Consider the following 115343-nt stretch of genomic DNA (forward strand, 5'->3'; position numbering starts at 1 on the left):
CACAGAATTACACAGATCGTTACGGTAAACCGCTAATACGCTTTTACTGATAACGGGTAACTAATAACTTTCTCTGAATTTCGGAGATCAAATCACTTCTCACGGAAATCACATACCATTATAAGGTAATCGTCAATAGACTCTTCCTGATAACGATTAACCTGTAACGAATAACGGTTAACGAATTTACTTCTTCTTCACGGCTTTCTTCACCGGTGCTATATCTTGTTTCAGAATCTGCGCGGTATGATTTTTTGTATTTACCTTTTCTATAACCTCTTCAATAATGCCTTTTTCGTCAATAAGAAATGTTACCCGTGCAGTGCCCATGAACTTTCTTCCATACATCGACTTCTCTATCCACGTATTGTAGAGGTCATGAACCTTTCGATCTGTATCTGATAATAAACGGAAGGGTAGTTTTTCTTTCTCAATAAACTTCCGGTGCATTTTTTCAGGATCAGTACTGATGCCTAGCACTTCGTATCCTTGCTTCTGCAAGGCCTTGTAGTTATCGCGCAGGTTGCATGCTTCTGCGGTGCAACCTTCTGTAAGATCTTTGGGATAGAAGTATAACACTACTTTCTTCCCTTTATAATCAGAGAGCTTCACGGGTTTGCCATCCTGATCATTTACCGTAAAGTCAGGTGCTTTGCTTCCGGGTTGCGGCATCATGGTTAGAGAATTTTTTGAGTGAAGGTACTTTTATTCCCTGCATTATCGGTCACCGTCAACTCTAAATTTCCCTTCAGCGGAGTCGTTTTATCCAGCCGTTCAGACCAGATCGTAGCTGTCTTACTGTCGTAGTGCATTAGCAGCCACTGGCCATCTACTGCTGCTTCAAAAGAAGATATGCCAGAAAGATTGTCGCGTATCTTAAAGCGCACGGTTTGATTATTCACGTATACAGGACGGATAGAAGGTGGCTCGATGTCGCGAAGAATTGTAAACTCTCCAAACTCACGTGTATTGAATTGAAATCTCCCATTCTGCCATTCGCCTCCTACAAAAGCATACGATCTTCCTGTGCTTCGGTATACATGATACTTGGCATCGGCAGAATATGTCCCGGTTGTTTTTATGGATACGCTAATGCTCTTGTTCAGCGGCACAGTGCGTGTACCAATCGTGAATACTTCATTCCCTGTCGTCTTGTCTACAGTATAGTCGGTATTGAGGTATAGCGTATCATAAATGGCATTCACCGGAAACTGAATGTCCATGATGTCACTATAATATTTATACTCCGTGCCGGAAGGAATAGCAATCTTGATGCGGGGGCGAATCGTTTTGTTATTGATCTGTACAGAATCCGGAATGCTCTTCCGGAGGTCAAACAAATATACCTTGCGGTTGATGTTGGAATAGGTTGGGTCCATTTCTTCCAATACGCCTTTGGTATATACCCGTGCACGTGCACCGAGATCTTTGCCAGCTTTCGCGGTGATCATCATCGTGTTGTCGGTGATGTCGTACAGTACAGCATCGGTAGTCATGGGCTCCAGCGAAGATACTTCGCGTATTACCGGGTTTGATCTGAGCCTGAATGAAACTGTGCTGGTGTTGTTATAGCTGTCTTTCATGCGTATTTGCACAGTCGAGGTTTTCGCGGGACTGATCTTGATCTTTCCCGAAGTAGGGGAGCCTCCGTAAAATTTCAACTCATTGCCATCATCAATATATAGCTTGTAGAAACGGGTGCCTTTGCTGCGCATGGTTTTGAAATCCATCAGCGTATAGATAGACCGCGTTTCGGCAACATTCAGTTTGTCGATAGACTGACGGAATACCAGCGCACTGTCTACCCACACTTCAAAGAAGTTGACTCCGCCATAGAACGGACTCTTGTAAGCAAGTTTGTCTTTGGCAAGAATCTCGATGCCAATGGTGCCATTCACCAATATAGGATTGGCAATTACATAATTGCTTCCGGCTTGTTTGCTATAGAATTCATAGCGGCCGAAGCGATCGTTGATGCGGGAGTCAGTGTCCAGGGTTACCAGCGCTATCTTTTCAGAAGCTGGCGGTATATTATCGGCAATTTCTTTGAAGCCTCCTACTTTGAGAGGATCGAGTGCATAATTGTTAGAGTCACGAATATCAAAGTGGAGGTGAGGCCCTGTAGACCCCCCCGAGTTACCGGAAAGTGCAATGGTATCGCCTTGCTTTACCCTGAACACATCTTTCTCGAAGAAGAGATCGATCTCACCTGATTTCAATTTATACTGCTCCTGCAGAACCCGTTCAGCGACAGGACCTTTGAACTGATCCAGGTGAGCGTAGAGCGTTGTGTTGCCATCGGGATGTGTAATGTATAACACATTTCCGTAGCCATTGCCACCCATGCTGGCCCGCGATATGTAGCCGCTCTTGGATGCCCGCACCGGAAAGCCAATCATATTGTTGGTACGAATGTCGATACCCGAATGAAAGTGCGTGCTGCGAAGCTCACCCATAGTGCCTGCCAGCGAGCCTGGCTGCCCGGGATTGATCGGATAGAGATACTTTTCTTCAGCCTGTCCTTTTTCAATCTTACTGTCCTGCTTGCTGAACTGTGCAGATACAATATAGGGATGTGCTGTTATACAAATAACAGCAATGACTTTACTTAACTTCGAACTCCAATAATTTTTCATCTTCTATATAAGCCGATAACACATTACCCACCTTCACCTGACCAACACCTTTGGGGGTGCCTGTAAAAATTAAATCACCTGTGCGTAGCGTAAAAAATTTTGATAGATACGAAATTATAAAATCAAAATTAAAAAGCATAAGACTCGTGTTACCTTGTTGCTTGAGTTGTCCATCTATTTTCAAGCTGAAGTTTATATTCTTCAAATCGGCAAACGAACTCACCGGTAAAAACGTATCGCTTATGGGGGCGGAGCCATTGAATCCTTTCGCTATATCCCAGGGCAATCCTTTCTCTTTCGCCTTCTGTTGTAAATCACGTGCTGTAAAATCTATACCGATACCGATTGCATCATAGTATCTATTGGCGAATCTTTCTTCAATGTTCTTTCCTTCTTTACAGATACGAAGTACAAGTTCAACTTCATGATGAATATCGTTGGAGAAATCGGGGAGATAAAACGGAGCATTGTTACGGAGCAGCGCAGTATCAGGCTTGGTAAATATCACGGGCTCATCCGGCCGCTCGTTGTTCAATTCTTTGATATGCTCTGCATAGTTACGGCCGATCGCAAAAATTCTCATGGTATATACAATTAATTTTAAGTTAATGATGCTTTCAAAATGTAGCAAAAAATCAGCGTATCAAATAAGAATGTGATGATCGGGTAGTTGGGGCAGATTATCATCTGAAAATGCTTTTTCACCATTCATGGATACATTTGGCACGAATTTATAAAACAATAGTCGCGTGGTTTTGTATTTTTGACGCAAAATAAATTCACCCCTATGTGGAAGAAAATAGTCATTTTAATAATTGTTAGTTTCACTATCTATGCCTGTGCTAAAGTTGCCGTTACAGGCCGTAACCAATTAAGTCTCGTATCGAACGCCGAAATTATACCAATGTCAACCCAGCAATACCAGGAGGTATTAAAGAAGGGGCCCATCTCCACGAACCAGGAGCAAACGCAAATGGTGAAGCGTGTTGGCTTACGTATTCAGAAAGCGGTTGAACAGTATATGGCTCAGCACAATGCATCGGCCGAACTGGATGGTTTCCAGTGGGAGTTTAACCTGATCGATGATCCTAAAACCGTAAACGCCTGGTGTATGCCCGGAGGTAAAGTTGCTTTCTATACCGGCATTATGCCAATTTGTAAAGATGAAACCGGTGTTGCTGTCGTAATGGGTCACGAAGTAGCACACGCTATTGCTAATCACGGCCGCGAGCGTATGAGCCAGCAGATGATCGCTCAATATGGTCTTAACACCTTAAGCTCATTGATGGGAGCGAACCCTACAGCCGGCAAAGAATTGTTGATGCAGGCCATCGGTGCGGGCACTAACGTAGGCATGCTCAAGTTCAGTCGTGAGCACGAGTCGGAAGCAGATCATATCGGTTTGATTTTTATGGCGATGGCAGGATATGATCCCAATGCAGCGCCTAAATTCTGGGAGCGCATGGTTGAATCGAGCGGTGGTTCGCAGCCTGTAGAATTCTTGTCAACCCACCCTTCGCATGAAACACGTATCAAAGATCTGCAAGGCTGGATACCCGAGGCAATGACCTACTATAAAAAGAACTAAACGAAATGATCTATACCAAATTTGTAAAGCTGACACTCCTTCTGGGTGTGTCAGCTTTTTCTTTTACGCTGTGTGCGCAGACGGATGAAGCGACTGCCCTGAAAGAAATTGCCGAGCACCGGAAGAAGCAGGAAGCAGAGTTTCGCGATGCCAACAAATCGCCGCTGGAGAAGAAAGAGCGCAAAAAGTTCAAAGGACTAAATTACTATCCGGCTGATCTGAAATACAGGGTAAAGGCAACGTTCGTCAAGAACGAAACACCAGTGCTGTTCAAAATGAAAACCACTACAGACCGCTTGCCCGACTATGTGAAATATGGCGATGTATATTTTCTGCTCGATGGTGAAGACTATAAACTGGAAGTATACCAGAGCCCCGACCTGATGAAGCGCCCGGGATTTGAAGATTACCTGTTTATTCCGTTTACCGATGAAACCAATGGACACGAAACGTATGATGTAGGCCGCTATATCGAATTTCATATACCAACCACCGATGAAGTGATCGTTGACTTCAATCAATGCTACAATCCGTACTGCAGCTATAATACCGGGTATTCATGCCCTATACCACCGGCGGCTAATCACCTTCCGGTGGAAATCAAAGCAGGAGAGAAAAAATATAAATCAGGGTTGTTGCACTGATTACTTGCGGAAGGAGCGCAGTTTAATCTCGGTGAGTTTCCGTTTGGTATCCATCGGAAAGTCACCGTTCATCATCCAGTCGTAATAACTGGGTTCTTCCTTGAACACCGCAGTAACTACTTTGTTCTTATGCTTGCCAAAGTTGAAAACCTCCTGACCTTTATCATTCAGAATCATCCGACCAGCCAGGTCTACCAGGTCTGATGACGTTAATTTACTCAGCACATCCACATCGTTTCTGATCTCGCCAATCTTGCGTTCCAGGCTGTCCGTCACATCTTTACCATCGTATCGTTCAATCTGTGCCAGCAATACTTCCATCGTAGCTTCGGTGTCAGCCTCAGCAGTGTGGGAGTTTACCAGTTCTTTATGGGTATAGAAGCGATACGCGGCTGCCAGCGTGCGTTTCTCCATCAGGTGAAAAATTTTCTGTGCATCGATGATTTTCTTGCGGCTGTAGTCGAATTCAACATCGCAACGGAGAAACTCTTCTACCAGCATCGGTATATCAAACTTCATCACATTGAAACCCGCCAGATCTGCACCTTCCATAAAACGTGCATAGTCTTTCGCTACTTCCTTGAATGTTGGTTTGTCTTTTACATCTTCATCGCGAAGGCCGTGAAAAACAGTAGATTCGGCCGGTATGGGTATCGTTGGATTCAACACATTAGCCTTTCGAAGGATTTCGCCGTTCGGCATCATCTTGACAACCGCGATTTCCAGAATGCGGTCTTGCGTAATGTTCGTGCCCGTTGTTTCGAGGTCAAAAATACAGAGGGGATTGCGTAGATTCAGTTTCATGGTAGAAGTGTTCCCAACAGGAAAGGGAAGAGCCTGTTCAGGAAAGCAGGTTGTAGTTTGGTATCAGGATAATATTTTTTCCGCCAGTGCCGGAATGTTGATGCCTCCAAAATTACCGGAGCTCATCATCAGCAGATTCTTGTTCTTCCACGTTTGCTGTTCCAGGAATTGCTGCAGCTCGCCCGGATCAACAAACACCTTGATCGCATTGGAAGCGAACGATGAACGTATATCGGCTTCCGACAGCGGTTCCAGGTTTTTGTCTTTTACCTTGTCAGGATTATAGTATACCACCTGTACCTGGGCTGCTTTCAGGCTGTCTTTATATTGAGGTAAAAACTTTTTATTCAGGCTACTATAGGTGTGCAGTTCAAGGCATGCTACCAGGTCGCGCGAAGGGTATATTTCCTTCATGGCCTTCACCGTAGCTTTTACTTTGGAAGGTGCATGTGCAAAATCCTTGTATACTGTAGCCGAAGTGTTGTCGAATACTTTCTCGAGACGACCGGCGGCTCCTTCAAAGCTGGAGATGGCTTCAAAGAATTGCTCCTGTGTTATACCGATCTTCTTCAATACTTCTTTCGCTGCGCTGATATTCTGAAAGTTATGGCTTCCGAAGATCTTGATCGGGGTGCGTTCCTTTCCATTTGTTAAAAAGAAATGACCGTTGTTGTCGGAAGCGTGAGAGTGACCTTTGTAAGTTGTTTCCACTACATCGGCACGCTCTTTCTTGCCAATCATCAGCGCCATGGAGTCCTGCTCGCAGTATATCAGTATACCGCTCTTCGGAGTATTGTCCGCGAACAGATCGAACTGGCGCACATACTCTTCTTCGGAAGGGAATACATTGGCGTGATCCCACGAAATGCCGGTAATAACGCCGATGTGATGGTTATACTTTATAAACTTGGGAGTAGGATCAAGTGCAGAGCACAGGTACTCATCGCCTTCTATAACAATGATGGGAGCATCTGAAAGCTTTACCGTCTTTTCTATACCCGGTACGCGGGCACCGATCACATAATCGAATTTACGCTTGAAGTAATTGAGTACGTGAATGATAATAGCAGTAGTGGTGGTTTTACCGTGACTGCCGGCAATCACGATGCGCTGTTTATCAATGGATTGCTCGGTAATATACTCCGGAAAGGAAACGATCTTTAGTCCAAGCTGTTGTGCTTTCAATAATTCCGGATTGTCTTTGCGGGCATGCATGCCCAGTATGACTACATCAATGGATGGAGTAATTGAATCAGGAGACCAACCGTCTTTTTCAGGAAGTAAACCATATTTACTTAAAGTAGAACGTGAAGGTTCGAAGATCTCATCATCAGATCCGCTAACGTCATGACCAGCTTCTTTTAACGCAATGGCGAGGTTATGCATAACGCTGCCACCGATCGCTATAAAATGTATCCTCTGCTTTTGGGTATGCATCTAAACTCAATTCGGGTTTTAAAATAAAGGAAAATGTTTGTTCTTTAAAAGCCTGCCGCCAAGACTCGACAATTGTCGGAAATTTTTAGCGAATCGTAAATCACAGTTATCGACTTACTTTCATCTGTGAACTTGTACACAATTATTTTGTTGGTATTTTGTTTATAAGTTGTGTAGATCGTAAAGGGTATGGGTTGTACGTTTGTCGCCCTTAATAAAAAAACACGTACAACAACCACTGTATGGAGCAAGGAAGATCAACGTCTCTGAGGTTAGGCAGCAAAACAAGTAAATTACTTCCGCGAGAAATTTCGGAAGGTCTTGGCAAGTTGCCACCTCAGGCACTTGATCTGGAAGAAGCCGTACTCGGTGCACTCATGCTCGAGAAAAATGCGCTTAACGCAGTCGTTGAATTTTTACAGCCTGAGCACTTCTATAAAGATGCACATAAAGAAATTTATAGTGCCATCATTCAGCTCTTCAAATCATCAGAGCCGGTAGATATGCGTACCGTGGTGCACCAGTTGCGCAAGAACGGTAAGCTCGAACTCATTGAAGGTAACGGCACCTATTATATTGCTGAGCTTACATCTAAAGTGAGCTCCGCAGCCAACGTAGAGTACCACGCCCGTGTTATTGTAGAGATGGCAATCAAGCGCGAGCTTATCCAGGTTGCTTCTGAGATACAGCACGATGCGTATGAAGATACCACCGATGTATTTCAACTGCTTGATAAAACCGAACAGGCTGTTTTCGAAATTTCAGAATCGAACTTGAAAAAGAACTACGACAACATGCGCAACCTGATGGCCCGAGCCATACAGGAATTGCAGGTGTTGAAGGAACATAAGGATGGCCTCACCGGTGTGCCGAGTGGTTTCACCGAGCTCGACCGTGTAACGTCCGGATGGCAACGTTCTGACCTGGTCATTATCGCGGCACGTCCTGGTATGGGTAAAACAGCATTCGTGGTTTCGGCTCTGCGTAACGCTGCTGTTGATTTCAAAATTCCGGTAGCGATCTTTTCGTTGGAGATGGCTTCGATCCAGTTGGTGAATCGTATGATCTCAGCTGAAGCCGAACTTGAAAGTGAAAAGATCAAGAAAGGAAACCTGGCAGATCACGAGTGGAAACAGCTCGTACACAAAACCACCAAGCTTACCAACGCTCCTATATTTATAGACGATACACCCGCTATATCTATCCTGGAGCTTCGTGCAAAATGCCGCAGGCTGAAAGCGGAGCACGGTATACAGATCGTGGTGATCGACTACCTGCAATTGATGAAGGGTGACCAGGGCGGTAACCGTGAACAGGAGATCGCGTCTATCTCGCGTGCACTGAAAGGTATAGCAAAAGAATTGAACGTGCCCGTGCTGGCCCTGTCGCAGTTGAGTCGTAGTGTGGAAACGCGTGGAGGAGATAAACGCCCGCAGCTTTCTGACTTGCGTGAATCGGGATCTATCGAACAGGATGCCGATATCGTAATGTTCTTATATCGTCCGGAATACTATAAAATTACAGTGGATGAGGATGGTATGCCGACACAGGGAACCGGTGAAGTAATTATCGCCAAGCACCGTAACGGTTCTACGGCTAACGTGAAACTTAAATTTATTGGTAAATATACCAAGTTCGGAGACCTCGATGGCCCGGGCTCATACGACAATCCGTTCTCGGGAATGGTTACACGCGAGAGTCGCCTCAATTCGTTCAACTCCGATGATGCGCCACAGCTTCCTCCGCCACCACCTGCCGGTGACGATGAAACACCTTTTTAGCAGGCAGGCATAACACTACATTTTACCAGGCTTACAGGTTAATCCTTTATTTTTGTTTCAGGCTACTGACCGGATACTATAATTCCTGTATGAGAAACGTTTTACTTTTTTGTGTGCTTGGTTTTTACACGGGCGCCTGTGTTAATCATGATCTGAACAGAGCAGTCGACTGCAGTGTAGCGGGCTTAACACTGGAAGTAAATTCTGTTACACCGGCCACCAGTTGCAGTTCTGCCGATGGAAGCATACATGTTACCGCGGCAGGAGGAAAGCAGCCTTATACTTTCTGGTTGAATAGTGTTGAGCAGGTATCGTCTGCATTTACAAGCCTGAAAGCCGGTATATATAGTATACAGGTGACCGATGCCAACGGCTGCAATATGGCCGTAAACAATGTGATGATTAGTGCCAATGATTTGTCATTCACCCTGGATGTTGCAGAGGATAATCTCTGTCTTGCCAACAACGGGTCGGCTACTATTACAGTAGCCGATGGCAATCCGCCCTATACCTATAGCATGGATGGCAGTGCATTTGCCAGCAACAATGTATTTACCGGTCTGTCCAATGGCAAGCACATCGCAGAAGTAAAAGATATCAATGGATGCACCATCGCCCTGAACATAACCATACCGCGCGGTACCACAAATGTAAGCTGGACGAATGATATACGTCCCATCATGTCGGCATCGTGCGCCATTACCGGCTGCCACAACGGTATATCGCGTGCCGATCTTCGTAATTATGACAAAGCAAAATCGCTGGCCAGCCGCATTAAACTGTACACGCAAGATCGAAGCATGCCCTTCAATGGAAGCCTGGAACAATATCAGATCGATCTGATTGCCTGCTGGGTGGATGATGGAGCGCTTGAGAACTAGCGGTGAGCTGCTAGTCGTTATTCGTTATTGGTAAAGAGTATTGCAACAATTAACCCTGTAACCGATAACGGCTAATATGTAGGCATGGAAGGATCGATTTCGCGTGCCCACGCTAAAATGCCGCCCTTCAAATTGTAAAGATTTGTAAAACCGTGGTTTTTCTCCAGCCATTGCACCATGTTGCCACTGCGGGCACCGCTGCGGCAATGCACCACTACTTTTTTATCTTTTGATATTCTGTCAATGCTATGCGGTATCTCGGCCTGCGGTATCAGTTCACCATCCAGGTTACAGATATCAAATTCATGTGGCTCGCGTACATCGATCAATTGAAAATCTGCCTGAGAGTCGATCAATTCTTTCAACTCCTGTACTGTTACTTCTTTCATTGTATTCTCGTGATTAAGCTTCAAAGATTTATTTTTCCTGCCATTTAAACCACAAAATTCATCATAATCCACCAAATGTTTTATCGTAGCACGCGCCTGGCGGTTGGGTAGTGTAACGATATGCTGCTCCAGCGTGCTGCTATCCAGCAACAACAGCCGGTCAACCAATAGTTCGCCTATGCCTGTAATGATTTTGATCACCTCGTTTGCCTGCATGGATCCGATCATGCCAGGCAACACACCGAGCACTCCGGCCTGTTCACAATTCGGAGTACTGGCAGGATCGGGAGGTGTTGGAAAAAGGTCGCGGTAATTCGTGCTGAAATTTCCATCGCGCTTTTTATAGTTAAAGACAGCAATCTGCCCTTCGAACCGCAGGATGGATGCATATACAAAAGGCTTGTTGAGCAGAACACACGCATCGTTAATGAGATAGCGTGTGGGAAAATTATCAGTGCCATCCAGCACTACATCATAATCCTTTACTATATCCAGCGCATTCGCAGATGTGAGTGTCGTTGCATAGGCTATGAGTTGTATCGATGAGTTGAGTGCCCGTAGTCGTTCGGCAGCGGTATGTGCTTTGGGTTTGCCAACATCGCCTTCGGTGTAGAGTACTTGTCGTTGAAGATTGGAGAGATCGATTGTATCGGCATCGATAATACCAATCGTGCCGACACCGGCAGCAGCAAGATAGAGCAGGGCAGGAGCTCCAAGTCCGCCGGCTCCCACCACCAGTACGCTTGCGTTTTTAAGTTTCAATTGATTCTCCAACCCAAATTCCTGCAACACAAGGTGGCGACTATACCGTTTATACTCTTCGTTCGTTAACTTGCTCATCTATTTCAAAAATACAACTCCACATCATGCAACGAAAAATTTATTCTTCTAGTGCCAAATGGGAAGACATTGTTGGCTACTCGCGTGCAGTGCAAGTCGGCAATCACCTGGAAATATCCGGAACAGTAGCTACGGATGAGAACGGTGTAGTAGGCAAAGGAGATTTTTATGAACAGACACGTTTCATTCTCAACAAGATCGATAAAGTTTTGCAGCAAGCCGGTTTCAGTCTGCAGGATGTAGTACGCACGCGCATGTTTGTTACTGATATCTCGCAGTGGGAAGCCATCGGCAAGGCGCATGGTGAGTTCTTTGCCAATATTAAACCGGCTACATCCATGATCGAGATCAGCGCATTGATTGATCCCGACTATTTAATCGAAATTGAAGTAACAGCCATTAAAGGATAAGTAAAGCCTGTATTTATTGTATGAGTGAACGTAAAGTAAAATTGTACAAACTATGCCATGCTTACTGTGATGAACGTATTGTTGCTGCACAGAAAGCCATTGAATCCTTACAAATATCTGCCAATGAAGAAACCAAAAGCAGTGCAGGTGATAAATATGAAACGGGCCGCTCCATGATGCAATTGGAAATGGAGAAATATAGCATGCAACTCGAAGAAACTATAAAACTGAAACAGACGATCAGTCAGATTGAAACCGTTGTGCAGACAGATACCGTTCAAACCGGCTGTCTGGTAACAACCAATCAGGGTAACTTTTATATTTCCATCAGCGCAGGCCTGCTCAAGCTGGGCGATGAATCTTTCTATGCAATCTCACCGGCATCACCTATAGGGGCAAAGTTGCTGGGATTGAAAGTAAAGGATTCTTTTACGTTCAACAACCGATCGTATACTGTGCAACGGATCGAATAGACTTTCTTTTAATCTCAAAATTTAACTTCTTTGTTTTTGCTAACCATTTGGAATAAACTATGCCACATATTTCCATTATATCAGCCAGTGTTCGTACGGGGCGCCAGAGCCATCGCGTAGCGCTATATTTTCAGAATTACCTGAAGGAAAATAACCTGGCTGATGTTGAGATTCTCGATCTCAACGAATATCAATTTCCACTCTTCAATGAGCGATTGGAGCATCAGCAAAATCCATTGCCTGAAACACTGGAGTTTGCCGATAAAATCAGAAAGTCAGATGGTGTGATTATCGTTACACCGGAATACAACGGAGGCTATCCGGCAAGCATCAAGAATGTTACTGATCTGTTATACAAGGACTGGTATCGTAAGCCTATTGCTATATCAACCGTATCGGATGGAAGCTTTGGCGGAACGCAAGTGATCACTTCGCTGCAATTTACGTTATGGAAGATTCGCGCGTGGACCGTACCGGCTATGTGCCCGATGCCTAAAGTGGCAGAGCTGCTGGACGAACAAGGTCATCCCAAAGACAAAGAAGCGCTTGACAAGCGTGCCCGTAATTTTATAAGTGAACTGCTCTGGTGCATAGAGGCTAAAAAAAGAATGGCATCTTAACAGCGCAGTTGCGCGATGCGGAAATCTAAATTTTCTAAAACGCGTTATAAGGGCAGCGGAATACCGCCCACTTACCACCACCACGTATGGATAAATCATTTCTGCAGAAGCTGTACCAGTCACACCAGGTATGTCCTACCTGCCCCGCACCGGCAGATGTATCGCACTTTTTTGTTGAACTGTTGGGAGCACTCTTTGCAGACTTCACGCAACTGGCGCATTTAACTGAGGAAGAGTTTACCGGCTTGATGCACAAGCTTCAACGCGATCTGGAAAAACTTCTGCGCAACAACGGCGGTGCGGGCAGCAGCAACGCTTCCAAACAGGCAAGTGATTTTTTTGAAGCACTGCCGGCAATCTATACCATGATTGAAGAAGACGTTACGGCGATGTATGAGGGTGACCCGGCTGCTAAAAGCAAGAGTGAGGTGATTCGTACCTATCCCGGTTTCTATGCCATTGCAGCCTATCGCCTGGCGCATCAATTGTTAATGCAAGGCATCAAAGAGATACCACGTATCATCACCGAGCATGCGCACAGCAAAACCGGCATTGATATACATCCGGCAGCAACCATCGGCAGAAATTTTTGTATCGACCACGGAACCGGTGTGGTGATTGGTGAGACTACGGTGATCGGCAATCATGTAAAAATATACCAGGGTGTAACACTCGGAGCGTTGAGCGTAAACAAGGAAGATGCTTCGCGCAAACGCCACCCAACACTCGAAGACAATGTGATTGTCTATGCCGGTGCCACCATTCTTGGCGGTGAAACAACCATCGGCCACGACAGTGTGATTGGCGGCAACGTATGGCTTACCCGCACAGTACCACCCTTCTCTAAAATATACTACCAGGCCCGCATGTTCAACGGCGATACGAATGAAACCGACCTCGTGGTGTTCCGGTCGCATGAGTAGCTTCAGGCACTGCTACCGTTATCCGTTACAGGTTAATAGTTATCAGGCTATGCACGAATAACTTGTAACGGATAACGGTTCCCCTGCGTAATCTGCGGGAAACAATAAATATGTATCTTTGAGGAAGGTTTGACTTGGCGCCTGTTTGTGAAAAAACTCTTCTTCCTGTTCTTTCTGTTTCCGGTGGGTATACTGCACCTTGCCGGCCAGGGCTTTACGCGGCAAACCTATCATGACGCCAGGAAAAAGAATATCAAAGAGATTTACCAGGTAAAGGACACTATCCGCAACATTGCCCACGGCAAGTATATTTCATATTACCTCAACGGCAACATCGAATCCAAAGGACAGTTTGAGAACAACGAAACTACCGGTGTATGGGAATTCTACTACGAAACCGGCAAGCTCAAAATGCGCGGTATACTTTTCAAAAGTGCTAACTACGGCATGTGGGAGTATTACTACGAAAGTGGCCAGAAAAGTATGGAAGGCATTATCTATGGAAAAGATCGTCAGGGCGAGTGGAAGTCATATTATGAGAATGGTCAGGTAAAAGAAGTAGGAGAGTATAAAGATGGCAAACGCTCAGGTTTATGGAAAAATTACTTTGAAGATGGAACCCTGAAAGGAGAGATCGATTACACAGACGACTTCGGCAGGTATACCGAGTATTTCCATTCGGGAAAGATATTGGGAGAAGGTCCTCGCATGGGCAGCAAGAATACGGGTCACTGGCGTTTCATGATAGAAGATGGTACCATTGAAAGTGAAGGTGATTATGAAGGAGGCAAGAAGAATGGTGAATGGGTAACGTACTTTCCATCGGGTAAAATTTCATCCAAAGGTAAATATGTAAATGATGTTCCCGTAGGCAAATGGGATTACTATTTTGAAGATGGTTCCATTCGCGCGACTGGTGAATATGTAGAAGGCAAGAAGAATGGCTACTGGAAAACATTAAACCCAAATGGCTCGGTAAAAAGTGAAGTGACCTTTGTGCAAGGCTCCGGTGAGTTTCGCGAATACTATCCCAGCGGTAAGCTGAAAACCAAAGGCATGATGAAAGACAGTAAACGCCAGGGCACCTGGATGTTTTACTATGAAGATGGCAAAAAAGAAGGCGAATGCGAATATGTAAATGATAAAGGCACCTATCGCGGCTATTATCCCAATGGAACACTGCAGACGAAAGGCTCGTATGATGGCGATCTGAAAACCGGCACCTGGGAGATATACGAAACCGATGGAAGACTCTCCGGCTACTATCGCCCGTTCTATGACGACAAGAAACTTGGAAAAGAGATTGTACAGCTCGCCACCAAAAGCACACACAAAACAAAGGTACAGCAGCGGGGCTTCATATATTTCCGTGAGAAGGGAAATGAATATCACGGTGTGATCATGAGCACCAACCCGATATGGATGGCAGTAGGAAGACTACCGCTGGGGGTAGAATTCTATTTACAGGAGCGACTTGGGCACGAATTTGAATTTGTGGGTGTACGCGATCCGTTTTTCCGTGCCGATCTCAGCATAGCGCCCGGCAAACAATTTCAGCGCGGGTATAGTATCAGCATCAAGCAAAAATTTTATAATCCGTTGAAAGCGGGTATGTGGTATTTTGGTCATGAGATCAGGTTTACCAACCTCGGCCACTTTGTAAACCAGGCCATCAATCAGAACCCTGACAATGTATTTACTTTTAACTCCATTGAGCAGCGCATCGAGTGGGGCCCCTTGCTGGGCTATCGCGTCATGCGAAAAAACAATAGTGGAGGATTCACCATCGATACCTTTGCATCGCTGGATATAGGCTATCGCAATTTCGATGTAGATCCCACCTATGCGAGCTACTTCTCCGACCTCAATCAATCCAAGTTCTCAACATCATTCCACTTCGGCCTCAATTTTGGCAACGTATTTTCCTTCCGGTAAACGTTGAACCTGAAACCTTGAACCTGAAACTTCAAAACGCTGAACCTAAACTTATCCTTTCACTATATTTGCCTCATTGAAGGATAAAAACCTTCCCATGCATGAAGACTGTAGAATTAGTTCTCACCCCCCAGGAAGCATTTGACGAAGCACAGTTCGAAACATTGCTATACAAGAAACTTGGCTTAAAGAAAGATGGCAGTGTATATGTGCAGCCCGTAAAGCGTTCGATCGATGCCCGTTCAAAACACGTTGTGGTGCGGGTGCAATGCGAATTGCTTGATCCCTCCGAGAGAAAATCACATGATCGGTATATACCGCGCTACAACGATGTGCATACACAAAGACGTGTTATTGTGGTAGGAAGCGGCCCGGCAGGATTATTTGCAGCCTTGCGATTGATAGAGCTCGGCCTCAAGCCGATCGTACTGGAGCGTGGAAGCGATGTGCAAGCCAGGCGAAGAGATCTGGCGGCTATCAACAAAGATCATATTGTTAATCCCGATTCAAACTATTGCTTCGGGGAAGGAGGTGCCGGCACTTACTCCGATGGTAAATTATATACCCGCTCCAAGAAACGGGGCGATATACGAAGGATACTGGAAATCATGGTAGCGCATGGCGCCAAAGAAGATATACTCTTTGATGCACACCCGCATATAGGTACTAACAAACTCCCCAAGCTGGTTGCAGCCCTGCGGCAAAGCATCATCGATGCAGGAGGTGAAGTACATTTCGATACGCGGGTAACTGATCTTGTAGTGAAAGAGAACAGCGTTCGCGGTGTTGTGCTGCAACACGGTGACGTAATAGAAGGCGAAGCCATTATACTGGCTACAGGCCACTCCGCACGGGATATATTTCACCTCCTTCACAATAAAAACATTCTTATCGAAGCAAAACCTTTTGCGCTAGGGGTACGCGTGGAGCATCCGCAGCAGTTGATTGATCGGATACAATACCACTGCGCTATTGATCGCGGACCGTACTTGCCTGCATCGTCATACGCGCTGGTTCACCAGGCAATGATCGATGGAAAGGATCGGGGTGTTTTTTCATTCTGCATGTGTCCGGGAGGATTTATTGTACCTGCAGCTACTGCGCCTGGCGAAGTGGTTGTAAATGGCATGAGTCCTTCGCGAAGAGATTCAAAGTTTGCCAACTCCGGAATTGTAGTAGCAGTAGATGAAAATGATTTTAAAGACTATGCGAAATACGGACCGTTGGCTGGCATGGTTTTTCAATCTGTAGTAGAGCAACAAGCTTGCAAAATTGCAGGTAACACACAACTGGCTCCGGCTCAAAGACTGGTTGATTTTGTAGAGAAGAAAGTATCACCGTCATTACCGGAAACGTCTTACCAACCCGGACTTGCTTCGGTGGAAATGCGCGAAGTGCTTCCGGTAAAGGTTGCGCAGGCCCTGCAACAGGGCTTCCGGAACTTTGGCAGTAAGATGAAAGGTTATATGACCAACGAGGCCCAGATTGTAGGCGTGGAGAGTCGCACGTCATCGCCGGTCAAGATACCACGAGACAAGGAAACGCTGGAGCATCCGCAGATAAAGAATCTTTTTCCCTGTGGAGAAGGAGCCGGGTATGCAGGGGGAATTGTTTCAGCGGCTATGGATGGAGAGCGTTGTGCAGAAGCTGTTGCCGTGAAGATGGGTATATATTCAAAGAACGATAACATTTCAGGCAAAGATGAGTAAGAAGACCGTTATTGTAGGAGCCACGAATAATCCGGCGCGATACGCCTACCTGGCTGCATCCATGCTTACGGAGTATAATCACGAGATTGTGCCGATCAGCATTAAAACAGGAGAAGTAGCAGGCCGTGAAATTCTGGATATCCGGAAGAAACCAGCCATTGAAGGTGTTGATACCGTTACACTCTATATCGGCCCCCAACATCAACCGGAATGGTACGAATATATTTTGAGTCTCAAGCCAAAGCGCATTATCTTTAATCCGGGCACAGAGAACGAGGAGTTTGAAAAGCTTGCGGAAGACCAGGGTATAGAGGCAACAGAAGCTTGTACACTGGTGTTGCTTCGCTCTCGCCAATTTTAGCATAACGGCGAACGCCCTTTACGAATCGTCTCATTTCATTTTATTAACCTGTAAGTCACTCTATGGTATCCGAGGAAGTTGCTTTACAACTGAAGAAGATGTTGGTTAAGCCAGGCAAGAAAATAAGCCTGGCTGAATATGAAACGTCCTATAAAGGAACCGTGCTTACCAAGGAAGAAGCTCAGCAATTATTGCAGGAAGGACTTGAGCACCTCGCGGTGATGCAGGATAAACTATATGCACACAACCGCTATAGTGTGCTGATTGTTTTGCAGGCCATGGATGCAGCGGGAAAGGACAGCACAATCAAACATATACTCTCCGGCCTTAATCCTACCGGAGTAAAAGTGCACAGCTTTAAAACACCAACATCGCAGGAGTTGGATCACGATTATCTCTGGCGCCACACACTGGCATTGCCGGCACGTGGAGAGATCGCTATTCATAACCGATCGCATTACGAAAACGTATTGATTACGCGCGTTCATCCGGAATATATACTTAATGAAAATCTTCCCGGTATTTATTCAACCAAAGATATAGATGAGCGTTTCTGGGAGCAGCGGTTAAAGCAAATCAACCGGTTCGAAAAGAACCTGTTTCAGAACGGAACCATTATATTAAAGTTCTTCCTGCATGTTTCTAAGAAAGAGCAGAAGAAGAGATTCCTCGAGCGCATCGATAATCCCAGTAAGAACTGGAAGTTTTCTTTTGCCGATATAAAAGAGCGTGCACATTGGGACGAATATCAGCGGGCATACGAGCAGGCGTTGCAGGAAACATCACAAGACTATGCACCGTGGTTTGTTATACCAGCTGATGACAAGTGGTTTGCACGGTTGGCAATTGCTTCTGTGATCTATGAGCAGTTTGAAAAACTGACGATCGAATATCCTACCGTATCGGCCAAACAAAAAGAAGAACTCGCGCAGGGTAAAGCCATATTGCTTGCAGAGAATGGCAAGGACAAGTAATGTCGCTGAACATCGACAGTTTTGTCATTGCTTTTTGCTGATCAGGACAGGAACTTCAGCCCTTCTTTTTCCTGTTATCATAAACAGACTACACGTGTTTTTGCGAAATAAAAATGCATGCGATAGCAGGTTGTGATGCAATGTTTTTTAGTGCGTTCAATTCATTACAAACAAACACCTCATGTATGACTTTAAGACCCCATTTTGAGGTGGTTTTATAGTGAAAAATAAGCTGTTTTTTTTCTGAAAAGATGCGGTGTGGCAGGCAAAAAAACTTATTTTTGACGGTTTCAAAAATTGACAATGAGCGAAGAGAAAGCGAAAGTTCCAGCTGATTATTCAGCCAGTAATATTCAGGTTTTAGAAGGTTTGGAAGCGGTGCGGAAACGCCCGGCCATGTACATCGGTGATGTAGGTATAAAAGGACTTCACCACCTGGTATGGGAAGTTGTTGACAACTCGATTGACGAAGCGCTTGCCGGTTACTGCGATACGATTAATGTTATCGTAAATGAAGACAATTCAATTGCCGTAGAAGATAACGGCCGTGGTATTCCTACCGACATGCACGAGAAAGAAAAACGCTCGGCACTGGAAGTTGTGCTCACCGTATTGCATGCAGGTGGAAAGTTCGATAAGAATACTTATAAAGTTTCCGGTGGTCTTCACGGTGTGGGTGTATCCTGCGTAAATGCTTTGTCAGAAATGTTGCACGTTACTGTAAAACGTGACGGAAAGATATTTGAACAGGAATACGAACGTGGTAATCCGAAATACCCTGTGCATGTTACAGGCGAATCATCCGAACGCGGCACAACGGTACATTTCCTTCCGGATAAACAAATATTTACCAATTGGGAATACAACTACGAAACCATTGCTTCACGCTTACGCGAACTGGCATTCCTCAATCCGGGTATACGCATCAATCTGAAAGACCTTCGTGATAAAGACGAAAAAGGCGAAGTAAAAGGAGAGACCTTCTTTTCCGAAGGTGGCTTGCGCGAGTTTGTAGATTACATTGATTCAACACGCGAGAAGCTTATACCGGCCCCGATATATATTGAAAATGATAAAGGCGAAATACCTATCCAGGTAGCGTTGAGCTATAATACATCTTTCAGTGAGAATCTGGTGTCGTATGTGAACAACATCAATACACACGAAGGTGGTACACACGTAGCCGGTTTCCGCAGAGCATTAACCAGAACGCTGAAGACCTATGCCGATAAATCAGGGTTGCTGGAGAAAGTAAAGATCGATATCAGCGGCGATGACTTCCGTGAAGGTTTAACCGCGGTGATCTCTGTAAAAGTAGCGGAACCTCAGTTCGAAGGACAAACCAAAACCAAGCTCGGTAACTCAGATGCCATGGGCGCAGTAGACCAGGCTGTGGGTGAGGTATTGCAATATTACCTGGAAGAGCATCCCCGCGAAGCGAAGCTGATTGTAAACAAGGTTATATTGGCTGCACAGGCCCGTCACGCAGCGCGTAAGGCACGCGAGATGGTGCAACGTAAAAATGTACTTTCCGGTACCGGTCTTCCGGGTAAACTGGCCGACTGTTCAAGTGCCGATCCATCGATATGCGAACTCTATCTCGTAGAGGGTGATTCCGCGGGTGGTTCTGCGAAGCAAGGCAGAGACCGCAATTTCCAGGCGATCCTTCCGCTGAGAGGTAAGATTCTCAATGTGGAGAAAGCCCAGGAGCATAAAATCTACGAGAACGAAGAGATCAAGAACATGATCACAGCGTTGGGGGTGAGCTTCGGTACACCGGAAGACGACAAAGCGCTGAACATGACCAAGCTTCGTTATCACAAGATTATTATCATGACCGATGCCGATGTAGATGGTAGTCACATTCGCACGCTGATTCTCACATTCTTTTTCCGGTACATGAAAGACTTGATTGAGAATGGTTATGTATATATAGCACTTCCCCCGCTATACCTGGTGAAAAAAGGAAAAGAAGAACGTTACTGCTGGACAGAGGAAGAACGTGCCGCGATTGTAGCGGAGATCAGTGGAGGTAAAGAAGATTCTGTGAACGTGCAGCGTTACAAAGGTTTAGGTGAAATGAATCCTGAACAATTGTGGACCACCACAATGGATCCAAGCAAGCGTTCACTGAAGCAGGTGAGCATCGAATCTGCTGCAGAAGCAGATCACTTGTTCTCCATGCTGATGGGCGATGAAGTAGCTCCGCGAAGAGACTTCATTGAGAGGAATGCCAAGTATGCGCGCATTGATATTTAATAATTTGATAAGTCGTTAATCGCTTATCCGTTCGGATTAACTGTGTCACTGCAGGTAATGGTTAGCGGATAAGGTTAACTTTTTACTTTGCTGACATGGACGAGTTACAGATTTCTACAGATAGGATATCACAACAGATTGACGAGAGTAATTACATTAGCCGTGACCTGAGCTGGCTGAAATTTAATTACCGCGTATTAGATCAGGCGAAACATACGGATAGAAGTATATTTGATCGCCTGAAATTTCTTTCTATTACAGCTTCCAACCTCGATGAGTTCTGTACGATCCGGTTGGGCAGCTTGTACAATTACCTTGACTACAACAAGGAGCGTTTTGATTATAACGGCCTTCGCGAAGAGCCTTTTCGAAAGTTGTTATTGACAGAGACTCAAAAGTTCTTCAATGATCAGAACGATTACTTTGTGAATAATCTGAAGCCGCTGTTTCCGGAAAATGGTTTTGTGATCGCAAAATATAGCGAGCTGTCCGTTGAGAATACACATAAGGTGAATGACTATTTCAACAGCATTGTTTTTCCAATGCTCACACCGATGGTGTTCGATAATTATCACACCTTTCCAACCTTAATGAATAACCGGTTGATGTTTGGTGTGGTAACCAAAAATACATCAGATGCTCAGAACCAGCAGCGCGTATCATTTATACAGGTGCCGCAAAACCTGCCGCGGTTCTATGAGCTGAGCAGCGAAGACAAGATATTGTTTATTCCCATCGAAGAGATTATCCGGAATAACATCCACAACCTCTTCCGCAATATTGAAATATCCAGTACTAATCTTTTCCGCATCAATCGAAACGGTGACTTTACGCTGGAAGAAAGTGAGGATATAGAATCAAACTTTCTGGAAGACCTCAAGCGTAAATTGAAGACGCGAAGAACAGGTCGTGTAGTGAGATTGGATGTGGAAGAAAATCCGGATCCCTGGATGATGCGCTTGCTGAAAATTCAGTGGGATCTTGACGAACACAACATCTTCTATGTTCCGAAAGAAAGCATGTTAGAGTTTAACGGCCTCATGCAAATTATCGGTCACAAAGAATTCAAGAGTAAGCGATTCCAGCCTTCGGCGCCGATCAAGCCGTTAAATTTTCCTGAGCAGGGAAGCCGTGACCTGTTTGAGGTTTTGAAAGAGCGTGATATACTCTTGCATCATCCCTATAACTCCATGGAGCCTGTGCTCGAATTACTGGAGAAGGCTGCTGACGATCCGTATGTACTTTCCATCAAGATTACCATCTATCGCGTAGCGAAAGAGTCGCGTGTAACGTCTGCATTGTTGCGGGCCGCAGAAAATGGCAAGCACGTGTCCGTGTTGTTTGAAGTGAAGGCACGCTTTGATGAAGAGAACAATCTTCGTGAAGCACAGCGTCTGCAGAAAGCGGGTTGCTTTGTGATCTATGGTGTGAGCAGTTTAAAGACGCATACCAAGCTGTTGCTCATCGTTCGGAAAGAAGAAGATGATAAGGTATACCGCTATGTACATTTGTCAAGCGGCAACTATAACGAAAGCACTTCAAGGCTTTATGTTGATATCGGCTTGCTCACAACGAAAGAAATTTATGCCAACGATGTGTCGGAGTTCTTCAACGTAATAACCGGGCACTCACAGCCTTCTACTTACCGGAATCTGATCACATCACCACGTGATATGCGCATACAGCTTTGCAACCTGGTAAAACGCGAAGCGGAAAATGCCCGCAACGGTATACCGGCAGGTATTGTGATCAAGCTTAACTCATTCCAGGATAAAGAATTGATTGACGAACTATACCTCGCATCGCAAGCTGGTGTAACCATAAAGCTGATTGTGCGAGGCATGTGCTGCCTGCGACCAGGAAGGCGAGGTCTTAGCGAAAATATAGAGGTAATTTCGATTGTCGGTGAATATTTGGAACACTCCCGTATATATTATTTTCATAATGCGGGCAACCCTAAAGTATATATTGGAAGTGCTGATGCCATGGTGCGAAGCTTTGATCGCAGAATTGAATCACTGTTCTTATTGGATGATGATTTTCTCAGGAAGCAGGCAATCAACAATCTTCGTTACAATTTGAAGGATAACGTAAACGCTTACATTATGAAGGAAGACGGCTCGTACGTGAACAAGGAGCTAAACGGTGAACCACCTTTCAACATTCATAAGGAATTTTACCAGGTGAACAGAGATATAGTAATGGAAGCGAAGCTCTTCTGAAATGAACTGATAAAAGTAGATGTCAATAAAAAATCCCCGGAAGAACCGGGGATTTTTTATTTATAGCTCGTTAGCGGTAATTATAGTACTGAGGACATTCAGGATTTTTATGAATACCTCTGAATATCGACCGGAAGTTCAGCATAAACTCATGTGTACCGTTGGAAAAATTATTCAGATCTGAACGAGTCCAATCGTACGAGTAACCAAAGTGAAGCTTCTCGGTGAGCTTCAGATCAATGTATGTGATAAAGGCATCTCCCAAACGATAGGAGCCTCCAAGGCTAAACACATCGTAAAATATAAAGGCCGTATTAATGTCGAAGCTCAAAGGCTGTCCTTCCTGCGTGCGGACGAGGAACGATGGATTGATCTTTACTTTATCCATTCTATCCAACGGAAATACGGCACCACCTCGTAAGAAGTAATAACGTGCTTCCTTTATTCCTCCCAAAAGACTTTCCACCGAGCTGGCTACCTGGTTATTCAAAATGAAAGGGACAGAAAAACCGAGGAAAAAATTCTTCTTGCTATAAAAAACACCAGCCCCGAAGTTAGGCTTTACCTGGTTCGAGATGCTGTAGAAAGAAGCATCTGTTGGGTTCTGAAGATCGAGCTTGCTATAGTCGGCACCCAGCAGGTTTACGCCTGCTTGCAAACCCATGGCCAGTGTTGCATTCGGGAAGTGAATCTTGTAAGCGTAATTCAGGTAGATATGGTTGTTGCTATAACTACCAATCTCATCGTGGTCGAACATGATACCTAAACCTACTTTGTTCCTGGCAAATGCGGAGTGTGCACTGAAGTTAAATGTTCTGGGCGCGCCCGGAAAGTTAACCCACTGATTGCGATACATAGCTGTTGCGCTAAACTTTACGTGAGCACCTGCATAGGCAGGGTTTATCACCAGTTCGTTAAAATAATACTGTGTAAAGACCGGATACTGCTGTGCATAACTTGCTATGGCAATACTCAGTAGCAGCAACGTAGTTGAAAAAATGCGCTTAAGCGTAGTGGTCATTGGTATGGGTGCTAAAGTTAGTTAACAATTTCCAGGTAACCGGCCATTGGCTTGGAACCATCCCGTTTGTCAATGATATAGAAGTATGTACCATCAGGAAGGTTGGTGCCCATCATACTGATACCCTTGTTTGACCTACCGTCAAAGAAGATATCGATGTTGTTATAACCTTCGTGTTCATACACCAGTGTGCCTGCACGGTTAAATACTTTTACAATGTTGTTCGGGAAGTCCGCGATACAGTTGATGTAGAATATATCGTTCTTGCCATCACCGTTTCTGGATATACCGTTGTAAGGATGTATATCGTTAATCACATCAATCTCTTGTGATGATTGACAACCCATCTGTGTGATAACGGTTACTTTATAATGACCAGCCGGTATGCCGTTCAAAATAGGGTCACCGATAACCGTTCCATTGGCAGATTCCCAGATGATCTCATCAATATCTACGCTGTTTGTAACGGTTAGTATAATCTGACCATCTTCTCCTTCGCAGCTTGCAGGCAATGCTGCAATTTCAAACTGAGGGATGGTAGGGGCCGAGATGATCTCGTCACTCACAGGGTCAGACACGCATCCGGTGATCTTGCTGGTTGCCCGTACGGTATAAATGCCTACGGCAAGGCTGTCGTAGTATGCGCCTACAAAATCAGGCGAAGCTTTTACGACCGGACCAATATACCATTCGAAAATGTAGTCGGTAGTATTGCCGTTTACAGATGCCTGTAATATACCGTTATCTTCCACACAGCTTGTTACGTTCGAGACCACTTCAATTGTAGGTTGTTCGATACCTATTGGAGCAAAATCAATCGTTACTTGCGTTGTATCAGAACATCCGGTTACCAGATCGCTGGCAACAACGGTATACGTGCTGTCACGAAGATCGCCTACCTGCGGGCCGGTGCCAAATGGTGGCGGTGTAATAGTTTTACCATACCAGTCAAACGAGTAGTCAACTACATTTCCACCGACAGATGCCGATGCAACACCGTCAGCTTTTATAATATCGCAGTTGGTGCGAGGGCTGACTGCCTGTGCGGTCACAACAGGATATATCCGCATGTCGTCAACCACTACTGTGTCAGAAACCGTACAAACAACGTCTGTCTTATCGGTAGCAACAATCAGGTAAGTGTTTTGAACAAGACCTGTTACCAGCTTGCCGGTATAGTCAGGGCTAGCTTTTACAGTTGTTCCAATATACCATTTATAGTCGTAGTCATCCGGGCTGGGCGAAGTGATGATCGCATAAGTCGTACCATCAGGATTTACGCAGTAAGTAAGCGGACTTGCGGAAGCAGTCATCGTAACTACTGCTGTATCTTGTGATAATTGATAAGTATCCTTCACCTTACAGTGTGAGGTATTATTCTCGACTTGTACAGTAAAGAATCCAGGATTGATAGTCTGTGCTATATTTCCAGGGTTTCCGTTGCTATCCTGTCCTGTGACATTGGCTGCCGGCAATGCTGTGGTAGTTGTCTTCCCCAAGAACCAGTTATATGTATAAGAGGTGCCCGGCAATCCGCTCGCTTCTACTTCCAACTGTCCTAATACATTTGCAGGTTTTAAACACTTTGAAGGAACAACGAAACTCAATAAGTCAACTGTAATGGAGTTCAATGTTTCATCCGTAATGGTGAAGCTTGCGGTAACATCGCAGTGACTGGTGTTGTCTGTGGCCGTTACGTAAAAATCTCCGGCAGGAAGATTGCCAATATCACTTGGTATAGCATCATTGTCTGCTACTACACTGTTATCGATCTTTCTCCAATCGAAAATATAACCCGTGAATGGAGAAGTAATATTAGTAGTTCCATCTACCACGATGCGTTGGAATGCAGCGGTTCCCTGTGTCAATGCTGTGACTCCATCCGGACCACATTGGGTCAGTTGGGTGAAAGTCATATCACCATTGGCCAGGTTCACAGTAAGATCCATCGGGTTATCCAATATCGTAAAGGTGTTGTTTGTAAAGCAGCCGGCATTTACACCACCGTTGTCAGTTACTACAACTGTATATTCACCTGGTTTAAGATTACTGATGTTCTGTGTATTGGCTGTAAAAGACGCATCGGTTGAAGATGTCCATGCATAATCATAATCTGTTGCAACACTTCCAGAGCCGAGCGCGAGTGTGATTGATCCACTTCCCATATTGCCCACGACAGAGGTCTTGCAATATTTGTTCTCCGTGAGAGATGCGGCAGTAGTGGATGCATCAATAACAGGATCTGATACAGTTTGCTTGATGACAAACGTTGCTGAAGCACGACAGCCCTGCAGCGATCCTGTTCCAGCGGCTGCTGTTGCTACCATGGTATAATACTTAATTACCGTATTGAAAGGACCATTCGAATCGAACAGGTAGTTCCCTGCATTGGGGCTCGGGTTTACCGATGTTACCGGTGTACCCGTTCCGGGTGCAGTTTCCGGATCCACACTTCCTTCAAAATATTCAACGATGTAGTTGGCATCTGTAAACCCCGATGTCGGTTTCAATTCCGCGGTAATGCTTCCTCCTATACCAGGAACACATGTTGTAATATCTGTTTGCGAGAAGGGGGAAAGGATGTGCCCATTAAGGAATGGCAAGTAAATAGGAAATTCCTTTTTACAGCCTGTATCCCGGTTGGTGATCTCCACTACATATTGTCCATATTTTAATAAAGAGATGTTGGAGGTTGAAGAAGTACTAACAACATTAGCCGTGATCTCAACGCTGGAAGCAGTAACTGTAAAACCTCTATACCAGTGGAAATCATATCCGGAGGCACTTGTTGCCGGATTGATAACAACGTCTATAGCACCGTCAGCCGAGTTACAATCGTTAGGAGCCGAAAGTCCCGGAGAGTTAATAGTGATATCAACAATATTATTTTGTACAGTAGCCTGTACAGCCGGAGTAACACAACCATATAGTTTATGTTTCGCTCTTACCGTATAAGTACCAGGGGCAATACCGCTTAAGATATTGGTTTGGCTGGATGCAATGAGCTTGGATGCTATAACTGCGCTACCTTCATACCATTCAAACGTGTAATCGCTTGGTGTGCCAGGGCTTACGGATTGAACTTCTATTTGGCTGTTATTCGGTGAACAAGTTGACTGGCCCGTAGGGGTAACACTTACAATGGTAGCGGGCACTGGTCCGGTTAATGTAATCTGTGCAGTAGAAGAACATCCGGTAGTTTTACCGGTAACCTTTACCGTGTAGGTGCCGGAAGGTTGACCTGTGATTGACTGACCGGTAGCCCCGGCGATAGGTGTTGCAGTATTGGGACCTTTGTACCATTGATACGTATAGTCAGATGCATTGCCCTGTACATTAACAGTGGCCGCGCCAATATTTCCTGTACATGATAATTGATCCGAATCTTTTGTGATGCTTGTTATAACCGGAGGCAGTGTTTGCTTAACTTTTACAGTTACTGTATCGGAATTACATTTTGATGAATTGTTTGTAGCGAATACTGTATAGTTGCCAGCACCTAGGTTTGAATAAACAGAGCCGCTGAAGTCTACAGTAGGTAAAACTTTTGAGCCGTTAAACCAAGAGAAGGTATATCCACTCACAGAGCCACCTACCGTAGCCGTTGCACTTCCTGAGGTTGTTGCAGAACAGGTTATGTCTACATGTGATGTGTCAATCGTATAGGGAACAGGGCCCGTTATAGCTTCAGAGTCGTTACCACCGCAGCCGGTTGCTTTATCTATCACCAGTACAGAGTATGTACCCGGTTTTAAACTGGTTAATGTGTGGCTTAAACCAAGTGTATCTCCTACGAGAATGTCAGGTCCTGCAAACCAGATATAGCTGAACTTTCCCACCGGCTCCCCAACGCCATCGCCGTCAGTATCATTAACTACGGCTTGGAGTACGCCATTCGGATTTTTACAGTTATCAGAATTTTGAACATCCATAACTTTTACATCGATCGTACGTGATGTTTCGCCCACGTTGATCGATACTGTATCAGAATTACAGTTTGCTGTTTTGTGTACTGCATATACCGTGTAAGTACCTGCAGGAAGACCGGTATAGGTAAAGCCTACATAATCTGCTGAAGCCATGGGTTTGGCAACGTTACCTTTCGACCAGTAGAATTTGAAATTTGTAGAGTCTTTCAGCCCGCTGCTTAAGGTAACATACGCCTTCACTGCGCCATTATCCGGTGATGGTGGTATACCAGGCGCTGCGCTGGCACACTTCAGGTTGTCACGAATCAGTTGGGCATTCAATGTTACCGGCAGAGGTATCACATCCGCCTTCAGTATATTATCTCCATAATCGCATTCCTTAATGGCGGTTTTAGGATTGGGTATTGTGATAGGAGACGGAACCGTAGTTCCATTGTCGTTCAATACAATGTATAGAGTAAACGAAGATCCTGGCCCGGTCACAGTAACGTTTGATTGAACGAGGGTATCACCCGGATTCATATTGCTTAAAGGAATCACAGTAGTTCCCAGCAGTGTTGCACCTGCAGCAGTAGGATCACCGTTGTAAAATGAAACGGGAAGATTACCGCTCACGCCTATATCACCTTTGTTCCTGAATTTGAATGAAACCTTAAAGCTCTTGTCAGGACAGGTGGGGGGAGCGATGAGTATATTTGTGTTGGTCTTTCCATCGTATGGAACAACAGCAAGGTTAGGCGCCGCAAACGAAGGACAACCATAGGAGTTTAGATAAGGAGCCTGGTTAAGGAAGTTGTTCAGTGGTCGGCTTGTTCCAGTAACAAAACATTTCGCATTCTCAGCATAGATCAGGTGATGGCCTTGAATCTTAAGAGGAATAGAAAGGTCATCATTTACGTTTACCACAAAATAACCATGCTGGTTCCAGAGCTTACGAGCAGGTACCCAGGGAACATTGGCTGATTGATATACCCGTACTTCGGCATCGTCCCACAGATCGTGGTTTCTTCCGAGCACAGCTTCGTCCACAGCACAGGTAACACAAATTTCAGTTGACCCATCACCATCCATATCCACAACAATGGGATATTCATTGGAAGTACGGGATGCACACCGAACCGGTGTACTGCGCGTAACCGATACTGTTCCACTTGTATTTGTAGTAGTGTAGATATAAATATAGTCTTCGTCACGGTATACGATCTCTGATTTACCATCGGCATTGAAGTCAAACATGGTACAGCCGGTGTAACCTGAAGTTTCTTCTGTTACCCCACGTCTCCACAATGTGTCGAGCGCGCTTCCAGTCTCTTTCAAAGCATAAAGATATTTACCTGAAACATATACTGCGTTCATAGCTCCATCGCCATCTATATCTGCCAGGTTAATACGACCCGCACCGTTTTGCCAGCCGTTGGTATACCGGCTATCTCCTGTAATAGATTTGTCGGTATAGGTCTTTAGCTGATTGTTGTGAACGTCCCAGAAAAATATAGTTGTTGTTTGATTGCTGTTATTCGCATCATCGTTGAGAGAACCAACGGCAACAACGTCCAGGTATCCGTCTACGTTAAAGTCGGCTATACTGGTTCCACTACCCGATGTCCTGATTTTGCGGGTAAAGTATTCGGTTCTTTGTTTACTTAATGTCAACGTAGAACCATTCACCGGGGGAATGGCAGGTGGAGGAGATGGCCTGTTTATGGTTACTTCATAAATCCGACAACCAGCTACAAGTTCCATATTGGTGCTGGCTGTAAGTATATCTACTGCTATAGGAGCATTACTGTTCTTTTGGAAGGTGTTATCGAAGATATTCTCTCCCATAAGTGTACCGGAGTGAGCATCATAGATCTGAGTACGTGTATATAGCTCAACGGCACCATCACCATCGAAGTCTGCAAGGCCCATCGTACCAGGATAAAAGGAATAACTTATCGGGTTTGTCCATATCTTGGTACCGTTACAGTTATAGGCTATAATCTTGTAATTATTCCCATCAGTGGAGGCGCTTAATATGAAAATTTCCGCACATCCATCTTTGTTGATATCGGCCATCGCTATATCTTCAAAAGTAGGAGGGAGGCCATCGGGGAGTGTATTGATCTGTTTGTCGAGTACCAGTGTACCACTACCTCCTGCCGGAGCCTGCAGGATATTGATAACACCTTCCGCAGGTGAAACATTACCACTTCGATAAGTCGTAACAATTTCAGGAACGCCATCATTGTCTACATCCCCTGCGATTAATCGGTTAATGTGATTGGCCCGCTTCGGTTCTGATTTATACTTGATCTTCATCTCGAATGGTGGAAAGCTGTCGGGCTTCACATTACAGGTTATGTCTTTGCCAATAAAGAAGTTGGCACAAGCCGCATCTATGGAACATTCTTTGTCATAACAATCAATAAAACGGTCACCATCATCATCAATGCCATTGTCACAAATCTCACATACTTTGCCAGGGCAGTCACCATCACGGCAGTCTACCAGTCCATCGCCATCGTCATCGAGGTTGTTGTTACAATTAGATTCCTGGGCAAACGAATTTACGGCTATCAGACTGAGAAATAAGATGATCAGTAAAATCAACCTTTTCATAGGGGTAAAGAAATTAAGTGCAAATCTAAGGACACAAGTCTCATCTACATCGTTTTGGGCGACCAATATTCTTTAAGCTTACCTTTATTTGTACTACTAACTATAGGATGGCTTAAAATTCCTGGTATCTGTTCCAGACGGTTCAATGTATGTGAGTCCTGATACTATATTAAGATCAGCGGGAGTCTTGTAACCAAAAGATGTAAGGTTTGCAGCCCAAATGTTTGCGGAAACAGGAGGCTAATCGACAGCCGGTAGGAAACCGCCGATAAATTGCATGAGTATATTAACGTATTAAGGTTATGCTGCCTGCTCGTGGCACACCCTCTTCTCCGTCACAACGGATAATATAATAGTATACGCCATCGGGAAGTTTCTTGCCATTGAAGGTTCCATCCCAGTTATTCTGGTATGGCTTGGCATCAAATACTTTTACCCCCTTATCATCGTATATAACAATACCGCATTGTGGATAACCTTGAATGTTTTCAATCACCCACAATTCATTGGGGCCATCGTTGTTAGGAGATATAAAATTGCCTGGCTTCAGTTTGTTTACAATGGCTTCACCAGCCACTTTTACCACTACTGTTCCAGAACCCTGGCATCCGTTGCTATCAAGCCCTTTTACGGTATAAGTAGTGGTTACGAGGGGTGTTGCTACCGGATTTGCTATGGTGGCATTAGACAGGGTTTCGGCTGGTTCCCAGGTATAATTATCAAGTCCTGAGGCCGATAGCTGAGATGATTCACCTTCGTTAATCTGATCGGGCGTAGCGGATGCTACGACTAATGTTGCCGGCAATGTCTGCACCGTACGACTTGCCGTGAGCACACAGCCATTGGAAGCTGTTACATCAACGGTATAGGTACCCGCCGTTGTTACTTCAATAGAAGATGTAGAGGCTCCTGTACTCCAGGTATAGCTTGTGAAAGACCCGTTGACTTCGAGCAGCAATGGGCTGCCTTCACAGAATGTGTAAGTATCAGACGGGTTTGTAATCGCTACAGGAGGTGCCGTTGTTATAGTTATAGGAACCGTTACAGTGTTTGCACAAGCATTGTCTTTATAAGATACCGTCAGCGCGACATTGTATGATGTGGCTGTTGTAAAAATATGCTCAGGTTCTTTGTCAGCAGAGGTCTTGCCATCACCGAAATTCCAGCTATAGAAAGTAGTAGCCGAAGCATCGGATGTCGATGTGTTGGTGAATTTAACATTTTGCCCGGCACATGCTGATGCAGGTGCTGTAAACGCTGCTGTGATGGACGAAGCTACACTTACTGTTACAGGTGCAGTTTCGATGTTAACACTGCAACCAGCGTTAGATGCCTTTACGGTATAGCTGCCACTTGAGGAAGGAGTAGAGGTAACCGAATAGGTTGGTCCTGTAGCGATTGAAGTACCATCTTTAAACCATTGATAGGTATAGGCAGCATCATTCGGTACAACCGATAGACTTTTGTTGGGATCCCCCTGGCAGAGGACCACTGCGTCAGCAGGGCTTATGGAAAAAGTCGGAACATTTATAGCTTCTACGAGCGTGGATTCTCTGCGCGCAAAACATGTTCCTACAATCACATCTACATAATAGCGTCCTGCGTTGTCGAGACTAAAATTGCTTACGTCAGGAGGATTTGCTCCAGTGGCTGAATAACCATTGGGCCCTGTCCATTTATAGCTTGCGCCTATGTCGGTGGTTAAACTTAGTTTTAGAGTACTTCCTATGCAGACAGGGCCGTTGTTGATCGGATTAACCAGTGCCGCGGAACCTGCAGAGATGGTTATATCGATGCCATCAGACTCTTCCCCACATGTTCCTGCCGATGAACATGTGGACCCTTCGGCTAATATTCTTACAGTATAAGTTCCGGTTCCTGATGCCGCTGTTACAGCAAATGAACTTTGGTTAAGCCCGCATGACATTACTATGCCGTTCTTTTTCCACTCATAGTATGCGCCATTGCTTACAGTTGCTTTTAACGTAAAAGGCAAAGCAGCAGTACAAAGTGCGAGCGGGGTTTCCTTAGGAGTGATCACCGGGAATACACAGGATGTATTCCTGAAAACAGAAACTTTGGATGCCAGTACACTGGCATTATCAATACTGGTAAACGATATATCCGGTTTACCGTCTCCGTCAAGATCGCCAATGCGCACGTGTCGGGTGACATAGGTGGTGTTAACAGTTTGCTTTACAAAGGAAAGATTGCCCGGGGTACTTTCATTGTTCAGAATCGTAAGTTTGGTTTGGGTAACGGAAGCTACAACAATATCGATGTTCCCATCACCATCTATATCACCAAAATCAAGTCCCCACGGATTGGCCTCAGTGGTTATAATCTTAGGAGTGCCAAAGCTGATGGAACTGGAACTTTGATTCAGAAAGACCGACACAGCCGCACCCAACAGCTGGGTAACTGCTATATCTTTCTTGCCATCGTTATCCAGATCTCCGATGCGTATTCTCTTTACCGTGTTACCAATGGGTAGGGTTGTAATGGTGCCGAGCGAAATAGTCCCGACTGTACTTTTATTTTCAATGATGAATAGGTTGCTCGTGGCAGTTTGAAATTGACTTGTTACGATTTCAGGATATGAGTCACCATTCAAATCTTCGGCTGCTATACCATCCGTACTGGCTGCCGATGGAATTGTCAGGTTAACAGGTGTTGCATCGAAGGCAATGGTTGATACAGTGCTTTGATTCACCAGTATGGAGATTGTATTGCTTCCCTGGTCTGTTATTAATACTTCTGGTTTACCGTTCAAATCCAGATCCGCAATCTCGATCTTGGTATTTTTTCTTCCGGTAAGTTTTATGGGGATAGTATTAAAATTTATGTTGCCCGGACCTGAGCTTGTGTTTTGCAAAACGAAAACTCGATCACTCAACGCTGTTGTACCTTCGGTTACTACAAGATCCTGTTTGCCATCACCGTTGAGGTCGCCACAGCGTACATGAAGAGAGAATGTGCCGAGGGCAAAGGGAATTTTTGTGAAGCTGATGCTGCCGCCCAACGTACTTGTGTTTCGAAGGATGGTGATGTTGTTGTTGCCATTGTTTGCTGTTGCTATATCTGGTTTACCATCATTATCAAGATCGCAAAGGCAATGATCGTAAAGCCCTTTCTCCGCGTCAAAGTCCGATTGCGTACTAAGGCTGGCTGTGTTGAACGGATGTTTTCCACTGAAGCTTAATAAAAATGGATTTTCACTATATCCGGTAAGGCCGGTGGTGGTATTTGTAACGGCTATATTGCGATAGGTGGTGCCGGGTGGTACCTGCACTTCCAACAATTGATCCGTGACAGTAACAATGGAAGCTTTTACAGCACCAAAATATACTGCCAGGTTGGAAGCATTTGTTCCGAAATTACTTCCGGTGATTGAAAGGACTTCAGACATGCTACCGGAAGATCGGTTCACCGAACGTATATCCGGACGTTGCGCGAAAGACAAATGGAATACTAACAGCAGAAGAAGGATACCAACGGGTCTGGCAGCAAGTCTTAGCATTACTTTCATAATGCTATAAATGCAGCCGGGAGTTGAAAACGTAACCATAATCATATCTACTTCTGAGTCGTTACAACTAACAGACGAGCTGTTTTCAGTTTCGTATAAGTTTTCAGATTGCGGATTTCTTCATGTGCTTCCGATGCTTTGCTGGTTTCCAGCACATGCACGTAATACTTTTTGTCTTGTGGATTATAGAAGATATCCGCGTTGAACTTGTCGTTCACAAGTTTCCGTTTAAACGCATCCGCCTTGTTAAAGTCAGGAAATACATTGATTACCACAAAGTAACGCTTCTTATTTTCATCTGTCTTATTGATGTTATCCGGATCTTCTGTTCCCTCCTGGAAGCGGGCTGTGTGCTTCTCGTTAGGAGAACGTGTAAGTGTAGAACGCAGTACAGGTGCTGCGCGTTTAAATTTCTTAGCTGTGCCTAGTTTCACTCCCAATATTACTTCATGTGTGCCCTGAGAAAAACCACTTGCAGGCTGGCCTCCGGGTTCATAAGAATATCCTAATATGAACCGGTTTACTTTAAGGCCGAGGTTGGCCGTGTACCCGTAGGGCAACCGATAAGAGGCACCCACCCAGAAGTTTTCCGACAGATTGAGTTTTCCCAACAACTCGAACTGGCTTGTGCCGAACTTGGAATACTTGTAGTTAAAGTACAGCTCTAACGGGGCGATGGTTTCCTTTGATTTCACTTTTCGCTTCACGCCACCTCTCGTTTTACTTACAATTTTGCTCTCAACTTTCTTCTTGTAGTAGATCGTGAAGAAAACATTGTCAGTTGGTGATACCGTTGTAATATTAAAGCTGGCATCGCTATTGAACTTGGATGGAAATAATTGGGGAAGTGAGAGCCCTATATTTATACCGGAGCCAGAGCGATAGAGAAGACCAAAACTCGATACCGGTTGCATGTTGTTGGCAGCATAATTGGCAATAGCAGGATCGTTGGGGTCAGTGATTTTATTTACATCAATCGAATTACTGATAGCGCCTCCTGATAGTCCGAACATCAGCCAGTTTTTTTGCCCTACCGGCATCGCGTAAGCATACGACAAGGTGAAATCTGTTGTATTGAGAAGCCCTCGTTTGTAGGATGATATTTTTCCTCCAACACCCGCGCGACTTTCATTGATCATCGTATTGAAAGTCAGTGTAGATAATTGAGGCGCCCCCTCGATACCCGTCCATTGCTGACGATGCAATGCGTATATGTACGTATAGTCGGTAATGGCCTCTGCAGGATTGTACAAATATGGATTAACAAAGAAATTATTGTAAACAGGGTAGTTCTGTGCAGATACAGTATATCCACACACCAAGCATAGAAGGCTGATAAGTGAGTTAAAAAAATATCGCATTCCCGTCCATTAATATGGGCCTTTGCTTAAAAGCCACTCTAAGTTTGTGCGCGCAAGTACAAATGAACTAACATTAGAGTGAATTGTATCAGTTTAAAAAGTCAGTTTACAGAAAACTCACGAATATACAGCGTTTTTTTGGTTTAATAGAATTGTTCATCGCCTAACTTGAGTGAAAACCCCTATTTTTGGGCATTTAAAGAGAAAGAATTAACCCTCAAAACTGGAAGTTCGTGAGAGCACGTTTAGCAAGTGTTTTTATTCTTATATTTTTATCTTACAAAGCATACACGCAGGTATTGGTAGGTCCTGTTGCAGGCTTCAATTATTCCTGGACGTCATTTGGTGACAAGGATTTGAAAAGTCAGTATCGTGTTACACCCGTTATGGGGTATCATATTGGTGGTCATCTCGCGTTTAAAGTGCGTAAACGATTCTTTTTGCACACGTCACTAATCTATTCAACCAAGGGCAAGGATATGACCAGAAGGGGTAAAGATGTTTCCAATGATCCTGAAGGCCTCGCTTTAAAGCTGAAGTATAACTATATCGAGATGCCTTTAGTATATACCGCTTATTTTAAAGGTACGATCGGTACAAAATCGTTTAAATATTCACTTGGTATAGGTCCAAACGTAAGTTACTGGCTGGGAGGAAAAGGAACCTTTGAAAATGGTGACACACATGAATTTCATGGCGGAGACTCATATGTTATTCCCGTGAAGATCAAGTTTGGAAAAGATCCGGCAACGGCTCAGGAAACCGATATGGTCATTCAACATCCCAACCGTATACAGTTAGGACTCAACTTTACAGCCGGATTCTTATTTGAACCAGCGCGTGATCGGGAAATGGTCTTAACGTTGCGCTACGAGTTAGGACACTCATATCTAAGCAGAGAAAGCAATGGTGTGTTCGGTCCTGAATTTCGTTCCTTTAGTGAAACACAAAAAATACGCAACCAGGGATTCCGCATATCGCTTGCCTACCTGATCGATCTGAAAGTAGAAGAACGTAAGAAGGGAAAGAGTACTATCGACCGGAGACGTCCGAAGTAATTTACTTAGAGATTCAGCTTTTGTTGAATCAGACTTTGCTCGTAAAGATGAAGCATAATACCATCTTTGAGACCAACTTCCGGTACAAGTATAGATTCTGCATGCGCCCATTCCATTACCTGAAGGTATATATGGCTGGCCGGTATAATTACATCCGCACGATCGGGGTTCATCTGTAATTTATAGATGCGGTCTTCGAGTGAATACGCTTCCACCATATCGCGGATTTGCTTTACCTTCTTTATCGACATGGTACTTCCCGGTTTAAGCTGGGCAAGCTCAAATATCTTACTGATGTTACCGCCGGTTCCTACTGCGGTTACTCTGCCGTATTCTTCTTTAACGTGTTCCTTGATCCAATGCTCCATGTCTTGCCACATGAGGGGAGAATCAATTTGCTCGAGTACACGTACTGATCCAATCTTGAAAGAGCGGGTTTTTATTTTTTTGCCGCCAGCGTACAAGTTTAACTCGGTACTGCCACCACCCACATCAATATGGAGATATGTTTCGTCTGTGAGGTATGAGCTGATGGCCCGATTGATTAGCTCAGCTTCACGGTTGCCATCGATGATGTTGATGGTGATGCCAAATTCCTCCTGTATCTGGTCGGCTAATTCACTTCCGTTATCAGATTCGCGCATAGCCGAGGTTGCGCAGAACATATAGCTGTCTACCTCATAAAGTTCCAACAACAATTTGTAAGCTTTCATAAGCTTCTTGAACTTGCTGATGCTTTTATCACTGATGCGCTGAGTAGTGAACACATCGTGTCCCAAACGAAGCGGAAAGCGTATGTATTCCAGTTTTTTAAATACCGGGTGTGTTTTATCGTTCGTCAGTACAGTAGAAACCTGAAAGCGTATAGCGTTGGAACCGATGTCGATGGCGGCAATTTTCATTCGGCGCGGAGTATAGATGCTGGATAAAGTACAGATAGCGGAGCCGTTAACACAAACGAGAGGTTACAAATACCCGTGGAATATTGGTTCATGGCTGAGGTACAATTTGGTATTGCAAAGATCATGAAATGATTCGTTCGAGATGCAATCTGCAAAGTTAAATTTCAATAAACGTTTGCGGGAAATGGCAACAGGTTTTGGGCCGCCTGCTGAAAGAATGGGTTACACGTTAACTGTTACAGGTTAACCGTTATAAACTCCACCAAGTAACAGTTAACTTGGTAACCTTAACTATTCGTTAACTGATGTTCCTTGTTCGTTATTAAAATTTCACATCGTTACCTTGTTAATTGTTTTCCACTACACGAAAGCCATCTTCGATTAACGTGTAACAGATAACGGCTAACGCATCGCAGCTCGCAGCTTTAAAGTTTTGTAGTTTCCTTCCTATTCATTTTATTTGTGCTTGCTTATCCAGAAAGACTGAGGGACTGGGCCCGATGACGTCTTAGCATCCTATTCCGGAAGGAATGTTGTGCTAAATCCCTTTCACTACAAATACTTGACTTGTGGTGGAAAAGATAAGTAAACCCACCTTACGGGCTCTCTGGATAGCGAATATCAAATTATGGAGGGCTTTATGAAAATCGAAGACATTTTGAAAGAACGTATCCTCGTAATCGATGGTGCTATGGGTACGATGATTCAGCGGTATAAGCTGGAAGAAGAAGACTTTCGCGGTGAGCGTTTTAAAAACCATCCGTCTCCGCTGAAAGGAAATAACGATGTTCTTTCTATCACGCGTCCGGACATTATTAAAGAAATACATCGTCAATACCTGGAAGCAGGTGCGGATATACTCGAAACCAACACGTTTAGTGGTACAACCATTGCCCAGGCCGATTATCATCTGGAAGATGCGGTATATGACCTGAACTATTACTCTGCAAAGATTGCCAAAGAAGTTGCAGATGAGTATACCAAAAAAGATCCGTCCAAGCCGCGATTTGTGGCCGGTGCTATGGGGCCTACCAACAAGACGGCTTCACTTTCTCCGGATGTAAATAACCCGGGCTATAGAGCGATTACGTTCGATGAGCTTGCCCTTGCATTCAAGCAACAGGCAAAAGGTCTTATAGACGGAGGCGCAGATATACTGCTGCTGGAAACGATTATTGACACACTTAATGTGAAGGCTGCCCTGTTCGCGATACAGGAGTTGTTTGATGAAATTGGCAAGACGTTACCCGTGATGGTGTCAGGAACGATTACCGATGCAAGTGGAAGAACATTATCCGGGCAAACTACAGAAGCGTTCCTTGTGTCTGTATCGCATGTGCCATTGTTAAGTATAGGATTGAACTGCGCGCTTGGTGCGAGCCAGTTGAGACCGTATCTACAGGTGTTGAATGAGAAGGCGCCATTCTTTGTGAGCGCGTATCCAAATGCAGGGCTTCCCAATGAGTTTGGACATTACGATCAAACCCCCGAAGAGATGGGTTCGCAGGTTGAAGTATTTCTCAAGGAAGGATTGATCAATATTGTAGGTGGTTGCTGCGGCACTACACCCGATCATATTAAACTCATAGCATCCATAGCTGCTAAATATAAACCACGACTAATACAGACTTCAGTAGCAGAAACTGTAAACTGATAGTCATATATATACAAAAAAATCATCCGATATATAGTCGAAAGCTAACCTCGAATAATAAAGCAACATCCTGCGAAAGCAGGCTTTGATAATTGACCCACCCATGGATTACAGATTGAAATTAAGTGGCCTTGAAGCAATAGAAATTACACCGCAGTCGAATTTTGTTAACATTGGAGAACGAACGAATGTAACAGGTTCGGCAAAGTTTCTGAAGCTGATTAAGGAAGATAAATTTGAAGAAGCATTGGAAGTAGCACTCGACCAGGTGAGGGGTGGAGCGCAGGTGATTGATGTGAACATGGATGAGGGGATGCTCGACTCCAAAGCAGCCATGGTCAAGTATCTGAACTTAATGGCTTCTGAACCGGAGATTGCAGTTATACCCGTAATGGTCGATTCATCCAAGTGGGAGGTGATCGAAGCCGGATTGAAATGCCTGCAAGGTAAAGGCATTGTAAACTCCATCAGCTTAAAATCAGGAGAAGAAGAATTTATTCGTCAGGCAAAGCTGGTGAAGCGCTATGGAGCTGCTGTAGTAGTGATGGCATTCGATGAACAGGGACAAGCCGATACATACGAACGAAGAATATCGATTTGCAAGCGCGCCTATGATATCATGGTGAACGTAGTAAAGTTCCCTCCGGAGGATATCATTTTCGATCCGAATATATTTCCGGTAGCTACCGGTATAGAAGAGCACCGTAACTACGCACTTGATTTTTTTCGTGCTACCAAATGGATACGCGAAAATTTACCGGGTGCACATGTGAGTGGTGGTGTAAGCAACGTGTCGTTCAGCTTTCGAGGAAATCAGAAAGTGCGCGAAGCAATGCACTCTGCCTTCCTGTATCATGCTATAAAAAATGGTATGGACATGGGTATTGTAAACCCAACGATGCTGGAAGTATACGATGAGATCGACAAAGAGCTGCTGGAGCGTGTAGAAGATGTCCTGCTGAATCGCAGAGACGATGCCACCGAGCGCCTGCTGGAGTTTGCAGAAACGGTAAAAGGATCGGCCAAGAAAAAAGAGACGGATGACGAGTGGAGGAAAGGCACCGTAGAAGAACGCATAACCTATGCGCTGGTAAAAGGTGTTATCGATTTTATAGATCAGGATACAGAAGAAGCACGCATCAAATACGGCAGACCTTTGCATGTTATTGAAGGACCGCTGATGGCCGGAATGAATGTAGTGGGTGACCTTTTTGGTGCCGGTAAAATGTTTCTCCCGCAGGTGGTGAAGAGCGCCCGCGTAATGAAGAAGTCCGTTGCGTACCTCACGCCCTACCTCGAAGAAGAAAAACGTCTGAACGGCACAACTAATAAAACGGCAGCCAAAATATTAATGGCTACAGTGAAAGGCGATGTGCATGATATAGGCAAAAATATAGTGGGCGTAGTGTTAGCCTGTAACAACTATGAAGTAGTTGATCTGGGTGTAATGGTGCCTTCTGAAAAGATCATTGAAGCGGCCAAGAAAGAAAAAGTAGATGTGATTGGCCTGAGTGGTTTAATCACACCATCACTCGATGAAATGGTGCACGTGGCGCGCGAGATGCAGCGTGAAAAGCTGGATTTACCTTTGCTCATTGGTGGAGCTACCACATCACGCATTCACACCGCTGTAAAGATCGACCCGGTATATGATGGGCCGGTAGTACATGTATTGGATGCTTCGCGTTCTGTGCCAGTGGCCAGCGAGTTGATCAGCACGGAAACACGTGCAGGCTTTAAATCGAAAGTAAAACAGGAGTATCAGCAGTTACGGGTTGACCACGAAAATCGTAAGGGAACCAAAAACTATATATCGCTGGCAGATGCGCGTAAGAATAAAGTAAATATTGATTGGTCTGCTACGCGGTATACCAAGCCATCTGTACTTGGCAGAAAAGAGTTTATCCAATTCCCATTGGAAGAGCTTCGAAAATATATAGACTGGACACCGTTCTTCCAGACCTGGATGCTGGCAGGCCGCTATCCCGGTATATTGCAAGATCCGGTAGTAGGAGTGGAAGCCAAAAAACTTTTTGATGATGCCAATGCCATGCTGGATGAGATCATCCACAACAAGAGCCTACAGGCAAATGGTGTTATCGCTTTCTATCAGGCCGTAAATACCGGCGATGATATAGATCTCTACAAGGATGGTCAGTCAAATCCTTTTGCTACATTTCATTTCCTGCGACAGCAGAATAAGAAAGCACAAAACCTTCCTAATTTCTGTTTGTCAGACTTTGTTTCGCCGGAACCAGGCAAAGATTATCTCGGTATGTTTGCTGTAACAGCAGGTCTCGGGTTAGAGAAGCTCGTGGATAAATATAAAGCGAATCATGACGATTACTCGGAGATCATGGCGAAAGCGCTGGCCGATCGTTTAGCAGAGGCCTTCGCCGAATGCCTGCATGAAAAGGTGCGTCAGGATATATGGGGCTATGCAAACGATGAATATCTAACCAACGATCAACTTATAGCCGAAGAATATAAAGGTATACGCCCGGCTCCCGGTTATCCGGCATGCCCTGACCACACGGAGAAGAAATTACTATTCGAAATACTTGATGCAGGAAAAGTAGGCATACAACTGACAGAGTCGTACGCTATGTATCCTGGCGCAGCTGTTAGCGGCTTCTACTTCTCTCATCCCGATTCCAAGTACTTCGGCCTCGGCAAAATTGAAAAAGACCAGGTCGAAGACTACGCCCAGCGCAAATCCATGACTATAGAAGAAATTGAAAAATGGCTGGCTCCGAATTTGAGCTACGATTTGTAGGTGTTGAAGTATAGAGTTAAACAGTCGTTAATGTTGTTCCAATATAATTATATCAAGTTATGAGTAAGATTGAGAGGTTTGAGGATTTGAAATGCTGGCAGGCAGCGAGGGAGCTTGTGAAGGAAGTTTATACTATGTCGGATGAGGGAAAGCTGGCGGGGGACTTTGATACGAGAAGTCAATTAAGAAAGGCAGCACTTTCTACTATGAATAATATAGCGGAAGGATTTGGCAGGTATAGTAGAAAGGATTTTATAAGGTTTCTGGATACAGTACAAAGTTCTGCGTTGAAAGTGCAAAGTATGCTATACGTACTTTCTGATCTTCATTATTTGGAAGCTGGAAGTATAGATATATTGAGAATGAAGTCGATGATAACAAAAACCTGACATTAGGTTTGATCCGATATTTGAGAGAATCAGAGAATAAAAGATAACATAAACACTTCAACACTTTAACACACCAACACGTAAAAATGAAAGTAGTCGACCACCTCAAGAATGCGAACGGTAAAACATTGTTCTCTTTGGAAATTCTGCCTCCGTTGAAGGGGGAAAACATCAAGAATCTTTTTAGCAATATTGACCCATTGATGGAGTTTAAGCCTCCGTTCATTGATGTTACCTATCATCGTGAGGAATATGTGTATAGGAAGAAGGAGGGTGGTCTGCTGGAGAAAAGCACTACACGTAAACGCCCGGGAACGGTTGGTATTTGTGCCGCTATACAGAATCACTATAAAGTAGATACAGTCCCTCATATTATCTGTGGCGGCTTTAGCAAAGAAGAAACCGAAAACGCCTTGATCGACCTGCACTTCCTGGGGGTTGACAACGTGTTGTTACTGCAAGGCGATGCTATAAAAAGTGAGTCGCGATTTGTTCCAGAACCGGACGGGCATCGCTATGCATCTGATTTGATTCAGCAAGTAGTCAACATGAACATGGGGGTATATCTTGATGATGAACTTACCGGTCCTGCGCCCACCAGCTTTTGTATAGGAGTAGCGGGTTATCCGGAGAAACATTTTAATGCTCCGAACCTGAAAACTGATCTCAAGTATCTGAAGTTAAAAGTTGATATGGGTGCGCAATATGTTGTTACCCAGATGTTCTTTAGTAACCAAAAGTATTTCGAATTTGTAGATCGTTGCCGTGAGGCCGGTATCAATGTACCAATCATACCCGGAATCAAGCCGCTCACCGGAAAAGCACAGCTTACCATACTTCCCAAAACATTTCATATTGACATTCCGGAAGAGCTTGCCGATGAAGCGGAGAAATGTAAGGACAATACTTCTTTAAAGGAGCTCGGTATAGAATGGTGCATTCAGCAATCGAAAGAACTCATCAAGAACGGTGTTCCAACACTGCATTTTTATAGCATGGGCAAATCTGATCCGATCTATAGGATAGCAAAAGAACTATTTTAACTTATATTAGCGCCCTGTTTGTTGGTAGGTGCTATAATGAAAATACTTTCTTCGTTTGTTTTAATCCTGACCTTTGCGAGTACAGTTGTATTGGCTCAACATCGCAAGATTGATTCGCTCTTAAAAGTTCTTCCCAAAACAGAAGACAAAAAGCAGCACATTGATCTATTGAATGAGCTTGCCTTTCAATACCTGTTGATCTCCGTGGATGATGCTGATAAAGTAGTGCGGGATGCGGTAACTGAATCTCGCACTATAGCTTATAAAAAAGGTCTGGCCGAATCTTTGAAAATTCTCGGCATTATTCACTTTGTTAAGAATGAGTATGGTGTAGCGGCTGAGTATGATTACCAATCGCTAAAGCTATACGAAGAGCTTGACGATCTCTCCGGTCAATCAAAAGTATTAAACAACCTGTCCTTGCTGTTCAGCAAGCAGAATCAATTTGATAAGGCACGTGACTTCTCACTAAAATCCCTGAAGCTGAAACGCGAAATAGGCGATAGCATAGGCGTAGCAAACTCCTTGCTTGCGCTCTCGGAATACTACCGGAATGCCAAAGACTATGGTAGGGCAGAATATCTCGGTAAACTTGCACTGGACCGCTTCAGATCAATGAAAGACGATTGGGGTGTAAGCTATGCACACCTGGCGCTCGGCGAAGTATATGCTGACCAGGAAAATTATACCGCTGCTGCTATATCTTTCAAAGATGCTGTACGCTATGCACGCCTCACCAATGACCACATGCAGATTGTTTCAGCCAGTAATAAATTAGGACAACTGTTTCTGAACTCACAGCAGTACGACTCGGCCTATTATTACCTGCACACCACGATTGCACTGGCGCGACAGAAAAGCAGTCGCACGCAGGAGATGGAAGCGCTGAAACATCTCAGTTTATATTTTGAACGCATGGGCCATCTTGATTCAGCGCTATATTTTACGCGTCAGGCATCTGCCCTTGAGCGCATCATCTTTGAGAATGAACGGCGCGAACAGATTGCCAGCATCCAGATGTTGTATGATTTTGAAAAGAAGGAACAGGAGCTTGCGTTTCAGCATAAGATTGTGAAACGCCAATATATAGCCATCGGCGGAGTATCCATCATCCTTTTGCTTTCCATTCTTATTGGTTTCAAATTCTACGGGCTTAATAAGACTAATCATCTCGCCAAAGAGGCGCTTCTCAAATTAAATGTTGAGATCAACAAAATGAATGAAAACCTCGAGATGAAAGTGCAGGAGCGAACCGATGAGATTGCGAGGCAAAATCAAAAGCTCATTGAGTACGCCTTCTTTACCGCACATGAAGTACGCGGCCCTCTTGCCCGTATATTGGGGCTCGTTGAACTGGCGAGAATACGTGAGCTCAATGATGATCACGAAGAGATACTCGACCGATTACAGGAAGCAGCCGTGGAGCTGGATGAGATTATCCGCATCATAAACCGCAAGCTCGAAAGCAGCCGTAACTTCTAATCGTCCGCTCACGGACGTTCCCCGTACGATTCTATACAGGTATATTGTGCGTTTTCGCTATAACCAGCTCATAGGCCAGCATTTACTTTCGTGGCACGTGATTGTCTTTATACAATGCATACGGGCAGATATTGTCTGGTCGAATATTCTGTATATAAAATGTAACCTTGTAAAGTACCATCAGTATTGATTAAAACCTTAGCTGCATGATCAGGAATTACCTTACCTCCATCTGGCGCTATATTTCGCGCAATAAAGCATTTACTACCATCAATATACTTGGCCTTGCCATTGGTATGACGGCTTGTATGCTGATTACACAATATGTAATGCATGAATTTAGCTATGATGATTTCCTGGTAAAGAAGGATAGAATTTTCCGCATACAGCTTGATCGTTACGATCGCGGAGAGCTGTCAACACGCTGGGCTTCCGGTTGTGCTGGTATAGGTCCTGATCTCAAAGCCAATTTTCCGGAGGTAAAATATTATACGCGTCTCATCAATCGTAATTCTGTTTTCGCGTATGGCGATGTGTTCTTCAAAGAGGAAGCAGCATTCTGTGCATCTGAAGATTTCTTCCGCGTATTCTCGATCCGTTTGTTAGATGGTGTGGATTCTCTGGTATTGAAAGAACCATACAAGATTGTACTCTCACAATCTGCAGCAAAAAAATACTTTGGCAATGAAAACCCGGTGGGTAAATTCATGAAGAACAACGGCAGAACGGAATACGAAGTGACCGGTGTATTTGAAGACCTGCCGTTCAATTCTCACATGAAGATCGATATGCTCATGTCGTTCTCCAGTTTATATAAGATATGGAATGATCCCGTCAGCTCTTGGCAGTGGGACGGCTTCCTTACCTATATTATGTTGAATGATGATGCCGATGTCCATGCCTTCGAAGCGAAGTTGCCAGCCTTTATACAGAAACAGGCAGGCGAGGAGCTAAAGAAATATAATGCAGGCATGGTCTTTCACTTGCAGCCTCTAAATGATATACATCTTGACTCTGATTTCATTGGTGAGTTTAAGCCTAATGGGAATCGACAATCAACATACTTCCTTTCCATTGTAGCTGTATTGATTCTCGTGATTGCTTGGATCAACTATATAAATCTGTCGACAGCGAAATCGATCGAACGTGCACGCGAGGTAGGCGTGCGTAAAGTAATGGGAGGGTTCCGCTCGCAGTTGATCCAGCAATTTCTGTTCGAATCGTTGTTGTTAAACGGCGTAGCTGTATTAATTTCCATAACCCTGGTGATCATGCTGACGCCTTCGTTTAGCGAAATCACCGGCCGCCAGTTGGATTACCTGCTATTCAGACAAACCATGTTTTGGGTTTGGATAGGATTGCTTATTGTTGGAGGTGCATTGCTTTCCGGGCTATATCCTGCATTTGTATTGTCAGGTTATAAACCGGTGGAAGTATTGAAAGGGCGATTTAAGAATACTGATCGTGGTGTAATCTTCCGCAAGGGAATGGTGGTTACACAATTTATAGCTTCGATCACACTCATTGTAGGAACCTTCACGGTATACCGGCAGATACGCCACATGCAGCAGCAGGCGCTCGGTGTAGATATCAATCAAACACTTGTGCTGCATTCTCCCAATGTAGTTGACTCCACGTATGAACAGAAATTCCAGGTGTTTAAGAATGCTATTCAGCAACACGCAGAAGTTACCGGCATGACAGCTTCCTCTGCAGTTCCGGGTCGTGCACCTGACTGGAATGCCGGCGGCATACGGAGAATCAGTCAGCGTGATGACGAAGCCAAACAATACCGCGTGATAATGATGGATCACGACTATGTGAAATTGTTTGATGCCAAAGTATTGGCAGGTCGCCCGTTCTCAGGTGATGTTGCGCGTGAAGACAAGAATGTAATGATCAATGAATCGGCTTCGCGTCAGTTAGGATTTGAAAAAGTGGAGGATGCTTTGAATGACCAGATATTTTTCTGGGGCGATACCTTCAAGATTGTAGGTGTGCTGAAGAACTATCATCAGGAGTCATTGAAGAAAGCGTACGATCCGTTGATCTTCCGCTATAGCAAAGCGCCTGGTGGTTATTACTCCATCAAGTTTAATACTTCCAATGTGCACGAGTCGCTGGCAGGCTTTGAAGCCGATTGGAAACAACTCTTTCCCGGCAATCCGTTTATCCATTTCTTCCTGGACGATCATTACAATCAACAGTATCAGGCCGACCAGCAGTTTGGAAGAGTATTCGGTATATTTTCAACGTTGGCTATATTTATAGCATGCCTGGGATTGTTCGGTCTGTCGTCACTCACGGCTATACAGCGCACCAAGGAAATCGGTGTCCGCAAAGTATTGGGGGCATCTATACCCAGTATATTAACGCTCATCAGCAAAGACTATATTATCCTGTTGGGCATTGCTATTGCCATTGCTACGCCTGTGGCCTGGTGGGTAATGCAAGCCTGGCTGGAAGACTTTGCTAATCGCATTACAATGGAGTGGTGGATTTTTGCGTTGCCTAGCCTGCTCGTTATCTCTATTGCTTTGCTAACGGTAAGCATTCATACCATTAAAGCAGCCCGTACCAACCCGGCTCGCTCATTACGCTATGAATAAATGGATTGAGACACGCGTCTGTCGGCCTTATTGGAGGTTAATATGCGGACGCTGCAGTTCGTGGTAATTTTATTGTGAGAAAGGGTTAGTCTTTACAACTTCAGGTAACTTAACCTTGAAGTATGATTACCGAGCAGAAATTTGATCTTCATAGACTTTTGCAGTATGTATATACTTCTTTCAACGCCCGGGATATAGACGCAGCGTTGGAAGTGATCCATCCGAATGCCGTATGGGCCAATACGATGGAAGGAGGACTGGTAAAAGGACATGACGGCATACGGGATTGCTGGCAACGCCAGTGGACCTATATTGATCCGCATTTAAAACTGATCGATGTCGGCACCGATGACGAAGGCCGCGTCGTAGCAGAAGCGCACCAGATTATCCGCGACATGTCCGGAAATATAGTATCGATCCGCGACATACAGCATATCTTTGAATTGGAAGACGGGCTATTGAGTACTATGCGCATTGGATAGCTGTGGGAGTAAAATCCAGTGACACAAAGCAACACAAAGGAGACGCAGAGTTACACAAAGTATATACCTGCGAGTGCCTGCATTTAATCTTTTCCAGCTGCTGTAGCCAGAAGCCAGTAGTTTTTTGAAGAACGAACAAAGAACACCGACCAGCGAATGACGAAGTCAAAACACACACACCATTCCCAACTCACACTCCCTCTAGCAGCTGGCAGCCAGCAGCTATTTCAAAATCCTATCAATATAAATGGTGCCCAGTAATATGGGGCCGCATATTGTTCTTGTGCGATAAGATCGAGCTTGGCTTTGCGCAGACTTCCACTGAAATTTACCGATGGCTCATCGAGCATCTTCCGATAAAAATTTTTCATCAACTCAGAGGTAGATTCATCAGCAACGCTCCAGAATGAAACGATAATATTTCGCGCACCTGCATATACCAACGCACGCGACAATCCCACAACGCCTTCACCCTTGGATATTTTACCAAGCCCTGTCTGGCAGGCAGAGAGCGTTACCAGGTCGGCGTTAAGGTTAAGATTATAAATTTCACCTGCGAACAGATTCCCATCCTCTGATCCTACATCTGACTGTAGAAATATTCTTGACAGTGCAGGGTTGCTTTCATCGACAACGCCATGTGTAGCAAGATGAACATATTTATAGTTTTTGATCTTGTCTGACTTGATCAGTTTTTCATCTGCAGTTTGTTTTATGAAAAGGCCGCTGTTAAAGTTTTTAGCGCTGAACAACTGCGCGATCGCTGTTACTTCCGATTCCGTGCCGGGCAATTCATTCAAGCCGTCTTCTTCGGGAAATGTTACCGGAGCGCACAAAAGTATAGAAGGCGTAGCCGAGAGCGATGCGTTGTTCTTTTGCAGGATCAACCTGGCCGAAAATTCATAGTGAATGTTATAGCGGCCTACCAGGTAAGGTAGTGTTTTATATGTATCAACCGGTAATGGCTCGCGGGTAAACAGTGCTTCAAAGGGAATGATGCTCAACCTCCCTGTAGGAAGGATCAACAGATCGTTTACTGAAGATGGTATATGTGCGGGAAGCAACAGTGCAGAGAGTTGTTGTGAGGCTGTAACATAAGCTTTCATTTCATTGAAAAAAATACCGTTACGCATACCCGTAATGTAGCGGTTGAAGTCTTTCGGTAACGCATGATCGTGTATACTATATTTTCTTTTTGTGATTTCGAAGATGTAAAGGTGGTTGTTCTTGTCATCGATGAAGTAACTGAGCAAGGCTGTTGTTTTATTCAGCCGGGTTTGCAGTTGTTGTATAGAAGGCGAGCTGGCGTTAAACTTCAGGTTAAAGTACTCGGGAAATTGTTGCTCCAATCGCCTGATGAAGGCTTCATAACTTCGGTTCAGGCTGAACGATGTTTCCCGCAGGTATTTCTCTTCATCGGCGGATGGCTTTTGTGCAAGCTTCTGTGAACACAGCGCTATAGCAGTCTTGAGACTCTTTTCTTCTTCCAGCAGTTCTGTGGGTATACCGGCAAACGATTTGGCATTGGCATCGGATATAGCTTCGAGCAATACAGCAGATTTGCTTTTCTCGGCAAAGTAAAATGCCATTTCAAAGTAAGGCTTTTTAACGAAGGCCACCGCTCCGGTTTCATGTGCTATACGAACACCATCCGCATATACTTCGTTGGCGATGGTGCCCAGTAATATCTTGTCATTTTCATTGGTAATCTGCTGACGAAGTTTGTCGATTAGCGTATCGCACACTTGTAAAGTCTGCAAGGCATCGGTAAGGTTCTGAAGCTTCAGCGTTTTGCCATAGTATTGCGATTCCAGTGCCTGCGCTTTTCCCAACAGCGAATATAGCAACACGTTGCCATCGTAAAAGTTGTGAAGCCGCGGTGTTGTGCGGATGTCGCTGTTATCAAAATCGCTCACATTAGCCTGTAGTGCTTCCTGGTAGTGGGAGAGTCCTTTGCTATACTGCGAAGAAGCTATATCTATACTGGCAATGGCATTTAGTACACGTGCTATTTCCGGGTGTTTCCTGCCATAACTTTGCTGGTACATGAGCAAGGCCCGTTCATAAAATGCGGCCGATGCTTTTTGATCTCCGATCTTCATGTAGGTTTCACCCAGGTTGAACAACACAAAGGCTTTGGACGGGTGAGGACCGGTATATACTTTCTCCCATATCTTCAAAGCCGATTCAAAGTTGTTCACAGCATCGCCGTATAGCTCCAATTTGCGGTACACAAACCCGATGTTGGTGTTGGCAATCGCAATCTTGGGATGTTCTTTGCCATGAATATTCTGATATATCGCGAGGGCCTTTTCATAGAACTCCAATGCTTTGTCAGGATCTGTCGCTGTAAAGACCAGGCCGAGGTCGTTGTAGGACGCTGCAATCAACTCATGGTTTTCTTTCAATTGCTTTTGTCGCAGTGTTAGTGCCATGTTGAGTTGTTCCTCTGCCTGGGCATATTTACCGGTAGCGCTATAGAGGTTGCCGAGATAGGCGAGCGCCTGTGCGGCTTCCAGCGTTTCAGATTTTCCGGCATCTTCAAAAAGCTGCAGTGATTTTTTCAGCGCATCTTCCGCCAGATCGTTTCTTCCCTGGTTAAGGTACAGCAAACCGTAATGCGATTGTGTCACTGCCTTTAGAAAAGCTGCGTCTTCGGTTTTGGCAGCGATCGTGCTCAGTAATTTTTCAGCGTCATCAAAGTGCCCCTGGTGAATGAGCACTTCCGCTTTTTTATTCAACAGTAAAACACTGGTCTGTGCATGGGTTGTGGTCGATAACTGCTGATCGATCTGCGCAAGCGCTTTGCCATAATCAGCATTTAATATATACTGATCGATGTCGGCAGTTTGCTGCGCTATAGCTTCCGTTAACATCACGAAGCAGAACAGCGGGAGATATATCAGAGATAGAAGCGTTCGCATGATTTTTAGAAACGGTAGTAGTAACTGATGGTCGATACAAAATGGCGCGTGAGGCCGTCAGGATTATAGTCACGTTGTGTAATCTTTCTTCCGGCCAGTAATTTTATACCGCTGCGCACATTGAAACTATAGCCGGCCGTAGCTATACCCGACATAGCCAGGCCAATAGCACCAGCCGGTTTAACATGCGATCCATCGGCTAATGTAATTTGATCGTGGTTGATGCGGTATATCGGCAGTAGTCCGAGACTGAAGTTGAATCGCGAGTACCGGAAGTTACGCTCTATGCGAGCCATCACATCCGTGCCACGGCGTAGATGCCTTGCCCACGAGTATTTGTGTACATACATGATCTCGTCCTGGTCACTCCAGTTGCCGATAAACTCATTACTGTTTCTGTTGAATGGATGCTGAATGCCTGTGGCGAATAACCACTTTTTGCAAATTAAAGAGATACCGGTTATAAAGTCGTAACTACCGAGACTGGTCTGGTAGTACATCGGCAGCGGATCGTTCTCATCCGAGTGCTTATTGGATTTATTGGTGGCTATCTTTCCGCCAATCGAAAAGTTGATATCATACTTTTCGGTCTTGCGTATAGACCGCGTAATGCAAAGTGATATATCGCCCATGCCTGATGTGTTGGCCAGTCTGCCCGACACGGCCTGGTACGGCAGCTTTACCTGGAAAGAGGTTTTCTGATTGAGACTGAAATTGAGATCAGCTGTGGCTACATATACGATGGGTGTAAGTGTAGTAGTACCGCGATAGAAACTGATTTCCATCGAGCGCAGGCGAAGCTCAATCTTTTTGTTGAAAGGCTGATCCGGTTTCATAGCCCCCATGGTGCAGAAGCCTGCATCGCTGCAACCTTGTGCGCGCGTCTGGAACTGTGCCCATAGTAGGATCAATAGCAAGAGTAATGCGGGTAGACAGGTGTGCCTGAACATGGCTTTGGGTAGATTTTCAGCCAAGTTACTTAAAAAAGAAAGACCCCGAAGAGCATTTCTTCAGGGTCTTTGTAAGTCTATTGTTAGAGCATGAGCCTTGCAGGCGTGTCCCGTAGCCGTTACATTCCCAGCGACTGGTTCTCGATAGAAGCAAGCTCAAGCACTTTTTCGTATTCCGCTGCCGTGAGGTCGTTGTAGAAGTAATGAACCGGGTCTACCTGGCTTCCATTGATTAACACTTCATAGTGCAGGTGAGGTGCTGTAGAAAGTCCGGTGTTGCCAACATAACCGATCAGGTCACCACGTTTTACCGTCTGTCCGGAGCGTACAGCAAACTCGTGCATGTGCGCGTAGCGGGTTCTGTATCCAAAGCCGTGATCTACTTCTACCATCTTTCCATAGCCGCTGAACTTCACGCTTACTTCTGCTACCGTACCATCAGCCGTAGCATAGATCGGTGTTCCGATAGAAGCGGCGAAGTCGATACCGGTGTGCATCTTCTTCACTTTGTAGATCGGGTGCGTACGCCATCCAAAACCGGAAGCGAGTGCCAGTAATTGCTTGTTTGATACAGGTTGAATAGCCGGAATGGCGGCATATAGCTTTTCTTTTTTCTCAGCGAGCTTCACCACCTCATCCTGCGATTTGGATTCGATGTATAGCTTTCTGCGCAGCAGATCTACCTTCTCGTTAAGGCCGATAACCATGTCTTCATGGTCGATGCTCTTTTCGCGAATGTCTTCATACCGGTCAGCACCGCCCGCTCCGGCATTGCGTATTGCTTTATCGATTGGCTCGGCTCCGAGCACCACGCGGTAAATATTGTCGTCACGATGCTCAACATCGCCGAGAATATCGTTGAGGTTCTTTACATCCTTGCTAAGCTTGTCGTAGTAAAATTCCAACTCTTTTACTTCGTTCTTCAGAATGAGTTCTTTCGGAGATTCGAAGTAGTTGGTGTAGAGTATCAGAAGGCCCACCGCCATTGCTACGGTAAGGGATAAAATCCCCAGGGCATTCATCACAACATCACTGGTTTTTGTCTTTACCCGCTCGTATTTGCAGGTTTCAGTGTCGTAGTAATACTTGATCCTAGCCATAGTAAGTCAGAGTAAATCTGTAAATTAAGTACTTTTAGGTCGAAAAGCCTGTATAATTTCTTCATTACATTCGATAAACGGTCCTTCCAGCAGGTCAATGCAATACGGTATGGCTGGAAAAACAGCATCCAGACATTGTCGGATTGCTTTCGGCTTCCCAGGCAAATTTACGATCAAGGTTTGATTTCTGATACCGGCTGTCTGCCGCGAAAGAATGGCGGTGGGTACGTATGTAAGACTTTTAGCGCGCATCAATTCTCCGAAGCCGGGCATTATTTTTTCGCATACCGCCTCCGTAGCTTCAGGGGTAACATCGCGCTTTGCAGGGCCTGTGCCTCCCGATGTAATGATCAGGCAGCATTTACGGTGATCGGCCATATCAATCATCGTTTTCTCAATGAGATGTTGCTCATCGGGTATAACGGCGTACTCTTTTTCCCACGGACCTTTAATGTACTCGTTCAACGTTTCTACGATAGCTTTGCCTGGTATATCTTCATAGATGCCCTGGCTGGCCCGGTCTGATACATTGATAATTCCAATGCGAATGGTCATGGTAGTTAAAGTAGAAAGTGTGCTTGATATGGAAAAATGGGGGCTACATGCTTCTGGCCACTAGCCCCTGAGAGCATGCACTTTCTCAGCGCCCAGCAGCCAGACGCCAGTGGCTATTTCCTGAACTGTATCTTCTCCGACCGGCTCTTCTTAAATACCTGTCGTCCTTTGTTGATGCCTTTGCGGATTTCGCGTTGTTGATCTTCGGGCAGTGTTATGATTTCCTTGCATTCATCGGAGCAGCATTGATTGTATTTTGCTGCACATTCGGTACACTGTATAAATAGCAGATGGCAGCCATCGTTCTTGCAATTGGTATGATCATCACAGGGCTTACCACACTGGTGGCACACCGCAATAATGTCATCGGTAATGCGTTCACCCAGGCGTTCGTCAAATACAAAGTTCTTTCCTATAAACTTGTTTTCCAGCCCTTGTTCTTTCACTTCCTGCGCATACTTGATGATGCCGCCATTTAACTGGAAAACATTTTTAAAGCCTTTATGCTTCATCCAGGCGCTGGCTTTCTCGCAGCGTATGCCGCCAGTGCAATACATCAGCAGGTTCTTGTTTTTCTGATCTTTCATCAGGTCTTCTGCCACCTGCAGCTCTTCACGGAAGGTATCGACATCGGGACAAATCGCTCCCTTGAAATGACCTACTTCGCTTTCATAATGATTGCGCATGTCGATCATTACCGTATTGGGATCATCCATGAGTTTATTGAACGTAGCCGCATCTACATGCACGCCAGAGTTGGTTACATCAAAAGAACTGTCATCAAGACCATCGGCTACAATTTTCTTGCGCACCAGTATTTTCAGTTTGAAGAAAGATCGGCCATCGTCTTGTACAGCAATGTTAAGGCGTACGCCATGCAGCCAGTCGATGCTATAGAGTTTGGATCGAAATGTTTCGAGGTTATTTTCCGGCACGCTGATCTGCGCGTTGATACCTTCATTCGCTATATATATTCTTCCCAACACACCAATAGCATCGAACTCACGATAAAGCTGATCGCGAAATTCCTGAGGCTGTAAAATGTGGTGATAGCGATAAAAAGAAATAGTGACCCTTTTTTCGGGTGTGGCGCGCATCTTCTCCTTGAGAACGCGGCCTTCAACGCGGTTGTATAATGCCATTGGATTAATTGCAGGTTAATCGCGCGGCAAAGATAGGAAAAAATAGCTACGAGTTTCTAGCTGCGAGTTGCTAGAGGGTGATCTGAAAATAGCTGTGAGCTACTGGCTGCCAACTGCTGGTGTGTGAGTGAGGTTTGGTGTGTGTCGCACTTCTGCATTGATTTCAAAATATTTTCACATAGAGTACGCAGACCGTTATAGGTTTACACGTTAATAGACCCTTCCTGATAACGATTAACTGTTAACGGATAACCTGTAACGAATCAGCATCCTTTCACTGGTTTCTCGGTTGGAGTTTTCCGCGCAGGAGGAGATTGTATTCCTGGCAGGTAAGTATACCTTGCTCGTTGCAATACGGACAGGTTTTGTATTCATCACCGAAAGCACCTCGGCGAATGATCACGTGATCGCCTTTACATGCCGGGCAAACTACTTTGCCCGAGGGCCCGCAGTCGATATCATAATTCTGGGAGAGAATCTGTTGCGCCTTGCTGGCTTCGTTCTCTTTTTCCTTTAGAAATTCGTTCTCCGCCTGTTTTTTCCACTGGATGGCTTCCTGTGAGTACTGGCCGTTGGTACCTTTCAGCTGGATGTATTTATTTAACCAGTCTATACTTTGCTTATACAGGCCGAGGTGGAAAGAGTTTTTACCGAAGTAATACGTGAGGTCAGAAGGAACGCTCTTTACGGTAGCCAGTACGTGTCTGAAGATTTCGTCTGCCTTTTTGTATTCACCGTTGTCCATATAGTATACGCCTGAGTCAAGCTCACGCATAAGCGCGGCTTTGCGGGCCTGCTCCATCTCACGGGCAAATTCTTCAGCCCGCGCGCGATCCTGTTGCGCATGGAGCGAAAAGTTAACAGCCGTCAGCAAGATCAGCATCAGAAAAATACGCGTAGCGCGCATGGGGTTCACGAGGTTTCTCATCATTCGAATCGTTCCTTTTTCACATTAAGCCACTCCAGCGCAGCGTTATGAAAAATATCTTCTTTTTGTTTTGTGTCCAGGTTCATCGTTTCAATAAACGAACCGATCTCCAGGTCTCCTAACGGAAAAGGATAATCGGAACCAAGCGTTACGCGTTTCGATCCCTGCCGCTTCAGCACATAGTCCAGCATGAGCGGATCGTGCGTTATACTGTCAACCCAAAATCGCCCCAGGTAATGTTGGGGAGCCACCGGGTTATCGATTGCCACCAGGTCGGGCCGGCAATCAAATCCATGCTGAATCCTCCCGATGGTTGGCAGAAAGGATCCCCCGGCATGCGCGAAATTAACTCTTAGTGCAGGGAGTCTTTCAAATATTCCGCCAAAAATCATGGAACTTACAGCGCGCGCCGTTTCTGCTGGCATACCCACCAGCCAGGGTAGCCAATATCGCTTCATGCTGCTTTCTCCCATCATATTCCACGGATGTACCAGCACAGCCATACCCAGCGAAGCACAGGCCTCAAAAACCGGAAAGAAACACGCTTCGTTAAGGTTCACATCATTTATGTTTGATCCGATCTGAATGCCCTGCAGTCCGATCTGCTGGCATCGCTCCAATTCCTGTATGGCCAGTGCAGTATCCTGCATAGGGATGGTGCCCAGTCCCAAATAGTTTTTCGGGTATTGATAGATCAGTGAAGCGATGTGGTCGTTCAGGTATTGCGATACAGCCAGACAATCGGCTGGTTTGGCCCAATAGGCAAACATAACCGGCACGGTACAAACCACTTGCACCTGCGTATGATACTGGCGGTATTCTTCTATTCGTACCTCGGGGTTCCATACATTCTCCTGCACTTCGCGAAAGAACTGGTTGCCCTTCATCATGCGGGCTGCGCCCGGCCGGTGATGGTCCAGGTGAATAAAATCGCCATAGCCGAATTGACTTGTCCAGTCGGGAAGTTTCCTGGGAAGAACGTGAGTATGAGAGTCAATTTTAAGCATGCCGCGAAGGCAAATATAAAAGCAATTTGTTATCCGCGGGGTTTACTGGTGCGCGGTGCGCGATACGGGTACTTTTTGGTTTTGGTTGAGCTCTTTTTGGGTGACCTGGCTTTCTGTACGCGAGGTGCTTTCTCCTTCTTTTCAAATTCGAGGTAGCGCGAGATACCGATGTTCAATTGCACGAACATATCTCTTCGCCGGCCCGGAAGATCGTACAGGGTTTGGTAGTTATTCAGTTTTTCAAGATAGCTGTTGGTGCGGGGTTCGAAGATGCCGTAGTTCATACGAAAGTCCAAAGACACCATCCACTCATCGTTCACCTGCCAGTCAGAGCGAAAGCCGAGCATGGCAAAAGCCTGGTACGATTTGAAATCCTGCTTTGACAGCATGGTATAATTACTGACCTCAGGACTTTCCACGCCATCGTACACAACGGTATAGCTGGATGGCAGAATAGGATATACCTGCGAAGGAAATGTTAATCTGGTTTGAGAATGACTCACCGTTTCACTACCGCTCAACAGGTATGCAAAACTTCCACCCGCCACGAGGCTCACGCGGAAGAATGCTATGTCGATAGCATGCAGCTTGAATGCCACCGGTATATTTGCATAGTGAAGGTTAACCTTTCTTACACCTTGCTGTCCGCCGGAAGTGTTGGACACATAGAAGTTCTGCCCGACATGAACAAGCCCGGGGTCAATCGTGAATCCATATCCTTCATAATCCACACCATAGTGAATTGAGACAGGGGCAAACTTGATATCGTACTTGTTTCTATAACGCGGGTCTTTGCTGATGCCTTCATCCAGTGTAAAGTTGGTAGTAGCACCGGTGGCGACACCGAAAGAAAGAGTTCGCATTTGCGCGTAGCTGAAAAGAGATGATGAAAAACAGAGTGTAACAAAAAGGAGCCGCGTCATTACAGAATTCGGTCACTAGGTTTAACAGCAAACAGGCGGCAAAATAAGCAATAAATATCGCACTCCGGCTTCAAGATTAATTTAAGGATATTCGATGTGATAATTATTTGAAATTTGTGTTAAATCGCATCACATATTTTAACCTGCTCACAGCAACATGTTTACTCTATTGGAAGGTCTGAAGCTTCGTGGAAATATTTATATCGTATTGGCATTTAGACTCATGTTGGCCATGGCATTGTATACGTTGTGCCGCGCAGGTTTTTATCTGTTTAATGCAGATTATTTTGCAGGTTTGCATGCAGGTGACTTCTTCCGCATTTTTCTCGGGGGACTTCGTTTTGATCTGACGGCTGTGTTGTATACCAATGCGCTGGTAATCCTGCTCATGATCCTTCCGTTTCCCTTTCGGTTTCATCGCACCTGCGAAACGGTTATCAAGTGGATCTATTTTATTTTTAATGGTGCAGCGATTGCCGCGAACGTTTCTGATTTTATATACTTCCGTTTCACAGGAAGACGCACTACGGCCGATGTATTCAGACAATTTGAAAATGAGAATAACATGGGGAGCCTCTGGCTCCGTTTTTTTGCCGATTACTGGTATGCCGTGGTATGCTGGCTTGCTTTGATCGCGCTGATGGTGTGGCTCTATAATCGCGTGAAGCCTCATGGGCCGATGCTGAAGAACAAGTTGATGTTTTATAGCTCGGGATTGATTATGATGCTGGTAATAGTATACCTGGTGATTGGCGGTATACGCGGTGGCTTCAAGCACAGCACGCGACCGATTACCCTGAGCAACGCGGGTGAATATGTAAAAGACCCCAAGGAGATAAGCCTTGTGTTGAACACACCATTCGCACTGATGCGCACGATGGGGAAGACGCAGATACAAAAAGTGGCTTATTATCCGGAAGCAGTAGTGGATACAGTGTATTCACCAGTGCATATACCGCACGATACAATTCCCTTTCAGCCGAAAAATGTGGTAGTGATTATCCTTGAAAGTTTTTCGAAGGAATTCTTCGGAATCTTCAATCACGATAAAGAGAATGGTACCTATATGGGGTATACTCCGTTTCTCGATTCATTATCGCAACACAGTCTTACGTTTCAGTATTCGTTTGCCAACGGCCGCAAGTCGATCGATGGACTGCCTTCGGTCATTAGCAGTATACCTTCGCTGGGTGTGCCGTACTTCCTGTCGCCATATTCCGGCAACAAGATCAACAGTCTCGCATCGTTACTTAAACCGAAAGGATATACCACTTCGTTTTTTCATGGTGCTCCCAATGGCTCCATGGGCTTTCAGGCATTTATGAACCTGGCCGGTGTAGATCAATACTACGGCATGACGGAGTATGGCAATGACGATGACTCGGATGGTATATGGGGCATTTGGGACGACAAGTTCTTTCAGTTCCATGCTAATAAACTGAATGAATTCAAGCAGCCGTTTATGAGTGCTATATTTTCGGTATCATCACACCATCCGTTCAAGGTGCCGGCCGAATATGAAGCGAGGTTTAAGGGTGGGCCGCTGGTGATCCATCGCTGCATTCAGTATACCGATTTTTCCCTGAAGAAATTTTTTCAGCAGGCATCTACCATGCCGTGGTTTAAAAATACAGTATTTGTGATTACCGCCGATCACACATCTTCCGAAATACAATTCCCTGAATCGCGCACGGCCTGGGGATACTATTCTGTGCCGGTAATTTTTTATGCACCGGATGGCAGCCTGAGCGGGCGCTCGGAAGAACTGACGGAGCAGATCGACATCATGCCTTCTATATTAGGATACTTACATTTTGATAATCCTTATGTAGCGTTTGGCCGCGATATATTTCGCGAACCGAAAGAGCCATTTGTATTCAACTACAAAGACAATGTATACCAGTTGATGGAAGGCGATTACCTGTTGCAGTTCGATGGCAGCCGCAGCGTTGCGTTGTATAATTTTAAAACGGATAAACTTGAACAACACAACCTGATCAATACATTGCCCGGCATTCAGGCGCGTATGGAAACGCGTATCAAAGCCATGATACAACAGTATAACAACCGGCTTATCGATAATCGGTTTACTTATGCGGCTCAATAAGCAGCAGGTAAAAGCGGCTCAAGTGATCCATGCGACTCTGCGGATCGAGGAAACTTATTTTAGGTTGGGATACGCGGTAATGGAATACCTGCTTCTCTTCCTTGAAGGCTATATGCTGATTAACCAGCGCCTCGCGTCCATATTCTCCTGTAAGAACCCATCGCGGTTGTGATGGCAAGGCAGCCTGTGCCGAAGCTACTTCCGGAAGAAGTGTTGCTGTACAAAACTCGAAGCTGTTGCTGCGTTCAAACTCCTGCAGGTAATAGATGGTGTGCGGATCGATATGTTTTTCTTTTACATACGCTGCCAGTCGCTGGCCTGCCTGATACGAAATCATCTGTGGATAAAAGCTGAACGAAAGCATGATATTACACGTGAGCCCGGCTGCGATTGAAAGCATGATGATACGCTCCACATACGCTGAATCTTTTTGAAAGGCGAAATATAGCATAGCGGGAAGCAGGCCCAGCACAACAATCCATGCCTGATGTACCGGGAAGATCCATATATTAAGCAGCAGCATGAATACCAGGAGCACAGCTGCTGTAATGATCTGCGTAATGTATAGATCAGACAATTGTTTATCGCGCAGCGTACCGGTGAGATAGCCGGCGAGCAGTATGGCAAACAATGGCAGGAGTATATTCAGGTAATGCGGCAGTTTAAAGTTGGATGCTGAGATGATAGCAAACACCAGCGTGGCTGTGCCGAACGTAACGATCTCGCGTGAAGGATTGTAACGGAATTTTTTGGAAACGAATTTCTTCAGGCGTTTCCAGTATGCAGCCAGGCAAAGCAGGCTCCACGGTATAAAAGCCCACAAAAATGTATGCAGAAAGAAGAAGGGATCACTCTTGGCCACGGCTCCGAATTTTTCACCTTCCAGTCGCTCTACATTTTGTGACCAGAGAATGAATTTCATTCCGGAAAGTTGAGAGCGGCCGCGAATGATCTTTTCCGGATGGAGATCGAACTGAAGATAATAGCAATAGAGCACCGGGCTAATCAGGATCAATACCAGCAACGGCAACAGTAACCATCGGGGACTGAGCAACATCGACCAATTGCGTTGATATAGCAGGTGTACTGCCACCGCTATACCGGGCATAACGATGCCGATCATGCCTTTGGTGGCAAAGCCCAACGCGAGGCCCACACTGCCGAGTATAAGATTCCTCCAGCGAAGCGTTTCTGTGTAGGAGATCAGTTGCCAGATGGCAAAGATGACAGATGAGGTGAGGATAGCATCCATGCGCACATCGTGGTTGGCCAGGATGAACGAAAAGCAAGTAGCCAGGATAAAGGCAGCGAGCCATCCGGTTTCTTTTGAATAAAGCAATTTGCCGAGACGGTATGTTGAATATATACCCAGAAGACTGAACAGGAGTGAAGGCAGTTTATAAGCAAATGCAGATACCCCGAAGATGTGATAGCTGATTGCAGCCAGCCAGAAAAGTAAATGTGGTTTATCAAGATAATCCTGTCCCTGATCCATTAACGAGGCAAAGTCGCCTGTGAGATACATGTGCAAAGCTATATTGGCATGATGCGCAGCATCGTTGTCCATCAGCGGAATAAACAGGCCCCGTATATAGATTACACCTAACAGGATTGCGGCCAGCAGATAAAATTTCTTTAGCATTCTCTTACAAGTCCAGTGTGCTAAAATAGGGAGTGAGTATTACGACAGTATTGCTATAGTGTGAAGTCGTTGATCACGATTTATAGCGGGATATTTAGTATGTTTGAATGCCCTTGCTGCGATGGTGCAACAAGGATGTGTGAAATCGTTTTCATTAAAAGACCTAATCTCTATAAGATCGTGCCATACGTTTTAATTCTGGGAGCGAGCAGCGATGTTGCCGTTGCCTGCGCACATGAGTTTGCTGCCAACGGATATAATCTTTATCTCGCCGGACGCGACACCGAGTCGCTCACGATTGCAGCCAGCGACCTGCACATCCGCCACCGCATAGACGCCAGGGCGCTGAAGTTTGATGCATTGCAATCGGCTGGACACGAAGCATTTTATACCTCACTAAACCCTAAACCGGATATTACGCTGTGTGTATTCGGGCTGCTGGGCGACCAGCAAACGGCCGCGCATCATTGGATTGAAGCCGAGAAGATTATCCACTCGAATTATACCGGTGCGGTATCTATTCTCAACGCTGTAGCGAACGATTATGAAGCGCGGAAGAGCGGTGTTATAGTAGGCATCAGTTCGGTGGCTGGTGAACGCGGCCGCCAGAGTAATTATATATATGGCAGTGCCAAAGCCGGCTTCACAGCTTATCTCTCCGGTTTGCGGAATCGGTTAACGGCGCATAACGTACACGTTGTAACGGTAAAGCCGGGTTTCATCCATACACGCATGACGGAAGGACTCAAACTTCCCAAACCCTTAACAGCTCAACCGGAGCAACTCGGCAAAGCTATTCTGAAAGCCGTAAAGAAAAAGAAAGACGTGATCTATGTATTGCCTGTATGGCGATGGATCATGCTCATCATCCGGAACATCCCGGAAGGTATATTTAAAAAGCTGAAGATGTAGCGATTATGCCAGGTTGTGATACACAGCCTGCACATCGTCATCACTTTCCAGAACTTCCACGAGTTTCAGCACTTCATCCTGCTGTTCTTCGCTTAGTTCTTTGGTAGTGGTGGGAATGTAATGAAGCTCTGAGCTTTTTGCATCCAGGTTCCTGGATTCGAGGAATTTCAGCATGTGCCCGAACTCTGTGAACTTGGTATAGATCACCACCTCGTCTTCATTGCGTTCGATATCTTCTGCACCTGCATCGATCAGATCAAGTTCCAGTTCATCGAGGTTGATCTTGGCCGGATCAAACTTGAAAACGCCTTTGCGGTCGAACATAAAAGCAACCGAGCCGGAGTTACCCATACTTCCACCGTTTTTAGAGAAATGGAGGCGTACGTTGGCTACCGTGCGGGTAGGGTTATCGGTAGCGCACTCTACCATCAAGGGTACACCGTGTGGTGCATAGCCTTCGTAAGTAACTTCCTGAAAATCTTTTTCTTCCTTGGAAGAAGCGCGTTTTATAGCCGCTTCAACCTTGTCTTTAGGCATGTTTACACCCTTGGCGTTTTGTATAGCCAGGCGAAGCTTGGGATTGTTTTCGGGGCTGGGGCCACCTTGTTTTACAGCAATGGCTATGTCTTTACCAATTCGTGTAAATGCTTTGGCCATCCGGTCAAAGCGTGCAAACATCTTGTGCTTTCGTTTTTCAAAAATGCGCCCCATGGTCGTTTCTGTTTTAAGGGTGGCAAAATTATATCAGTTCCGCAATTAGTCAAATCGTCAGGCCAGTAATTGCAGAGAATGTGTTTGAGCATCAGGATGCTGTGGCACGTTTGGCCTTTTCCCACACTACCGATTGCTTTCCGCGCAGGTAACGGTTCAGCCCAAAATATACCGACACATTCATCACCATAAAATAGTAGGGCACAAAGAATCCTTTAATGGCAATCTTCTTGTCGCGCAGCATGTAACCGGCAATAGCCAGCGCATAAAAGAATACCTGCAAGGCGAGCGTTACCTGGTAAAAGGGCAGGCCAGCCCAGGCCAGCCAGAGGTTGCTCAAAAAGATCAGCGGCAGAAAGAATGGAGCAAGCGTCCAGCGCAACACACGATGCGATATATACTGAAAGCTCAGTATGCCATAGCGGAATGGGTTTAATAAATAGGAGAGTCGCGCCATGGCCTGAAAGCCTCCGGCTGAGATTCTTACTTTCCGTTTCCATTCTTCACCTACCGAAGCCGAAGCCGTTTCAATGGCGTACGCTTCAGGCTCATAGGCAAAACGATAACCTTTGGCGGCCACACGCAATGACAGGTAAAAGTCTTCAATGATCATATCCAGAGAGGGCTCTTCATATAAAGCGGTTCGCATGGAGAACAGCTCACCGGCAGCGCCTACAATGGAGTATACTTCAGCATCTTTACGCTTCAGGAACGATTCATATTTCCAATACATTCCTTCGCCTGATCCGGATGCGTTATCTTTATCTTTACTGAAAATTCTTTTTTCTCCTGATACACCACCCACCGTTTCGTCCACGTAGTGGCGCACGATCTTGCGTATAGCCTTTTCGTTCAAATCAGTGTTGGCATCGCAGAAGATCACAATGGGGGTCTTTACCAACTTCATCACCCGGTTCACCGCGTGAATCTTTCCTCTTCGTTCGTTGGAATGAAATAATTGTATCGCAGGAAATTCTTTGATGATTTCCGGAGTCGCGTCAGTTGAGCCATCCGTTACAAAAAATAATTCCAGTTTTTCTTTCGGGTAGTCAAGCGCGAGTGTGTTGGCGATTTTATTCCGTATGATATCGGCTTCATTATAAGCGGCTACGAGCAGGGTTACCGCTGGCAATTGGTCATTTTGCGGTATGTCTACAACGTTTGTTCGGCGGGTTGCCTTCGAAAAAATATAAATTATTATGCCATACCCTACATAAGTATACCCGACTACAAGTATGCCGATCCAAAAGATACCCGAAATGATGCTAAACATTGTTTTTGAGTAGTTAAACCACGAAACTACGAGTTACAATTAAAATTCAGAGAGGATAGAAGTATTATTAATTTAATTATTTTTGCAGGTCTACAGTTGGAATATGCGTTTTTTGCGCCAAATATTACTTTGTGCATTAGTATTATCGGGTGGGTATACGTTTGCCCAGGTACCCGTTACGTTGCCTGACGCGGCCACGACTGATGAAGATGTGCCTGTCGATATTAATATATTGGCAAACGATGTTGATTTGCTCGGGTTCAACGCAGCTACCATCGACCTTGATCAGACAGCCGATGGGATTCAATCTACCTATACTATCTCGGGCAGTGGTACTTTTACTGCCAACACGTCTACCGGTGTAGTGACCTTTACTCCCGATGCAAATTTTAATGGTGACGTTACGAATTCTTATACTGTACAAAACACACTGGGGGTTACCTCACTGGCAACGCTCATCACGGTTACGGTCGATGCGGTGAATGATGCACCGGTTGCCGCCAATGATGCCTCCAGTACAACGGAAGATACGCCCGTTTCTTTTTCAATCACCAACAATGATACTGATGTAGACGGAACAATCAATGCTGCTACGGTTGATCTTGACCCCACGACAAACGGAAGACAAAATTCAACTGCCGTTACCGGTGGAACGTTGTCAGTTGATAATAGTGGTACTGTAACCTTTACACCGACTTCAAATTTTTCAGGCACAGCATCGGGCAGCTATGTAGTAAATGACAACAACGGCGCTGCATCAAACATTGCTACAATAACCATAACGGTATCCGCTGTAAACGATCTCCCGGTAGCGAACAATGATGAAGTGACTACTCCTGAAGATACACCGACCAGCGTGAGTGTACTCTCCAATGATACCGATGCAGATGGCACGGTTGATCCGGCCACGGTGGATCTCGATGTAACCACTGCCAATATTCAATCAACCAAAACAACGGGCGCTGGCGATTGGAGTGTGAATGCTTCCGGTGTAGTATCCTTTACACCAAAGTTGAATTTTAACGGCGATGCAACATTGCCTTATACGGTGAATGACAATGCAGGCGGAACTTCCAATCAGGCAACAATCACCATCCACGTAACATCGGTAAACGATCTGCCGGTTGCCAATAATGATAGCGGGTCAACACCGGAAGAAACGGCTGTGGTGATTAGCCTTGTATCAAATGATACGGATGTTGATGGTACCATAAACGCTGCTACGGTTGACCTTGATCCGGGTACTGTTGGCATTCAAAATTCCAATGCCAATGGAGGCGGCACTTGGGTGGTGAGTTCTACCGGGCTCCTGGCCTTTACGCCAGCCACTAACTTTAATGGCAATGCTACACTTACCTATACAGTGAATGATAATAGCGGAGGCACATCCAACATTGCTACCATCACTATAAACGTAACACCGGTAAACGATGCTCCGGTTGCCAATGGCGATAATGCCAGCACCAATGAAGAAACTGCGGTGACGTTCAATGTTACAAACAATGATACTGATATAGACGGATCGATTAATGTTGCTACCGTAGATCTCGATGTAGCCGCTGCCAATATTCAAACAACAAAAACAACAGGGGCGGGGGTATGGAGTGTCAATACTTCGGGGGATGTGACCTTTACCCCGGCGGTAAACTTCTCGGGATCCGCTACACTTCCGTATACCGTGAACGATGATGCCGGCGCTACATCAAACCAGGCTACGATCTCTGTAACCGTGGCTGATCAGAACGATGCACCCGTAGCCAACAACGATTCAGGATCAACTCCGGAGGAAACGGCGGTTACCATCAACGTTCTGACAAATGATACGGATATAGATGGTACCATTGCCGCGAATACAGTCGATTTGAATACGACTTCGGCTGGTATACAAACTTCCATTACCAATGGCAACGGAAGCTGGTCGGTAAACGCATCGGGCGTGGTAACCTTTACGCCAGCCACCGATTATAACGGTACGGCTACACTGCAATATACCGTAAATGATAACGATGGCGCTACTTCCAATGCTGCTACAATCTCCATTAACGTAACGCCTGTGAACGATGCGCCGGTAGCCAACAACGATGCTATTACAACGGATGAAGACACCCCGGTTACCATCAACGTAACTACAAATGATACGGATGTAGATGGAACGATCAATGTCGCCACGGTCGATTTGAACACTGCGAACGGAGGCATTCAAAGTACCATGTCTAATGAATTTGGTTCATGGAGTGTAAATGCTTCCGGTGCTGTGTTATTCACACCAAAAGCTAATTTCAGCGGTGCCGCATCGCTTACCTATCGCGTGAATGATAATAGTGGGGCGACTTCCAACATCGCTACTATTTCTGTTACCGTAACAGCTGAAAATGATGCACCGGTCGCTGTGAATGATGCTGTTACTACCAATGAAGATACACCGGCAACGCTGAACGTGGTGAATAACGATACGGATGTAGATGGTTCTATCGCTGTAAACACCGTTGACCTTGATCCGGCCACTGCCGGTATACAAACAACCTTCAGCGTAAGCGGAGGCTCTTTATCCGTCAACGCTTCGGGGGTGATCACGTTTACACCCACCGTTAACTTCTACGGAACAGTAACAACAACCTATACCGTCAATGACAATGTTGGTGCTACTTCCAATGCTGCAACCATTACTATTACGGTAACATCGGTGAACGATGCACCCATTGCCAACAATGATCTTACTACCGGCGATGAAAATCAAACGGTAATGCTGAACGTAGTAGCCAACGACCTGGATGTGGATGGCACCGTGAATGCTGCTACAGTAGATCTGAATCCGGCAGCATCCGGCACACAAACTACTATTACAGTAGCGGCCGGTACATTTACGGTAAACTCAACGGGCGATGTTACCTATACACCTGCACTGAATTTTAATGGAACAGCGTCTGTTACCTACACGGTAAAAGATAACAACGGTGCCACCTCCAATCAGGCCACTGTTAGTGTACTGGTTAATTCAGTAAACAGTCTTCCCGTAGCGAATAACGATGCCATCACGATCAACGAAGATGCAGTTGCCACGCTCAATATAGTATCGAATGATACTGACCCGGATGGAACAATCAACGCAGCCACAGTGGATTTGAATACATCCTCTGCCGGCATTCAAAATTCGATAACTACCGCACAGGGAACTTTCTCTGTAAATGGTTCGGGGATATTAACCTTTACACCTGTATTGAATTACAATGGTACAGCCAGCATTACCTATACGGTGAATGACAATATAGGGGCGACTTCCAACCAGGCTACTGTTACGATCACGATTAATAGCGTGAACGATGCACCGGTCGCCAATAACGATGCGGGCAGTACATCCGATGGTGTGGCACTCTCGGTAAATGTAGTAAGTAATGATACTGATGTGGATGGCACGATTGATCCTGCTACAGTAGACCTCGATCCTGCTACGGGTGGTATACAGAATTCGCGTACTACCGCGGCTGGTACATGGACTGTAAATGCTTCAGGTATTGTAACGTTTACTTCCGTTGTAAACTTTAATGGTACGGCCACGCTTACGTATCGCGTGAACGACAACGGCGGAGCCACTTCCAACGCTGCTACGATTTCAATTACGGTAACGGCAGTTAATGATCCGCCGGTGGCTAATAACGATGTCGGCACGACAAACGAAGATTCTCCGTTAAGTATCAACGTTATCACCAACGATACAGATCCGGACGGAACGATAAACGGTGCTACGATTGACCTCAACCCATCAGCAGCCGGCATTCAGAATACCATAACCACCGCAGCGGGTACATTTACCGCCAGTACGGCTACTCCGGGTGTAGTAGTATTTACTCCTGTGCTGAACTACAACGGCACGGCTACCGCCTCGTATACTGTAAACGACAATGGTGGACTTACTTCAAATGAAGCTACGATTACTATTACTGTATCACCCGTGAATGACGCACCGGTAGCCGTAAATGATGCCGTGACTACACCAGAAGATACCAGCATAAAATTTGACGTAACTGCCAACGATACTGATGTTGACGGAACAATAAACGATGCTACTATTGATCTCAACACCGCCACAGGCGGCATACAGAATACCAACACCGTAACCGGCGGAACCTTTACCGCCAACGCAGCGGGAGAGGTAACTTTTACACCGGCAGCCGATTTTTTTGGCACATCAACTGTGAGCTATCGCGTAAATGATAACACAGGCGCTACCTCTAATACCGCTGCCATCACCGTTACCGTAACGCCTGTTAACGATCCTCCGGTGTTTGATGCGATACTTCCCAATCCGCAGCGTGTACTTCGCAACGGAGCACAAAAGACCATTACCATTACCGGTATATCTCCTGGTCCGGGCGAGTCAGAACAATTGCTGCTCTCGGCTACCTCGGGTAACACTACGCTAATTCCCAATCCAACCATAACGTATAATGGAACGGCTGCTACAGCGACTTTAAAATATCAGCCGGCTGCCAATCAATCAGGCTCTACCGACATTGTAGTGAAAGTGGTAGATACCGGCCTCAATGAATTTTCGCGCACGTTTACGGTGGATGTGGTGGATGTTCGTTTTACCTCTACACCGGTTACAGTAGCTGTTGAATCAGAGCTCTACGAATACGCCATTACCATGACGGATGTGGTCGATAATCTGACCATTGCCGCTGCACAGAAACCTGCATGGGCAACGCTTACCTCCACCGGCAAGAACCAGGCGAAGCTGAGCGGAACACCGCCTGCCAATGCACCCGCCAGCAGCATTGTGCGCCTGCAGATAAAAGACGGTGCCACCATACTGGATGAGCAGCAATATACCCTGGTTGTAAATCACCGCCCGGTGATCAGTTCGTTTGCCATTGCTATAAATGAAGATATAGCCACGGCGCTTCAAGCGCAGAGCTTTACCAACGCCTATACCGATGCAGATGGAAACCCGCTTACCGAGATTCAATTTACAAAACTACCCGGGCACGGAAATTTAGTAGTAAATGCAACACCGCTTACTGTGAACGCGAAGGTTCCTCTTACATCTATAGCCAATGTGATATACCAGCCTGCCGGGAACTACGATGGGTATGATACTATTTACTGGCTCGCAAGCGATGGCATGAGCTATAGTGCCGCCAGCGCATCCATAAATTATACCATTAACCCGGTAAACGATCCGCCGGAGATCACATTCCTGGAATCAGATTCTCTGAAGTATGAATTGGGCAGCGAAGACCCCGTGACCATGACTGCGCTGTTCAACGCTATTGATGTAGATTCCGACAGTCTCACCGGTGCCGAGCTGCGGTTCCGCACCGAGAATTTTGAAACTGAACACGACCGGCTTCTGTTTACACCCACGGCTACTATTACCGGCACCTATAATGAACTGACAGGCGAGCTGCTGCTTTCCGGAAAAGCACCCGTACAGGAATATATACAGGCCGTGCGCAGCATACAATATAACTATATCGATCTTACCGATATACAATTGAAGACCAAACGCCTCAGTATAGCGTTGAACGATGGCGAGAGTCTGAGCACGGTTAAGGATCGCTACATCCAGTTAATCTATACGTTTGAAGGCATCGATATACCCAACGCCTTTACGCCCAACGGCGATGCATACAACGATGTGTGGGTGATCACGTCTTCCAAGAAAGCAGACTCGGGTGTAGATCAGTATAAATCGGCTGAGATCCGTATTTATACCAAGCGCGGTAAATTGGTATTTGAAGACATCGGTTTTCGAAAGCCATGGGATGGTATGTTGAATGGTGAACTGTTGCCACCGGATACCTATTACTATACCATTAATCTGAACTATAACAAGATAACCTATAAAGGCATTGTAACTATTTTACGGTGAGCGATTGTTCATGAAGATACTTTACATTATAACGTTATTGTTAATAGCTGTACTGCAGCAGGTGCATGGTCAGTATATACCCAACAGCGGTCAGGGTTTTCAGTTTGCGTCGGCATACAACGCTGCATTTGTGGGTGTGGATGAATTTACCGATGTGCGTTTCGGTTATCGCTACCAGATGGCTGGCTATGGATCGAACTCGCCTCAGTTTGTAAACCTTGCTGCCAATTTCAGATTAAAGCAACCCGTTGATCTTACTACCAATGCACTTCGCCCTGCCAATGCAAGTTCACTTTCCAATCTTGTTCCCAAACGCAAGCGCATCATTCACGGGCTGGGCGTTACTGTTTTCAGTGAAAAGGTTGGTCTTATCAAGCGCCTGGGCGGAGGGTTGTCGTACGCATTTAATTATCCTGTATCGCGCAAGTTCAGGCTGGCTGCGGGTGTCACAGCATTCCTGGAAAATACACAGCTTGACATGAGCGGCATTTATCTCGGCGAAAGCCCTGATCCTGATCCGTACTACAATCAGCTCATGAAGGGCAGTACTAAACATTCGGAGTTTAGTCTTCGCGGTGGTCTGTTACTCTATAGCAAAGGGTTCTACCTCGGTGTATCGTACTTCCCGATCATGAATACGGTTATTCAAAATTCGGATGTAAACTTTAGCCAGACCAATAAATTTTATCAGGGATCAGTGCTCACAGGCTTTGCATTGCCGGTAAGTGCAGACCTCATGCTCAAGCCCAGTGTGCTCGCGGTAGTACAATCCGATCATAAAGTATTGTTGGATTATAGTGTAAAAGGTTATTTAAAATCGAAAGCATGGTTTGGTGCAACCTACCGGGATATACAGGCGCTGGTATTTTTATTGGGATTTGATTTTACCAAAACGTTTGCCGTAAGCTATTCATACGAAATGTCGGTAGGAGGGCTGAGTAAATTCAATGATGGAAGTCACGATCTGGTACTGGGCTTACGGTTCAATAACTTTAAAGGACAGCGGGCATACACATGGTAAAGTATAGTACAGGTATATTTTTGATGATGCTTGCCTCGTTTGCATGGGGACAATCGCAGAACCTGGAATTTGGTGATGCGAAGAAGCTTTCGGCAAACATTAATTCAACGGCAGAGGAGCTCATGCCGCTCTTATCACGGGACGGGTACACGCTGTTTTTTGCCCGCTCGCTATCGCCTTCAAACACAGGTGGTCAATATGCCGGTTCGGATGTATGGGCCAGCCGGTATGATGCCACATCATTGGAGTGGGGCAAGGCTGATAACAGTAAGTTCACTATGAACACTGCCGATAACGATGTAGTGATCGGCATCAACAATACCGGCGATATACTATATCTGTTAAATACAGCCGCATCCAAAAGAACAAAAGGCATTTACGTGGCGAAGAAAACCGGCAATAACTGGGGCAGCACAGAATTGATACCGGTAGAAGATATTAACTCGCAACAGTTCCTCGGTATTTTTGTTTCGCCCGATCAGGACGTGATGTTCATCTCGATGAAAGGTGACGACAGTCTGGGAGAAGAAGATTTATATGTGAGCACGAAGAATAGCGCGGGTGCGTGGTCGAAACCGAAGAATCTCGGGCCGAACATCAACACCACCGGTTTTGAAATTGCGCCGTATTTGTCGCAGGATAAACGCAAGCTGTATTTTTCAAGCAACGGACATGGCGGATCGGGCGATGCCGATATCCTGGTGTGCGACCGGCTGTATGATTCATGGGAGACGTGGTCGGTGCCGCACAACCTCGGTGAAAAAGTAAACTCCAGGAACTTCGATGCATATTTCTCGACCTATGGCGATAGTGTCGCATTTTTTTCCAGTAACCGTGGTGGCAACGCAGATATTTATAGTGTGAAGATGGTGAAACCGGCTGTGCAGGAATTGGTAACAGATACCCGTAATTATTTGACAGAAGCAGAGATCAATGCAAAAGCAGGTAAAGCAATCCGGACGTATACATTCGAACCAAATTCAGCTTTGCTCTCGGAAAAACAAGTGCAGCAACTGATGCAACTGGCTGCTGCTTTTGCTCCTTACAACAATATTAAAGTTCACCTGGTGGCTCACAAGCCGGCAGCAGCAGCATCGCTTGAAATTTACCAGAAAAGATTGCTGGTGATATTGAATCAACTGAAAAGAGGAGGGATCGTGGGGTCCCGTATAACCTTTGGTGTAGAACGCAGTAATGCTACATCGATTTCGGCTGACGAACAGGTAGATATTCTTTTTTACAAATAACGGAATATGATATTTACCGTATTTAATTTAGTAATTTTGATGTAACCCTGTACCGATGGATTTCTATCTTATTTTAAAGACTCTTCAGCGCAGACTTTGGGTGTTAATTGTTTTCCCGATCATCGCCGTAATATGTGCTGTTATTCTCGTGCTGCGTATGGATAAGGTTTACTCCTCCTATGCTCATCTGGCTACGGGCTTCACAGCAGATGATGCGGTAAAACTGAATGATGAGTCTTCCAATTCCTATGAAACAAACACACGTTTCACCAACGTGATCGAGTCGATGAACTCACTTCCTGTGTTGAGCCTGGTTTCATACAAACTGATGTTGCACGACCTGGAAAGCGATATGCCTTACCGCGGGCTTACCGACAAACAAAAAGAGGAACTCAACTTTACACTTACACCTTCCTTTCTCAATAAAGCCAAAGAAATACTCAAGGCGCGTGCTGCAGAGATCAAACCGCTGAATACATCCGATCCTATGGATTATAATTTGTTTGATCTGTTGAAAGCGTATGAGTACGACTATGAGTCGCTGTCTGAAAAATTCACGATCAAGCGTTTAACTACTTCTGATTTTATTTCGGTTGATTTCAGTTCTGAAAATCCTTTCTTGTCGGCAGATGCAGTGAATGCACTGTGCGCGGAGTTTATCCGCTATAACAAAGTGCTGAAAGGTGACCGCTCTTCCGAATCACTTGAATTTCTTGAAAGCGTTGTACGCGACAAGAAGCGTATCCTGGATGAGAAGGAAGCGTTGCTGAACGATTACAAGGTAAACAATAACGTTTTCAACTACGGTGCCGAGAGCGAAAGTAAAATCTCGCAGATCACGGAATATGAACTGAACAAGGAACATGAAGAAAAGAATGTGAATGCTCTTCGCCTGGAAAAAGCAACACTGGAAAATAAACTGCAGAACACTACCCAGCTCAATCAGCAGGAAGTGGTTCAGATCAACCAGCGCATCATTGATCTGCGCAGGCGCATCAGCGAGATTACCAACACAGGCACCGAGCAGGAGCGTGCCACACTCGGTAAACTGCGCGATGAATTACAACTCGAGATCAGCCGCCTGGATTTCCTGAACGAAGCAAAAGACAAAGACGAATCGGCTGATCTGAAAACACAATACGAAGATGTAAAACTGAAACTGCAGATTGCCGAAGCAAACCTGCGGGCAGCAGATCAATCGCTGCGCAGACTGAAATACGATGTGTCAGGCTTTGCAACCAAAGAAGCGAAGATATCGGAACTTCAACGCGATGTGCAGGTAGCCTCTGAAGAATACCTCGATGCTCAGGACAAATATAGTGCTGCCAAGAATAAAGCACTGGTGGTAGGAAGCTCCATCCGTCAGATACTGGAAGCACAGCCAGCGCGCGAACCGGAACCATCCAAAGGCATTCTCATTGTAGCGCTGGCCGGTATAGGAAGCTTTATATTCTGCGTAACCGTATTGTTGCTCATTGAATTTGCCGACATGACTATTCGTATACCCGTGCGCCTCGAACGACTCACCGGTCTTACTACGATAGGCTCATTGAATCTTATCAAGATCAAAGGATTTGATCTGCGTAAAACATTTAACTCCAAAGCTACCGATAAAGAATCGGGAACCTTTGTACACTTCCTGCGCAAGCTTCGTTATGAAGTGCAGAAATCGGATGGAAAAGTTTTCCTCGTATCCAGCACGCAGCCGCAGGTTGGTAAATCGTTCATGATTATTTGCCTCTCGTATACGCTGAGTCTGGTGAATAAGAAAGTGCTGATCATCGATACGAATTTCAAACGCAACTCGCTTACCAAACTGTTGTTGCCGATAACAGACAACCGCAGACTGTTAAAGCGCGGTGTAGATGACAAAACATTGTTGCTGAATGGTAAAGATGCCGAAGAAGAAATGCCGGAAGACAATCACAACATTATATACAAAACCGAATTTAAAGGCGTTGATATTATAGGAAATATAGGCGGAACCGATTCACCTTCGGAGATTCTTGCCGGACGCGACTTCAAAGAGATGATCGCGAACCTGTCGTTGCAATACGACTATATATTTCTGGAGGGACCGTCTATCAACGAGTATTCTGATTCGAAAGAGCTGATCGACTATGTAGACAAAGTCATTGCTGTGTTCGATGCCAACACGAATCTTAATCACCTCGATAAAGAGTCAATCAATTACCTCAAATCGATAAAAGATAAATTGCTGGGCTCTGTATTGAATAAGGTTCAACTCAAAGATCTATCAGTTTAGTTACCGGCTAGATAACTATGGGCAAAAACTCGTATTGGCTTAAGTCTGGTTTTTACTCCATGGGTTACCGGCTATCGGTGCTGATCTTTGGCTTCGGTAGTTTCTATTTCCTTATCCGGTATTTCTCACAGGCGGAGTTTGGTGCATGGGCATTGTTTATCAGCATTACCACCATCATTGAAATGTCGCGGAACGGATTGATCCAGAATGCTGTGATCAAACTGATCCACACCAGCGATCCGGATGACGAAGGCAAAATCGTGCTCGCTTCGTTCAGCATAAACATTATATACTCGGCTGTTATTTATGCGTTGCTCGCCGGCTTCTCCGGTGTGCTCAGCAACATGTTTCATATACCCGACATCGGCACTATGTTCGTATACTACGGTGTTACAATCTTCTTTCTGATACCGTTCTCGCAGTTCAACTATATTCAACAGGCCAAGTTCAGCTTTAGCGGTATATTCTGGAGCACGGTATTGCGCCAGGGAAGTTTCTTTATAGCGGTATTGATCATTTGCTTGTTGAAAATAGAGATTTCGCTGATCGACCTCGTGTTGGTGCAGTCCGCCTGCACGCTGGTGGGGCTTATCTGTGCTTACTTCTGTGCGCGCCGGTTCATTCATATTTCCTATGTGTTGGATGGTGCCATTGTAAAGAAAGTACTGGGCTTTGGAAAGTATGTGATGGGCACCAATATATGTTCGCTCGTATTCAAAACAGTAGATCAATTTTCGGTAGGGTATTTTCTCAGTCCCAACATTGTAGCGTTGTATAACTCTGCCATACGCGTATCCAACCTTATAGAATACCCCAGCACTTCAGTAGCCGAAGTAGTATATCCGCAGAGCGCGTTCCGTACCAGTTCCCAAGGCGATGGTGCAGCCAAGTTACTCTACGAAAAATCCGTAGGCCTTACCCTGGCGCTCACACTGCCTGTGGTGATTGGAACGTTAGTGTTTGCCGATCTGATCATTTATGTTATAGCAGGTCCATCATATCATGAAGCAGCAACCATTCTGCGCATTACCATTCTGTATGGAATATTTACTCCCTTCAACCGGCAGTTCGGTACTGTGATGGATTCATCCGGAAGGCCGCAGCTCAACTTTGCGCTCATGCTGGCCAGCGTGTTTATAAACATTGCCAGCAACTATATATTTATACAACAGTTCGGTATGATAGGAGCGGCCTATGGCACACTGCTCTCGTATGTTATTGTTTTTCTGGTTGGCAACACCATGCTTACGCGCATCTTCGGCATTGAGATGCAGCAGATATTCCATTACATGTTTCATTACTACGGCGTGGCATTTCAGTTCATTCAGAAGAAATTAAAAACCAGGTTACAGGGATGAGAGAAGAAACCGATATCGTTATGCTGGCACTGGCGCGTTGGGATGGTCCGTATGCATCCACGGCATTTTCGTTGGCGAAAGAGCTCTCCCGCAAGAACCGCGTCTTTTATATCGACAATCCCTTTACCCTGAAAGATGTAGCGGTTAATCTGCATCATCACCAGATACAGTCGCGCATTACACCGCTGCTTACCGGCCGTCATGTTGGGCGACAGATCTATACTGATAATGCAAACCTGATCAACATACGCCCCAAGGCGGTGATCCCTATCAACTTTTTTCCGTATGGTAAATTATATAGTTACCTCTCAAAGGTAAACAACCATGTAGTAAACCAGGCACTGCGCAGGACGATAAAAGAGTATGGAATAGAACGATTTATCTTCATTAACTCGTTCAATCCTTTTTACCTGCAGGATGTAAAAGAATTCAATCCTGAGCTTACGGTATATCATTGCGTGGATAATATAGCCGAGTCGAAATATATAGGCAAGCATGGCAAATCTCTGGAAGAAGATGCCATGCGTCAGTATGATGTTACCATCACTACTTCGAAGAAACTATACGAGATGGCTTCGCAGTATACCCGGAATGTTTTCTGCCTGCCGAATGCAGCCGATTTCAATCACTTTCAAAAAGCGATATACGAGCCGTTTTTGCGGCCAAATGAGCTTGACGGACTGGAGTCTAAGAAAATAATTGGCTATATTGGTCATGTAGATTTCAGGATAGATTACGAATTACTGAACAAGCTCACCCGCGCGCACGCTGATAAGATTATCCTGATAGTAGGGCCGGAGCATGAGGCTGACAAGGAAAAACTGGAACGGTTGCCCAATGTTATCTCTACAGGGAAAAAGCCTTTTGAAGAACTGCCGGCATACTTGAAATTTATAGACTGTGCGATCATTCCGTTTTTACGGAACAACCTGACAGCAAGTATCTATCCGCTAAAACTGAATGAATACCTGGCGGCAGGAAAGCCCATTGTTACTACAGGCTTTTCGCCAGACCTGGAAGATTTTGGAAATACCATACGAATTGAAAACTCACCCGATGGTTTTATTCGCGGTGTGCAGGAAGAGATTCTAACCGACTCTGCCCAGAAGAAAGAACAACGCATGCAGGTGGCAGCCCACAACACGTGGACGGCAAGAGTAGAATCTTTCTGGGAAATGGTTTCACCTTATTTGAAAAACGGACAACCTGTATATGGCTAAATATAAAATTCCATTTCATCATCAGGCCATGGAGTGGGTGCTTATCGCCATGAGCATTGCCGTATGTGCAATTTTCTTTTTCATGATAGTATTTTAAACGTGCAGGAGAAGAAAGACTATATATTGGATTTTACGGCAGACCAGCCCGAGGATGGCAAGAGTATATTTTCTCTTTCCGGCCCTGGTAAAGGTAAGAGTCTGCTGCGATCGCCTCTGCTTTATATTGTGCTGCTGTTTACCTCTGTGGGAATGGCGTTTGCCTTTTCGTGGTTCGGACCGGTATTCGGCTTTATCTGTATCGGGCTTATAGTAGGTATACCGGCCGTGCTCTACTCGGTGGTAAACCTGAAATTCGGCATTGTTGTACTTTTCATCATCTCATTTTTCCTGCAGGGATTCAACCGCTTTGCCGCAGGTATACCGTTGGGTATTGTACTTGATGTGTTCCTGGTAATTATGCTCATCGGGCTGCTGGTGCGAAAATGGCAGGCTGGCGATTATACATTAGCCAGCAATCCCATCAGCATTGTAGTGTGGGCATGGATTATCTTCAACGTACTGGAGTTCTTCAACCCGATTGCCAATACACAAGCCTGGATCTTTGTGATTCGCGGTATAGCCATCCTTATGATCTTCTACTTCATTATTCTGTATGCTATAGATGGTGTAGGCTTCTTCAAAGTGCTGATCAATATATGGATTGTATTATCACTGATTGGCGGACTCTACGGCCTGTTCCAGGAATTTCACGGGATGATGCCGTTTGAAAAAGCCTGGGTAGCAGCGGATGACTTCCGGTATAAATTGATCTTCAACTGGGGCCGCTATCGTATCTTCTCGTTCTTTAACGATCCTACGGTATATGGTGTACTGATGTCGTTCTCGGCATTGTTCTGTATCACACTACTCACCGGGCCGTTTAAGTTTCTTTACAAGGTATTTCTGGCCTTCAGTGCTGCGGTTATGGGCCTTGCCATGATCTATGCCGGAACGCGCACGGCGTATGCCATGCTGCCGGCCGGATTTATATTCTATGCATTACTCACATTCCAGACACGAACGCTGGCCTTTGCAGCGTTTGGATTAGCGGTGGGAGCGTTCGTTATATTTTCAGGTATACGAAGCCTCGGACCTTTTCTGAGCACAAACAGCCTGGAGCGTATACGTTCTGCATTCAAGCCGAGTGAAGACCCATCGTTCCAGGTACGCGAGCGAAGCCAGGCATTCATCAAGCCTTTTATTCAGTCGCATCCGTTTGGGGCTGGGCTGGGCAGTATCGGTATATGGGGGCAACGTTTTTCGCCCGGATCGATGCTGGCCGATTTTGCTCCCGACAGTGGTTATGTCCGGGTAGCGGTAGAGCTGGGTTGGGTTGGGCTGCTGTTGTATTGCGTGTTCTTTATTGTGATTTTGATAGTGGGTATACGAAATTATTACCGAACGCGATCGCCCGAGTTAAGAGCCTATATGGCTGCACTGGTGGCAGTAGTGTTTAGCCTGGTGATTGGTAATTATCCGCAGCAGGTATTGATACAGGTGCCCACTATATTGATCTTTTATGCCATCATGGCGATGCTGGTGCGTCTCCGTGAAATTGACGAAGCAACTTACAAAGAATAACCCATATGAAAATTTTTACAATCTTCCTCTTTACCTTTGCACCATTGGCAATGATTGCCCAGACGGTGGATTACAACAAAGTAATTATACCGGATCGGATTACAAATGTATCGTTTGATGAGCGCCTGGTGCAACTGGCCTGGCGAAACCACCCCTCTGTAAAAGTAGCACAGCAGAATGTTGAGATTGCTGAAACAGAACGCTCCATGGCCAAGTGGTCGTGGCTCGACAATATCTATGGCGTAGGAAACCTAAACGAATTTACAGTAGCGCCTGCATCGCACGAGCGCTCCATCTACTATCCGCGCTATAACTTTGGTGTACGTGTTTCCCTGGGAGATTTTGTGCAGATGCCAAAGAAAACCAAGCTGGCTACTTACCGCATGGTGAATGCCAACCACGTAGTGAATGGACAAAAGCTGTCTATACGCGAAGAAGTATTGCAAAGTGTAGAGCGTATGAAGGAGAATTACAAAATCATAAAGCTGCGCCAGTTTGTGAAGGAAGAATATTACCAGATGTATAAAGAAGCTGAGAAGAAATTCCAGACCAACGAAATTAACCTTGAGCGTTTAAGAGCTGCCTTGCAGGTATACTATAGCCGCTCGGAAGATCTGATTCAGGCACAATCAGAATTTAACCAGGAGAAACTGAATCTCGAAGGATTTACCGGTGTGCGTCTGGAAGAGATTGAAGGATATACCGAATTTTTGGCACGCCTTGATGAAGAGGCGAAGCAGGATTTTTAAGGGAGAACAGCGGGGGAGATTCAGGCATGCTTCAGTTTTTAAAAAACCTTCCTGAGAAACTAACCAGGGTAACGTCAGGCGGAAAGGTTATCAGGGAGATTGACGGGCTTCGGTTCCTGGCTATATTTCCGGTGGTGGTGCAGCACTTGAGCGAACGCTACGAACGGTATACATCTACGCAATTTACACCTGGCAACGAGTTTGCGTTTACGCACTTTGTTACCAACCGCGGTTTTATAGGGGTATATATATTCTTTGTTATCAGTGGATTTATACTGGGATTGCCGTTCGCATCCTACTGCCTGTACGGTGGCCGGAAAATAGAATTGAAGAGCTACTACTGGCGCAGGGTTACGCGCCTTGAACCTCCTTACATTCTGGTAATGACAATCTTTGCCATTGCGGTTGTATTTATGGGATTCTATACCTTCCGCGATATCATACCGCATTACTTTGCGAGTATATTTTACCTGCACAATATTATATACAAGGGCTGGACGTTCATTAACCCTCCGGTATGGACGCTGGAAATTGAAGTGCAGTTCTATGTACTGGCGCCTTTCCTGGCATTGTTGTTCTTCAAACCCAGGTCGCCCGCAGTGCGCAGAGCGTTGCTGTTGGGATTTATACTGATAATAATGTTGCTGCAGCAGCACTATTGCATTCTGCATCAGTTTACCAAGCTTACTATTCTGGGCCACCTGCAGTACTTCCTCATCGGGTTTATCTTTGCCGACCTATACCTTACCGAATGGAAAGAGGGCATCAGGAAACATACTGTATTTAATTATATCGCTATTGTCAGTTTTATCGTGATGATTGTAACGTGGAGCTGGAATCACGAGCTGATCAACCGCATCGGGTTTATTGTCGCGTTGTTTGTGCTGTTCTACTCAGTCTTTAAATCAACCTGGCTGAACCGGTTCTTTACCTTGCCATGGATCACCGCCATAGGAGGGATGTGCTATACTATATATTTATTGCACCTGCCCTTTATAGAATTCTTTGTACGCGTTACCAAGAATATTGTGGTTACACATTCGTTCACCATCAACTATTTAGTGCAGTTGTTGTTGATTACGCCATTCCTGCTGGCTGTCAGCATAGGGTTTTTCCTGCTGATCGAAAAGCCATGTATGTATAAGGACTGGCCGCAGCGACTGAAGAAAAGTATACAGAGCCGATTTGCATCGGTAAAACAGGAAGAAGCTTAGCGATGCGCTAAGCTGGCTTCCTGCCGATAACCTGAATAGCGTTTCCGGTATTGCGCGGGAAATAGAGGAAACGATCGAGGTGCACCAGCGCCTTGCATAAAGGCAGGCACAGAAGCTGCACAATAGAACCTCCCTTTTTACTTAGGAAGCCAATCTCCCAGCCAATGCGCGATAGCATGCCGTCAGTATAGGAAGCATGTTCAATGGTGAAGCCTTCTTCTATAAAGCGCTGCTTCAATCCTTCCAGATCGTATACCTGCCCAACGTGCTCATGATCCAGCCATTCCTGGTGATCTTCGAAGAGGCTTTCGGGCAGCAGCGTGTGCTGTTTAATGTTGGGTATTTTTACCAGGAGATATCCGCCCGGCTTAAGCTTGGCATAACAATCTTTAAAGGGCATTTGCTCTTTGTGGATGTGTTCAAATACATCTACAGCAAACACAAAATCATACGCCTCATTGTCGGGAAGTTTTTCAATCAGCTCGGGGAACACTTCAACATTTTTAAAATTAAGCTGCTTCACCACCTGCCGCAGTTTGTGAACGCGTTCCGGTAAAATTTCAATAGCCGTGAACTGAGCTTGTGGCATTTTTTCCGCCATCATAAATGTAAACTCTCCGAGGCCGGCACCGAGGTCTATAATCCTTTTGAAAGATGATAAAGGCAAGGTGCGTAACAATCGGATAAACACGCGCGACCGGGCATAGTTGCCGACATTCGTGTAGCCGAAGACATTGTAAACCATTTTCGAGACAATAGGAGCTCGATTCATTCGATCGCTCGAAACGTACTGGGTTCTTCCGTAAGTGAAATTCATGTTTAGGTAGATTAAAGCCTGTTGAACAACAGAGTCAGATGCAGGCAGGTTATTATTACAATTAAACTATAAACAAGCATGCTAATATATAACATGCTTGCTTAAGAAAAATACCCAATTTGTGTTATTTACCTGGTAATTTTCCGGGCAGCATTATACAAAATGGGCGGCGTTATCTGCTTCATAATTTCCTTCGCGAAAATTCGTGACTGATCCTGGTAAGGGCGCGCTTTAAAAAGTGTGGAATGGTTTTCAAGTCCTGCGTTAATCTCACCTGGCAGGACGACCATTGGTGTAATAATATAGTGCCAGCAATTCGCGGCTCCGGCCCTGTGGACACTTGAGTGCGTCTGGGTGGCCAGTCGATAGTGGTGAAGATGGCCATGCGATTGGAACACGGACAAATCTTTTTTTACACCCCGAAGCTCTTCAACGGACAGGTTAATAAATTTTATTGGGAAAGTTTTTCATGTCACAACTGTTTTTAATGTTTACATCATGAGTATTTATTTGGTATAACATGCTTATTTAGGTCGGGAAAGAAGGCTATAAGAATATTCATAAATCGAGATAGATTTCCTTGATATTTACCAACTTAAAAAGTTAACCCCTCATTATTTTCATAAATGACAAAAAGGCTGTTTTTATTGTTAACCGCTATTGCAGCAATAGCCGTTGTAGCTATATATATTCCTCCGGATGAGTTTTATCCGGCTGGCTTTGCAACACTAGCAACTCCGTTTCTCCTGATAGGTACGGCTATAGCACTGGTATATTTCCTCTTTCAGAAAAGCCGTTGGTCACTGGCACCGGCAGCAGTTATTGTACTCTTCCTCGTTATTACCAACGGCATGTTCTCCCTGGGGCTGCATAAGGAAGGTGCGGGCGATCGTAAAACCGTTAAGGTAATTTCATACAATGTAAACGCGCTTAATTATTTCGATAGATCACAAAAGTATACCGGGACATTAACGGCATTTGCCTCCTGGCTCAGCGATGTGCATCCGGATATAGTATGCCTGCAGGAAACAGTGCCTGCCAACTTCTACAAGATACTGCCTTCGTACTATCGTTACTTTTCCGGGAAGGAGACTCTGGAAGGCGACAGCCTCGGGCTTTTTATTATATCGCGTTACCCCATTGCATTTGCGGGCAAGCGGGAGTTTGCGTTCAACTCATTCAACCGTCTTATCTGGGCCGATGTAGTAATCAATCACGATACCATTCGCGTTATCAATGTCCACCTTAAATCATATAATTTTTACAAAGCCTCCCGATTACGAAAGCTGAAAAATATAAAAGGTGGTTTAATGGCAAGGAGTTACCACGCCAAGCTAATACGAAATTTCATTGACGAATCGCCCTATAGAGTTGTACTCTGTGGTGATCTGAACGAGCCGCCCCACAGCTATGTATACCATACGCTATCGCATAAACTGCGCAATGCTTTTGAAGATGCAGGCACAGGCTATTCCTATACCTACAACTTCTTGGGCTCACCGGTACGCATCGACAATATATTTGCCAGCGATGGCGTGGTGTTTAGCAGCTACAAGGCTTACCATGATATTACTTTGTCTGACCATTTTCCGATTGAGGCAGATATTGTTTTGCAAGATCGGGATTGATGAATACTTCGATTGAAGAGTCTTCCAGCTTACGCGGAGCCAGGAATTTATTGTTCGGTATATAATACTTGCGTAATTCGTCACGCACTTTATAGGGATAGAACTCGGTAAGGCTAGGTATATCTTCAAAGAGAACAACATCGTAGTAATGATCTCGTACGCGCTCGTTTATCTCATCGATCTGCTTTTGGAACATACCAATGTTTACATGGAACCACAGCGGATGACTGGTGAGGGGAGTATAGCCGAACTCTTTTGCCAGAAACGTTATCTCCGACATGTTCAATACTTTTAATCCTGGTTTGTGAATGAACGGAAGCCTGGCCAGGCTATCGATACCGGCAATGGTACTGGCAGGTAACGTAACATGTTTCAGTGTAGGGTAAGAAGCCGTTCCTTTCCAGACCGATGTTTTCGGAACAGCTTTAGCCGTTACCGGTTTTTTGGTGTGAATGTGCAGAATATCCGATACATATTTCCAGTATCCGGCAGAGTATATCAGCATCACCAATACCAACATAGCAAACGCGGGCTTCGCGAATGAATTCCAGCGCTGCCAGGGAAAGAAATTCAGGATGCACGCAAAACCGAATACGTGATAGTACGTCATGTGATCGGTTGGTAACGGGCTCGTCATCTTGGTAACAATAGCCTGCGCGATCATGCACACCGATATGGCTGTGAGCATAAACTGGTTTCGGTCTTCTATAAATTCGCGTATACTTCTGAAGGAGACGAAAAGCAATACGAGAATAAGCGCTATATATGTTTTCTCTACAATCGATTCTTCCAGAAATGTATTCAGTAACAATACAATGTCGAGGCGTGAGCTGTGGGGTGGCTGGCCGTAATTAAACCAGTATAAAAAGCCATATTTTAAAAAAGGAAGTACAGAGATGATACTGATCGCTGCTACTGCACCGAGGTACGTTATTACCGGGAGTCTCTCTTTGTCGAGCAGCGCACGATAACCGAGCAGGAACAGACTAAGCAATATACCAATAGCGCCAACATCCTGTTTGGTAAAGAATGTAACAGATGAGAACAGGGCAGCGAGTATAAGCCATATTGTTTTGGAACGTAGCCTGTCAGTGGTAAATGACTTGGTAAGGAAGAACAACGATACCAGTTCATATACCACAACGGAGTGATTATACCATGGCCAGAAGTTATACAACACATAGGTGAGGCAGAACACCAGCAGACTTAATGTAATGGTATACGGCTTCACTTTTAGGTTATAAAGTATACCGCGCAAGGAAAGTATACTCATCAGGTTAATGAGTATCTGTGCTTTTACAAGCGACAGAAACGTGGGACCGAAGAGCTTGAAGAACAAAGCCGGGATAAGCCAGTAACAAATACCCATGGGCAATCCGAAATCTTCATAAGGAACTTGACCAATGGAGAGCCTGTAGGCGCCTTCCCATGACAGGAAGATGTTAACACGATAGGGCAGGCTGATGAACAGAGGGATGATGATGAAGGGTACACAGATCACCAGATCGAGGTACCTGAAGTGTTTATCTTGCACAATCTTTTTTGATTAAAACCAACCTAAAGATAATGTTTTAACCTTTTGGACGTGAGAGTAATAATAATAATTTTACAGTAATAAAAGTTAGTTATAATGCGTTTCTTCTACCTCCTTCGAATTCATCATTGGGTCAAGAATCTTTTCGTCTTCATACCTGCATTCTTTGCTGGCCAACTGCTGGATATACATGTGCTCGTGTTGCTGAGCGAAGGCTTCCTTTGCTTCTGCCTAATGGCATCGGCTATTTATATTCTCAACGACTATCGCGACATTGAAGCGGACAAGCTTCATCCTGTTAAGCGTCAGCGGCCACTGGCATCCGGTAAGGTATCGCCCGGATTAGCACTCGGTATCATGGCCGTGTTATTCATCGTTTCACTGGGGTGGTCATATACACTATCCGAGGTACCAACGTTTGCAATACTCGTGGCCGTATACGGTGCTGTCAACATCGGCTATTCCCTGGGGCTTAAAAACATTTCGCTGGTGGATATCTTCATGGTGTCATCGGGCTTTTTAATACGCGCTGTAGCGGGTGGCGTGCTCATTGGCGTGGTGATCTCGCAATGGCTTATCATCATGGTGTTTCTGCTCTCCATCTTCCTGGCGTTTGCCAAACGAAGAGACGATCTGGTATTGGCACAAACTTCCGGCACCGCATTGCGTGCTTCGGTCAGACAATACAATATTGAGTTCATCAACACATGCCTTGCCCTGATCTCGGGAGTAATCATGGTTTCGTATATCATGTATACCATTTCGGAAGAAGTAGTTCTCCGCATCGGGCGCGATTATCTCTATATTACAGCCCTGTTTGTGTTCGCTGGCTTGCTTCGTTACATGCAGATCACCCTGGTAAAAAATGACAGCGGTTCGCCTACCAAGATCCTGCTCACCGATCGGTTCATCCAATGCACCATTCTGGGTTTCATTATTACATTCCTGTTGATCATTTACGTGTAAGCATGTATGAGCAATAAACGCGGGCTTGCCTTATTTGATTTTGATGGTACCATCACTACACGTGATACGCTGTTTGAATTTATACACTTTGCCAAAGGATCGTTTCAGTTCTTTACGGGTTTTCTAGTATTATCGCCTATGCTTGCGTTGTTCAAGGCTGGCTTTATTTCCAATGCCAATGCGAAGCAGTATGTGCTTTCTTATTTCTTTAAAGGTATAGATGTGTCGGCTTTCAATCGCCTGTGTGGGGAGTTTGCTCAACAACGCATTCCACAATTAATCAGATTGAAGGCATTGGAAGAGATCAGACAACATTTAGCCAGCGGTTATAAAGTTGTTATTGTTTCAGCCTCTCCGGAAAACTGGGTAAAGCCGTGGGCGGATAGCCTTCCCGTTGAGTGCATTGCCACCCGCATGGAAGTGGTGAATGGAAAAATTACCGGCCGATTTCAGGGCATGAACTGCCATGGAGAAGAAAAGGTAGAACGCATTCGCGCGTACCTGAACACTGACGAATTTACTCCGATCTATACCTATGGCGACACCAGCGGAGATCGCCCCATGCTGGCATTGGGCCAGCATGCTCACTACAAGCCTTTCAGGAAGTAAAGCGTATACTCGAAAACGGGTTCGAACATCCTGTTTTGTAAGGATTGAAGAAGCCAATGTAAGTAATACGCTGAGTCGTGTCCATTTTATTCAGAAAGAAATCAGTTGATAAGAGAAACTGCCCTGTGATCACACTGCGGTATTGCCTATACTTGGTATGGTACTGAAGTTTTATTCCCAGGGAAGAGAAGAAGTGTTGAACGCAGATAAACATCTTCTTGGACAATGAGAATTTGTTCCAGAAGTGTTCGCGCTTTGCATCCTGCAGAAAGCGATCGATGGCACCTTCTTCCAGGTTCAGCTCACTGGTATCAGCTTTCAATATTCTCCTGAGAACTTTATCGAAACTCAATAGAAAATAGGCACCGATAGCTGCCGGTATAGCAAGAAGGGATAGGCGGATAAAGGTTCTTCTTTTCATGGTTATTGCAAATGATCGGCAGCACGTAACGACAGCGCTGCAATGGTGAGCGAAGGATTGGATGGTGTTATGGTAGGGAAGGAGCTGCCTCCCAGTACCAGCAGGTTTCTGTACTGATGATGCACCAGGTTGTGATCTACTACACCCGATGTGGCATCTTTACTCATGCGTGCAGTACCCAGAATGTGAGCCTCCGAAGGTTGATACTTGTCGTCCAGGTATATATTTTCAATGGGGAGTGAGCCGAATAATGTTTCAATGTTGCTCTTCAAATGGTTATAGCCTTTCGCTACGTAATCGCTGTGCGCTTTATAGGTTAGCTGCGGAACAACCGGATCGGTGGAACGCTCTACTACATTTATAGCCTGCGGTATATCTTCAAATACAAATTTGAACTTGGCTATATTCCGCCACTTGCCCTGTTCGTAGCGGATAAACACATCGTTGTGACTTTCAATGATGCAGGCGGCACGTTCGGAACGAAACGCTCCATCGTATAACATAAAACCATTGGCGGTAATGATGGAACTGCCCCCTACATTCTGAAAATCTTTCAGATCAAAATATCCATAGTAGCCTACTTGCTCGGATAGATTTTTCCCGGTATGTACATTGGTATCTCCGGAATTTAATAAAATGTGTGCATTAAAGATTGCATTGGCACCGAGTGCTACCAGATCGGCTGTGGCTTGTTTGTCTTTACCTTGCTGCCGGTATTGTACACCTTTTACAATGTTCTGCTGTATATCCAGCTGAATAACCTGTGCGCCATATTGTATTTCGAGGCGCGAATCGTTATACAGATCTTTCTTGAAACCGTTCTCAATCGTAAACTTGGCTTCTACGGGGCACAAGTGACAGATAGCGCTGGTACAGCACTTGTTACGTTTGTTGGATATACTGCTTCGCGCAGTCGGCTGACTGATATATAGCTCCCCATAAGCGCGCTGTAAAACTTTATCTACTGTACTAAGCTCATGCGCCGGCTGTGGATATTTTTTAGACATCGGGTAGGGTGTTTGCTCCGGCCCTGATATAGCCATGATGTCTTCCGTTTCACAGTAGTACGGCTCAATGTCGTTGTATTGTATAGGCCAGTCTATGCCAACGTTGTATTTACTTTTCAGGGCAAAGTCGTTGGGCATAAAGCGGGGCGTGCAGCCGGTCCAGCAATTGGAGCTGCCACCAAAACTGGGATCAAATATCCACGCTTTTTCAGGTGTGTTATTTTTATAGGTAACACCAGCCTGACCACCACTTACGTAACTAACTTCACCCAGTGGTTTACTTCTCGCATCCTGAAGCCGTTGCTGATGTGGAATGTATTCACCGCGTTCGAGCACCAGTACACGAACCGTTGGAGCGGCTTTCTCCAGGTATTTTTTCAGGAAGAAAGATGAGGCAAAACCAGTACCGACTACAATCAGATCATAATGCATAGTAACATGTTCGGAAAGTGTTAAAATAGCATAAGATTTTCAATAAATTGCAAGGTAACAATTCAACTTTAGCTATGACATTGGTAAGCCCCCGATTCGATAAATGGATATGGTTTTTTATGTTCCTGCTCATGAGTCTTTACGTGTTGTATGAACATGCTACCAGTTGCCTGGCTATTACACATGCTGTGCAAATTGAGCGGCACAAGAACATTATGGCGGGCACTTCTGAATTTTACAATCCCTGGCAATACAGAATACTGTCGCCCTATATTTTGGAGGGATTTATTCAATTCTTCAATAAGATACTGCCGGGCAAATTTGAAATGTTGCCCTACCTGTTCTTCAAGTTTATACAGAACATGCTGATCTTCTATATCAGTTTCTATTATTACAAAGCCTTGCAGATCAGGAACCCGATACTCATTTTCGCCGGGTTAATGTTGTTGTGCTATACCATCAGCAACAGTGTGTTTCAGTCTGATTTTTCATTCAACACGTATTTCGATATTATTTTTTACCTGCTGGCGGCCTGTGTTATCCTGCATAAAAAATATTACTGGATTTTACCGATCACCTTCTTTGCTGCTGTGAACCGCGAAACCAGTGGATTTATACCCTTGATGGTAGTTGCGCCATTCTTATTGTTCGATCGCTCCATGCTTACAAAAGACAAGTGGATCATCACACTTTCATCACTCGCTGTATTTGCCGCGGTGTTTGTCAGCATCCGTCTGTACTTTGGCTTTCGCGAGGCGGAAGGTATTCATGGTATGCGCAGCCCGCTGGCCTATCTTAAATTCAACCTTACTTTCTTCCGTATGTATCCGCAGTTATTTGGTACACTGGGACTGATTCCACTCATCACACTGTTTGGCTTCAGACGACTTCCCCTCATGTTGAAGAGCTGGTGTTTATTGATCGTTCCCTTCTGGTTTGTGATACACCTTGCGAAAAGTACAGCGATGGAATCGCGATTATTCCTGGTACCGCAGGCACTGATCTTTATACCCGCCATGCTCTGGCTGATAGAAGACTACTACAGGAATCACTCGGCAGGTGAACCGTTGAGGAAAGTATAAATAACCGGATTTACTTCTGCTGGTCTTTCGAAATGCGGCATGTGGCCCGCATTGGCGATAGCATGATGTTGAATGGAAGGATACAGCGATTGATACAACGCTATATTTCCAGAAGGAAAGTATGGGTCTTTTTCTCCATAGAGCAACAATACTTTCTGATGCATCCCTTTCAGTAATTCTATATTTCGCTGGTTCAGGGTATGCATCCAGGTGGAGTGATTTACACGTTTATACCCTTCAAAATTCATGAAATAGGCCAGCCGCCTGCTATATTTTTCAAAGAGTGCCTGATCTACAAATTCCTTCCGTTGATTTTCAGTTGCTTTAGGATACCAGTAGAAAGTCATGAGTAAATCAGAAACCACCGGCATTTTTAGTAATGGATTTGGCTTGAAGTCGCCCGTGGTAGCAGGATCGAGCAATACAATTTCTTTTACGCGATCCGGATATTTTGAAGTATAATCCAAAGCAATCATTCCCCCCATAGACATCGACACTATGGTAAACGGCTCATGGATGTTGAGGGTATCCAATAGTTGTGCGAGCTGGTCTACCATAAGCTCACGGGTATAGTCAACCGTCGGTCTGTCGGTATATCCGCGACCGTACAAATCATAGGAGAGTGTTTGATATCCTTTTTCCTGAAAGAAGGGTATGGTGTTTTGCCATACTTCCATGCCGGTAATGCCACCACCATGAATGAAGACGATCAGGTTTGCAGTATCATTTCCCTGCAATGCATAATGCACCATGCCATGATCAAGCGTTATGAAATTGCCGGGCGCCTTTGATCGTTCTTCGTTTGTTAACGTTTCTGTTTCCTGGTTGAGAGACACAACGAAGTAGGATAGTGCGATGAGCACTATCCCAGCAACGATGATGAGTAAGAGGGTCTTCTTCATTAATAGCTAACTTTCTTTTATACGTTTATGTTGTTACGACTTCTTGATAATTTTCAATCGTGCAGTGCCTACTGTTATAACATACGTGCCCTGTGGTAAGGTGCCGAGGTCAAGTATAACCGTTTCGTCTGCCGGAGCTGCTGTTTTCTCAAGCACGGTTTCGCCTACAACATTCATTACTGAAATGGTCTGTGTTCTGTCGCTGCCGGATAGATTTACCGTAACCACATCGGTAAATGGATTCGGAAATGCAGACACTGTTTGTGGTGAAGTGGCAGCCGATCTTGCTGTTGCCGTTGTCGCTGCTTTGAAGATCACTCCGTTAGATGTTAATGCACAGCTTCCGCTGGTTACCTGCACGGTATATTTTCCTCCGATAGAGGGATATATATAGGGTTGCGTTTCGCCATCAATCGTCTCACCATCTACAAACCACTGGTACTGATATGTATCATTTGCTACGGTATAAAACTTCGTGCCCATTACGGAAATAGAAGGCTTTGCGATAGAATCAATCGTAACATTTATAGTTGAGTCGAGCGATACAGCGGAACATCCACCATAACCATAACTTGCTTTTACTTCTACCAGAGTCGTGCCGCTGTGCAGTTGAGCTCTGTGAAGAATTAATGGAAGATCGCTTCCGGAAGATACAGCCTGGTCGGATACAGCTACTCCGTTTGCAAAAGCCTGGTATATTACATCGGTTTGCGGATCGACAACAATCACAGTAGGGTCGGTATCACAAACTGTTTTCGTGCTGAGTATCTTCGCTGATTCGATGGCAGGTTTGCCCAGTGCAAGCGTAAAGCGGGAACCCTTGGAAGCAGCATCACTGGTTACAGCAAAGCTATACGTGAATCCCTCTGTTACTGCTACTGTAGTGCCCAGGAATGCATCCTGCAGATATACTGTGGTTACCGTGTTGTCGATGCCTTTGAATTGCAAGGTATAATTTCCAATGGCGGCGTTGCTAACATTAACCGGTATGCCGGCCTGACAGAACTGATCGGAAATTACGTTGATTGACAATGATACACCATCGGTAGATTTAGACGAAAGGTTGAAATACGTATTGGCTTGCTTCACAGCATCTTCACCTTTGACATAGGCATTGGATGCCGATGACAGAATTTGTATATAGGCCTGATCGTCCAGTTTTCCGTTGGTCATGGTAATCTCGATGGATTGTGGTTCACCTGCCTCCCGATAGAAAGATCCATCGGTAGTATATTTGGCATTTTCGGTAATTGTCAGGGCAGGTGTTGAAGATGTAGCCTGCACCCAGAACGATTGGCCCGGAGCAATTACACCGTTTGCCAGGTTTCCGGTGGTACCGTTCCACACGCGCCATCTATACTCTGTACCGAAGTTCTCACGCACCGATACAATGCTGCTCACATTCTGGAAGGTAGACCATTTACCTCCGGTGTTGCTACCGGTCCATTGTATAGGAGCAGGGTATGGATTACCCAATAGATTCCATCCGTTGTCCTGACCTGATGTACCGCCGGTAAGGCCGAATACAAATGTACCCTGATACGGGCTACCGGTCATTTCCCACGTAGTAGGGTTGGTGCCTTCACGAACAAACAGCGAATATCCTTTTCCTATTTTGAGTGTATCCTGGTTTGTGCTGCCATTAGCCGGGAAGTTCAGCCATCCGCCTGCCGGCTCGTTGTAGTTGAACATGGAAGCAGTGGTACTGTTGATGCCTGTACCTGTACTTCTGCCGGTGAACTGTCCGGTAACCGGTATATATTTCTGAATATCGGCTACTTTCATGCCTCTGATCGGAGAGGCGATGTAGCGGTATATTCTGCCTTCGCCATCCATATAGCGTTGGAAAACTATATCGCCTGTAATTTTCGCACCTGACAACAGCGGACCGATACGTGCAGTACCGCTGGCGTTTGACACCAGCGTAAGATTACCGGTATATGTATTCAGCTCACCTTTACCAATCGTTACGAGGTTTGTGGTCTTGATAGCGCTTAGTAAATTGAACTTGCCGGTGCTGCTGGTATTCAGCGACAGGTTTGTAAGCGTGTTATAAGTATCGCTAAAGATAAGATTTGATGATAGCGGCGATGTAGTGTTCAATGTCAGGTTTCCACCATTCATTGCTATTACACCGGCTTCTCCGTTCGGGTTTACAGAAACATCTCCCACGAGTGACAAATTGTTTTTGCCCAGCTGTAGTAAGGCTCCGGTTTCCAATATCAAACCGCCACCCGTTGATGTACCGGTATTGATTGTTACCGGGTTGCTGGTGCCATTGTTGATGGTAAGCGCATCGCCGAAATCAACCGTTAATTGATACAGACTCAGATCCTGGTTGGCTGGTATGGTAAGCGTGTGGCTCCTGGTACCTTTAAAGATCACCGAGTATAGCTGCGTTGATGTAGGGCTTTCGGCTCCCTGGAAGGTGAGATCGCCATTTACAGCAATGATTGATTTATTAGGTTCACCACCTCGCACGGCTACCTGATCAGCCACGTTAAGATTACCTTTCACGGTAATAGAACTTAATGGCAATGTTTTGGTTGTTGCGCCGGTGTTCAGGTTAAGATTACCGTATGAACCATTGGGCACCGTACCCGCTACGTTGAAGTTTACAGTAGAGGTTGCCGACAGAATGCCAAACGTTGGTATTGTAGCGTTGTTCAAATTGATAACCGTGTTGTCGTTGGCTTCCATTCTTCCGGTAAGGGCCGCGTTAACGTTAAGGGTTATACCCGATTCAACCACAACTTTGGAACCTGTGCCCGAAACGGTCCATGCAGCATTAAGATCAACATTACCGGTTCTGTTACGAATATTGAAATACTCAAAGCCATTGGTAAAGTTAGGAGGCGCAGCACCTGTACCGTTGGTGTTGGTTCCCCAGGTAGTAAGGTCTTGCAGGTTACCGGTAGCTTTTGAGTAATAGTTTACAGGGGTAGCACCCGTACGGAAGAGTTTGGCATTCGGTATAGTCTGTTTACCCAAACCTGTTCCCGAACCTGGCGGATCGTATTGCACGGTAAGTGTTGGCGCGGCTACACTGTTGGCATAGAAGTAGACCACGCGTATAGCATGTTTTCCTGTTGTTGTAATATTTACCGTTTTCGATTTTTCAGTAGCGGTAGTTTTTGTACCATCATTGTCTACCTGCAGTACACCATCAATGTAGAGGCGGCTTCCATCGTCTGACTTGGTGTAAAATATATAGTTACCAGTAACATCAATCTGGATGTAGCCATCGAATGCAAATACAAATTTGATGTTCCGGTTTCTGGGTGTTATATCAAAGTTACTAACGATGCCTGTTTTTACAGGTGTCCGTGTTGTACTGAAGTAGCTGTTCAACGTAAATGTAGCCGGCACAGTGAGAGGCTCATAGTAAGAGTATGCCAGGCCGTTTTGTGGTGTGAGCGTTGTTACCTGTAGCGCTTCACCTGCAAAATCAGAATAATTACCGCGGGCATCAACAGCTCTTACGTTGATGAAGTAAGTTGTGTTTGGTGCGAGGTTGCTTAATGTATAAGAAGTTGCCGTAACGGCTCCGTTTACAAGGTTTGAGCTTTCATATACTTCATATTTAGCCACCTGGTCGTTGTCAGTAGAGGCATCCCATGAAATGGAGATCTGTGTATCGGTAATATTTGTTACCACCAGGTTTTCCGGAGCGCTTGGTTTGATCAGGTCGTTCGGAAGTGTGATGCTTCGCTCGGCCCCAAATTTACCATCGCCACCGCCCACAACACGAACGCGGTAAAAGTACTTGGCCATCGGACGAAGTCCCGTGTCAGTATAGCTTGTGGAGTTTGCCGGTACAATAGCAACCAGTTTATAAGGTTCACTGGTATAGCCATTGATATTATTACGGTTTCTCCAGATTTCGAAATACTCTTCATTGGCAGAGTTATCCGTCCATACAATTTTGGCAGACGTTTCTGATATAGCGGTAAGTGCGTTTGTGGCAACTGTAGGAGCTGTGGGCCCTATGTGTGGACTGGTATAGTATACAACTACAGGAGATGAAAGAAGACTTTCACAACCTGAGTTCTCTCTTACTTTCACAGCATAGGTACCCGCCTCGTTGGTGGTTCCTGCTGTGCCGGAGCTGTTCAGGAAGTATGCAACTTTTGTGTTGGTAGTAGTAGTATCGAAAGGTGTGCCGTTTTTGTACCAGTAATATTGAGGGAACCCTTCCGGTGCTACCAGTTTCATCGTATCGGTCTTCGCACCGTTGAAGTCGATCGGTAAGATGCGTGTACCCTTTGTGTTGGTAAGCGCAGGCGAGTAGGTTGAACTCGACTTCGGTGTGATGACCAGCGGTTTTGACTCCGCCCATTTTCCATTTTTACGCTGGAACTTCACTGTGTACGTTCCCGTCTGATTCAATGTATAGAATCGGGTAGTGGCGCCTGCTATATCGATACCATTGTAGGTCCATTGATAGGCGAGGAAACCATCGGAGAAACCAAGTTTAATAGAGCCGTTCGGGCAAAGTTCTGTTACGCCTCCAAATACAAATATATTCTTCTTGTTCTGTGCGAGTATCCAGGGGAAAAAGTTAGGTTCGGCATACGCGGTAGTCCACGTGCCGTGACCTAAAGTAGGATATACAGTATAGATTGGCGAACCTCCTTTACTTTTAATGAGATCGATAAGATCGCGTGAAGCCTGAGGCTTTGGGTTGGTATCCAAACCTCCCTGAAACAACCAGAGCGGCATAGTTACGAGGATATCACTCATAATATCGGCGTTACTTCCTACTCCCGACATCGGCAGCATGGCTGCGAAGAGATCGGGGCGCTTGGCTGCGGCATCCCATGTACCCTTGGCACCGTTCGAGAGGCCATGCACCGTAATGCGGTCCTGATCGACATTGTAGTGTGAAATAAAGTATTCAACAATGCCAATGGTCATGCGCATGTTGTCGCTTTCAATCCCGCTGTCCCAGCCGTTTTGCCACGCACCACTATAGCTTACCTGCGGGAAAATTACGATACCCGGAAAAGCACCCGCAGCGGTGGGCGACTTGGACACAGCGGCAAGGTGAGAGGGACCAGCGTGTGCTGTGTTGGTACTGTTGTTATCGTATTGTAGATCAGAAGGTCCGTAGGCATAATGATCCTCCCAGGAACGTCCCGATTCACCGGCGCCGTGCAGCATCAGGATCAGCGGATACTTGGTGAGTGTATCCTTCTTGTTAAAGTTGGTTGGGAAGATTACCCGGAAATTCAGGAATTCGGTAACGTTAGTACCATTGCCTTTCCAATACGTGTACTCGCGAATCTTATTTTCATTCGCAAAGGATACCATTTTGTAATAATGCCCGAGAGCATTGTTGCGCATGGTATATCCACTGTCGTAGTGGATCGTTTGAGCAAAAACGTGGGGGGTTAAGGCCACGATAAACAAAGCTATCGCAGCTGCCGAGAGCGGTTTGGTTAGGAACATATAAGTTTAAAGCCATTATACCAATAGACATACAAATGTAATGATATATAACCCACGTAATAAAAAAGTAACTTTTTAAATTTTAATAGCTATCCATAGAAAAAGAAGGGACCGATTTATAGCCTGTGCAAACGTATGAAATAAAAAACGCTGCCTGATTAGGGCAGCGTTTTCGTTGGATAAGAGGGTCTTTCTAAACTAATTTTTCTTTACAATTCGTATTCTTTTAGAGTCAACACCCAATATATAGGTGCCTTCTTTCAGATCAGAAATTTCAATGTTCTTGATATCCTGCATGCCATCAACGTTGATCCTCCGCACGGTATTACCTACCTGGTCGTAGATGGTAATGGTGTGAGCCTTGTACTGTGTAAGGTCTATCGTAAGATTGTTTCGAACCGGGTTCGGGAATACAGATACTTCTCCTGCTGCTACACGTGCACCAGAGCCACCGCTTGCCAGGAAGAGCTTATTGTCTGGAATGGTTTGTTTCGGTGCGGCTCCTGGCGGATCGTATTGTACGGTAAGTGCCTGGCCACCTCCGTTTTCAAAGAATGTTACTTTGATCGGGAAACGACCGGTAGAGGCAAAGTTATAGGTACCACTGCGTTCTACCGTTCCATGCAGGCCGTCATTATCAACAACCATCGTGTTGTTGATATACAAACGGCTTCCGTCATCGGATGCAGTATAGAAAGTATAAGTGCCGGTAGCATCGATCTGAATATATCCTTCAAAAGAGAATACAAAGAGATCGTCCTGACGTCTTACACTGATGTCGAAGTTGTTTACAATGCCCGTAACATCCGGTGTTTGAGTAAAGTCGAATGCCTGCAAGCTGGACAATGAAGTTTCCGATTCCCAGTATTTATAAGAGAGACCTCCCTCCGGTGTAGTAAAGTTTACACTTCCGGATGCAGACACATTGTTACGTGCATCCACCGCTTTTACTTCGGCTGTATAGGTAGCGCCCGGTGTAAGGCCTGTTAATGTAAACGAAGTAGTTGTAGATGTACCTACCTGTGTAGCGTTCAACAGGATCTGATAGCTTGCTACCTGGTCGTTGTCGGTTGATGCCGTCCAGGTTAACAATGCCTGGAAGCCAGTCTGGTTGCTGATCGCCAGATTGGTTGGTGCGCTTGGTGGTATAGCATCATCCTGTGTTGTGATCAGTTTTTCATTGGAGAAACGTCCATCATTTCCGCCGATGGCACGAATGCGATAGAAGTATTGGGCATTCGGGCGAAGACCTGCGTCTACAAACGACAATACATTTTGTCCAACAATGCCTACAACTTTATAAGGCTCTGAAGAGTATCCGTTGGCAGCACGTCTGTTTCTCCAGACCTCGTAGTAATCTTCTGCAGGTGAATCAGACCATGACAAGCTTGTTTGTGTAGCCGAGAGAACAACCGGATTAGCCTGCACCGGAGGTGTAGGGTTGGTATGAGGCGAAGTATATACTACGCTAATAGTATTAGAAGGCAAGCTTGAACAACCTGTGCTTTCTTTTACGCGCACAGTATACGAGCCAGCCGTTGTTGCACTGCCGGTACCGGTAGAAATGTTGCGTGTGCTGCTGGTAGTAGTAGCTACCACTGCGCCGTCTTTCAGCCAGGTATACTCTGTGTAACCGGTTGGAGCCACCAGGTCAACTACGTTGTTAGAGCTGATGTCTATCGGCAGTATTTTCGATCCTGTATTGGTAAGCGTAGGAGAGAACGTAGAAGCAGGTTTTGAGGTAATGTTGGTAGGGAATGATTCGTACCATACGTTATCGGCACGCTTGAACTTAACGGTATAGGTACCTACAACGGATGCGTTATAAAAACGATCTGTTGCTCCGGCTATATCCACGCCGTTCAAAGTCCACTGGTATTGTGTGAAACCTGCAGAGAATCCAAGTTTTACAGACTCACCGATACAGAAAGCAGGGGAGCCTCCAAATACATATATTTTTCGCTTATCCTGCGCCAGCAGCCAGGAGAAGAAATCAGGTTCTGCATACGCTGCATACCAGGTTCCGTGACCGGTGTTTGGATACAAGGTATAACGTGGACTTCCTCCTTTGGAGATCAGCGTATTAATAATAGACTGTGCTGAAGTAGGATTGGGGTTGGTATCCAAACCTCCCTGGAATAACCAGAGGGGAGTGGTTACGAGTGTAGTGGTCATGATATCAGGGTTACTTCCTACACCTGACATTGGTGCCATAGCTGCAAACAGATCAGGTCTCTTGGAAGCAAAGTCCCAGGTTCCTTTTGCTCCATTTGAAAGGCCGTGCACATAGATACGGTTGATGTCTGCGTTATAGTTGGCCAACATGTATTCAATTATCTTAACGGCCATGTTCTCATTCTGTGTAAGAGCTCCATTGTTCCAGCCGTTCTCCCAGGCACCACTATGATTTACCTGCGGGAAAATTACAATACCCGGAAAAGCGCGCGGGTCTGATGCATTTCTGTTTACAGCATCGCGGTGCTCCTGGCCGCCGTGAAGCAGGTTATGGTCATTGTTATCATAACGCACATCGCTTGGCGCATACGAGAATACACCCTGCCATGATCTGCCCGATTCACCGGCACCGTGCAGCATAATGATCATAGGATATTTTTGTGAGCCATTCTTCTGGTAGCCGGGAGGGAAAATGGCTCTCCAGTTCATAAACTCGGTGATGGCTTGAGAAGAATTCAGTGCGCGATAGTTAAATTCTTTATACTGACTATCGTCCCAGCTTACCATTTTGTAATAGTGCGAGAGTTGATAGTTCCGGAGGCTGTAACCGCTATCGTATTGAACGGTTTGTGCGAAAAGCGTGGCGATGCAACATACACTGAGCAGACCACTGAGAAGCCATTTAGACATTGACATAGTGTTAGAGGATTTTTGTTTTTAGAAATGTTTCAAATAGATATGAGTTTTGGTTTAACGAAAATTTCGTGAACAGGAGGACTTGCCTCGGAGAAACAGAGAATTCGATAAAAGGAAAGATTGATGCTCCGGAAAAATGAAGTTCCGGTACTCCTGAATAGGCAGACGTGTCAAGGACTCCACACTTGTGGATCCAGATAAAAGCCCAACCATAGGATGTAATATTTTGTTACCTTTTATAGACAGTAGAAGACGCTATTCGCGTTTTCGTTTATAAATGTAGGTGAAAAAACATTACTTGAAACATAGTAAACGCTTTTTTTTAATTTTTTTTCAACTACAGTACATGTGTGCCTTTTTAAATAAAAAATATTAAAAATTATAATGATTCAATATTGTATCCCCCAAAATAGGTATAAAATTAATGGGATTTTTTAGAGTGAAATTTTGGCTTAAAAAATCATGCCTGAAGAAAGGCCTATACTGGAAAAATGCGTTAAACGGAAACTGTTAATCGTTACCTGTTTACACGTTAAATGTAAAAGTCGGGGAAGACAGAAGATAGAAAGCGTGTGTAGATACCTGGAAGCTCACAGCTTTTAAAAACATCGAACAAGGAACAACTAATCAACGAATGTTGAAGCCCCACACGTCCAGCGGCTGGCAGCCAGAAGCCTGCAGCTATTTTATTTCTCCACTGCAGTATATATCCATGCACCGAAATATTGATTCTGCCGTCTGATAATCTTCCATTTGTCGATCACTTCCTGGCGGTTGGTTGAGTAGTAAATATATACGTAGTAATAATTCTTCTCGGATTGATATAGTATAGCCGGGTTCAGCCCTTTTTCGCGCAGCTTGCTGAGTTGCTTTTTGGCGTTTTCAGCTTGCTGGTATACACCGAGTATCAGGTAGTGTCCTAAAGCATGTTCCTCTGCGATCTGTTCATCAGCCGGAGCTTTCTGGGCAGGTGCCTGTTCCTGTGGTGTTGCTGTTGTCTTGGTTGCTTCCCCGGTTTTATTGGCCTCTTGTTGAACCTCTGTAATGGGTTGCTGCGTCACGGGTTGGTTTATAGCTTCCTGGTTTTTGCGTTTGGCTTTATCCTGTTTCGCTGGCGGGGCCTCCGCTGTGGTAGTGGTATCTTTCGAAGTTGGTGTCGTCTTCTTTGCAACGGCGGTGGCTGCTTTCACCGAGTCCTGCACTTCCTTTTCGGCAAATATACTTTCTTCGCGATTGTTTCTGCTCAGGCGGGCGCCCATGTATATTTCGTGGGTGCCGCCTGCTACACTCTTTATATCGCCGGTAGGTCGCTCATACGCATAGCCTATACGCAGCAGACCTTTCAGGTTCAATCCTATAAATCCGGTAGCACCGTAGCCATCGCGGTACGAGCCGCCAATCCAGATCACATCTTTGATAGTTACCTGCAGCAGACCTTCCCATTGGTGCTGAGTCTGATCGATGGAGCGGTATATAACATAAGGAGATACCTTTACTGCACCGAGGTTAAAAGTATAGGAAGCTGACCCAAAGCGATTGTCAAATTTACTCGTCTTCACCTCGTTGAATGATTGGGCACTGTTGGGCTTTGAATCAAACAGCCGTGGTAAGGCAAAACCTATATTGAAATTTTTGAACTGGTAGTTAAAACCGAATTGCCCGTTCACGAATGTGTTGTTCTGTGATACATTGGCAAGTGCAGGATCATTGGTATTTTCCAGAGACGAGTAATCGAACGAGTTGAAGCCCACACCTCCCGATAAACCGAAATTCAGATTATGTGCCTGCGCAAAACGAATGCGATAGCCAAATGTAGCGAGTACAGAAGTTGATGATAGCAAAATCGATTTGTCATTATAAGCCGTAAGGCCAAGCGAAACATTTCTGCCCACCGGGGCCTGAATATTAACAGCACCCACCGTAGGCGTGTTGTCAACACCGAGCCATTGTCTTCTGTAGAACAGGTTAGCTTCTGCATAACCATTGTTGGCTACATAGGACGGATTGAACTGATACGGATTGGCAAAGAACTGGCTGAATACCGGCGGGTTTTGTCCATACGCCACCTGGCAGACGAGCAGCGTTAGAATGAATAGCAGGGAACAAGTTGGTAGAGGTCTTTTCATGGAAGCAGGGTCAGCGTATTAATCGAATCGCACCAGAGTATTTTTTATGATTCTCACATTGAATAACATAATAGTAGTCACCCTCTTCCAAGGGTTTCCCGTTTAGCGTGGCGTCCCAGTTGTTCTCATATACATCCGCCTCGAATACTTTCTTGCCGAGGCGATTGAATATTTTGATCGGACAGCTGTTGATCATGGATATATTCTTCACCACCCAGATGTCGTTGGTCAGATCGCCGTTAGGAGAGAAGAGCTTGGCTGCACCGATCGGATTTACCGGATCTTCCTGTACGGTAATCGTTACCTCATCGCTGGCCGTTGCCCCTCCATTGTCGGTTACCGTTAAGCGGAAAGTATATACGCCTTCTACCAGATCTGTTACCGCGAGAATGGGATTGTTGTCGAGGTTGATAGCAGCCGGAGTACCCGCAATCTGCTCCCAGGTAAACAAGGTAATCACACCATCCGGATCGGTACCGATACCTTCCAGCGCTATAAAGTTATCGGGGAGCACAAGTGTAGTGTCGTTGCCGGCAAAAGCAGTAGGCGGTAAATTCTCAGCATGTACTTCAACCACAATCTCCGCGAATGCAGAAGCATTTTCATTGTCGATTGCGGTGAGCCTGAAAGTATACGATCCCAACACCAGTCCGCCGGCATTCAGGGTCGTGCTGTTTGCTCCCGATAACGTTGCTGTTGACGGACCGCTTTGCTGTGTCCACTCAAGTGATGCAATAGCTCCATCGAGGTCGAAAGCTGATCCGTTGATCACCGTTGAATTCGTTGGCTGGAAAAGGATCAGCGATGTTCCGGTGGTTACTACCGGAGGCTCATTCGTTCCTGCAGGAGCAATCACCACAGTAACTTCATCCGAGGCTGTAGCGCCTCCGTTATCGGCTACATCAATGCGGAATACATAGGTGCCTTGCGGCGGATTGGATATTGTAATGATCGGGGTTGCTGTACCGGCAGGAGGAGAGATAGCCGGCCCGCTTACCTGTGTCCAGTTGTAGGAGTTGATCGTTCCATCCGGATCGGAAGAAGTAGCCGTAATTACTACAGAAGTAACAGGAGCCCGTAAGAATATATCTTTTCCGGCATCGACTACCGGGTTTTTGTTAATTGATCCCGGCAATACCGATACGTTCACTTCATCAGCATTGGTAAGACCTCCATTGTCGGTTACTGTGAGTGTGAATTGGTACGACCCAGTAGTAAGTGCCGACAGCGACAGTTTTGAAGTGGCTTGTCCTGTCATGGTTACGGCCCCACCTGATGCTTTTTCCCACAGGTATTTTTGTATGGTTCCGTCAATGTCGGTGCCACTGCCCTGCAGGCTGGTGGTGCTTTGCGGCAGGTAAATTACCTGGTCGAAGCCGGCATTGGCGATAGGAGGAAGGTTGCTTCCTTCTGCTACTACGGTAATATCCACGAAGTCGGAGCCCGTGGCACCGTCATCATCTTCTACCGTCAGCTGGTAACGATATACCCCTTCAGCAAGGTTATTCACAATAAGTGTAGGTGAGTTAATATTTTCAAGCACCGAGCTGGCGCCTAAAACCTGCGTCCAGGTATAGGATACGATCGATCCGTCAGGGTCAAAACCTGATCCGCTAAGCGTAACAGTTGTATTGGGTAATACGATGGACTGGTTCGCCCCGGCATTGGCGATGGGCGGCTGGTTCACCGTTCCCGGGAAGACCACGATATCCACTTCATCAAAAGATGACGCGCCATCGTCATCCGTTGCAGTAAGGCGGAAGGTATACTGGCCGGCCACCATATTGGTAAGAATCACGGTATTCGAATTCGTATTGGCCATCGTTACAGTGGGGCCTTGTATTTTGGTCCACTCGTACGACACGATGCTTCCGTCATTGTCGCTGGCTGTGCCGGTAATGTTAATGGCATTGTTGGGCAGGAACAAGGTTTTGTCCGTGCCGGCATTTACCAAGGGTGGTTGGTTCGATCCGGCGGGTAATACGGTGATGTTAACCTCGTCAAAAGCAGTAGCCCCGGCGTTATCTTCCACTGTAATCCGGAATGTATAGGTGCCTTCCACCATATCGGTAATGAGCAGGGTGGCTACGTTCTCACTGCTCAGCGTGGCGGCTGGTCCTACCTGTTTTGCCCAGGTATAGCTGGCAATACTTCCATCGGGGTCGCTGGCAAAGGCTGTAAGCGTTACCGAGTTGGTGGGCAGTGTTATGGTCAGGTTGTTTCCGGCTGTTACCGTAGGAGTCTGGTTCACTGTAGCCGGCAATACTACTACCTGGCAATTGTCGGTGGCAGTAGCGCCATCATCATCGGTTACGGTAAGCCTGAATATATATACACCCTCTACGAGGTCAGTCAATGACAGCACAGGTGTTGAAGCATTGATCAGGAAGGCAGACGGTCCGCTCACTTTGATCCACGCGTATGAAGCGATCGTTCCGTCCGGATCAGTACCCGAACCAATCAGATTGGTACTGTTCACGGGCAGCGACAAGGTTATGTTCGGCCCAGCATCTGCAATCGGAGACTGATTGCTGGAAGCAGGGTTGACGATTACGGTCACTTCATCAATGCCGGTAGCGCCATCATCATCCGTAACAGTAAGTCTGAATATATAGGTACCGATATTCAGATTTGTAATGGTTACCGCGTTGGTATTTTGGTTGCCTAGGTTGGCGGTGCCACCACTTACTTTTTCCCACAGGTAGCTGGTGACGGTTCCGTCTGAATCAGAGCCGGAACCTGTCAGCAACACGGTGGTGGTAGGAAGGTATATTGTTACATCGCTGCCGGCATTGGCAACCGGGCTCGCGTTGGTGGCGGCTTGTACAATTACGTTTACATCATCGAATGCCGAACCACCATCTGCATCTGTAACGGTAACTCTGAATACATAAGTACCCTGAATCAATCCCGATACATTGGCAGTGGCCGTACTTCCTCCGGTGATGGATGCAACGGAAGGTCCTGATTGCTGCGACCACGTATAGGAACTTACGGTGCCGTCTTCCGGGTCGGAAGCTGTTGCTGTAAGCGAAGTAAAGTTTGCAGGAAGAACAAGTGTCTTGTCGGTGCCTGCGTTTACCACCGGATTCTGGTTAACCGATGTTACGGTTACTTTTACCTCATCACTCGCAGTAGCCGATTTATTATCGGTAACGGTGAGCCGGAAAGTATATACTCCTTCTACCATGTTGGTAACGGTAAGCGTGGCGGTGCCTGTGCCACTCAGCGTAGCTGTTGGACTGCTGATCATTTCCCACAAATAAGAAGATATACTTCCATCGGTATCCGATGCTGTTCCGGTGAGTATAACGGAGTTGGTTGGCAATGTGATTACCAGGTCGGAGCCTGCATTTACCGTAGGTGGCTGATTGACAGTGGCAGGAAGCACAACAACGGATACCAGATCGGTTGCTTTGGCTCCATTGTTATCGGTTACTGTTAACCGGAATGAATAGGTTCCCTGCACAAGGTTCGTAAGACTTAACGTGGCGGTGTTGCTGCCGCCCATCGTAGCAGCGGGGCCACTGAGTTTTTCCCAGAGGTATGCTGTGATTGTTCCATCGGTATCTGTACCAGAGCCCGTAAGGGTTGTGCTGTTGGTGGGCAGCGTGAGTGTTTTATCTGTACCTGCGTTCGCTACCGGAGGGATGTTGGCAGCTTCTACGGTTACGGTTACATCGTTGCTGGCACTCGCGCCATTGTTGTCAGTGGCCGTAAGACGAAATACATATGTGCCCTGCACCATGTTCGTTACCGTCAATACCGCTGTTGTTTGATTGGAAAGTGTACCGGAGGCAGGGCCACTTACTTTCGTCCAGGCATAGCTTGTAATGGTTCCATCCGGATCGGATGCCGAGCCTGTTAAGGTCACGGTATTGGTTGGTAATTTTATAGTTTTATCCGGACCGGCATCTACAATGGGAACCTGGTTGGCGGCATTTACGATTACGGTAACTTCATCAAAAGCACTCGCGCCCTGATTATCAGTTACAGTCAGCCGGAATATATAGGAGCCAACAACCAGATTACTCAACGATAACGTAGCAGTTGATGCACCACTCATGACAGCGGTAGCTCCGCTCACTTTTGTCCAGGCATAGGTCGCTATACTTCCATCCGGATCGCTGGCAGAACCTGCCAGGTTTACACTGTTGGTAGGCAGTGTAAGTGTTTTATCTGTACCTGCATTAGCTACCGGAGGTTTATTGACAGCAGCAGGCTGCACAATAACTGAAACATTATCGGAGCCGGTAGCGCCATCGTCATCCGTGGCCGTAAGCTTAAATACATAGGTGCCTGCTGTGGTCATACCACTCGCAGTAAGTGTAGCCGTGTTGGCGTTGGTGAGCGTAGCGGTTACAGGGCCGCTTACCTGTGTCCACAAATAGGTTGTTACTGTTCCATCAGCATCGCTTGCGGAACCATTGATAGTGGTGGTGCTGATAGGCAGCGTAATGGTTTTATCCGTACCGGCATTGGCTACAGGAGGTTGATTCACCACGGCAGCCTGTACGGTAACCGTTACTTCGGCATAGCCTGTCTCTCCGGAATTATCCGTAGCGGTGAGTCTGAATACATATACCCCTTGTACCAGGTTGGTGAGCAACAGGGAAGCGGTAGTAATGTTGCTCATGGTAACAGCAGGACCACTGGTTTTGGTCCATAGCAGGGATGCGATGGTTCCATCAGCATCACTGGCGGCGCCTAGGAGGGTTGTTGTGTTTACCGGTAGTACCAGCGTTTGGTTGGCGCCTACTGTTACTACCGGCTTTTGGTTTCCCGATAATTCGAATGCTCCGGCATCCCACGCAGCTCCTGTCGGTCGGAGCAGTTTGTCAAAGTCAAACGTTACACCATAGAGGCTCGCGGCTCGCCCGGCATTGATAGCGGGAGAATTGGATTGAAGATGATAATCATCTACAGTAGGATTCACGAACTTGGCGTTGTCAAGTACCGGTATCACTACATTGTTACCCTGTGTCCAGTCGGTATAGGTTTTCAACTGATTCCAGTTTGATGTACAGGCCACAATCAGGTTGTTGAAAAGCACACAGCCGGGTGCCGTGTTTACATTCTCTTTGATAGCGGCTGTAGCAGCCCCTACAATGGTATTGTTGACTATATATACTCCTCCGAGATAACCGTTTGGCACTATATCGGTAGCCAATGGCGTTGGCCGGGTATTGATGTTGATGGCTTCCGCTCCCGGGTTTATAACAATGTTGTTGAAGACGTAATTGTTTCCTATACCTTGTATAACGAGGCAGGGGCCGTAACCACCTTTAACGAAGTTGTTATATAGTTTGCCGGTAGTACCAACTCCCATTTGTATACACCCGTTCTGCGAAGGGTTGTTGGCGGCTCCGTAGTTGTAAATCTTGTTGTCGTGAATCTGGACATCGGCTACCGCAGATCCTACCTGTATGGATTCCCAACCTGAGTTGACAACCAGGTTGTTGTGTATATTTACTCCGCGCACTTCGTGCGGGTACTGCAAGCTTCCGCAGTAAACGGTTGTGCCATTATAGAAACTGTTACCAATATAAAAACCTTCACCGCCTATATCGTGGAGATAATTATTGTGAAGATGTATATTATACATGGTAAAATTAGGACGCTCCGAAGTTTTATCCGCACAGTTGGAGCTTGGGTCAGTCTTTGCCATAATACCGGCAAATCCGGTCTTGGTAACTTCAACGTGATCGATCTCAATGTCGGAACTTAGTGCCGTGCATACTATACCCTGTGTTCCTGCTTTTGTCTCAACGATCTTTATACCGTATTCAACACTGGGATCTCCGGTACCGGTAATATGAAAATAGCGGGAACTGTTTATTAATATACCATTACCGGCATTAGGCCCGCCGATGAGGGCCTGCCCGTTACAGTTCTTGATAGTAACATAATTGGTGGCTGAACCTACAATGTTTTGAAAGATGATACGCTCTCTGGCTCCGCCCTGTATGCAAATTACATCACCGGGCTTTACACCTTGTGCTGTCCCGTTAAAGGTTACACTTCCCGTACCGGCAGGTATGGTAAATGTACAGCCACATTGTGCCGCGGCATGATAATTTATAAACAGAAGGAGGGGGGTAAACAGGGGGAATAGATACCGTAGTAAAATAACTATTCTCATAAGCAGGAGGGTTTTGAGAGAAAAGTAAACTAACTAATTGATAATATACCAGTTAATTAAAACAATAACGCCACTTTAATCAAGAAATGAAAATTATCAGGCAACCTGTTCTACAAGTTGCGGTTTAATTCTTTTGATTACTTTGGCGGGCACACCAGCCACAACGCTGTAAGCGGGAACATCCTTTGTAACAACGGCACCGGCAGCTATGACAGAGCCTTCTCCAATTGTAACACCTTTCAAAATAGTGGCGCGCGAGGCGATCCACACATGATCTTCAATTACAATATCGCCGCGCTTTCCTTCGGCGGTATGGTCTGACAGATCATGAAAGTCACTATCGAGTATTAAAGTATAGGGGGCTATTCTCACGAACTTACCAATGGTAATATTTCCGGCTACAGCGATGTGTGTTCCATTCACGCGGGTTCCATAGCCAATGCGCAATGTACCGGTAGCCTTTACCAGGAGTTTGGTGCGTTCAAAAACTGACCAGATCGCTACACGATCTTCAATAACGATAATGCCATTGGCATTAATCAGGGGCTTGCCATGCACGGTAACATATTTACCTACTTTTACACAATGGCGAAGGTATATTTTCGCTGCCAGCAGACGCCAGAATATAGATAGCATTCTTCCAATCATCAGCGTTAATACACTGAAGCCGGAGGAACGCGGGTTCTCCTTCCTGATTTCTTGAAATTTCTTTTTGATCTCGTCCATCATACGCTCAATGGTTCAAATGCCAGGAAATCCCCTGAATGTAACTCTTTAGATTGGGAAAGTCCATACGTAACAGCAATTTCAGTATATCTTTTGGCATGGCCAGCCCAAAAAAGAAAAGCATAGACGATAGCTGGGTCAGGCCTTTCGTGTTTCGTTTCAGATATAGCAGCCGGTTGCGCACCAGGTAATACGTTTTGATCGGGTTGTTTTTGCCCACCGATATAGATTCTTTGTGATATACTTTTGATGTGCCCACATAATATACCCGGTAGCCTGCCCGCTTTACCTGCTCGGTCCAGTCGTGCTCCTCGTAATACAGGAAATATACCTCCGGTAGCAGGCCCACTTCTTCCATTACCTTGCGTGATGTTAGCAGGCAGGCGCCATGCCCCAGCTCGGTTTCGCGCACCCAGTTATATTGGTTAGTGTCAGTCTCCAGGTAGCCGAGTTTTTTGCCCCTGCCGGTATATGGATTTATACTAACAGCACCGGCATATTGAATAAGCTCATCGCGATCGAAATATACGATTCGTGGCGAGGCAATGCCGACATTTGGTTCCTGCTGAAATATAGCGACCAGTGGTTCGAGAAAGCCGGGTGTTACTTCAACATCATTGTTGATTAACAGCAGGTATTCGCCTTTGGCTTCTTTGAGCCCCACATTGTTACCGCCTGCAAAGCCGAGATTTTTTCCGGTTACAATCAGGTTGATCTCCGGAAATTCCTGCTTGAGTGATTGAACGGAAGTATCGCGCGAGCCATTATCCACCACGATGATCTCGATTGAAGGATACGATATGTTCTGAAGCGAGAGAAGAAGGTCGCGTGTTACAGAAGTCTGGTTGAAATTAATAGTTACAATCGAAACGAGAGGGTAATCAGTCGCCTTCATAAATTATTCTGAAGTTGCCCCGTGTGGCGTATGGATAAATTTTTTGTTGGCATTCTTCAGCTTGAAGAGCAGCATGAACATGCGCACGAAAATGCCGGGAAGGTCCAGCAGTGCCTTAAGCATTTTCTTCGAGTAAAACTCTCCGGGTATAGAAAGCAATATCGCGGTAGTGTTAACAACAAACAGAATTACCCAGAGCGTTGCACCCAGTGCAAGGTAATGGCGCAGTAACACCGCTACAGGTGTGAGCACAGTAAGTAACCCCAGGTTAATAAGACGAGGCAATTGGATGTTTCGAAGTACTGCGCTGTTAAAGAATGTGAAATTACCTTTGAATAACGCCGCCACACCTGGTCTGAAATACTTTTTCAAATAAAAATACTGGCTGGAAATCCAGCGCTTCCGCTGATTCTGAAAGGCACCGGCCTGTGATATTTTTTCATCGTATACCACAGCGTCCTTGTAATAATATACTTTGATGTCTTCGAGGAGTAATTGTAGCTCCAGCTCGCGATCAAATCCGCCAATGGAAGTCATCTTGCCAAGCTTGTCTTTCAGTAAAGCAAAATCAAATACAACACCTGAACCGCTGATCGATGACGACAGCCCCGCTGCAGTATGTCCCTGGCGGTATACATGGTTGTTGATAGCTTCGCTTACACCATCCAGAAATGCGAGGTTGTTGTTTTGATTCTTCGGTTTGCGCTGGCCCTGCACCGCCTTCAGGGAATGTGTTGCCAGCAATCCGTTTTGAAGCTGCAGGAAGTTCTTCTCCATTACATTATCAGCATCCAGAATCACAGCATAGTCATACCGTGCAGTGTCTAATTGCGACAACGCCATGTTAAGTGATTTCACTTTTGTACTGCTTTCGAAATGTACTTCCACTACGCGTATCGGCAATTTTCGCAGCAGCTCCAGTGTAGCCGGCTGTAGCGAATCGGCAATCACGACAACTTCGTAATACTCTGCCGGATAGGTTTGATTCAAGGCTTGTCTTGCTACATCCAGGATTACGGCATCTTCCTTGTAAGATGGAATCAATACACAAAAGCGAAGATTGCGCTGAGGCTGCGCATAGGCGAGTGGCCTATAAAACAATCCCGCGATAGCGAAGAAAGCAGTATAGGCCACTACATATATAAAATACAATAATAGAATCAGTTCAACAAAGAACATGTATACGGGGCTGTTGAAAGATGAAGTAAAGATTTACTGAATAATCAAACTTGTTCTTTTTGTAACAAAGCGGGCACAGTGCTCAACAGGATTTTTAAATCCAGCCAGAAGGAGTTTTTCATAGCATACTCCATATCCAGTGCGATGCGTTCTTCCGGTGACATCTCTTGTTTACCGCGCTTGGTAACTTGCCACAAGCCTGTGATACCGGCAGGGGCGAGAAAGCGCCATGCAATCTGATCCTTGGTAAGCTTCTCGGCTTCATACAACGGCAGCGGCCTGTTACCTACCAATGACATATCACCTTTCAGAACATTGAACAACTGAGGGATCTCATCCAGGCTTGTATTACGGATAAACTGACCTATACGCGTTACGCGCGGATCGTTCTTCAGTTTAAAGAACACATTGTCTGCAGAGCTCTCTGCATATTGATTGAGGTGTTGCAGCTTCTGAAGCTCTTTATCAGCATCCATACGCATGGATCTGAACTTGTAGAAGTCAAATATTTTATAGCCTGCTCCTGCGCGCTTGGATATATAGAATACAGATCCTTTGGATTCCAGTTTGATCAATACAGCGATTGCCACCAGCAGGGGAGAGAGGCATATCAATGCGCCCAGCGAGATCAGAATGTCGAACGCACGTTTCAGTGTCCACAGTTTGATTGTGGGTACTTCTTCGTGTGCCCGCACCATAGTATAGGGCTTGTTGCCGCGTTGTATCTTGTATAGTTTCAGCTTCCTGATAAACTCTACGCGTTTGAAGAACGCAGGGGTAATAGCACCGTAATGATATTCATCTACACCAGTGCGAAGTGCCAGGTCTTTGGCTGCCTGATCGAACTTGGGTGTATAGAATATATAGGGAATAGCTTTTTGAGAAGCTATATCTTTCAGTGCGTTCATCTCTGCAGTCACACTGGCAGGGTTGATGAGGATTGCATCCAGATCAGCCGTTTCATTTTTTATGTCGGCCAGCGTCTTGTTCAGCGTGGAATTGATAAAATGTATTTTTTCCTGGGCATAGTCGTGCTCAATTGCTGAATCGGAAAAGCCGATCCTGACAATGTTTTTAGTTGTAAATGAAGGAGCGTGTGTTTTTGATTCATACACTACAGAAAGCGGGGATTCGGATTCACTTACATTTAGATTCACTGCAACATCCATAATTAGTTTACGGTTACATTTTGTCTTTGAAATAATAACGCACGATCCACTTCAGCCAGGAAAGACTGAGGCTCAAAAGGCTTTACCAGGTAAGTAAAAGCCCCTAAATCAAGGCACTGCTTGCGCTTGCTTGCATCTTCGTATCCGGAGAGAATAATAACCGGTATATTTTTGAATAAACCACTGGTGCTGAGATTTTCCAGCAGTTCAATACCGTCTAACGAAGGCATTTTAAGATCAGAAATAATCAAGTCAGGAAGATTGCCGTCAGACAACCATGACCACGCCTCCATACCGTTGTTCATAATAACCACTTCATATTTTTTCTGAAGTATTTTTTCCAAAAGCCAGCATAAAGGAACATCGTCCTCGATAACCAATACCCGTTTCATGGTATATAAAATTTTGAACCAACAAAGAAGTGCTGCTCTAAAGATCTGATTGTAGTAAGGCGGGATCTTTAAAGACAACTATAAGACAAACCAAAGCTAAATAAAATAATTGATACAGATGTAACCTTTGGATGTAAAATATATTAAAACTTTGCAAAGACAGGCTTTAGGTTGCGCCTATCTGTTTGAAATAGTGATAATATCCGGACTTTGGAATTAATGTGGTATAATTTACGTGATGTAACGTTTACGATCGATTTGTAATCATTTCAATCGTTTTTCTTCGATCAATCTTCCCTGTATTGGTATAAGCAAACTGCTCAACAACGATAATGTCGCGCGGTATTTCATATGCTGAAACCGCTTGTTTAAATTCTTTATAAATTAGCTCACGCGGTATACTTTCCACGTCATCTTTTCCCTCCAGCAGTAAAATAATTTTCTGACCGAGTTTACTATCCGGTTTCGCTGCTATAAAAAATGACCTATTAACTCCACATTTCGATAATACTTCACCGGCAGCTTGTTCCACTTTCTCCGGTATAATTTTCACTCCGCCGCTGTTAATAATATTATCCCAACGCCCCAGCCACACAAAGCTGTCTTTCTCTTTCATTTCTACCAGATCGTTGGTAACAATGCGCTCGGGCAAGTGAGGAGCTTCAATTACCAGACAGCCACGCGCATCCGTATAGATGGATATACCTGGAAGTGCCTGGAAAACAGGCGATGGTGCATTACCGTTAAGCGATTGAAGCGCTATGTGCGAAATGGTTTCCGTCATGCCATACGTGGCAAAGAACCGGCAACTGTACTGCTGTAACGCCTGGATCGCTTCTCGGTTTAAAGGAGCTCCGCCAATAATACTATAGCGCACAGCATTGAGACGATTGGCTTGTGGCGAAGCCAGTATCTCATATACCTGATAAGGAACCCACGCGGTAAAATCGATATGTACATCGGCTGGTATGGAAGCAAGTGGGTTGGCATTTGGATCAATAGCCATAATGCGCATGCCGGTGGTGAAGCAGCGCACCAGCATCATCTGGCCTGCTATATATTGTGTGTTGAGGCATACCAGCGCCGTATAGCCGGCTTGCAGTTTAAGTGCATGTTCCGTCATGCGGGCACTCACAACCATCTGGCTACGCGTTATCACAATCTTTTTCGGTGTGCCGGTAGAGCCGCTCGTATGGATCTCAAATGTAGATTCGTTACGCAGCCAGCGTCTGATAAAGTTGAAGGTGCTTACTTCAAATTCGCTGTTGGCGGCAGCAGCCTGATGTACGATATCATATAGAGAAACCTCCCGACCATTGATGGTAATGCTTGGGTACAGATAGCTCATGGCTTGGAAGATCTGCGCTTCACGGTAAGTTCCTTATATCCGTAGGTAGTGTCAGTTTCGCGACCGAAGGCAAGATCGGGAAGTTCAGCGATAGCGATCTCGGTGGTTGTATAAATAAGGTTGCCATCCAATAAATGTCCGCCGGTAGTTTGTCCTGTGCTGTCGGAAACAGCCAGGTGCAGGTGTGTTGACGTCTCCGAGATAGTGCCGGTGAGTGATACAATCTCGAAATGTCCCGCGAGCGATGTACCGTTCTCCTGGTTGGCGAAGCGCAACGTGTATTGCTCCAGGCTGCCGACACAGGTTACAACAACGGCCGCTTTGATTTTGTGTAACTGCGCCCAGGCCACCAGCGATTTTTTAAGATCCTGATGTGGCCCGAGCCTGAAAACGTGTACCCTTGACGTTGACTGCATAGCTTGTTGTGCTTGCGCGGTTATGGCAGACATAACTATAAAAACGATCAGCAGGCTGCGCGTCATTCTTATAACTGCTGCAAGTCTTTCTTAAAACGCTCTATGATGAGTGCTTCATTCTCATGAAAACCACTGCAGGCTTCTGCCACACGTTGCATTACGCGAACAGCAGAAAGTCGCAGGTCATCCGTTAAATGATCTTTGTATTTTTTAAAATCGTGCATGGCCTCGTTATACGCCTTTTCGATAGAAGGTTGTATCACTTCATCCAGCAATTCAAAACGGCTTTGTGCTGCCCAAGAATCATAATCCAGCTCTTCCTGGATGATCTTGTGGAAGGCAATGCGTTCTTCCGAGCTCAGGCCCTTGTCGGCCTTTGCTATAACATACGCCATCTCGGCAATACTTCTTAAAATCTCAAGTTTCTCAATCTGCATAGTGGATTTACATCTATATATAAATAAAGGATCAAGGGAACTTCGGGTATTTTGACCAATCCGGATCGCGCTTTTCGAGGAATGCATTCTTCCCTTCTTTTGCTTCTTCGCTAAGATAGTAGAGCAGTGTAGCATTTCCGGCAAGTTCCTGTATACCGGCCTGCCCGTCAAGTTCTGCATTGAAAGAACTCTTTAACATGCGTATGGCCAGCGGGCTCTTCGCAATGATCTTCTTTGCCCACGCTACATAGGTTTCTTCGAGTTGATCCAGCGGCACTACTTTGTTTACCAGCCCCATTTCGATCGCGTCTTTTGCATCGTACTGATCGCAGAGATACCAGATCTCGCGTGCTTTTTTTTGTCCTACAATGCGGGCGAGGTACGAAGCACCAAAACCGCCATCGAAGCTTCCTACTTTCGGACCGGTTTGTCCGAAGCGAGCGTTCTCGGCAGCAATGGTAAGATCACACACTACGTGCAGCACATGACCACCGCCAATAGCCCATCCGGCAACAGCCGCAATAACGGGCTTGGGAATGGAGCGGATCATTTTCTGCAGATCAAGAACGTTTAGCCGTGGCGTTGTGTCTTCGCCTACATAGCCGCCATGGCCGCGCACACTCTGGTCGCCACCGCTGCAAAATGCTTTGCCACCTTCACCGGTAAGAATCACCACGCGTACATCTGCATCTTCGCGACAGATGTGCATGGCATCGATCATCTCTTGTACCGTGAGTGGTGTAAACGCATTATGTACATGCGGACGGTTAATACTGATGCGGGCAATGCCCTCAAATTTATGGAACAGAATCTCCTTATATTCCTTTACGGGTTTCCATGCGTGTTTAAAGTTCATAACTCTTTTTTGTTTTCTCCTTCAGGTTATCAAATATGATTTTGTTGATCAATGTATCACTTTCCAGCTCCAGTATTTTTGGTTTACCATCAAACTCAAAGAAATCTTTCAGCAGGTTTTTGAGCTTGCGTTTATTGTCGAGCTGCAAATGTTCAATGCCAAACTCTTCGCAGAGTTTTTTTGCCGTAAGTTTTTGACGCGTTACAAAATACTCATCCGACTCAGGCAATGATCCGGGGCCGTCTATCATTTTAAAGATCACACCACCGTGGTTGTTCAGCAACACAATGCGCAAATTAGGCATCGCGTAATTATGCCAGAAGGCATTGCGATCGTAAAAGAAGGCAAGATCACCCGTGATCAACACATTCGGACGATCGTTCGATAACGCATGTCCTACCACGGTGCTGGTGCAACCATCTATACCGCTTGTGCCACGGTTGGCATATACCTGTATACCGCGTTGCTGTGCACGCAGCCCGATAAAATTTCCATAGCGCACGCTCATGCTGTTGGCAAGGTGCAGGTTACAGTTTTCAGGGAGATTGTTGAGTATAGTATATACCAGCTCAAGCTCTGCGAGTGCTTCCTGCGGAAAAAACTCTTCGAGTGTGCGCAGTGCTCTGCGTTCTTCTATTTCCCAAAGCTTGTTAAAGTTATGCTGCTTCTGCTTTTCGAACGATTCGGTTGTAGGTAATGAACTCAGAAATCGGAAAAACTCTGCCGGTGTAGTATTGAATACATTCGTTATACTCTGAAACGGATCGGCTACCATGCCCGCCGGCTGTATATGCCAGTGCGCTTTGGGAGTATATTTGCGTAAAAACAATTTCAGGTTCTTTGATATAACCGATTTGCCAAACGTGATCAGCAGATCAGGCTGTAATGTTTTCTTGATATCGGCAGAAGCCTGCCCCAGAAACAGATCAGCATGGCGAACGAGTTTCTCAATGCTATGCAGGTTGGTGATTACATCGCCTACCACAGGTATAGCATGCTTGGTGAAGAAAGTTTGCAGGGCATCGTTCAGGTCCTTGTCATCTTCCTGCTGGCCCGCTACGATGAGTACATTGTGATAAATGCCCCATTCGTTTATCAGCTTTCGTTTTTGCTCGTCAGTAAGTGTAAAGTCAGAAGGAAACTCATCCATCACCCGCACCGATGTACTATAGCTGATCGCTTCCTCTGCGGGGGGATATAGCGGTTCGCGAAACGGAGCGTTGATGTGTACCGGGCCTTTCGGTTCCTGGTAGGAGAGGTTGATCGCTTCATTTACAATGCGATTAACCGCCCACTGACTATCGGCATGATCATACTCCTGCGGAAGCTGATAGAATTTCTTTACATGCTTCCCGAAGATTTCATTCTGGTGAATGGTTTGACCATCGTGTTGTGCAATCCACTCCGCCGGGCGATCCGCTGTGATAATGATGAGTGGTGTTTCACTGAACCATGCTTCGGCTACTGCGGGCGC

76 protein-coding genes, 1 pseudogene and 1 riboswitch (1 of these 78 running past the window's edge) are annotated in these 115343 nt (G+C 45.5%); of the genes and pseudogenes, 36 read left to right on the plus strand and 41 right to left on the minus strand.

Translation table 11 applies throughout. From position 1 onward, the window contains the following. Nucleotides 1–186: 186 nt before the first annotated feature. Genes bcp through V7Q33_RS02455 form a run of 3 tightly spaced genes read right to left on the minus strand, consistent with a single transcriptional unit; the run spans nucleotide 187 to nucleotide 3219 of the window. Nucleotides 187–675, minus strand: coding sequence for a thioredoxin-dependent thiol peroxidase (gene bcp, locus V7Q33_RS02445; RefSeq protein WP_333818789.1), 489 nt, complete (start codon nucleotides 673–675; stop codon nucleotides 187–189). A 2-nt stretch (nucleotides 676–677) separates the two neighbouring features. Next, nucleotides 678–2636, minus strand: coding sequence for a M23 family metallopeptidase (locus V7Q33_RS02450; RefSeq protein WP_333818790.1), 1959 nt, complete (start codon nucleotides 2634–2636; stop codon nucleotides 678–680). Next, nucleotides 2605–3219, minus strand: coding sequence for a fumarylacetoacetate hydrolase family protein (locus V7Q33_RS02455; RefSeq protein ID WP_331978591.1), 615 nt, complete (start codon nucleotides 3217–3219; stop codon nucleotides 2605–2607). Before V7Q33_RS02455 ends, V7Q33_RS02450 begins: the two co-directional genes overlap by 32 nt. Before the next feature lie 204 nt (nucleotides 3220–3423). Here V7Q33_RS02455 and V7Q33_RS02460 point away from each other — a divergent pair, with 204 nt between their 5' ends. Both V7Q33_RS02460 and V7Q33_RS02465 read left to right on the plus strand, forming a co-directional pair. Further along, nucleotides 3424–4224: a M48 family metallopeptidase gene (locus V7Q33_RS02460; protein ID WP_331978593.1), complete on the plus strand. Its 801-nt coding sequence runs from the start codon at nucleotides 3424–3426 to the stop codon at nucleotides 4222–4224. Nucleotides 4225–4229: 5 nt separating this feature from the next. Then, nucleotides 4230–4868: a DUF1684 domain-containing protein gene (locus V7Q33_RS02465; protein ID WP_331978595.1), complete on the plus strand. Its 639-nt coding sequence runs from the start codon at nucleotides 4230–4232 to the stop codon at nucleotides 4866–4868. Here V7Q33_RS02465 and V7Q33_RS02470 read toward each other — a convergent pair whose 3' ends face one another. Beyond that, nucleotides 4869–5672: a 3'-5' exonuclease gene (locus tag V7Q33_RS02470; RefSeq protein WP_333818791.1), complete on the minus strand. Its 804-nt coding sequence runs from the start codon at nucleotides 5670–5672 to the stop codon at nucleotides 4869–4871. A gap of 63 nt (nucleotides 5673–5735) precedes the next feature. Next, nucleotides 5736–7109, minus strand: a complete 1374-nt coding sequence (locus tag V7Q33_RS02475) for a UDP-N-acetylmuramate--L-alanine ligase (protein ID WP_331978598.1) — start codon at nucleotides 7107–7109, stop codon at nucleotides 5736–5738. Nucleotides 7110–7351: 242 nt separating this feature from the next. Here V7Q33_RS02475 and dnaB point away from each other — a divergent pair, with 242 nt between their 5' ends. Next, the gene (dnaB, locus tag V7Q33_RS02480) at nucleotides 7352–8890 is read left to right on the plus strand and encodes a replicative DNA helicase (protein ID WP_333818792.1); all 1539 of its coding nucleotides are present in this window, start codon (nucleotides 7352–7354) and stop codon (nucleotides 8888–8890) included. 89 nt (nucleotides 8891–8979) lie between these two features. After that, nucleotides 8980–9771, plus strand: coding sequence for a SprB repeat-containing protein (locus V7Q33_RS02485; RefSeq protein ID WP_333818793.1), 792 nt, complete (start codon nucleotides 8980–8982; stop codon nucleotides 9769–9771). A gap of 71 nt (nucleotides 9772–9842) precedes the next feature. Here the strand turns inward: V7Q33_RS02485 and moeB are convergent, their stop codons facing one another. After that, entirely contained in the window at nucleotides 9843–11000 is a 1158-nt protein-coding gene (gene moeB / locus V7Q33_RS02490; RefSeq protein ID WP_333818794.1) for a molybdopterin-synthase adenylyltransferase MoeB, read from the minus strand. Nucleotides 11001–11026: 26 nt separating this feature from the next. Here moeB and V7Q33_RS02495 point away from each other — a divergent pair, with 26 nt between their 5' ends. From V7Q33_RS02495 to ppk1, 10 genes are all read left to right on the plus strand, one after another. Beyond that, nucleotides 11027–11410 (plus strand): RidA family protein, encoded by a 384-nt coding sequence (locus tag V7Q33_RS02495; RefSeq protein WP_333818795.1) that lies wholly within the window; start codon nucleotides 11027–11029, stop codon nucleotides 11408–11410. Between the two features lie 20 nt (nucleotides 11411–11430). Continuing rightward, on the plus strand, nucleotides 11431–11883 hold the full coding sequence (locus V7Q33_RS02500; protein ID WP_333818796.1) for a 3-oxoacyl-ACP synthase: 453 nt from the start codon (nucleotides 11431–11433) through the stop codon (nucleotides 11881–11883). 59 nt (nucleotides 11884–11942) lie between these two features. Next, entirely contained in the window at nucleotides 11943–12503 is a 561-nt protein-coding gene (locus V7Q33_RS02505) for an NADPH-dependent FMN reductase (RefSeq protein ID WP_331983368.1), read from the plus strand. An 86-nt stretch (nucleotides 12504–12589) separates the two neighbouring features. Continuing rightward, the gene (locus tag V7Q33_RS02510) at nucleotides 12590–13426 is read left to right on the plus strand and encodes a serine O-acetyltransferase (RefSeq protein ID WP_331983370.1); all 837 of its coding nucleotides are present in this window, start codon (nucleotides 12590–12592) and stop codon (nucleotides 13424–13426) included. A 147-nt stretch (nucleotides 13427–13573) separates the two neighbouring features. After that, a complete protein-coding gene (locus V7Q33_RS02515) occupies nucleotides 13574–15361 on the plus strand; it encodes a toxin-antitoxin system YwqK family antitoxin (RefSeq protein WP_333818797.1) in 1788 nt (595 codons plus the stop codon). Between the two features lie 101 nt (nucleotides 15362–15462). After that, the gene (locus V7Q33_RS02520; protein WP_331983374.1) at nucleotides 15463–17070 is read left to right on the plus strand and encodes an NAD(P)/FAD-dependent oxidoreductase; all 1608 of its coding nucleotides are present in this window, start codon (nucleotides 15463–15465) and stop codon (nucleotides 17068–17070) included. Then, nucleotides 17063–17431, plus strand: coding sequence for a CoA-binding protein (locus V7Q33_RS02525; protein WP_331983376.1), 369 nt, complete (start codon nucleotides 17063–17065; stop codon nucleotides 17429–17431). Before V7Q33_RS02520 ends, V7Q33_RS02525 begins: the two co-directional genes overlap by 8 nt. Nucleotides 17432–17493: 62 nt before the next feature. Then, nucleotides 17494–18405, plus strand: a complete 912-nt coding sequence (locus tag V7Q33_RS02530) for a polyphosphate kinase 2 family protein (protein ID WP_331983378.1) — start codon at nucleotides 17494–17496, stop codon at nucleotides 18403–18405. A gap of 303 nt (nucleotides 18406–18708) precedes the next feature. Next, nucleotides 18709–20664: a DNA topoisomerase (ATP-hydrolyzing) subunit B gene (gene gyrB / locus V7Q33_RS02535; RefSeq protein WP_331983380.1), complete on the plus strand. Its 1956-nt coding sequence runs from the start codon at nucleotides 18709–18711 to the stop codon at nucleotides 20662–20664. Between the two features lie 95 nt (nucleotides 20665–20759). Beyond that, the gene (gene ppk1, locus V7Q33_RS02540) at nucleotides 20760–22886 is read left to right on the plus strand and encodes a polyphosphate kinase 1 (protein ID WP_331983382.1); all 2127 of its coding nucleotides are present in this window, start codon (nucleotides 20760–20762) and stop codon (nucleotides 22884–22886) included. Nucleotides 22887–22956: 70 nt separating this feature from the next. On the opposite strand, the gene V7Q33_RS02545 is transcribed toward ppk1, so the two are convergent. The 4 genes from V7Q33_RS02545 to V7Q33_RS02560 form a co-directional block, all read right to left on the minus strand. Next, the gene (locus V7Q33_RS02545; RefSeq protein ID WP_331983384.1) at nucleotides 22957–23907 is read right to left on the minus strand and encodes a PorP/SprF family type IX secretion system membrane protein; all 951 of its coding nucleotides are present in this window, start codon (nucleotides 23905–23907) and stop codon (nucleotides 22957–22959) included. A 17-nt stretch (nucleotides 23908–23924) separates the two neighbouring features. Beyond that, nucleotides 23925–30437: a gliding motility-associated C-terminal domain-containing protein gene (locus V7Q33_RS02550; protein ID WP_333818798.1), complete on the minus strand. Its 6513-nt coding sequence runs from the start codon at nucleotides 30435–30437 to the stop codon at nucleotides 23925–23927. 286 nt (nucleotides 30438–30723) lie between these two features. Then, nucleotides 30724–34011 carry an FG-GAP-like repeat-containing protein gene (locus V7Q33_RS02555; RefSeq protein ID WP_333818799.1) on the minus strand — a complete coding sequence of 1096 codons (3288 nt, stop codon included), beginning with the start codon at nucleotides 34009–34011 and terminating at the stop codon, nucleotides 30724–30726. Between the two features lie 2 nt (nucleotides 34012–34013). After that, nucleotides 34014–35327 carry a PorP/SprF family type IX secretion system membrane protein gene (locus V7Q33_RS02560; protein WP_331983390.1) on the minus strand — a complete coding sequence of 438 codons (1314 nt, stop codon included), beginning with the start codon at nucleotides 35325–35327 and terminating at the stop codon, nucleotides 34014–34016. Between the two features lie 233 nt (nucleotides 35328–35560). On the opposite strand from V7Q33_RS02560, the gene V7Q33_RS02565 reads away from it, so the two are divergent. After that, a complete protein-coding gene (locus V7Q33_RS02565) occupies nucleotides 35561–36385 on the plus strand; it encodes an outer membrane beta-barrel protein (RefSeq protein WP_333818800.1) in 825 nt (274 codons plus the stop codon). Between the two features lie 5 nt (nucleotides 36386–36390). Here the strand turns inward: V7Q33_RS02565 and V7Q33_RS02570 are convergent, their stop codons facing one another. Beyond that, nucleotides 36391–37287, minus strand: coding sequence for a Ppx/GppA phosphatase family protein (locus V7Q33_RS02570; protein ID WP_331983394.1), 897 nt, complete (start codon nucleotides 37285–37287; stop codon nucleotides 36391–36393). Between the two features lie 467 nt (nucleotides 37288–37754). Continuing rightward, nucleotides 37755–37875, plus strand: a riboswitch (SAM riboswitch). Between the two features lie 52 nt (nucleotides 37876–37927). On the opposite strand from V7Q33_RS02570, the pseudogene metH reads away from it, so the two are divergent. The 6 genes and pseudogenes from metH (at nucleotide 37928) to V7Q33_RS02605 (ending at nucleotide 47722) form a co-directional block, all read left to right on the plus strand. Further along, nucleotides 37928–41717: pseudogene (metH, locus tag V7Q33_RS02580) on the plus strand (methionine synthase). Nucleotides 41718–41776: 59 nt separating this feature from the next. Continuing rightward, the gene (locus V7Q33_RS02585) at nucleotides 41777–42106 is read left to right on the plus strand and encodes a four helix bundle protein (RefSeq protein ID WP_333818802.1); all 330 of its coding nucleotides are present in this window, start codon (nucleotides 41777–41779) and stop codon (nucleotides 42104–42106) included. A gap of 86 nt (nucleotides 42107–42192) precedes the next feature. Beyond that, on the plus strand, nucleotides 42193–43149 hold the full coding sequence (metF, locus tag V7Q33_RS02590) for a methylenetetrahydrofolate reductase [NAD(P)H] (protein WP_331979655.1): 957 nt from the start codon (nucleotides 42193–42195) through the stop codon (nucleotides 43147–43149). A gap of 36 nt (nucleotides 43150–43185) precedes the next feature. Then, nucleotides 43186–44631: a tetratricopeptide repeat protein gene (locus tag V7Q33_RS02595; protein ID WP_333818803.1), complete on the plus strand. Its 1446-nt coding sequence runs from the start codon at nucleotides 43186–43188 to the stop codon at nucleotides 44629–44631. A gap of 206 nt (nucleotides 44632–44837) precedes the next feature. Next, entirely contained in the window at nucleotides 44838–47240 is a 2403-nt protein-coding gene (locus V7Q33_RS02600; RefSeq protein WP_331979652.1) for an ABC transporter permease, read from the plus strand. 122 nt (nucleotides 47241–47362) lie between these two features. Then, a complete protein-coding gene (locus V7Q33_RS02605; RefSeq protein WP_331979650.1) occupies nucleotides 47363–47722 on the plus strand; it encodes a nuclear transport factor 2 family protein in 360 nt (119 codons plus the stop codon). Nucleotides 47723–47949: 227 nt separating this feature from the next. Here the strand turns inward: V7Q33_RS02605 and V7Q33_RS02610 are convergent, their stop codons facing one another. From V7Q33_RS02610 to V7Q33_RS02645, 8 genes are all read right to left on the minus strand, one after another. Further along, on the minus strand, nucleotides 47950–50646 hold the full coding sequence (locus V7Q33_RS02610) for a CHAT domain-containing tetratricopeptide repeat protein (RefSeq protein WP_333818804.1): 2697 nt from the start codon (nucleotides 50644–50646) through the stop codon (nucleotides 47950–47952). Between the two features lie 5 nt (nucleotides 50647–50651). Further along, nucleotides 50652–51563: a hypothetical protein gene (locus V7Q33_RS02615; RefSeq protein ID WP_331979646.1), complete on the minus strand. Its 912-nt coding sequence runs from the start codon at nucleotides 51561–51563 to the stop codon at nucleotides 50652–50654. Nucleotides 51564–51715: 152 nt separating this feature from the next. After that, on the minus strand, nucleotides 51716–52696 hold the full coding sequence (locus V7Q33_RS02620; protein ID WP_331979644.1) for a M23 family metallopeptidase: 981 nt from the start codon (nucleotides 52694–52696) through the stop codon (nucleotides 51716–51718). 24 nt (nucleotides 52697–52720) lie between these two features. Then, the gene (gene mog, locus V7Q33_RS02625) at nucleotides 52721–53251 is read right to left on the minus strand and encodes a molybdopterin adenylyltransferase (RefSeq protein WP_331979642.1); all 531 of its coding nucleotides are present in this window, start codon (nucleotides 53249–53251) and stop codon (nucleotides 52721–52723) included. A gap of 113 nt (nucleotides 53252–53364) precedes the next feature. Then, complete coding sequence (gene trhO / locus V7Q33_RS02630; RefSeq protein WP_331979640.1) at nucleotides 53365–54393, minus strand: oxygen-dependent tRNA uridine(34) hydroxylase TrhO; 1029 nt, start codon at nucleotides 54391–54393, stop codon at nucleotides 53365–53367. 274 nt (nucleotides 54394–54667) lie between these two features. Continuing rightward, complete coding sequence (locus tag V7Q33_RS02635) at nucleotides 54668–55324, minus strand: hypothetical protein (protein ID WP_333818806.1); 657 nt, start codon at nucleotides 55322–55324, stop codon at nucleotides 54668–54670. Continuing rightward, nucleotides 55321–56328: an amidohydrolase family protein gene (locus tag V7Q33_RS02640; RefSeq protein ID WP_333818807.1), complete on the minus strand. Its 1008-nt coding sequence runs from the start codon at nucleotides 56326–56328 to the stop codon at nucleotides 55321–55323. Before V7Q33_RS02640 ends, V7Q33_RS02635 begins: the two co-directional genes overlap by 4 nt. Before the next feature lie 29 nt (nucleotides 56329–56357). Further along, nucleotides 56358–57191, minus strand: coding sequence for an outer membrane beta-barrel protein (locus tag V7Q33_RS02645; RefSeq protein ID WP_331981034.1), 834 nt, complete (start codon nucleotides 57189–57191; stop codon nucleotides 56358–56360). 217 nt (nucleotides 57192–57408) lie between these two features. Between V7Q33_RS02645 and V7Q33_RS02650 the strand changes: the two genes are divergently transcribed. Beyond that, entirely contained in the window at nucleotides 57409–59358 is a 1950-nt protein-coding gene (locus V7Q33_RS02650; protein WP_333818809.1) for an LTA synthase family protein, read from the plus strand. Here V7Q33_RS02650 and V7Q33_RS02655 read toward each other — a convergent pair. Next, the gene (locus V7Q33_RS02655) at nucleotides 59339–61000 is read right to left on the minus strand and encodes an ArnT family glycosyltransferase (protein ID WP_333818810.1); all 1662 of its coding nucleotides are present in this window, start codon (nucleotides 60998–61000) and stop codon (nucleotides 59339–59341) included. The two genes, V7Q33_RS02650 and V7Q33_RS02655, sit on opposite strands and share 20 nt — an antisense overlap. A gap of 180 nt (nucleotides 61001–61180) precedes the next feature. On the opposite strand from V7Q33_RS02655, the gene V7Q33_RS02660 reads away from it, so the two are divergent. Next, the gene (locus V7Q33_RS02660; protein ID WP_331981028.1) at nucleotides 61181–61912 is read left to right on the plus strand and encodes an SDR family oxidoreductase; all 732 of its coding nucleotides are present in this window, start codon (nucleotides 61181–61183) and stop codon (nucleotides 61910–61912) included. A 3-nt stretch (nucleotides 61913–61915) separates the two neighbouring features. Here the strand turns inward: V7Q33_RS02660 and V7Q33_RS02665 are convergent, their stop codons facing one another. Both V7Q33_RS02665 and V7Q33_RS02670 read right to left on the minus strand, forming a co-directional pair. Then, entirely contained in the window at nucleotides 61916–62623 is a 708-nt protein-coding gene (locus V7Q33_RS02665) for a YebC/PmpR family DNA-binding transcriptional regulator (protein ID WP_331981026.1), read from the minus strand. 91 nt (nucleotides 62624–62714) lie between these two features. Then, a complete protein-coding gene (locus tag V7Q33_RS02670) occupies nucleotides 62715–63896 on the minus strand; it encodes a glycosyltransferase (protein ID WP_331981024.1) in 1182 nt (393 codons plus the stop codon). 103 nt (nucleotides 63897–63999) lie between these two features. Between V7Q33_RS02670 and V7Q33_RS02675 the strand changes: the two genes are divergently transcribed. From V7Q33_RS02675 to V7Q33_RS02715, 9 genes are all read left to right on the plus strand, one after another. Next, the gene (locus V7Q33_RS02675) at nucleotides 64000–69768 is read left to right on the plus strand and encodes a tandem-95 repeat protein (protein ID WP_333818811.1); all 5769 of its coding nucleotides are present in this window, start codon (nucleotides 64000–64002) and stop codon (nucleotides 69766–69768) included. A gap of 10 nt (nucleotides 69769–69778) precedes the next feature. Next, nucleotides 69779–70789: a PorP/SprF family type IX secretion system membrane protein gene (locus tag V7Q33_RS02680; RefSeq protein WP_333818813.1), complete on the plus strand. Its 1011-nt coding sequence runs from the start codon at nucleotides 69779–69781 to the stop codon at nucleotides 70787–70789. Beyond that, nucleotides 70783–72036: a hypothetical protein gene (locus V7Q33_RS02685; RefSeq protein WP_333818815.1), complete on the plus strand. Its 1254-nt coding sequence runs from the start codon at nucleotides 70783–70785 to the stop codon at nucleotides 72034–72036. The genes V7Q33_RS02680 and V7Q33_RS02685 overlap by 7 nt, the downstream gene beginning before the upstream one ends. Nucleotides 72037–72091: 55 nt before the next feature. Further along, nucleotides 72092–74302, plus strand: coding sequence for a GumC family protein (locus tag V7Q33_RS02690; RefSeq protein ID WP_333818816.1), 2211 nt, complete (start codon nucleotides 72092–72094; stop codon nucleotides 74300–74302). A 17-nt stretch (nucleotides 74303–74319) separates the two neighbouring features. Beyond that, nucleotides 74320–75660 (plus strand): flippase, encoded by a 1341-nt coding sequence (locus V7Q33_RS02695; RefSeq protein ID WP_331981014.1) that lies wholly within the window; start codon nucleotides 74320–74322, stop codon nucleotides 75658–75660. Continuing rightward, nucleotides 75657–76880, plus strand: a complete 1224-nt coding sequence (locus tag V7Q33_RS02700) for a glycosyltransferase (protein WP_333818817.1) — start codon at nucleotides 75657–75659, stop codon at nucleotides 76878–76880. Before V7Q33_RS02695 ends, V7Q33_RS02700 begins: the two co-directional genes overlap by 4 nt. Before the next feature lie 63 nt (nucleotides 76881–76943). Then, nucleotides 76944–78500, plus strand: coding sequence for an O-antigen ligase family protein (locus V7Q33_RS02705; protein WP_333818818.1), 1557 nt, complete (start codon nucleotides 76944–76946; stop codon nucleotides 78498–78500). 5 nt (nucleotides 78501–78505) lie between these two features. After that, complete coding sequence (locus V7Q33_RS02710) at nucleotides 78506–79249, plus strand: TolC family protein (protein ID WP_331981008.1); 744 nt, start codon at nucleotides 78506–78508, stop codon at nucleotides 79247–79249. Between the two features lie 26 nt (nucleotides 79250–79275). Further along, a complete protein-coding gene (locus V7Q33_RS02715; protein WP_333818819.1) occupies nucleotides 79276–80463 on the plus strand; it encodes an acyltransferase family protein in 1188 nt (395 codons plus the stop codon). Between the two features lie 7 nt (nucleotides 80464–80470). Here V7Q33_RS02715 and V7Q33_RS02720 read toward each other — a convergent pair whose 3' ends face one another. After that, nucleotides 80471–81280 carry a class I SAM-dependent methyltransferase gene (locus tag V7Q33_RS02720; RefSeq protein ID WP_331981004.1) on the minus strand — a complete coding sequence of 270 codons (810 nt, stop codon included), beginning with the start codon at nucleotides 81278–81280 and terminating at the stop codon, nucleotides 80471–80473. Nucleotides 81281–81906: 626 nt separating this feature from the next. Between V7Q33_RS02720 and V7Q33_RS02725 the strand changes: the two genes are divergently transcribed. Next, nucleotides 81907–82908 carry an endonuclease/exonuclease/phosphatase family protein gene (locus V7Q33_RS02725; protein ID WP_333818820.1) on the plus strand — a complete coding sequence of 334 codons (1002 nt, stop codon included), beginning with the start codon at nucleotides 81907–81909 and terminating at the stop codon, nucleotides 82906–82908. Here V7Q33_RS02725 and V7Q33_RS02730 read toward each other — a convergent pair. Then, entirely contained in the window at nucleotides 82850–84442 is a 1593-nt protein-coding gene (locus tag V7Q33_RS02730) for a hypothetical protein (protein ID WP_333818821.1), read from the minus strand. The two genes, V7Q33_RS02725 and V7Q33_RS02730, sit on opposite strands and share 59 nt — an antisense overlap. A 96-nt stretch (nucleotides 84443–84538) precedes the next feature. Between V7Q33_RS02730 and V7Q33_RS02735 the strand changes: the two genes are divergently transcribed. Both V7Q33_RS02735 and V7Q33_RS02740 read left to right on the plus strand, forming a co-directional pair. After that, nucleotides 84539–85408: a decaprenyl-phosphate phosphoribosyltransferase gene (locus V7Q33_RS02735; protein WP_333818822.1), complete on the plus strand. Its 870-nt coding sequence runs from the start codon at nucleotides 84539–84541 to the stop codon at nucleotides 85406–85408. 6 nt (nucleotides 85409–85414) lie between these two features. Beyond that, nucleotides 85415–86017, plus strand: a complete 603-nt coding sequence (locus V7Q33_RS02740; protein ID WP_333818823.1) for an HAD family hydrolase — start codon at nucleotides 85415–85417, stop codon at nucleotides 86015–86017. Here V7Q33_RS02740 and V7Q33_RS02745 read toward each other — a convergent pair. Beyond that, nucleotides 86007–86438: a hypothetical protein gene (locus tag V7Q33_RS02745; protein ID WP_331980994.1), complete on the minus strand. Its 432-nt coding sequence runs from the start codon at nucleotides 86436–86438 to the stop codon at nucleotides 86007–86009. The genes V7Q33_RS02740 and V7Q33_RS02745 overlap by 11 nt on opposite strands. A gap of 2 nt (nucleotides 86439–86440) precedes the next feature. After that, entirely contained in the window at nucleotides 86441–87877 is a 1437-nt protein-coding gene (locus tag V7Q33_RS02750) for a GMC family oxidoreductase (RefSeq protein ID WP_333818824.1), read from the minus strand. Between the two features lie 74 nt (nucleotides 87878–87951). Here V7Q33_RS02750 and V7Q33_RS02755 point away from each other — a divergent pair, with 74 nt between their 5' ends. Further along, a complete protein-coding gene (locus V7Q33_RS02755) occupies nucleotides 87952–88959 on the plus strand; it encodes a hypothetical protein (RefSeq protein WP_331980990.1) in 1008 nt (335 codons plus the stop codon). Here V7Q33_RS02755 and V7Q33_RS02760 read toward each other — a convergent pair. From V7Q33_RS02760 to menD, 15 genes are all read right to left on the minus strand, one after another. Further along, a complete protein-coding gene (locus V7Q33_RS02760) occupies nucleotides 88926–89861 on the minus strand; it encodes an alpha/beta fold hydrolase (RefSeq protein WP_331980988.1) in 936 nt (311 codons plus the stop codon). The two genes, V7Q33_RS02755 and V7Q33_RS02760, sit on opposite strands and share 34 nt — an antisense overlap. Before the next feature lie 33 nt (nucleotides 89862–89894). Further along, nucleotides 89895–95312, minus strand: coding sequence for a fibronectin type III domain-containing protein (locus V7Q33_RS02765; protein ID WP_333818825.1), 5418 nt, complete (start codon nucleotides 95310–95312; stop codon nucleotides 89895–89897). A gap of 198 nt (nucleotides 95313–95510) precedes the next feature. Further along, a complete protein-coding gene (locus V7Q33_RS02770) occupies nucleotides 95511–98183 on the minus strand; it encodes a PA14 domain-containing protein (RefSeq protein ID WP_333818826.1) in 2673 nt (890 codons plus the stop codon). A gap of 686 nt (nucleotides 98184–98869) precedes the next feature. Next, nucleotides 98870–100309: a PorP/SprF family type IX secretion system membrane protein gene (locus tag V7Q33_RS02775; RefSeq protein ID WP_333818827.1), complete on the minus strand. Its 1440-nt coding sequence runs from the start codon at nucleotides 100307–100309 to the stop codon at nucleotides 98870–98872. Between the two features lie 10 nt (nucleotides 100310–100319). Continuing rightward, entirely contained in the window at nucleotides 100320–106451 is a 6132-nt protein-coding gene (locus tag V7Q33_RS02780; protein ID WP_333818828.1) for a PKD domain-containing protein, read from the minus strand. A 96-nt stretch (nucleotides 106452–106547) separates the two neighbouring features. Then, nucleotides 106548–107180: an acyltransferase gene (locus tag V7Q33_RS02785; protein WP_331977501.1), complete on the minus strand. Its 633-nt coding sequence runs from the start codon at nucleotides 107178–107180 to the stop codon at nucleotides 106548–106550. A 4-nt stretch (nucleotides 107181–107184) separates the two neighbouring features. Beyond that, nucleotides 107185–108072, minus strand: a complete 888-nt coding sequence (locus V7Q33_RS02790; protein WP_333818829.1) for a glycosyltransferase family 2 protein — start codon at nucleotides 108070–108072, stop codon at nucleotides 107185–107187. A 3-nt stretch (nucleotides 108073–108075) separates the two neighbouring features. Then, nucleotides 108076–109251 carry a glycosyltransferase gene (locus V7Q33_RS02795; RefSeq protein ID WP_333818830.1) on the minus strand — a complete coding sequence of 392 codons (1176 nt, stop codon included), beginning with the start codon at nucleotides 109249–109251 and terminating at the stop codon, nucleotides 108076–108078. Between the two features lie 44 nt (nucleotides 109252–109295). Then, complete coding sequence (locus V7Q33_RS02800) at nucleotides 109296–110420, minus strand: sugar transferase (protein ID WP_331977507.1); 1125 nt, start codon at nucleotides 110418–110420, stop codon at nucleotides 109296–109298. A gap of 2 nt (nucleotides 110421–110422) precedes the next feature. Then, the gene (locus V7Q33_RS02805) at nucleotides 110423–110812 is read right to left on the minus strand and encodes a response regulator (RefSeq protein ID WP_331973027.1); all 390 of its coding nucleotides are present in this window, start codon (nucleotides 110810–110812) and stop codon (nucleotides 110423–110425) included. Nucleotides 110813–111059: 247 nt separating this feature from the next. Beyond that, nucleotides 111060–112160 (minus strand): AMP-binding protein, encoded by a 1101-nt coding sequence (locus tag V7Q33_RS02810; protein ID WP_333818831.1) that lies wholly within the window; start codon nucleotides 112158–112160, stop codon nucleotides 111060–111062. After that, nucleotides 112157–112642 (minus strand): PPC domain-containing DNA-binding protein, encoded by a 486-nt coding sequence (locus tag V7Q33_RS02815; RefSeq protein WP_333818832.1) that lies wholly within the window; start codon nucleotides 112640–112642, stop codon nucleotides 112157–112159. Before V7Q33_RS02815 ends, V7Q33_RS02810 begins: the two co-directional genes overlap by 4 nt. Nucleotides 112643–112644: 2 nt before the next feature. Further along, nucleotides 112645–113013 carry a TerB family tellurite resistance protein gene (locus V7Q33_RS02820; protein ID WP_331977513.1) on the minus strand — a complete coding sequence of 123 codons (369 nt, stop codon included), beginning with the start codon at nucleotides 113011–113013 and terminating at the stop codon, nucleotides 112645–112647. A gap of 31 nt (nucleotides 113014–113044) precedes the next feature. Then, nucleotides 113045–113869, minus strand: coding sequence for a 1,4-dihydroxy-2-naphthoyl-CoA synthase (gene menB / locus V7Q33_RS02825; protein ID WP_331977515.1), 825 nt, complete (start codon nucleotides 113867–113869; stop codon nucleotides 113045–113047). After that, nucleotides 113859–115343: the 3' portion of a 2-succinyl-5-enolpyruvyl-6-hydroxy-3-cyclohexene-1-carboxylic-acid synthase gene (gene menD, locus V7Q33_RS02830; RefSeq protein WP_333818833.1), read on the minus strand. Its footprint extends 246 nt past the window's final position; 1485 of the gene's 1731 nt are visible here — the last part of the coding sequence; its start codon lies beyond the right edge, outside the window — the gene reads right to left on this strand; its stop codon occupies nucleotides 113859–113861. The genes menB and menD overlap by 11 nt, the downstream gene beginning before the upstream one ends.

The sequence above is a fragment of the Ohtaekwangia sp. genome (assembly GCF_036786105.1).
In the GTDB taxonomy this organism is placed as follows: domain Bacteria; phylum Bacteroidota; class Bacteroidia; order Cytophagales; family Cyclobacteriaceae; genus Ohtaekwangia.

Coding starts and splice junctions, on each gene's coding strand:
- bcp (WP_333818789.1), bottom strand. CDS start 675: ATGATGCCGCAACCCGGAAGCAAAGCACCTGACTTTACGGTAAATGAT.
- V7Q33_RS02450 (WP_333818790.1), bottom strand. CDS start 2,636: ATGAAAAATTATTGGAGTTCGAAGTTAAGTAAAGTCATTGCTGTTATT.
- V7Q33_RS02455 (WP_331978591.1), bottom strand. CDS start 3,219: ATGAGAATTTTTGCGATCGGCCGTAACTATGCAGAGCATATCAAAGAA.
- V7Q33_RS02460 (WP_331978593.1), top strand. CDS start 3,424: ATGTGGAAGAAAATAGTCATTTTAATAATTGTTAGTTTCACTATCTAT.
- V7Q33_RS02465 (WP_331978595.1), top strand. CDS start 4,230: ATGATCTATACCAAATTTGTAAAGCTGACACTCCTTCTGGGTGTGTCA.
- V7Q33_RS02470 (WP_333818791.1), bottom strand. CDS start 5,672: ATGAAACTGAATCTACGCAATCCCCTCTGTATTTTTGACCTCGAAACA.
- V7Q33_RS02475 (WP_331978598.1), bottom strand. CDS start 7,109: ATGCATACCCAAAAGCAGAGGATACATTTTATAGCGATCGGTGGCAGC.
- dnaB (WP_333818792.1), top strand. CDS start 7,352: ATGGAGCAAGGAAGATCAACGTCTCTGAGGTTAGGCAGCAAAACAAGT.
- V7Q33_RS02485 (WP_333818793.1), top strand. CDS start 8,980: ATGAGAAACGTTTTACTTTTTTGTGTGCTTGGTTTTTACACGGGCGCC.
- moeB (WP_333818794.1), bottom strand. CDS start 11,000: ATGAGCAAGTTAACGAACGAAGAGTATAAACGGTATAGTCGCCACCTT.
- V7Q33_RS02495 (WP_333818795.1), top strand. CDS start 11,027: ATGCAACGAAAAATTTATTCTTCTAGTGCCAAATGGGAAGACATTGTT.
- V7Q33_RS02500 (WP_333818796.1), top strand. CDS start 11,431: ATGAGTGAACGTAAAGTAAAATTGTACAAACTATGCCATGCTTACTGT.
- V7Q33_RS02505 (WP_331983368.1), top strand. CDS start 11,943: ATGCCACATATTTCCATTATATCAGCCAGTGTTCGTACGGGGCGCCAG.
- V7Q33_RS02510 (WP_331983370.1), top strand. CDS start 12,590: ATGGATAAATCATTTCTGCAGAAGCTGTACCAGTCACACCAGGTATGT.
- V7Q33_RS02520 (WP_331983374.1), top strand. CDS start 15,463: ATGAAGACTGTAGAATTAGTTCTCACCCCCCAGGAAGCATTTGACGAA.
- V7Q33_RS02525 (WP_331983376.1), top strand. CDS start 17,063: ATGAGTAAGAAGACCGTTATTGTAGGAGCCACGAATAATCCGGCGCGA.
- V7Q33_RS02530 (WP_331983378.1), top strand. CDS start 17,494: ATGGTATCCGAGGAAGTTGCTTTACAACTGAAGAAGATGTTGGTTAAG.
- gyrB (WP_331983380.1), top strand. CDS start 18,709: ATGAGCGAAGAGAAAGCGAAAGTTCCAGCTGATTATTCAGCCAGTAAT.
- ppk1 (WP_331983382.1), top strand. CDS start 20,760: ATGGACGAGTTACAGATTTCTACAGATAGGATATCACAACAGATTGAC.
- V7Q33_RS02545 (WP_331983384.1), bottom strand. CDS start 23,907: ATGACCACTACGCTTAAGCGCATTTTTTCAACTACGTTGCTGCTACTG.
- V7Q33_RS02550 (WP_333818798.1), bottom strand. CDS start 30,437: ATGAAAAGGTTGATTTTACTGATCATCTTATTTCTCAGTCTGATAGCC.
- V7Q33_RS02555 (WP_333818799.1), bottom strand. CDS start 34,011: ATGATTATGGTTACGTTTTCAACTCCCGGCTGCATTTATAGCATTATG.
- V7Q33_RS02560 (WP_331983390.1), bottom strand. CDS start 35,327: ATGCGATATTTTTTTAACTCACTTATCAGCCTTCTATGCTTGGTGTGT.
- V7Q33_RS02570 (WP_331983394.1), bottom strand. CDS start 37,287: ATGAAAATTGCCGCCATCGACATCGGTTCCAACGCTATACGCTTTCAG.
- V7Q33_RS02585 (WP_333818802.1), top strand. CDS start 41,777: ATGAGTAAGATTGAGAGGTTTGAGGATTTGAAATGCTGGCAGGCAGCG.
- metF (WP_331979655.1), top strand. CDS start 42,193: ATGAAAGTAGTCGACCACCTCAAGAATGCGAACGGTAAAACATTGTTC.
- V7Q33_RS02595 (WP_333818803.1), top strand. CDS start 43,186: ATGAAAATACTTTCTTCGTTTGTTTTAATCCTGACCTTTGCGAGTACA.
- V7Q33_RS02600 (WP_331979652.1), top strand. CDS start 44,838: ATGATCAGGAATTACCTTACCTCCATCTGGCGCTATATTTCGCGCAAT.
- V7Q33_RS02605 (WP_331979650.1), top strand. CDS start 47,363: ATGATTACCGAGCAGAAATTTGATCTTCATAGACTTTTGCAGTATGTA.
- V7Q33_RS02610 (WP_333818804.1), bottom strand. CDS start 50,646: ATGCGAACGCTTCTATCTCTGATATATCTCCCGCTGTTCTGCTTCGTG.
- V7Q33_RS02620 (WP_331979644.1), bottom strand. CDS start 52,696: ATGGCTAGGATCAAGTATTACTACGACACTGAAACCTGCAAATACGAG.
- mog (WP_331979642.1), bottom strand. CDS start 53,251: ATGACCATTCGCATTGGAATTATCAATGTATCAGACCGGGCCAGCCAG.
- trhO (WP_331979640.1), bottom strand. CDS start 54,393: ATGGCATTATACAACCGCGTTGAAGGCCGCGTTCTCAAGGAGAAGATG.
- V7Q33_RS02635 (WP_333818806.1), bottom strand. CDS start 55,324: ATGATGAGAAACCTCGTGAACCCCATGCGCGCTACGCGTATTTTTCTG.
- V7Q33_RS02640 (WP_333818807.1), bottom strand. CDS start 56,328: ATGCTTAAAATTGACTCTCATACTCACGTTCTTCCCAGGAAACTTCCC.
- V7Q33_RS02645 (WP_331981034.1), bottom strand. CDS start 57,191: ATGCGAACTCTTTCTTTCGGTGTCGCCACCGGTGCTACTACCAACTTT.
- V7Q33_RS02650 (WP_333818809.1), top strand. CDS start 57,409: ATGTTTACTCTATTGGAAGGTCTGAAGCTTCGTGGAAATATTTATATC.
- V7Q33_RS02655 (WP_333818810.1), bottom strand. CDS start 61,000: ATGCTAAAGAAATTTTATCTGCTGGCCGCAATCCTGTTAGGTGTAATC.
- V7Q33_RS02665 (WP_331981026.1), bottom strand. CDS start 62,623: ATGGGGCGCATTTTTGAAAAACGAAAGCACAAGATGTTTGCACGCTTT.
- V7Q33_RS02670 (WP_331981024.1), bottom strand. CDS start 63,896: ATGTTTAGCATCATTTCGGGTATCTTTTGGATCGGCATACTTGTAGTC.
- V7Q33_RS02675 (WP_333818811.1), top strand. CDS start 64,000: ATGCGTTTTTTGCGCCAAATATTACTTTGTGCATTAGTATTATCGGGT.
- V7Q33_RS02680 (WP_333818813.1), top strand. CDS start 69,779: ATGAAGATACTTTACATTATAACGTTATTGTTAATAGCTGTACTGCAG.
- V7Q33_RS02685 (WP_333818815.1), top strand. CDS start 70,783: ATGGTAAAGTATAGTACAGGTATATTTTTGATGATGCTTGCCTCGTTT.
- V7Q33_RS02690 (WP_333818816.1), top strand. CDS start 72,092: ATGGATTTCTATCTTATTTTAAAGACTCTTCAGCGCAGACTTTGGGTG.
- V7Q33_RS02695 (WP_331981014.1), top strand. CDS start 74,320: ATGGGCAAAAACTCGTATTGGCTTAAGTCTGGTTTTTACTCCATGGGT.
- V7Q33_RS02700 (WP_333818817.1), top strand. CDS start 75,657: ATGAGAGAAGAAACCGATATCGTTATGCTGGCACTGGCGCGTTGGGAT.
- V7Q33_RS02705 (WP_333818818.1), top strand. CDS start 76,944: ATGTGCAATTTTCTTTTTCATGATAGTATTTTAAACGTGCAGGAGAAG.
- V7Q33_RS02710 (WP_331981008.1), top strand. CDS start 78,506: ATGAAAATTTTTACAATCTTCCTCTTTACCTTTGCACCATTGGCAATG.
- V7Q33_RS02715 (WP_333818819.1), top strand. CDS start 79,276: ATGCTTCAGTTTTTAAAAAACCTTCCTGAGAAACTAACCAGGGTAACG.
- V7Q33_RS02720 (WP_331981004.1), bottom strand. CDS start 81,280: ATGAATTTCACTTACGGAAGAACCCAGTACGTTTCGAGCGATCGAATG.
- V7Q33_RS02725 (WP_333818820.1), top strand. CDS start 81,907: ATGACAAAAAGGCTGTTTTTATTGTTAACCGCTATTGCAGCAATAGCC.
- V7Q33_RS02735 (WP_333818822.1), top strand. CDS start 84,539: ATGCGTTTCTTCTACCTCCTTCGAATTCATCATTGGGTCAAGAATCTT.
- V7Q33_RS02740 (WP_333818823.1), top strand. CDS start 85,415: ATGAGCAATAAACGCGGGCTTGCCTTATTTGATTTTGATGGTACCATC.
- V7Q33_RS02745 (WP_331980994.1), bottom strand. CDS start 86,438: ATGAAAAGAAGAACCTTTATCCGCCTATCCCTTCTTGCTATACCGGCA.
- V7Q33_RS02750 (WP_333818824.1), bottom strand. CDS start 87,877: ATGCATTATGATCTGATTGTAGTCGGTACTGGTTTTGCCTCATCTTTC.
- V7Q33_RS02755 (WP_331980990.1), top strand. CDS start 87,952: ATGACATTGGTAAGCCCCCGATTCGATAAATGGATATGGTTTTTTATG.
- V7Q33_RS02760 (WP_331980988.1), bottom strand. CDS start 89,861: ATGAAGAAGACCCTCTTACTCATCATCGTTGCTGGGATAGTGCTCATC.
- V7Q33_RS02765 (WP_333818825.1), bottom strand. CDS start 95,312: ATGTTCCTAACCAAACCGCTCTCGGCAGCTGCGATAGCTTTGTTTATC.
- V7Q33_RS02770 (WP_333818826.1), bottom strand. CDS start 98,183: ATGTCAATGTCTAAATGGCTTCTCAGTGGTCTGCTCAGTGTATGTTGC.
- V7Q33_RS02775 (WP_333818827.1), bottom strand. CDS start 100,309: ATGAAAAGACCTCTACCAACTTGTTCCCTGCTATTCATTCTAACGCTG.
- V7Q33_RS02780 (WP_333818828.1), bottom strand. CDS start 106,451: ATGAGAATAGTTATTTTACTACGGTATCTATTCCCCCTGTTTACCCCC.
- V7Q33_RS02785 (WP_331977501.1), bottom strand. CDS start 107,180: ATGATGGACGAGATCAAAAAGAAATTTCAAGAAATCAGGAAGGAGAAC.
- V7Q33_RS02790 (WP_333818829.1), bottom strand. CDS start 108,072: ATGAAGGCGACTGATTACCCTCTCGTTTCGATTGTAACTATTAATTTC.
- V7Q33_RS02795 (WP_333818830.1), bottom strand. CDS start 109,251: ATGTTCTTTGTTGAACTGATTCTATTATTGTATTTTATATATGTAGTG.
- V7Q33_RS02800 (WP_331977507.1), bottom strand. CDS start 110,420: ATGGATGTTGCAGTGAATCTAAATGTAAGTGAATCCGAATCCCCGCTT.
- V7Q33_RS02805 (WP_331973027.1), bottom strand. CDS start 110,812: ATGAAACGGGTATTGGTTATCGAGGACGATGTTCCTTTATGCTGGCTT.
- V7Q33_RS02810 (WP_333818831.1), bottom strand. CDS start 112,160: ATGAGCTATCTGTACCCAAGCATTACCATCAATGGTCGGGAGGTTTCT.
- V7Q33_RS02815 (WP_333818832.1), bottom strand. CDS start 112,642: ATGACGCGCAGCCTGCTGATCGTTTTTATAGTTATGTCTGCCATAACC.
- V7Q33_RS02820 (WP_331977513.1), bottom strand. CDS start 113,013: ATGCAGATTGAGAAACTTGAGATTTTAAGAAGTATTGCCGAGATGGCG.
- menB (WP_331977515.1), bottom strand. CDS start 113,869: ATGAACTTTAAACACGCATGGAAACCCGTAAAGGAATATAAGGAGATT.